105 protein-coding genes, 2 tRNA genes and 1 riboswitch are annotated in these 109,483 nt (G+C 72.8%); of the genes, 32 read left to right on the top strand and 75 right to left on the bottom strand.

The window, feature by feature from the left end; translation table 11 throughout:
• Nucleotides 1–173: 173 nt before the first annotated feature.
• The 3 genes from ACZ47G_RS21340 to ACZ47G_RS21330 all read left to right on the top strand — a co-directional run bounded on the left by ACZ47G_RS21340 (nucleotide 174) and on the right by ACZ47G_RS21330 (nucleotide 2,293).
• Nucleotides 174–446 carry a hypothetical protein gene (locus tag ACZ47G_RS21340; RefSeq protein ID WP_465744815.1) on the top strand — a complete coding sequence of 91 codons (273 nt, stop codon included), beginning with the start codon at nucleotides 174–176 and terminating at the stop codon, nucleotides 444–446.
• Nucleotides 447–593: 147 nt separating this feature from the next.
• A complete protein-coding gene (locus tag ACZ47G_RS21335) occupies nucleotides 594–1,736 on the top strand; it encodes a serine hydrolase domain-containing protein (RefSeq protein WP_465744813.1) in 1,143 nt (380 codons plus the stop codon).
• Nucleotides 1,727–2,293, top strand: coding sequence for a hypothetical protein (locus tag ACZ47G_RS21330; RefSeq protein WP_465744811.1), 567 nt, complete (start codon nucleotides 1,727–1,729; stop codon nucleotides 2,291–2,293). The genes ACZ47G_RS21335 and ACZ47G_RS21330 overlap by 10 nt, the downstream gene beginning before the upstream one ends.
• 145 nt (nucleotides 2,294–2,438) lie before the next feature.
• Here ACZ47G_RS21330 and ACZ47G_RS21325 read toward each other — a convergent pair whose 3' ends face one another.
• Complete coding sequence (locus ACZ47G_RS21325; RefSeq protein WP_465744809.1) at nucleotides 2,439–3,827, bottom strand: alpha/beta fold hydrolase; 1,389 nt, start codon at nucleotides 3,825–3,827, stop codon at nucleotides 2,439–2,441.
• A gap of 180 nt (nucleotides 3,828–4,007) precedes the next feature.
• On the opposite strand from ACZ47G_RS21325, the gene ACZ47G_RS21320 reads away from it, so the two are divergent.
• On the top strand, nucleotides 4,008–4,997 hold the full coding sequence (locus ACZ47G_RS21320) for an ArsR/SmtB family transcription factor (protein WP_465744807.1): 990 nt from the start codon (nucleotides 4,008–4,010) through the stop codon (nucleotides 4,995–4,997).
• A 65-nt stretch (nucleotides 4,998–5,062) separates the two neighbouring features.
• Here the strand turns inward: ACZ47G_RS21320 and ACZ47G_RS21315 are convergent, their stop codons facing one another.
• From ACZ47G_RS21315 to ACZ47G_RS21295, 5 genes are all read right to left on the bottom strand, one after another.
• Entirely contained in the window at nucleotides 5,063–5,872 is an 810-nt protein-coding gene (locus ACZ47G_RS21315; RefSeq protein ID WP_465744805.1) for an alpha/beta fold hydrolase, read from the bottom strand.
• A 445-nt stretch (nucleotides 5,873–6,317) separates the two neighbouring features.
• Nucleotides 6,318–6,542 (bottom strand): hypothetical protein, encoded by a 225-nt coding sequence (locus ACZ47G_RS21310; protein WP_380458539.1) that lies wholly within the window; start codon nucleotides 6,540–6,542, stop codon nucleotides 6,318–6,320.
• A 75-nt stretch (nucleotides 6,543–6,617) separates the two neighbouring features.
• Nucleotides 6,618–6,824, bottom strand: coding sequence for a cold-shock protein (locus tag ACZ47G_RS21305; RefSeq protein WP_380458541.1), 207 nt, complete (start codon nucleotides 6,822–6,824; stop codon nucleotides 6,618–6,620).
• A gap of 319 nt (nucleotides 6,825–7,143) precedes the next feature.
• Nucleotides 7,144–8,643, bottom strand: coding sequence for an outer membrane protein assembly factor BamB family protein (locus ACZ47G_RS21300; RefSeq protein ID WP_465744802.1), 1,500 nt, complete (start codon nucleotides 8,641–8,643; stop codon nucleotides 7,144–7,146).
• 216 nt (nucleotides 8,644–8,859) lie between these two features.
• The gene (locus ACZ47G_RS21295) at nucleotides 8,860–9,234 is read right to left on the bottom strand and encodes a VOC family protein (RefSeq protein ID WP_465744800.1); all 375 of its coding nucleotides are present in this window, start codon (nucleotides 9,232–9,234) and stop codon (nucleotides 8,860–8,862) included.
• Between the two features lie 149 nt (nucleotides 9,235–9,383).
• On the opposite strand from ACZ47G_RS21295, the gene ACZ47G_RS21290 reads away from it, so the two are divergent.
• From ACZ47G_RS21290 to ACZ47G_RS21265, 6 genes are all read left to right on the top strand, one after another.
• Nucleotides 9,384–9,701, top strand: coding sequence for an ArsR/SmtB family transcription factor (locus tag ACZ47G_RS21290; RefSeq protein ID WP_380458547.1), 318 nt, complete (start codon nucleotides 9,384–9,386; stop codon nucleotides 9,699–9,701).
• A 73-nt stretch (nucleotides 9,702–9,774) separates the two neighbouring features.
• Nucleotides 9,775–11,316 (top strand): serine/threonine-protein kinase, encoded by a 1,542-nt coding sequence (locus ACZ47G_RS21285; protein ID WP_465744797.1) that lies wholly within the window; start codon nucleotides 9,775–9,777, stop codon nucleotides 11,314–11,316.
• 201 nt (nucleotides 11,317–11,517) lie between these two features.
• On the top strand, nucleotides 11,518–11,847 hold the full coding sequence (locus ACZ47G_RS21280) for a hypothetical protein (RefSeq protein WP_465744795.1): 330 nt from the start codon (nucleotides 11,518–11,520) through the stop codon (nucleotides 11,845–11,847).
• A 176-nt stretch (nucleotides 11,848–12,023) separates the two neighbouring features.
• Nucleotides 12,024–12,713 carry an alpha/beta hydrolase gene (locus ACZ47G_RS21275; protein WP_465744793.1) on the top strand — a complete coding sequence of 230 codons (690 nt, stop codon included), beginning with the start codon at nucleotides 12,024–12,026 and terminating at the stop codon, nucleotides 12,711–12,713.
• A gap of 238 nt (nucleotides 12,714–12,951) precedes the next feature.
• Nucleotides 12,952–13,566 (top strand): hypothetical protein, encoded by a 615-nt coding sequence (locus ACZ47G_RS21270; RefSeq protein WP_465744791.1) that lies wholly within the window; start codon nucleotides 12,952–12,954, stop codon nucleotides 13,564–13,566.
• Nucleotides 13,567–13,757: 191 nt separating this feature from the next.
• Nucleotides 13,758–14,960, top strand: a complete 1,203-nt coding sequence (locus ACZ47G_RS21265; protein ID WP_465744789.1) for a serine hydrolase domain-containing protein — start codon at nucleotides 13,758–13,760, stop codon at nucleotides 14,958–14,960.
• A gap of 152 nt (nucleotides 14,961–15,112) precedes the next feature.
• Here the strand turns inward: ACZ47G_RS21265 and ACZ47G_RS21260 are convergent, their stop codons facing one another.
• Entirely contained in the window at nucleotides 15,113–15,985 is an 873-nt protein-coding gene (locus ACZ47G_RS21260; protein ID WP_465744787.1) for a helix-turn-helix transcriptional regulator, read from the bottom strand.
• A gap of 77 nt (nucleotides 15,986–16,062) precedes the next feature.
• On the opposite strand from ACZ47G_RS21260, the gene ACZ47G_RS21255 reads away from it, so the two are divergent.
• From ACZ47G_RS21255 to ACZ47G_RS21225, 7 genes are all read left to right on the top strand, one after another.
• Nucleotides 16,063–16,953: an alpha/beta fold hydrolase gene (locus ACZ47G_RS21255; RefSeq protein ID WP_465744785.1), complete on the top strand. Its 891-nt coding sequence runs from the start codon at nucleotides 16,063–16,065 to the stop codon at nucleotides 16,951–16,953.
• A 130-nt stretch (nucleotides 16,954–17,083) separates the two neighbouring features.
• A complete protein-coding gene (locus ACZ47G_RS21250) occupies nucleotides 17,084–17,437 on the top strand; it encodes a DUF6204 family protein (RefSeq protein ID WP_380458600.1) in 354 nt (117 codons plus the stop codon).
• A 72-nt stretch (nucleotides 17,438–17,509) separates the two neighbouring features.
• A complete protein-coding gene (locus tag ACZ47G_RS21245) occupies nucleotides 17,510–18,049 on the top strand; it encodes a MarR family winged helix-turn-helix transcriptional regulator (RefSeq protein WP_465744782.1) in 540 nt (179 codons plus the stop codon).
• Nucleotides 18,050–18,237: 188 nt separating this feature from the next.
• Nucleotides 18,238–18,936, top strand: coding sequence for a class I SAM-dependent methyltransferase (locus tag ACZ47G_RS21240; protein ID WP_465744780.1), 699 nt, complete (start codon nucleotides 18,238–18,240; stop codon nucleotides 18,934–18,936).
• Nucleotides 18,933–19,319, top strand: coding sequence for a sulfurtransferase TusA family protein (locus ACZ47G_RS21235; RefSeq protein WP_465744778.1), 387 nt, complete (start codon nucleotides 18,933–18,935; stop codon nucleotides 19,317–19,319). Before ACZ47G_RS21240 ends, ACZ47G_RS21235 begins: the two co-directional genes overlap by 4 nt.
• 68 nt (nucleotides 19,320–19,387) lie before the next feature.
• On the top strand, nucleotides 19,388–20,317 hold the full coding sequence (locus ACZ47G_RS21230) for a ChbG/HpnK family deacetylase (protein WP_465744776.1): 930 nt from the start codon (nucleotides 19,388–19,390) through the stop codon (nucleotides 20,315–20,317).
• Between the two features lie 73 nt (nucleotides 20,318–20,390).
• The gene (locus ACZ47G_RS21225; protein WP_465744774.1) at nucleotides 20,391–20,849 is read left to right on the top strand and encodes a hypothetical protein; all 459 of its coding nucleotides are present in this window, start codon (nucleotides 20,391–20,393) and stop codon (nucleotides 20,847–20,849) included.
• 15 nt (nucleotides 20,850–20,864) lie between these two features.
• Here the strand turns inward: ACZ47G_RS21225 and ACZ47G_RS21220 are convergent, their stop codons facing one another.
• From ACZ47G_RS21220 to def, 4 genes are all read right to left on the bottom strand, one after another.
• Entirely contained in the window at nucleotides 20,865–21,968 is a 1,104-nt protein-coding gene (locus tag ACZ47G_RS21220) for a MerR family transcriptional regulator (RefSeq protein WP_465744772.1), read from the bottom strand.
• Between the two features lie 107 nt (nucleotides 21,969–22,075).
• Nucleotides 22,076–23,536: an RsmB/NOP family class I SAM-dependent RNA methyltransferase gene (locus ACZ47G_RS21215; RefSeq protein ID WP_380458565.1), complete on the bottom strand. Its 1,461-nt coding sequence runs from the start codon at nucleotides 23,534–23,536 to the stop codon at nucleotides 22,076–22,078.
• A 112-nt stretch (nucleotides 23,537–23,648) separates the two neighbouring features.
• Complete coding sequence (gene fmt / locus ACZ47G_RS21210; RefSeq protein WP_465744769.1) at nucleotides 23,649–24,608, bottom strand: methionyl-tRNA formyltransferase; 960 nt, start codon at nucleotides 24,606–24,608, stop codon at nucleotides 23,649–23,651.
• A 37-nt stretch (nucleotides 24,609–24,645) separates the two neighbouring features.
• The gene (def, locus tag ACZ47G_RS21205) at nucleotides 24,646–25,191 is read right to left on the bottom strand and encodes a peptide deformylase (protein ID WP_380458569.1); all 546 of its coding nucleotides are present in this window, start codon (nucleotides 25,189–25,191) and stop codon (nucleotides 24,646–24,648) included.
• A 256-nt stretch (nucleotides 25,192–25,447) separates the two neighbouring features.
• Between def and ACZ47G_RS21200 the strand changes: the two genes are divergently transcribed.
• On the top strand, nucleotides 25,448–26,119 hold the full coding sequence (locus ACZ47G_RS21200; RefSeq protein ID WP_465744767.1) for a hypothetical protein: 672 nt from the start codon (nucleotides 25,448–25,450) through the stop codon (nucleotides 26,117–26,119).
• Nucleotides 26,120–26,247: 128 nt separating this feature from the next.
• Here ACZ47G_RS21200 and ACZ47G_RS21195 read toward each other — a convergent pair whose 3' ends face one another.
• The 14 genes from ACZ47G_RS21195 to pyrR all read right to left on the bottom strand — a co-directional run bounded on the left by ACZ47G_RS21195 (nucleotide 26,248) and on the right by pyrR (nucleotide 42,959).
• A complete protein-coding gene (locus tag ACZ47G_RS21195) occupies nucleotides 26,248–28,329 on the bottom strand; it encodes a primosomal protein N' (protein WP_465744765.1) in 2,082 nt (693 codons plus the stop codon).
• Between the two features lie 170 nt (nucleotides 28,330–28,499).
• Nucleotides 28,500–29,708: a methionine adenosyltransferase gene (gene metK, locus ACZ47G_RS21190; RefSeq protein WP_465744763.1), complete on the bottom strand. Its 1,209-nt coding sequence runs from the start codon at nucleotides 29,706–29,708 to the stop codon at nucleotides 28,500–28,502.
• A 151-nt stretch (nucleotides 29,709–29,859) separates the two neighbouring features.
• A complete protein-coding gene (coaBC, locus tag ACZ47G_RS21185) occupies nucleotides 29,860–31,089 on the bottom strand; it encodes a bifunctional phosphopantothenoylcysteine decarboxylase/phosphopantothenate--cysteine ligase CoaBC (protein ID WP_465744762.1) in 1,230 nt (409 codons plus the stop codon).
• Between the two features lie 189 nt (nucleotides 31,090–31,278).
• Entirely contained in the window at nucleotides 31,279–31,548 is a 270-nt protein-coding gene (rpoZ, locus tag ACZ47G_RS21180; protein WP_031072480.1) for a DNA-directed RNA polymerase subunit omega, read from the bottom strand.
• A 37-nt stretch (nucleotides 31,549–31,585) separates the two neighbouring features.
• Nucleotides 31,586–32,143 carry a guanylate kinase gene (gene gmk, locus ACZ47G_RS21175; protein ID WP_380458579.1) on the bottom strand — a complete coding sequence of 186 codons (558 nt, stop codon included), beginning with the start codon at nucleotides 32,141–32,143 and terminating at the stop codon, nucleotides 31,586–31,588.
• 49 nt (nucleotides 32,144–32,192) lie between these two features.
• The gene (gene mihF, locus ACZ47G_RS21170; protein ID WP_030290269.1) at nucleotides 32,193–32,519 is read right to left on the bottom strand and encodes an integration host factor, actinobacterial type; all 327 of its coding nucleotides are present in this window, start codon (nucleotides 32,517–32,519) and stop codon (nucleotides 32,193–32,195) included.
• 373 nt (nucleotides 32,520–32,892) lie between these two features.
• Nucleotides 32,893–33,726 carry an orotidine-5'-phosphate decarboxylase gene (pyrF, locus tag ACZ47G_RS21165; protein ID WP_465744760.1) on the bottom strand — a complete coding sequence of 278 codons (834 nt, stop codon included), beginning with the start codon at nucleotides 33,724–33,726 and terminating at the stop codon, nucleotides 32,893–32,895.
• 41 nt (nucleotides 33,727–33,767) lie between these two features.
• Nucleotides 33,768–34,871 (bottom strand): quinone-dependent dihydroorotate dehydrogenase, encoded by a 1,104-nt coding sequence (locus tag ACZ47G_RS21160; protein ID WP_465744758.1) that lies wholly within the window; start codon nucleotides 34,869–34,871, stop codon nucleotides 33,768–33,770.
• Between the two features lie 135 nt (nucleotides 34,872–35,006).
• Entirely contained in the window at nucleotides 35,007–38,315 is a 3,309-nt protein-coding gene (gene carB, locus ACZ47G_RS21155) for a carbamoyl-phosphate synthase large subunit (protein WP_380458585.1), read from the bottom strand.
• Nucleotides 38,308–39,465: a glutamine-hydrolyzing carbamoyl-phosphate synthase small subunit gene (gene carA / locus ACZ47G_RS21150; protein WP_465744756.1), complete on the bottom strand. Its 1,158-nt coding sequence runs from the start codon at nucleotides 39,463–39,465 to the stop codon at nucleotides 38,308–38,310. The genes carB and carA overlap by 8 nt, the downstream gene beginning before the upstream one ends.
• A complete protein-coding gene (locus ACZ47G_RS21145) occupies nucleotides 39,462–40,031 on the bottom strand; it encodes a PH-like domain-containing protein (protein WP_465744754.1) in 570 nt (189 codons plus the stop codon). Before ACZ47G_RS21145 ends, carA begins: the two co-directional genes overlap by 4 nt.
• Nucleotides 40,031–41,335 carry a dihydroorotase gene (locus ACZ47G_RS21140; RefSeq protein WP_465744752.1) on the bottom strand — a complete coding sequence of 435 codons (1,305 nt, stop codon included), beginning with the start codon at nucleotides 41,333–41,335 and terminating at the stop codon, nucleotides 40,031–40,033. Before ACZ47G_RS21140 ends, ACZ47G_RS21145 begins: the two co-directional genes overlap by 1 nt.
• Nucleotides 41,332–42,330: an aspartate carbamoyltransferase catalytic subunit gene (locus ACZ47G_RS21135; protein ID WP_465744750.1), complete on the bottom strand. Its 999-nt coding sequence runs from the start codon at nucleotides 42,328–42,330 to the stop codon at nucleotides 41,332–41,334. The genes ACZ47G_RS21140 and ACZ47G_RS21135 overlap by 4 nt, the downstream gene beginning before the upstream one ends.
• A 5-nt stretch (nucleotides 42,331–42,335) precedes the next feature.
• Nucleotides 42,336–42,959 carry a bifunctional pyr operon transcriptional regulator/uracil phosphoribosyltransferase PyrR gene (gene pyrR, locus ACZ47G_RS21130; protein WP_380458595.1) on the bottom strand — a complete coding sequence of 208 codons (624 nt, stop codon included), beginning with the start codon at nucleotides 42,957–42,959 and terminating at the stop codon, nucleotides 42,336–42,338.
• A 333-nt stretch (nucleotides 42,960–43,292) separates the two neighbouring features.
• Between pyrR and bldD the strand changes: the two genes are divergently transcribed.
• The gene (gene bldD, locus ACZ47G_RS21125; protein WP_030056198.1) at nucleotides 43,293–43,796 is read left to right on the top strand and encodes a transcriptional regulator BldD; all 504 of its coding nucleotides are present in this window, start codon (nucleotides 43,293–43,295) and stop codon (nucleotides 43,794–43,796) included.
• Nucleotides 43,797–43,959: 163 nt separating this feature from the next.
• Here bldD and ACZ47G_RS21120 read toward each other — a convergent pair whose 3' ends face one another.
• From ACZ47G_RS21120 to ACZ47G_RS21100, 5 genes are all read right to left on the bottom strand, one after another.
• Nucleotides 43,960–44,904, bottom strand: a complete 945-nt coding sequence (locus ACZ47G_RS21120) for a hypothetical protein (RefSeq protein ID WP_465744747.1) — start codon at nucleotides 44,902–44,904, stop codon at nucleotides 43,960–43,962.
• 184 nt (nucleotides 44,905–45,088) lie between these two features.
• Nucleotides 45,089–45,910 (bottom strand): thioesterase family protein, encoded by an 822-nt coding sequence (locus ACZ47G_RS21115; RefSeq protein WP_380458598.1) that lies wholly within the window; start codon nucleotides 45,908–45,910, stop codon nucleotides 45,089–45,091.
• Nucleotides 45,911–46,067: 157 nt separating this feature from the next.
• Nucleotides 46,068–46,505, bottom strand: coding sequence for a transcription antitermination factor NusB (gene nusB, locus ACZ47G_RS21110; RefSeq protein ID WP_380524334.1), 438 nt, complete (start codon nucleotides 46,503–46,505; stop codon nucleotides 46,068–46,070).
• 4 nt (nucleotides 46,506–46,509) lie between these two features.
• Nucleotides 46,510–47,073 carry an elongation factor P gene (gene efp, locus ACZ47G_RS21105; RefSeq protein WP_380464075.1) on the bottom strand — a complete coding sequence of 188 codons (564 nt, stop codon included), beginning with the start codon at nucleotides 47,071–47,073 and terminating at the stop codon, nucleotides 46,510–46,512.
• 78 nt (nucleotides 47,074–47,151) lie between these two features.
• Nucleotides 47,152–48,258: a M24 family metallopeptidase gene (locus tag ACZ47G_RS21100; protein WP_465744744.1), complete on the bottom strand. Its 1,107-nt coding sequence runs from the start codon at nucleotides 48,256–48,258 to the stop codon at nucleotides 47,152–47,154.
• Nucleotides 48,259–48,477: 219 nt separating this feature from the next.
• Between ACZ47G_RS21100 and rpmG the strand changes: the two genes are divergently transcribed.
• Together rpmG and ACZ47G_RS21090 are read left to right on the top strand one after the other, a co-directional pair.
• Nucleotides 48,478–48,642, top strand: coding sequence for a 50S ribosomal protein L33 (rpmG, locus tag ACZ47G_RS21095; protein WP_350508653.1), 165 nt, complete (start codon nucleotides 48,478–48,480; stop codon nucleotides 48,640–48,642).
• Between the two features lie 29 nt (nucleotides 48,643–48,671).
• Nucleotides 48,672–48,920: a type B 50S ribosomal protein L31 gene (locus tag ACZ47G_RS21090; RefSeq protein WP_375889960.1), complete on the top strand. Its 249-nt coding sequence runs from the start codon at nucleotides 48,672–48,674 to the stop codon at nucleotides 48,918–48,920.
• Between the two features lie 94 nt (nucleotides 48,921–49,014).
• On the opposite strand, the gene nicT is transcribed toward ACZ47G_RS21090, so the two are convergent.
• Nucleotides 49,015–50,133: a Nickel transporter NicT gene (nicT, locus tag ACZ47G_RS21085; protein ID WP_465744741.1), complete on the bottom strand. Its 1,119-nt coding sequence runs from the start codon at nucleotides 50,131–50,133 to the stop codon at nucleotides 49,015–49,017.
• Between the two features lie 32 nt (nucleotides 50,134–50,165).
• Nucleotides 50,166–50,359: riboswitch (cobalamin riboswitch) on the bottom strand.
• An 81-nt stretch (nucleotides 50,360–50,440) separates the two neighbouring features.
• Between nicT and ACZ47G_RS21080 the strand changes: the two genes are divergently transcribed.
• Both ACZ47G_RS21080 and ACZ47G_RS21075 read left to right on the top strand, forming a co-directional pair.
• Complete coding sequence (locus ACZ47G_RS21080) at nucleotides 50,441–50,824, top strand: ArsR/SmtB family transcription factor (protein WP_465744739.1); 384 nt, start codon at nucleotides 50,441–50,443, stop codon at nucleotides 50,822–50,824.
• A gap of 60 nt (nucleotides 50,825–50,884) precedes the next feature.
• Nucleotides 50,885–52,558, top strand: coding sequence for a hypothetical protein (locus ACZ47G_RS21075; RefSeq protein WP_465744737.1), 1,674 nt, complete (start codon nucleotides 50,885–50,887; stop codon nucleotides 52,556–52,558).
• A gap of 23 nt (nucleotides 52,559–52,581) precedes the next feature.
• Here the strand turns inward: ACZ47G_RS21075 and ACZ47G_RS21070 are convergent, their stop codons facing one another.
• The 9 genes from ACZ47G_RS21070 to mltG (ACZ47G_RS21030) all read right to left on the bottom strand — a co-directional run bounded on the left by ACZ47G_RS21070 (nucleotide 52,582) and on the right by mltG (ACZ47G_RS21030) (nucleotide 62,544).
• The gene (locus ACZ47G_RS21070) at nucleotides 52,582–54,561 is read right to left on the bottom strand and encodes an AAA family ATPase (RefSeq protein ID WP_465744735.1); all 1,980 of its coding nucleotides are present in this window, start codon (nucleotides 54,559–54,561) and stop codon (nucleotides 52,582–52,584) included.
• A gap of 98 nt (nucleotides 54,562–54,659) precedes the next feature.
• On the bottom strand, nucleotides 54,660–55,469 hold the full coding sequence (locus ACZ47G_RS21065; protein WP_380461191.1) for an Fpg/Nei family DNA glycosylase: 810 nt from the start codon (nucleotides 55,467–55,469) through the stop codon (nucleotides 54,660–54,662).
• A 68-nt stretch (nucleotides 55,470–55,537) separates the two neighbouring features.
• Nucleotides 55,538–56,464 carry an AAA family ATPase gene (locus ACZ47G_RS21060; RefSeq protein ID WP_465744733.1) on the bottom strand — a complete coding sequence of 309 codons (927 nt, stop codon included), beginning with the start codon at nucleotides 56,462–56,464 and terminating at the stop codon, nucleotides 55,538–55,540.
• A 113-nt stretch (nucleotides 56,465–56,577) separates the two neighbouring features.
• Complete coding sequence (gene aroQ / locus ACZ47G_RS21055; RefSeq protein ID WP_030553681.1) at nucleotides 56,578–57,006, bottom strand: type II 3-dehydroquinate dehydratase; 429 nt, start codon at nucleotides 57,004–57,006, stop codon at nucleotides 56,578–56,580.
• Between the two features lie 8 nt (nucleotides 57,007–57,014).
• Nucleotides 57,015–58,106 (bottom strand): 3-dehydroquinate synthase, encoded by a 1,092-nt coding sequence (aroB, locus tag ACZ47G_RS21050; protein WP_465744731.1) that lies wholly within the window; start codon nucleotides 58,104–58,106, stop codon nucleotides 57,015–57,017.
• Nucleotides 58,099–58,620 carry a shikimate kinase gene (locus ACZ47G_RS21045; protein ID WP_380461186.1) on the bottom strand — a complete coding sequence of 174 codons (522 nt, stop codon included), beginning with the start codon at nucleotides 58,618–58,620 and terminating at the stop codon, nucleotides 58,099–58,101. Before ACZ47G_RS21045 ends, aroB begins: the two co-directional genes overlap by 8 nt.
• Before the next feature lie 73 nt (nucleotides 58,621–58,693).
• The gene (aroC, locus tag ACZ47G_RS21040) at nucleotides 58,694–59,878 is read right to left on the bottom strand and encodes a chorismate synthase (protein ID WP_465744728.1); all 1,185 of its coding nucleotides are present in this window, start codon (nucleotides 59,876–59,878) and stop codon (nucleotides 58,694–58,696) included.
• A gap of 163 nt (nucleotides 59,879–60,041) precedes the next feature.
• Entirely contained in the window at nucleotides 60,042–60,872 is an 831-nt protein-coding gene (locus ACZ47G_RS21035) for a shikimate dehydrogenase (RefSeq protein ID WP_465744726.1), read from the bottom strand.
• A 34-nt stretch (nucleotides 60,873–60,906) separates the two neighbouring features.
• The gene (mltG, locus tag ACZ47G_RS21030; protein WP_465744724.1) at nucleotides 60,907–62,544 is read right to left on the bottom strand and encodes an endolytic transglycosylase MltG; all 1,638 of its coding nucleotides are present in this window, start codon (nucleotides 62,542–62,544) and stop codon (nucleotides 60,907–60,909) included.
• Here mltG (ACZ47G_RS21030) and ACZ47G_RS21025 point away from each other — a divergent pair.
• On the top strand, nucleotides 62,533–62,751 hold the full coding sequence (locus ACZ47G_RS21025; RefSeq protein WP_465744722.1) for a hypothetical protein: 219 nt from the start codon (nucleotides 62,533–62,535) through the stop codon (nucleotides 62,749–62,751). The two genes, mltG (ACZ47G_RS21030) and ACZ47G_RS21025, sit on opposite strands and share 12 nt — an antisense overlap.
• A gap of 186 nt (nucleotides 62,752–62,937) precedes the next feature.
• On the opposite strand, the gene mltG (ACZ47G_RS21020) is transcribed toward ACZ47G_RS21025, so the two are convergent.
• From mltG (ACZ47G_RS21020) to ACZ47G_RS21000, 5 genes are all read right to left on the bottom strand, one after another.
• Entirely contained in the window at nucleotides 62,938–64,167 is a 1,230-nt protein-coding gene (mltG, locus tag ACZ47G_RS21020) for an endolytic transglycosylase MltG (protein WP_465744720.1), read from the bottom strand.
• Between the two features lie 169 nt (nucleotides 64,168–64,336).
• Nucleotides 64,337–64,828, bottom strand: coding sequence for a Holliday junction resolvase RuvX (gene ruvX / locus ACZ47G_RS21015; protein WP_465744718.1), 492 nt, complete (start codon nucleotides 64,826–64,828; stop codon nucleotides 64,337–64,339).
• Complete coding sequence (gene alaS / locus ACZ47G_RS21010) at nucleotides 64,828–67,497, bottom strand: alanine--tRNA ligase (RefSeq protein ID WP_380461177.1); 2,670 nt, start codon at nucleotides 67,495–67,497, stop codon at nucleotides 64,828–64,830. The genes ruvX and alaS overlap by 1 nt, the downstream gene beginning before the upstream one ends.
• Nucleotides 67,497–67,910: a DUF6167 family protein gene (locus tag ACZ47G_RS21005; RefSeq protein WP_465744716.1), complete on the bottom strand. Its 414-nt coding sequence runs from the start codon at nucleotides 67,908–67,910 to the stop codon at nucleotides 67,497–67,499. Before ACZ47G_RS21005 ends, alaS begins: the two co-directional genes overlap by 1 nt.
• A 4-nt stretch (nucleotides 67,911–67,914) precedes the next feature.
• Entirely contained in the window at nucleotides 67,915–68,394 is a 480-nt protein-coding gene (locus tag ACZ47G_RS21000) for a DUF948 domain-containing protein (protein ID WP_380461175.1), read from the bottom strand.
• A 218-nt stretch (nucleotides 68,395–68,612) separates the two neighbouring features.
• On the opposite strand from ACZ47G_RS21000, the gene ACZ47G_RS20995 reads away from it, so the two are divergent.
• The gene (locus tag ACZ47G_RS20995) at nucleotides 68,613–70,832 is read left to right on the top strand and encodes an ATP-binding protein (protein ID WP_465744713.1); all 2,220 of its coding nucleotides are present in this window, start codon (nucleotides 68,613–68,615) and stop codon (nucleotides 70,830–70,832) included.
• A 48-nt stretch (nucleotides 70,833–70,880) separates the two neighbouring features.
• Entirely contained in the window at nucleotides 70,881–71,198 is a 318-nt protein-coding gene (locus tag ACZ47G_RS20990) for a tetratricopeptide repeat protein (RefSeq protein WP_465744711.1), read from the top strand.
• 89 nt (nucleotides 71,199–71,287) lie between these two features.
• Here ACZ47G_RS20990 and rpsD read toward each other — a convergent pair whose 3' ends face one another.
• The 7 genes from rpsD to ACZ47G_RS20955 form a co-directional block, all read right to left on the bottom strand.
• Complete coding sequence (rpsD, locus tag ACZ47G_RS20985) at nucleotides 71,288–71,902, bottom strand: 30S ribosomal protein S4 (RefSeq protein WP_030240707.1); 615 nt, start codon at nucleotides 71,900–71,902, stop codon at nucleotides 71,288–71,290.
• A gap of 312 nt (nucleotides 71,903–72,214) precedes the next feature.
• Entirely contained in the window at nucleotides 72,215–73,645 is a 1,431-nt protein-coding gene (locus ACZ47G_RS20980; RefSeq protein WP_465744709.1) for a replication-associated recombination protein A, read from the bottom strand.
• A gap of 77 nt (nucleotides 73,646–73,722) precedes the next feature.
• The gene (gene ppk2, locus ACZ47G_RS20975; protein ID WP_465744707.1) at nucleotides 73,723–74,541 is read right to left on the bottom strand and encodes a polyphosphate kinase 2; all 819 of its coding nucleotides are present in this window, start codon (nucleotides 74,539–74,541) and stop codon (nucleotides 73,723–73,725) included.
• A gap of 85 nt (nucleotides 74,542–74,626) precedes the next feature.
• Entirely contained in the window at nucleotides 74,627–75,145 is a 519-nt protein-coding gene (locus ACZ47G_RS20970; RefSeq protein WP_465744705.1) for a GNAT family N-acetyltransferase, read from the bottom strand.
• A 97-nt stretch (nucleotides 75,146–75,242) separates the two neighbouring features.
• Nucleotides 75,243–77,033 carry an aspartate--tRNA ligase gene (gene aspS / locus ACZ47G_RS20965; RefSeq protein WP_465744703.1) on the bottom strand — a complete coding sequence of 597 codons (1,791 nt, stop codon included), beginning with the start codon at nucleotides 77,031–77,033 and terminating at the stop codon, nucleotides 75,243–75,245.
• Nucleotides 77,030–78,292: a histidine--tRNA ligase gene (gene hisS, locus ACZ47G_RS20960; RefSeq protein WP_465744701.1), complete on the bottom strand. Its 1,263-nt coding sequence runs from the start codon at nucleotides 78,290–78,292 to the stop codon at nucleotides 77,030–77,032. The genes aspS and hisS overlap by 4 nt, the downstream gene beginning before the upstream one ends.
• 11 nt (nucleotides 78,293–78,303) lie before the next feature.
• Nucleotides 78,304–79,011 carry an MBL fold metallo-hydrolase gene (locus ACZ47G_RS20955; RefSeq protein ID WP_465744699.1) on the bottom strand — a complete coding sequence of 236 codons (708 nt, stop codon included), beginning with the start codon at nucleotides 79,009–79,011 and terminating at the stop codon, nucleotides 78,304–78,306.
• A gap of 238 nt (nucleotides 79,012–79,249) precedes the next feature.
• On the opposite strand from ACZ47G_RS20955, the gene ACZ47G_RS20950 reads away from it, so the two are divergent.
• Nucleotides 79,250–80,080, top strand: coding sequence for a peptidylprolyl isomerase (locus ACZ47G_RS20950; RefSeq protein WP_465744697.1), 831 nt, complete (start codon nucleotides 79,250–79,252; stop codon nucleotides 80,078–80,080).
• Between the two features lie 265 nt (nucleotides 80,081–80,345).
• On the top strand, nucleotides 80,346–81,575 hold the full coding sequence (locus ACZ47G_RS20945; RefSeq protein WP_465744695.1) for a DUF349 domain-containing protein: 1,230 nt from the start codon (nucleotides 80,346–80,348) through the stop codon (nucleotides 81,573–81,575).
• 83 nt (nucleotides 81,576–81,658) lie between these two features.
• Here ACZ47G_RS20945 and ACZ47G_RS20940 read toward each other — a convergent pair whose 3' ends face one another.
• The 16 genes from ACZ47G_RS20940 to pgsA all read right to left on the bottom strand — a co-directional run bounded on the left by ACZ47G_RS20940 (nucleotide 81,659) and on the right by pgsA (nucleotide 97,713).
• Nucleotides 81,659–84,112, bottom strand: coding sequence for a RelA/SpoT family protein (locus tag ACZ47G_RS20940; RefSeq protein ID WP_465744693.1), 2,454 nt, complete (start codon nucleotides 84,110–84,112; stop codon nucleotides 81,659–81,661).
• 159 nt (nucleotides 84,113–84,271) lie between these two features.
• Entirely contained in the window at nucleotides 84,272–84,823 is a 552-nt protein-coding gene (locus ACZ47G_RS20935) for an adenine phosphoribosyltransferase (protein WP_465744691.1), read from the bottom strand.
• A gap of 27 nt (nucleotides 84,824–84,850) precedes the next feature.
• A complete protein-coding gene (gene secF, locus ACZ47G_RS20930) occupies nucleotides 84,851–85,948 on the bottom strand; it encodes a protein translocase subunit SecF (RefSeq protein WP_465744689.1) in 1,098 nt (365 codons plus the stop codon).
• Between the two features lie 4 nt (nucleotides 85,949–85,952).
• On the bottom strand, nucleotides 85,953–87,797 hold the full coding sequence (gene secD, locus ACZ47G_RS20925) for a protein translocase subunit SecD (RefSeq protein WP_465744688.1): 1,845 nt from the start codon (nucleotides 87,795–87,797) through the stop codon (nucleotides 85,953–85,955).
• Nucleotides 87,798–87,944: 147 nt separating this feature from the next.
• Nucleotides 87,945–88,352 carry a preprotein translocase subunit YajC gene (gene yajC, locus ACZ47G_RS20920; protein WP_380462558.1) on the bottom strand — a complete coding sequence of 136 codons (408 nt, stop codon included), beginning with the start codon at nucleotides 88,350–88,352 and terminating at the stop codon, nucleotides 87,945–87,947.
• Nucleotides 88,353–88,611: 259 nt separating this feature from the next.
• Complete coding sequence (gene ruvB / locus ACZ47G_RS20915; RefSeq protein WP_465744685.1) at nucleotides 88,612–89,682, bottom strand: Holliday junction branch migration DNA helicase RuvB; 1,071 nt, start codon at nucleotides 89,680–89,682, stop codon at nucleotides 88,612–88,614.
• 136 nt (nucleotides 89,683–89,818) lie between these two features.
• Entirely contained in the window at nucleotides 89,819–90,430 is a 612-nt protein-coding gene (gene ruvA, locus ACZ47G_RS20910; RefSeq protein WP_465744683.1) for a Holliday junction branch migration protein RuvA, read from the bottom strand.
• Nucleotides 90,427–90,993 (bottom strand): crossover junction endodeoxyribonuclease RuvC, encoded by a 567-nt coding sequence (gene ruvC / locus ACZ47G_RS20905; protein WP_465744681.1) that lies wholly within the window; start codon nucleotides 90,991–90,993, stop codon nucleotides 90,427–90,429. The genes ruvA and ruvC overlap by 4 nt, the downstream gene beginning before the upstream one ends.
• A 170-nt stretch (nucleotides 90,994–91,163) precedes the next feature.
• On the bottom strand, nucleotides 91,164–91,922 hold the full coding sequence (locus tag ACZ47G_RS20900) for a YebC/PmpR family DNA-binding transcriptional regulator (protein ID WP_380462562.1): 759 nt from the start codon (nucleotides 91,920–91,922) through the stop codon (nucleotides 91,164–91,166).
• Nucleotides 91,923–92,012: 90 nt separating this feature from the next.
• Nucleotides 92,013–92,630: a pyridoxal 5'-phosphate synthase glutaminase subunit PdxT gene (gene pdxT, locus ACZ47G_RS20895; protein WP_380462563.1), complete on the bottom strand. Its 618-nt coding sequence runs from the start codon at nucleotides 92,628–92,630 to the stop codon at nucleotides 92,013–92,015.
• A gap of 95 nt (nucleotides 92,631–92,725) precedes the next feature.
• Nucleotides 92,726–93,637 carry a pyridoxal 5'-phosphate synthase lyase subunit PdxS gene (pdxS, locus tag ACZ47G_RS20890; protein ID WP_380462564.1) on the bottom strand — a complete coding sequence of 304 codons (912 nt, stop codon included), beginning with the start codon at nucleotides 93,635–93,637 and terminating at the stop codon, nucleotides 92,726–92,728.
• A 128-nt stretch (nucleotides 93,638–93,765) separates the two neighbouring features.
• Entirely contained in the window at nucleotides 93,766–94,266 is a 501-nt protein-coding gene (locus ACZ47G_RS20885) for a hypothetical protein (RefSeq protein WP_465744838.1), read from the bottom strand.
• Nucleotides 94,267–94,354: 88 nt separating this feature from the next.
• The gene (locus ACZ47G_RS20880; RefSeq protein WP_465744678.1) at nucleotides 94,355–94,723 is read right to left on the bottom strand and encodes a 5-carboxymethyl-2-hydroxymuconate Delta-isomerase; all 369 of its coding nucleotides are present in this window, start codon (nucleotides 94,721–94,723) and stop codon (nucleotides 94,355–94,357) included.
• A 139-nt stretch (nucleotides 94,724–94,862) separates the two neighbouring features.
• Complete coding sequence (locus ACZ47G_RS20875; protein ID WP_465744676.1) at nucleotides 94,863–96,038, bottom strand: glycosyltransferase family 4 protein; 1,176 nt, start codon at nucleotides 96,036–96,038, stop codon at nucleotides 94,863–94,865.
• Nucleotides 96,039–96,086: 48 nt separating this feature from the next.
• Nucleotides 96,087–97,049: a phosphatidylinositol mannoside acyltransferase gene (locus ACZ47G_RS20870; RefSeq protein WP_465744674.1), complete on the bottom strand. Its 963-nt coding sequence runs from the start codon at nucleotides 97,047–97,049 to the stop codon at nucleotides 96,087–96,089.
• 16 nt (nucleotides 97,050–97,065) lie between these two features.
• Entirely contained in the window at nucleotides 97,066–97,713 is a 648-nt protein-coding gene (gene pgsA, locus ACZ47G_RS20865) for a phosphatidylinositol phosphate synthase (protein ID WP_380462568.1), read from the bottom strand.
• A 405-nt stretch (nucleotides 97,714–98,118) separates the two neighbouring features.
• On the opposite strand from pgsA, the gene ACZ47G_RS20860 reads away from it, so the two are divergent.
• Nucleotides 98,119–100,167, top strand: a complete 2,049-nt coding sequence (locus tag ACZ47G_RS20860; protein WP_465744671.1) for an elongation factor G-like protein EF-G2 — start codon at nucleotides 98,119–98,121, stop codon at nucleotides 100,165–100,167.
• Nucleotides 100,168–100,190: 23 nt separating this feature from the next.
• On the opposite strand, the gene ACZ47G_RS20855 is transcribed toward ACZ47G_RS20860, so the two are convergent.
• Nucleotides 100,191–100,634, bottom strand: coding sequence for a thiol-disulfide oxidoreductase DCC family protein (locus ACZ47G_RS20855; protein ID WP_465744670.1), 444 nt, complete (start codon nucleotides 100,632–100,634; stop codon nucleotides 100,191–100,193).
• A gap of 199 nt (nucleotides 100,635–100,833) precedes the next feature.
• Here ACZ47G_RS20855 and ACZ47G_RS20850 point away from each other — a divergent pair, with 199 nt between their 5' ends.
• Nucleotides 100,834–102,480: a hypothetical protein gene (locus ACZ47G_RS20850; protein ID WP_465744668.1), complete on the top strand. Its 1,647-nt coding sequence runs from the start codon at nucleotides 100,834–100,836 to the stop codon at nucleotides 102,478–102,480.
• 75 nt (nucleotides 102,481–102,555) lie between these two features.
• On the opposite strand, the gene ACZ47G_RS20845 is transcribed toward ACZ47G_RS20850, so the two are convergent.
• The 4 genes from ACZ47G_RS20845 to ACZ47G_RS20830 form a co-directional block, all read right to left on the bottom strand.
• Nucleotides 102,556–103,116 carry an HIT family protein gene (locus ACZ47G_RS20845; protein ID WP_188302446.1) on the bottom strand — a complete coding sequence of 187 codons (561 nt, stop codon included), beginning with the start codon at nucleotides 103,114–103,116 and terminating at the stop codon, nucleotides 102,556–102,558.
• An 81-nt stretch (nucleotides 103,117–103,197) separates the two neighbouring features.
• Entirely contained in the window at nucleotides 103,198–105,177 is a 1,980-nt protein-coding gene (gene thrS / locus ACZ47G_RS20840; RefSeq protein ID WP_465744666.1) for a threonine--tRNA ligase, read from the bottom strand.
• 96 nt (nucleotides 105,178–105,273) lie between these two features.
• Nucleotides 105,274–106,440: a hypothetical protein gene (locus tag ACZ47G_RS20835; protein ID WP_465744664.1), complete on the bottom strand. Its 1,167-nt coding sequence runs from the start codon at nucleotides 106,438–106,440 to the stop codon at nucleotides 105,274–105,276.
• A 32-nt stretch (nucleotides 106,441–106,472) separates the two neighbouring features.
• Nucleotides 106,473–107,027 (bottom strand): DUF4365 domain-containing protein, encoded by a 555-nt coding sequence (locus tag ACZ47G_RS20830; RefSeq protein ID WP_465744662.1) that lies wholly within the window; start codon nucleotides 107,025–107,027, stop codon nucleotides 106,473–106,475.
• Nucleotides 107,028–107,177: 150 nt separating this feature from the next.
• Here ACZ47G_RS20830 and ACZ47G_RS20825 point away from each other — a divergent pair, with 150 nt between their 5' ends.
• Nucleotides 107,178–107,945, top strand: coding sequence for an exonuclease domain-containing protein (locus tag ACZ47G_RS20825; RefSeq protein WP_465744660.1), 768 nt, complete (start codon nucleotides 107,178–107,180; stop codon nucleotides 107,943–107,945).
• Nucleotides 107,946–108,008: 63 nt separating this feature from the next.
• Here ACZ47G_RS20825 and ACZ47G_RS20820 read toward each other — a convergent pair.
• Together ACZ47G_RS20820 and ACZ47G_RS20815 are read right to left on the bottom strand one after the other, a co-directional pair.
• Nucleotides 108,009–108,080 (bottom strand) — tRNA-Val (locus ACZ47G_RS20820).
• Nucleotides 108,081–108,291: 211 nt separating this feature from the next.
• A tRNA-Val gene (locus tag ACZ47G_RS20815) sits at nucleotides 108,292–108,363 on the bottom strand.
• Nucleotides 108,364–108,798: 435 nt separating this feature from the next.
• Here ACZ47G_RS20815 and ACZ47G_RS20810 point away from each other — a divergent pair.
• Entirely contained in the window at nucleotides 108,799–109,212 is a 414-nt protein-coding gene (locus ACZ47G_RS20810) for an SsgA family sporulation/cell division regulator (protein WP_030056266.1), read from the top strand.
• Nucleotides 109,213–109,483: the final 271 nt, after the last annotated feature.

The raw sequence follows: 109,483 nt of genomic DNA, 5'->3' as shown, positions 1-109,483 counted from the left end.
GTTCCCCGGCAGGGCTAATACCGGCCTTGCCTCCGGCTAGGGCGTGCCTGTCCGACTCGGAGCTTCCGCCCGTACGTCCGGGTGGTCGGTCTTAGCCCCGACTTAGCGGCCGTTCCGAGAATCGACCTCCACAGGCTGGGAGACCGGCGCCCAGGGACGGTGGAGGAATCGCAATGCCGCACCGCGCGAGATGGCGCATCGCCCCCGCAGCTCTGCTCCGCTGGTGGCAGGGGGTCGGCGACCTGGCGTACCTGATGGGCTGGGCTTCCCCGCCCCACGACTACCGTCCGGGCGCCGCACCCGTACCCGACGCCGACGGAGCCGCCCCGCACCCCGCCTCGCCCCCGGCCCTGCCGCCCGGCCACCCCGAACGCCTCGCCACCGACCGCATGAGCCCCCTCGAACGCCGCCTCTGGGAAGAACTCGTCCTCCGCTTCCCCCGCTGATTCCGCCGCCGGCTCCCGGCGGCCCCCGGCGGCCCCTCACACCCGCCCCACCCGTCCCAGGCCGGGTAAAATCCCTCGTCACTTCCGTCTCGACGCCGTACCGTGGTCCGGTCGATGATCTTGGCGCGGGAAGGGCGGGCACACGGCATGCAGCAGTACCAGGGGTGGGTCGACGAAGGCTACGGCACCGTCGCGGACACCTTCGCCGGCAACTTCGCCGAGTTCCCCGAACTCGGCGCCGCCGTCACGGTGTTCGTCGGCGGCCGCAAGGTGGTCGAGCTGTGGGGCGGCACCGCCGACGAACGGACCGGCCGGGCCTGGGCGCAGGACACCGTCGTCCCCGTCTTCTCCTGCGCCAAGGGCGCGGTCAGCATCAGCGCCCTGCTCCTCGCCCAGCAGGGCCGGCTGGACCTGGACGCCCCGATCGCCCGCTACTGGCCCGAGTTCGCGCGCCACGGCAAGCAGGGGATCACCACCCGGATGGTCCTCGGCCACCGGGCGGGGATCCCCGTCCTGGACGCCTCGCCCTCCTTCGAGGAGATCGCCGCATGGACCCCGGTGATCCGCGCGATCGAGCAGCAGCAGCCGCTCTGGGAGCCGGGAACCACCTACGAGTACCACGGCCATGTGCTCGGCTTCGCGGTCGGCGAGGTGATCCGCCGGGTCACCGGACTGACCCCGGGCGCGTTCCTGCGCAAGGAGATCACCGAGCCGCTCGGCGGCCTGCCGCTGTGGATCGGTCTGCCGGATAGCGAACTCCCGCGCCTGGCCCGGCTGGTGGAGGCCGACGGGCGCCGCCCGATGCCCGGCCCGGAGCACCTGCTCACCCGGATCGTCACCATGAACGGCGCCCTGGTCTTCCCCGGCCTGGACGTGCCGCACGGCTGGAACGACCCGGCCCTGCACGCGATCGAGCTGCCCGGCGCGGGCGCCGTCGCCTCCGCCACCGGACTGGCCGGCCTGTACGCGGCCGCGGCCACCGGGCTGGACGGCGGGCCCCGGCTGCTCTCGCCGGACACCGTGACCGACGCGCTGCGCGAACTCTCCTCCGGCCAGGGCTTCCTGGGCTTCGACATGGGCGCCCGCTGGGGCTCCGGCCTGCTGCTCGACTCCCCCGCGTTCCGCCCGCTGCTCGGCGCGCGCAGCTTCGGCAACGACGGCGCGGGCGGCCAGTTCGCCTTCGGGGACGACGAGTTCGGCGTCGGCTTCGCCTACGTGGCGAACCGGATGATCGGCCACGGCGACGCCCGGGCCAACCGGTTGATCGAGGCGGTGCGCGGGTGCCTGTAGCGCTGACCTTCCCGGGCCTGCTCGCGGCTCTCGCCGTCAGCGGCGGGTACGGCGACCTGCGGTACGACGCCTCACTGCCCGAACTCGCCGCCCGCTACGGCGATCCGTGGGACGCCGGACGCATCCACAAGCAGTCGCGCTGGCCGCACGCCTTCGGCTGGGGCGACGCCTGGACGGTGTTCTGCCGCTGCCGCCGGCTCCGCTCGTTCTCCCTGCCCACCTGGCACGGCGAGCTGGAACTACCGCAGCCCTACGGCGAGTTGGACACCATCGACACCAGAGTCAGCGAGTCCCGGCTGACCGCCGAGCTGACCGCCGCCGGCTGCTCCTGGGAGACGGTGACGTACGAGAACATTCCCGGCCAGCGGACCCTGGAGGTCGCGCCGGCCGAGGAGGTCCGGGTCGGCTTCGTCCTGGTCGACCGGCTCGCCGACGACGAACCACCGCTGGACGACTGGCTGTTGCACAAGGTCGGGCTCTGGGGCTACGACCACCCCGACTGCCCCGAGCCCGACCCCGCCCTGCCCGACGACGGCTGGGGAGCGTCCGAGCGCTGAACCGGCGACGAACGCAGAACGGGCGACGAACCCTGAACCGGAGACGAACCCTGAACCGGAGACGAACCCTGAACCGGAGACGAATCCTGAACCGGTGACGGACCGTTCCCTCCCCTGTGCGGAACGGACCGCCACCGGCCCCGGGTCACTTCGCCAGGAAGTCGTAGACCGCCTGCCGCCCGGCCGGATCGGCCGCCCGGGTCTGCACCGAGTGCGCCGCGCCCGGGACGATCACGATCTGCGGGTCATGGGTCGACTTCGCCTGCTGGTAGAGCCATTCGTACGGGGTGGAGAGGTCCCGGTCGCCGCCGAGCAGCAGCACCGGCACATTGGGCAGCTTGCGGTGCTCCGGCGGCGTCGGCGGCACCTGCTCGCGCGGCCAGTCCAGGCAGACCAGCAGGGAGCCCAGCCCGGTCGCGGTCGCCGGGTCGTACGGCCAGGTCTGCTCGGCGGTGAGGTCCTGCCGGGCCTCCTCCAGGGCGGCCGCCCGGCCGTCGACCGGGGTGTCCGAGGTGCCCCACGGGTAGTGCCCGTCGGCGCACAGGGTGGCGGCGTGCAAGCCCTGGCTGAGCAGTTGGGCCGGCGCGGCGTCGTCCTTGTGCACCTGGTCGATGAAGGCCTGGAGCTTCTGCGGGTTCCCGCCGGCCGCTGCGTGCAGGGCTTCCGGCACCCCGCCGTAGTTGGGGTCGGCGAACTCGTAGCTGGTGAGCGCGTCCAGGATCTGCGCGCCGTCGCCGTACTTCCGCACGGTGGCGGCGAGGTCGGCGGCCGGGTCGGTGGTGCAGCCGGTGGCCTGGCAGGCCGTGCGCAGCACCCGGGCGGTGGCGGGCAGCGCGACCAGGTCCATCGGGTCGTAGCCGCCCTGCGGCACGACCGAGTCGAGTACCAGCCGGTCCACGTGCGCCGGGTGGGCGAGGGCGTAGCGCTCGGCGACGAAGGTGCCGTAGGAGACGCCGTCGAGGGTCAGCCGGCGGTCGCCGAGGGCCTGGCGCAGCAGGTCGATGTCGCCGACGGTGTCCGCGCTGCTGTAGTAGCGGGCGTTCGGGCCGAGGGCGGTGGCGCAGTCGGCGATGGACTGCTTGCGGGGCAGGGCGAGGTCGGAGGAGCCCATGTCCTCCTGGAGGCCGGGGCACTGGAGCGCCCGCTGGCCGGTGCCGCGCTGGTCGTACATGACCAGCCGGTAGTCCTTGAGGACGGGCTCCAGCTTGCTCGCGATCCGGCGGATCAGCGGCACGCCGGGCTGGCCGGGGCCGCCGGCCAGGAACAGCAGGTCGCCCTTGGGGGCGTCGGCGTTGCCGCTCATCGCCACGTCGAGTTGGAGGGTGCCGGGGGTGGCGCCGCTGTGGTCGAGCGGCACGGTGAGGGTGCCGCAGGTGAACTCGGGTGCGCCTTGGCAGGGCGCCTGCCCGGTGATCCCGCCGCCGTGCCGCTGGGGGTCGGCCGGCGCCGCGACGGCCGGGCCGGCCAGTGTGGTGCCGGCGACCACCGCGACGGCGCCCAGCAGGGCGGCGACGCGGCCTCGCTTGCTCGTCATGTTCGTCGGGGTTCCTTCCGCTCGCGCCGCGTCCGTGCTGACGCGGTCACGGGAGAAGCCTGCGCCGGGCTGTCTTCGATGGCGAGCATTCGTGTCAGGATTCGACCAGCGTCGAAGGGTTGACGACCGGAAGGCCGACAAACCCGACCGTTCCGGCAGGCCGGCAGAGGGGTGGACGGCATGATCCGACTCACGATCGACTCGACCGGGCTCTCCCGCACCCGGTTCGTCGTCTCGCCGTTGCACGAGGCGGTCAACACCCTCATGGCCTCCGGCCTCAACTCCCGTACCGGCCCGTACGCCTGGGTCGGCCGGACCCGCCGGGTGCTGCGCCGGGAGAAGCTGGAGCTGCTGTCCGGGCTGGCGCTGGAGCAGTCGGGCGGCTACATCCCCGACTTCCTCTCCCCCCACCCGACCGGCCCCGAGCCGGCGGTGGCGGAGCAGCTGGAGGCCGTCCGCCGCACCCCGCCCGAGCGGGTGCGGGCCGAACTGGACACCGCGCTCCACGGCCTGGCAGCAGCGAACCTGACGGGCCGCCAGTTGTCCGACGTGGTGCTGCGCACGCTGGAGCGCGGCCCGCGCTACTTCGCCGACCGGGTGGCGGACGAGCTGGGCCGCTACTGGGAGGCGGCGCTCGCCCCGCACTGGCCGGACGCCCGGGCGGTGCTGGACGCCGAGATCGACCGGCGCGGCCGCTTCCTCGCCCGGCACGGCTCCGGCCCGCTGTTCAACTCCCTGGCGCCGCAGCTCTCCTGGGCGAACGGGCTGATCCGACTGGAGAGCCGGTTCGAGGTGTGCCTGCCGGCCCGCATGGTGCTGCTGATGCCGACGCTGGTGAGCCAGGAGATCCACGTGATCCTCGATCCGGTCGACGGCGTGGACCGGGCACCGACCCTGATGTACCCCATCACACCGCCTGTGCCCGCGCCCCGGGCTCCCGCGCCCGCCCTGGCCCAGCTGGTCGGGCCGACCCGGGCGGACCTGCTGGCCGCGCTGGTCGACCCGGCGACCACCGCCGCCCTGGCCGCCCGGCACTTCCTCAGCGCCGGAACGGTCTCGTACCACTTGGGAGTGCTGCACCGCTCGGGCCTGGTCAGCCGGGTGCGCAGCGGGCGGGAGGTGCTGTACCGGCGGACGCCGCGCGGGGAGGAGCTGGTGACGGCGCGCTGAGGAGCGCACGACGACAGGCGCATGAGCGGGCGCGTGCTCCCGATTTCGCGCCCCTCAGGCCCGGTTCACACCAACGCGCGCGGGAGCACCACCCGCACCCATTCCTCCGGCTGTGACAGGTGCGGAGCGTGACCGGCGCCCCTGTACACGTGCCGTTCCGCCGTCGGCATGGCGAGGTCGATGATGTCCAGCACGTGCCCGAACATCGGCGGACTGTCATCACTCTGGGTAAGCAGGACCGGTTCGGTGAAGCGGGACAGCGCGGTCAGGTCCAGATCCAGGGCGTCCGGGTCCCGCAGCTCGTCCAGGTAGGTCGGGGCGTTGCGGATGAAGGTGTGCCGCACCGGCGCGGGCAACTGCGCCCACGCCCCCGGACCGAAGGCGACCGTCTCCACGAACAGCTCCGCCGCCGCGGCCGACTCGGCCTGCTCCAGCAGCTCCCGGACGGCGGCGATCCGGCCCGCGAGCGCGGTGCCGACCGGCCGCAGCTCCGGCTCGGTGAGCAGCAGACTCGTACCGGGCGGCTCGTGGGCGGCGATGCCTCGGAGCAGGTCGGGGCGGGCGGCGGCGAGCCGCAACGCGATCAGCGAGCCGTACGAGTTCCCGCAGACGAAGGCCGGCGCGAGGCCGAGCCCCTGGATCAGCCCGGCCAGGTCGGCCGCGTCCTCGTACACCGAACCCTGCGTGAGCGGGTCCTCGCTGCGGCTGTGGCCCCGGCGGTCGTAGGCGACGACGGTGGTGGACTCGGCCAGGCCCGGCATCACCCGGGCCCAGGAGTCCGCGTCGCTCCACGAGCCGTGCACCAGGACGACTCCGGGGCCTTCGCCTTGGGCCTCGTAATGCAGCCCGACCCCGTTCACCCTGATCTCGGCCATCACGGGCCTCCCGATGTCGGCGGTGCTCCCTCACCAGCCTGACACAGGCCCTTCGACCACAGCGAGTGGACCGCCTTCGTCCAGGCCATCGAAGCCCGCGACCCCCGATTCACCGCCTGACTACGCACCCGGCCCGGCCCGTTCACCAACGGGCCGGGCCACTCGCAGTCGACCGCCGGACAGACCTGCTCATTCCTCGCCAGAGGATTCGGACATCTCCTCCGCCGCGTCCCGCAGCTGCGGCGTCAGCACACGATGCCCGCGGAGCGCCCCTGCGCCACCGGGCTTCGACATCGGGAACCTCTCGCAGAACTCGTCCACCGAGTCCGGGCGGGCTGTTCGCCGCCTCCACCCCGGGCCGCTACCTCGGCGGGCCACTACCTCGGCGGAGCGCCCGCCGAGCCGGATGTGCGGCACGCCCGACGGCCGCACATCCGGTGTGACATCAACCTGGGGGCGACCAGTCCTGGTCCGCGCAGGTCAGCCACCGGTCGGTGGCCGTGCGTGCCTGGTCCGCCTGTTCCGGGGTCACGACGCCCTCGGCGTCCGGCGCCCGGTCGAGAAGCTCCCGGACCATCCTCATCTGGTCCGCGCTGACGGCCCAGCGCAGCCAGGTGGAGGAGCCGTCCTCGTGCCAGTCCATGATGTTCAGGGTGTGCCGAACGCTCATCGTGTCCTCCCGCGTGTCGGCCCGGGCGGGCCCGGGCTCGCCTGGCTCCGGCCCAGGGCGGGCCCGGGCCGACCGTCACCCTGCGATGCGGACGCGTTCGGCCTGCGGTCCCTTCTGGCCCTGGACGACGTCGAACTCGACCTTCTGGCCTTCCACCAGTTCGCGGAAGCCCGAGCTGTCGATGTTCGAGTAGTGCACGAACACGTCCGGACCACCGCCGTCCTGCTCGATGAACCCGAAGCCCTTCTCGGCGTTGAACCACTTGACTGTCCCAGTAGCCATAACCCCTCCTGGGGAACGAGGCTGCGCTTCGCCAGGTCCGACGAAGCCGGTGCCGGAAGACTCGCCGACAAGAACCGACGTGGACACTCATGCGGCAAAGAGCGGCTACCGGTTCAACCGTAGAGCCGGTACGCAAGCCTGTCCTGCGGAGGACAAGGAGGCCGGCGGAGCCCCCGAACACGCGGATTCCTCCCCGCACACCCCGGCCGTCCCCGGGCCCGCGCGACACGGAGCCCAGGCCCTGCCGGGGTTCCGTACGGCCAACTGCGCTCCCGGCCCGGCCCGTTCACCCCGTTCACCAACGGTCCGGGCCACTCCGTCAGCTGATGCCGCGGACCGGCGGCTCGTCCCTGGTGCCGTCCTCGGCGACCACCGTGAACTCCTCCCGGCCCGCCGCCGAGAGGTCCACCGGGTAGAGCGAGGCGGTGTCGTTGACGTCCAGCTCGCGGCTGCGCCGGCCGGTCGCCGCGTCGATCCGGGTCAGCTTGTCGCGGGTCATCGCCCACACCGACGTCCCGTCGACCAGCACGCCCGTCACCTGGTCGTCCAGGCCCGTCGTCCACCGCTTGGTGCCGTCCGCGAGGGAGTACGCGACCAGCCGGCCGGTGGCGGTGCGGCTCGGGTGCGGACCGCCGCTGATGCTGACGTCGCCCTGCCGCTCCCCGGGCACGATGAACAGGTCCCCGACCACCACCCCGCCGAGCAGCGGCCGGGCGGTGAACTCGTCGAAGGCGTGGACGCCGCCCAGCATCACGTCCAGGTCGTACTCGTCACCGGAGACCGGTATGGCGGCGCGCTGGCGGCCCGCCCGGTCGAAGCTGAGCACCGCGTGGGTGCCACGCTCGGCCTGGGCGTCGACCCAGACCGCGAGCGGGTCGACGGAGACCACCATGAAGTTCTTGAGCCCGCCCTCGGCCGGCACGGAAGCCCGCGTCCGCCCCTGCCCGTCCCCGGGCGCCAGGGTGCGCACGACACCCGTCCCGTCGCCGCACTCCGCGGCCGTCACCACGTCCTGGCCCCCGCCCGCGACCTCGATCGGTGTGCACCCGGCGTCGGGCGCGCTGCGCCACAGCTCCCGGCCGTCGGTCAGCCGGACGGCGCGCCAGCCGTCGGTGCCCTGCAGCACCGCCTGGGCGCCCGCGACCGCGACGAGGTCGGAGTCCGCGCTGTCGCCGTCCCGGGCGGGCGCGGCCACGGTGGCGGTCCAGCCCTGCTTGCCGTCCGCGAGGTCCAGCGACGTCACCGCCGCGCAGGGCTTGCCGTGCGGGGAGTGCCCGAGCAGGCCGATGCCGCCCGCGCCGATCCCCCGGCTCATCGTGCACACCGTGTCCTCGCCGGGCGGCGCCCAGCGCCAGGCGACCGCCCCGCCCCCGCGGCGGTAGGCCACCACCTCGTCCGGGCGGACCCGCACCACCAGGTCACCGCTGGTCCAGCTGCCGACCGCGCGGACCGTGGACGGCTGGTCCGGCGCCGCCTTCCAGGAGTCGTTGAGGCCGTCCCCGGCGAAGCAGAGGAAGATCGCCAGCCCGAGCAGGGTGCCGACGGCCGCCGCGGGGAGCCCGCGCCGGGGGTGGATCAGCGCCCAGACGAAGCCCGCGCCGCAGGGCAGCATCCCGAGGATGCTGAGGGCGCCCATCACCCCGAGGCTGTCGCCGCCGAACCCATTGGCCGGGCCGAACAGCACCGCCAGGCCGAGGCTCGCGAACATGGCCCCCAGGACTCCGCCGGAGACCACCATCCAGGTCTCCCCGTCCCTGGCGATCCTGGCGCGCCACCTCATCCTCAGCCGGACGCCGCTGTCCTCGGGCCGCTCGGCCATGCCGGTTTCTCCCCTGCGAAGCGCCGCCCACCACAATCGGGCGGCGATCATCGGATCGTCGCAGAGCAGAGCAAGATCCTGAACAAAGAGCAGGAAAAACCCCTTCCGCCCCTGCACATGGGAGGTCACACCGGCGCGATCGGGACGATTCCCGCCCCCGGCCCCGGTGCCCGGGCACAGCCTCGGAGGGGTCGGCCGGACTGGCGCCCCGGGGCGTCAGTCCGTCGCGGAAACCGGCCGGTCCGGTACGAACTCGACGTACTCGAAGACCGCCCCGCCGGGGTGCCGGGCGGTGGCGTTGCGCCCGGTCGGCACCTCGTTGGGGCCGTCCAGCAGCTCCCCGCCCCGGCTCCGCAGCAGTTCCCCGAGGCCGTCCAGGTCGTCGACCAGCAGGGTGCTCTGCACCCGACGGAACGGCGCCCGCGCCTCCTCCGTCCCCGCGACGACCAGCAGGCCGCCGATCCGCGCGACCTCCACCCCGGCGTGCGGGAAGCGCAACCCCTCGCGCTCGCCGGTGAGTTCGCGCAGGGTGGGCAGCGCCTCGTCCAGATCGTCCACGTACACCCGGGCCAGCGTCGCCAGCACCTTCATCCTCCGACCTCCCTCTCCGCACGGCCCCCGCCCTCGGCGGCCGGGGTCGCCCCCTGAACAATTCGACTTTCCCGAACTGTCGAATCGTCATACTAGGCAGCGCACCGGGCCCGCCACCAGAGCCGGCCGCAGCCCACCCGAGGAATCCGATGCGGACTCTGCCCCAGCCCCACCCCGACGACTTCGACCTCGCCACCGTCCTGCACGCCCTCGGCGACCCGGTCCGCCTGGAGCTCGTCCGCCGCCTCGCCGAGGACGGCGAGACCACCTGCAGCCCCGAGGGGATGACCGTCCCGCGCTCGACCCTCTCCAACCACTGGCGGCTGCTCCGCGAAGCCGGCGTGGTCGCCGTCCGCACCAGCGGCAAGACCCGCCTGGTCACCCTCCGCCGGACCGAGCTCGACACCCGCCTCCCGGGCCTGCTCGGCGCCGTCCTGGCGGAGCTGGCCGCGGACCGCAGCGGGTGACCAACCGCCCGCTCCCCGGGGTAGGTTGAAACGGGCCCGAGCGCGGGCACCGGATCGCGGGAAGGGGCGGGGGATGCAGCCGGGCGAGGTACTCGACGGTCGGTACGAACTGGTCGAGCAGATCGGCGAGGGCGCCTTCGGCGCGGTCTGGAAGGCCCGTGACGCACGCATCCAACGCCTCGTCGCCGTCAAGGTGCTGCTCCCCGGCGGCAGCGGATCCCCCAAGGACGCGGCCCGGTTCGCCCGCGAGGTGGCCACGGCCGGCGCGCTCAGCCACCCCTCGATCGTCACCGTGCACGACTTCGGGCAGCACCGGACCGCCGACCGCCCGCTGTTCTTCCTGGTCATGGAGCTGCTCGACGGCGCCCCGCTCAGCCGCCACCTGGCCGACGGCGTACCGGAGTTGGAGCGCTCGCTGGCCTGGGCGGAGCAGATCGCCCGGGCCCTGGCCACCGCGCACCGGGCCGGGGTCGTCCACCGGGACGTCAAGCCGGCCAACGTGATGATCCAGTCCAGCGGCGCGGTCAAGGTGGTCGACTTCGGCATCGCCCGCACCGGCCACGCCGACGACGGCGTCACCAGCACCAACGTGATCGTCGGCACCCCCGCCTACATGGCCCCCGAACGCTTCGAGAACCGCAATCTGGACGCCCGCTCCGACCTCTACGCCTTCGGCTGCCTGCTGTACGAACTCCTCACCGGCCGGCCGCCGTTCCGCGGCACCCTGTACGAGCTGATCCGCCAGCACGCCGAGGCCCGGCCGGCCGCCCCCGGGGAGCTCCGGCCACCCGTGCCGCCGGAGCTCGACGCCCTCGTCCTGGACCTGCTCGCCAAGGACCCGGCCCGCCGCCCGGCCGACGCCGACGAGGTCGCCGAACGGCTGCTCCGGATCGCCGGGGCCGTCGGTGCCGTCGGAATCGCCGGAGCCGTCGGGGGAGCCGGGGCCGTCGGGGTCGGGGGAACCGCGCCGGCCGGGGCCTCCGGGGCGCACATCCAGCGGCCCACCGTCCTCGACGCCCTCGCCGCCCACGCCGCCGCCGAGCAGGACCCGTACGTCCTGGCCCGCCGCGAGGAGGCGGACACGCTGCTCGCCCGGGCCCGCGAGGAGGTCACCCTGCTCCGGAAGCAGTTCGAGGCCGAGGCGGCCCTCCTCCGTCGCCAGGCCGAGCAGGACGTGAACAACATCCGGACCCTCACCGAGTCCGCGGCGCAGCAGATCATCGCGGACGCCCGCGCCCGCGGCGAGCAGCTCGAACGCGAGTCCGCCGCCCGGGCCGCCGCCAGCCTCAGGCAGCTCAGCGAGACCGAGCAGCGCAACGACCTGCTGAGCCGCCAGGCCGACAAGCTGCGCGGCGACGCCGAGCAGTTGCGGCGCAGCGTGGACAACGCCCGCCGACAGGCCTCGGACTTCCTGGCCGACGCGGTCGCCAAGGCCGGTCTCGGCCCGACGCCGGAACCCCGGTCGCAGTCGGTCGAGCCGCCCCGGTCGCAGTCGATCGAGCCGCCCGCGCAGCGGCGGAAGCTCCCGAGCGTGCAGGAGCTGCTCTCGGGCCGCGCCCGGGCGGGCCAGCGGAACGCACAGGGCCCGGAGGACGGGCAGGGGCGCCGCCGGTAGGCCAACTCGCGCTGGTGCGTGAGCAGTTGGGGTGGTAGCAAGCTTGGCCCGTCGCGGCACCACCCTCCCGCGCTCGCCCGACCGGGTGAGCATCCACCCCCAACCGTTCGCACACACCCGACGGCTCGTTCTGCTGTACATGACCCCCGTGCTCTCCACAGCTTCCGCACGCCCCGAACACAGCACGACCCCGAGGCCGTCGTGGCGGTGATCGGCCGGGCCACGGCGGCGGCGCTCTCCCTCGCGATCCTGCTGGTACCGGCGGCCGTCACCCCCGGCGAACAGCGGACACCCGCGGTCGGGGCCGGGTGGTGGGAGGTCTCCGCGAACGCCGCCAACGTCCGGATCGACCACTTCGGCGGCGACACCGTGACCGGGCTGGCCCGTTCCGGCGACCGGGTCGAGGTCGTGGACACCTGGACCTCCCCGCTCGGCGCCCGCTGGGCGAAGGTGCTGGTCACCCGCACCCGCGTCACCGGCTGGGTGCTGTGGGCCCTCCTGACGCACCGTGACCCGCCGCCGGAACCGTAGAATCCGTGTGTCCGGCCCGGCGCCGCCGTGGCCCGACCGCCCCCGTCAGTTTCCGACCGCCCCCGTCAGTTTCCAACCGTCCTCGTCAGTTTCCAACCGCCCCTGACCGTCGCCGACAGTCGTCGACAGGTTCCGACCGTCCCCGACAGTCCCCAGAGCTCCCCAGGAGGACCGGCGTGTTCCGAGCCCAGCGCCCGCGCACCGCACAGCTCACCCCGCGGGAGGGCGACGGCCCGGTCTCCGGCGTCGCCCTGCTGCTGCCCGGCGGGTTCCTCCGCAGCCGGCGCGGACCGCTACGGATCGCCGAACTGGGACTCCAGGGGCTCGCCACCGAACTCACCGGACGCGGCCGCCCCCACGGCCTCGCGGTGCACCTGCTGCGCTACCGCTACAGCGGCTGGAACGGCGCCGACGCCGACACCGCGGTCGACACCCGGTGGGCGCTCGACGAGCTCGCCCGCCGCTACCCGGGCGCACCGGTGGTGCTGATCGGCAACTCGCTCGGCGGGCGGGCGGCGTTCTGGTGCGCGGGGCACCCGAGCGTGGCCGGGGTGGCCGGGATCGCCCCCTGGCTGCCCACCGGCGACCGGGTCGACCAGCTCGCCGGACGACGGGTGCTGATCGTGCACGGCACCGCCGACCGCAGCGCGGCCAACGCCGCCCAGTCCCTGGAGTACGCGCTGCGCGCCCGGCAGGTGGTGCCCGAGCTCGCGCGCTACGAGGTGCCCGGGGGCAGCCACTACCTGGTCCGGCAGAGCGCCGACATCAACGCGCTGACCACGGACTTCGCGCTGGCGACGGTGGGCGCCGAGAGCGCCTCGCTGGCGACCGGGACGGTCTGCAGCCGGCTGCCGGCCCGGGCGTAGCCGGAGCTCCGACCGGGGCTCCGGCAGAAGTCGGTCGGGGGCCGGGAGGGGCCCGAACTCCCGTGCCTGAACGCCCATGCCTGAACTCCCGTGCCGGCCCTGCCGATCGGCAGGGCCGGCCGCCGAACTCGGTGATCGCTTTATGCCGATCGGCACATGTGGGGAGGGGGTGTCGGCGACCAGTCTTGGAGTCACCGAGACGGCGGCCGCCGGGGCCGCCGCGGAAGGAGTCTCCACCGTGTCCCGTACCGCCCGTACCGCCCGCGCCCGCACTGCCCGCGCCGCTGTGGCCGCCCTCGCGGGGCTCGCCCTCATGGCGCTCGGCGCCCCGGGCCCGGCGGGTGCGGCCACCACCGCCACCGCCCGGGTCAGCGGCTCCGGCCGGATCCACTACGCCCCCCGACCCGACGACGAGATCCGGTTCACCATCGACGCCGAGGGCGCACCCAACAGTCACCCGCTCCCCGGCCTCCCCGGCGGCCTGCCCACCGACGCCCGGGGCACGGTCCACTTCTCCCACCGGGTGGCCGGCACGGGCGAGTACCGCCAGGCCGACGCCACCGTCGACTGCCTCGCCACCGGCGGCCCCGTCGCCACCCTGACCGCCGTGATCACCAAGTCCGACGCCCTGCCGGTGGGCGAGCGAATAGGCCTGAGCATCTACGACGCCCACGGTCACGGCCGGGACCGCCTCGGCTTCTCCTGGGGCGTCGGCAACACGGACGTCGACAAGGACGGCAAGCTCTACCAGCCCGTCGTCGGCACCTGCATGGCGCTGGCCCCCTTCACCCCCGTCACCAGCGGCGGCTTCACCGTCCACTCCGTCGAGCTGCCCACCCCGTCCACCTCCTGAGCCGGCCCGAACACCTGCTGTGCTGCTGCCCGGTGTCATCCTCGGCTCCACAGCCGAACCCGGCCGACACCTCACCGCCTCCACCTCACTCCCCCCGCCACCAGGCCCTCGCAACTGACTTGACGTCACCAGCCGTCCTTCCAAGGCTGTTCACCGAAAGGACCACCCGACCCACCGCCCTCGGAGACCACATGCCCGTCGCCAAACGCAGCGCCCTCGCCCTCGCCGCCCTGATCCTCGCCGCCACACCCACGGTCGCCCTGGCCGACGGCGGGGCACCCACCGGCGGCCCCGACCGGACCGCCCTGGACACCGCCATAGCCACCCGACCAGGGGATCCCGCCGCAGGCGTGGTCGCCCGGGTGACGGTCGACGGCCGCACCTGGCGCGGGACGGACGAGGACCCGGTGAGCGGGCAGCCGGTCGCACCGAACGCCGCCTTCCGGATCGGCAGCATCAACAAGACCTTCGTGGCCGCCGTGGTGCTCCAGCTCGCCGCCGAGCAACGGGTCGACCTGGACGGCACCGTCCAGCAGTACCTGCCCGGGACGCTGCCCGACGGGTCCGGCGGCAGTCCGGCCTACCAGCCGATCACCGTCCGCCAACTCCTGGACCACACCAGCGGACTGCCCCCGGTCGTGGAGGGCCCGGAACACATCAAGGACAACGACGACCAGATCGCCCGACGCTTCGGGCTGGAGACCTTCGACGAGGTCGTCCAGCGCACCCTGCGGCCCACGGACGGGCCCTGGCCCGGGCCGGCCTTCGCGCCGGGCACCGAACAGCAGTACAACAACGTCAACTACCGCCTCGCCGGCCTGCTCGTCGAACGCGTGACGGGCCACTCGCTCCAGCAGGAGGTCACCACCCGCATCCTCGACCCGCTCCACCTGCGGCACACCGAACTGACCGAGGGCGCGCCCCAGATGCCCGACCCCCACCTGACCGGCTACTTCCCCGACAACGCCCGGATTCCGACCGACGTCTCCGAACAGGGCGGCAACCCCGAGTCGATGGTCTCCACCCCCGCCGACCTGGACCGCTTCCTGCAAGCCCTGCTCGACGGCGAACTCCTGCCCCCACAGCAGCTGCACGACCTGCTCACCCTGCCGCGCGACACCTCCGGACGACTGCTGCCCTACCACGACTCCGGCGACTGCCAGTTGGGGCCGGACAAGGGCAGGGCCTGCTACAGCGCCGGGCTACTGGCCCTCCCGCTGCAGGACGGCACCGTGCTGTGGGGCAAGACGGGACACGACCTCGGCTACTCGGGCGGCTTCTTCGCGACCCCGGACCTGCGCAAGCGGCTGGTCTACTCTGTCGGTGCCAGCGGTATCACCCCGGCCCCGGCACTGCGCCTGGCGGCCACCGTCTTCGGCCCGTTCGCCCGCTGACACCGCGCTCCGTTGACGCCGGACTCCACTGACGCCGGGCTTCCGCTGCGACCGGACTCCCGCCGAGCGCCGAGCACAAGCCCTCGCGCCCAGCGCTCAACGCCCAGCATCCAGCGCTCAACGCCCAGCATCCAGCGCTCAACGCGCAGCGCTCAACGCCCGGCCGCGGCCTCGCGCCACCGGCCGGGCGACTCCCCGGCCAGCCGGCGGAAGAAGGCGGCGAAGTTGGCGGCATCGTCGAAGCCGACCCGCTCCGCGCAGCGGGTCAGCGGCAGGTCCGTGTGCGCCAGCAGCCGCTTGGCCTCCAGCAGGATGCGCTCGTCCAGCAGGCGCTTCGCCCCGAGCCCGCTGGCCGCACGGCTCGCCCTGGTCAAGGTCCGTACCGTGTAGCCGAGTTCGCGGGCATAGTCGGCGACGTGGTGCCGCCCGGCGAAGCCCTCCTCGACCGCCGCACGGTACCGCTGGAAGACCTCCCGGTCGCCGCCCGCCGCCGATGGCGGTACCGGCTCGGGCGGGCCCACCCGGAGCAGCAGCGCCGCCAGCAGGTGCCCGAGCAACGCCCTGGACGAGGCCTCTCCCCGGGCCACCGCCACGGCATGCTCGCGCTCCAGGTGCTCGACCCCGGCCAGCACCAACTCCCAGACATCTCGCTCCACTTGCCAACAGGAGCGCCCGAAGGTCGCCGCCTCCAGCCCCACCCCGGCCAGCACCTCCTGCTCGAACAGGACCAACGGTCCGTCCACCCCGTCGACGTCCGCCCACCGGTGCACCACACCCGGGCGGATCCACACCGCACTCCGTTCCCCCAGCGGGTGGTCGACGAAGTCCGCCACCTGCCGGCCACGGCCCGAACGCACCAGCGCCAGGACGTGGAAGTCCGGCCGCTGCGGCCGTTCCCGGCGCCGCCCCGGGTCCATCCGTCGCAACCGCTCGAAGCTCAGCAGCTCCACCCCGAAGCCCGCCGACTCGACCGCCGGGCTGTAACGCACCTGCCGGATTCCGGGCAGCTGTCCGTTTTCCACCATCGCCGCACACCTTTCGACCGGGCCTTGACCCTGCTCACGACCGTAGCCTCAAGGAAGGCCCATCCCAGGAGATGACCATGCCGCCGGAATCCACCAGCCTCACCAGCCTCACCACCCACACACCCGCCCACACACCCACTCCCACTCCCACCCCCGCTCCCGCACTCACCCCCGTCCCCGTCGACGGCGGCACCCTCCACGTCCAGCGCCAGGGACGTGGCGGACCAGTCCTGGTCCTCGCCCACTACTGGGGCGGCTCGGCCCGCACCTGGGACGCGTTCGTCCACCGGCTGCCGCCCGCGCGCGCCACCGTCCGCTACGACCAACGCGGTTGGGGCCGGTCCCGGGCGCTGCCCGGCCCGTACCACCTGGAACAGCTCGCCGAGGACCTCCTCACCGTCACCCGCCGGCTACGCCTGGAGCAGTTCGTCCTGGTCGGCCACTCCATGGGCGGGAAGGTGTGCCAACTCGCCGCGGCTCGACGGCCGACGGGCCTGGCCGGGCTCGTCCTGGTCGCCCCGGCCCCACCACGACCGGCCCCCACCGCGACCCTCGACCAGCGCCAGGCCCTCGCCCGCGCCTACGACTCGCCCCGGTCGGTGGGACACGCCCTCGACCACGTCCTGACCGCCGCCCCGCTGCCACCCGTGGTCCGCGCCGCCGCCGTCCGGGACAGCCTGGCCGCCGACACCCCGGCCCGTGAGGAATGGCCACTGCACGGCCTCGCCGCCGACATCACTGCCGCCTGCGCCCGGATCGAGGTGCCCACCCTGGTCCTGACGGGCCGCCACGACCAGGTCGAACCGGCGGAGCTGCTCCGCACCCACCTGCTCCCCCACCTCCCCCAGGCCCGCCTCAGCACCGTCCCGGACGCCGGCCACCTCCTCCCACTGGAGGCCCCGGCCGCGCTCGCCGCAGCCGTCGAGTCCTTCACGGCCGCCCTCCCCACCCCGGCGAGCCGCCCCTGACCCGACCCCCCGGCCCCGCCCCGCCCCGCCGACCTCACCGACCCACCGACCCCACCGACCCACCGACCCCACCGACCCACCCGCGGAATCGCATTGGCGGTCCGCCACCCCTCCTGCCTATCGTCGGGGCATGACCACCCGAACCTTCCGCATCATGGTGCGCGGCGTCTTCGACGCCCTCAGCGACGAGCAGCGCGCCGAACTCCTCGCCGCAGCACCCGAGCACGACGTCCTGCACGCCGCCTTCACCCGTGAGGGCCACCTCAGCTACGACCTCGCCGCCCGGGCCGCCTTCACCTTCCGCTTCCTGGACGAGGGCGAGGCCGAGGAGGACATCCTGGAGGCCACCGAGCGAGCCGAGCAGGCAGCGCGGTCCTGGCTGACCGGGCGCGGCTACGGCTACAAGAACCTCCGCTCCCAGGCCGAGGACCTCTCCCAGGCGCCCCTCGGCAAGCGGCAGCGCCGCGCTGCCAACGCCGGCTGACCGACCCCCCTCCCCCGCCACCTCCTTGACGGCTCCGCCCATGGCTATACTTGAGCAGTCAAGGAGGTGGCAATGACAAGCCCGACGAACCCCGATCCCGACGCCGCCCACGGCGCCGACACCACCCTCAGCCCGGACGCAGCCCCCACCCCCCGCCCCGACCCGCTCGACACCGCCCTGCGCCTGGTCCGCGCCCAGGCCGCCGTGGTCAAGCGCTTCGACGCGAGCCTCAGCGGCCTGCACGGCGTGAGCCTGTCCGACTTCACCCTGCTGCTGCACCTCGCCCAGGCCCCCGGCGGACGGATGCGCCGGGTCGACCTCGCCGAGGCCCTCGGCCTGACCGCCTCCGGCGTCACCCGCGGTCTCGCCCCGCTGGAGCGGATCGGCCTGGTCGCCCGCGAGGCCGCCGCCCGCGACGCCCGGGTCGCCTACGCCGCCCTCACCCCGACCGGCCGCGAACGGCTCGCCGAGATGCTGCACACCGCCCGACAGGTCGCCGCCGAGCACTTCGCCCCCGCCCAGTGGAGCAGCGGTGACCTCACCCAGCTGTCCACCCTGCTCACCCGCCTCGGCGGCACCGCCCCCGAGCACCGGCACATCCCGAGGCCCTGACCAGGACCGCGACCCGAGGCGGTGACCAAGCCCGAGGCAGAGGCCGAGGCCGAGGCCGGACCCCCACCCAGCCAGCCACCCGGCCACCCCACGCCCTAGGCTGAACCAGAACCACCCACCCCGTCCGAACGGCCCGCACCACCCGTACCACCCGCACCACAGCGCAACCCCCCGCGAAGGGCCCCACCATGACCCGCACTCCCGACCCGACGCCCGACCCGTCGCCCCACCGGGAGCCCGCCCTCGCCGAGGCCCAACGCGCGCACTGGCAGCGGACGTACCACGCCCACCCCGGGATGTACGGCGAGCAGCCGTCCGCCCCCGCCGCGTACGCCGCCCGGGCCTTCGCCGCCGCCGGCGCCCACCAGGTGCTCGAACTCGGCGCCGGCCACGGCCGCGACGCCCTCCACTTCGCCCGTACCGGATTCACCGTGCTGGCCACCGACTTCAGCCCGACCGGCCTGGAGCAGCTGCGCACCGCCGCCGCCGAGCAGGGCCTGGCCGAGCGGGTGCGCACCGCCGTGCACGACGTCCGCGACCCGCTGCCCCTCCCGGACGCCTCCGTCGACGCGGTGTTCGCCCACATGCTGCTCTGCATGGCGCTCGGCACCGAGGAGATCGCGACGCTGGTCGCCGAGGTCCGCCGGGTCCTGCGCCCGGGCGGCACCTTCGTCTACACCGTCCGCCACACCGGCGACGCCCACTTCGGCGCCGGCACCGGCCACGGGGACGACATCTGGGAGCACGGCGGCTTCGCCGTCCACTTCTTCCCCCGCGAGCTGGTGGACCGGCTCGCCGAGGGCTGGCACCTGACCGAGGTCCACCCCTTCGAGGAGGGCGAACTGCCCCGCCGCCTCTGGCGCATCACCCAGGAGACCCCCCGATGACCACCCCCGACGACGCCGCCACCACCAACGCCACCGCCGCCGCCACCGAAGTCAGCGCCTCAGCCGACCTCACCGTCGACGGCACCGGCCTGCTCTGCGTCCAGCTCCTGCTCCGCCTGCGCGCGCAGATCGCCCACCTCCCGGCCGGTGCCGTGGTCCACATCCAGACCACCGACCCCGCCGCCCCGCTCGACCTGCCCGCCTGGTGCCACCTGACCGGTCACGAGTACCTCGGCCCGGTCCCGTCCCCCGCCCCGGACCGCGAGGTCTACGCCCTGCGCCTCACCTCGGCCCCCGTCCAGACCCGCCCCGACCGCCCCTGGCACCCCACCACCACCGCCACCACCCCCACCACCGCCACCACCACCACCACCACCGACTAGGCGCACGAGGCCCCGTCCGAGCGGAAATCCCCGCGCGTCCACCCCTCCCCCCGGGTGAGACTGCCCCCGTGCCCACCACAGCCCGCACAGCCCCCGCCCCGGACGCCCCGCGCGCCAACCAGCTCCTCGGCCACCCGCCCGACGCCCGCCTCCTGCTCCTCAACTGCGACGACCTCGGCCTGGACGAGTCCGTCAACCTCGCCGTCGTCGAGGCCGTCCAGCAGGGCATCGCGGCGTCCTGCAGCCTGATGACGCCCTGCCACGCCGCCCCGCACGCGCTCCGGCTCCTGCGCCGCCACCCGGAGATCTCCTTCGGCATCCATCTCACCCTGGTCTGCGAGGCGCCGCACCTGCGCTGGGGCCCGCTGGCCGCCCGCGACCAGGTGTCCTCCCTGCTCGCCCCGGACGGCGAGCTGTACACCCCCACCCCGGCCGGCCGCGCCGCACTCGCCGCCAGGGCCCGACTCGACCACGTGGAGCGCGAGTTCCGCGCCCAGATCGACGCGGTCGAGGCCAGCGGCAGCGGCCTCAGTCCGACCCACCTGGACTTCCACTGCCTCGCCGACGGCGGCCGTGACGACATCCTCGACCTCACCCTCGCCCTCGGCGCCGAGTACGGCCTGGCGGTACGGGTCTGGCTGCCGCCCGCGCTGGCCCGGCTGCGCGAGCGCGGCCTGCCGGTGGTCGACCACGGCTTCCTCGACAGCTTCGCCGTCCCGTTGGACGACAAGCCCGCCCACTACGCCCGACTGCTCGCCGCCCTCCCGCCGGGCCTGACCGAGTGGGCCGTCCATCCGAGCCTCGCCACCGGCCCCCACCCCCACGTCCCCCCGCACCGCGACCAGGCCGACGACGGCTGGCGCGTGCGCCGCTCCGACTACGAGTTCCTGGTCTCCCCCGAGGCCCGACGACTGCTCACCGACCACGGCATCACCGTGCTCGACTACCGTCCGCTGCAGGAAGCCTGGCAAGCCGCCCGAGGACGGGTCACGCTGTAGGGCCCTCGCCCGCCCGGTGTGCCACGATGAGGCGAAAACGTAACGGTCCGGCACCACAGGGAGGTTGACCACCATGGATCCGATCCTCAGTTGCCGATGGCTGGACCAGCGCGGCGAATGGGAGCTGGCGATCCGCCACAACGGCACCGACTGGGAGCTGTTGGCGGCCGCACCGTACTGGTCGGAGTCGCTCCCGTTCGCCGACCCGGACGAGGTCCGCCGGTTCGCCCAGGCCCTGCTCGACCTGCCCGCCGAACCCGAGCCGTACGAGTTCGAGTGGCAGCTCTCCCGCACGGACGTCACCGACACGGGCACCGGGAGGCAGCACGACCTCTACGCGACCCTCACGGTAGGGCTGGACCCCCTGGACGACCACCGCCCGTACCTCGCCTACCAGTCGTACCACCACCTGAGCCACAGCACCGCCCTGGGCATGGAGGTGATCTGCGAGGACCCGCCGGTCGACCACCTCCGCGCCCAGGCCCACGCCTTCCTCACCAACTGCCCCGGCCCGCCGCGCCGGTGGCCGTGACGGCCACCCGCCCACTCAGCCGGCGGCCCGCACCGCCCGTGCCGCCCAGTCCAGCGCCGCCACCGAACTCTGCGGCGACGCCCACCCGTTGACCACCGCCAGCAGCTCCAGGTACCGCTCCCGCCGCGGGTCCGCCATCGCCGTGAGCCGCTCCACCAGCCGGGCCCGCAGCGGGTCCGTCACCCCCGCCGCACCCACCAGCCCCGCGTACCGCTCCAGCAGCACGGCGACCACCCGCGCCGCCTCCCCCGAACCCGACACCGACTCCGGCCCCGACACCGACACCGACTCCGGCGCCGACACCGACCCCGACGCCGACACCGACACCGACCCCGACTCCGGCGCCACCCCCGCCGCCACCAGCGGACCGGCCAACTCCCGTACCAGCACCGCCAGTCCGGGCCGGGGCACCGACCCCTCGCCGCCCTCCGCAGCCTCGCCCTCCGCCAGCCCGCGCATCAGCGCCCGGAACCCGGCGTCCCCGGCCAGCTGCGCCAACTCCACCCAGGCCTCGATCTGTTCGGCCGACGGATCCTCCGGCAGCTCCGGCGTCAACGACCGCGCGACCCCGTCGAACCGACCGCCCCGAACCTCCGCCACACCCGAACTCCCCGAGTCCCCCGAACTCCCCGAGCCCACCGAACGCCCAGAACGCCCAGAACGCCCAGAACCCACCGACCCGAACACCTCGGCCAGGAACTCCCCGACCAAGCGCCCCCGTTCACCCTCCGTCAACTGCGCCAACTGGTGCACGAGCGTCAACTCCTCTGCGGTAGCCCCGCGCACGGCCACCGCCCGCAGCACCGCCTGCCGCAGCCGCAGCACCCGGATCCGCGCCTCCAGTGCCGCAGCGTGCGCCGCAGCGACCTCGGCCAGCGCACGCTCCCGCCCCAGCACCTGCCGGACCTCCGGCAGCCCGAGCCCGAGTTCCCGCAGGGTACGCACCAGATCCAGGCGGGCGACGGCGTCCGCGCCGTACCGCCGATGGCCGGCCGGGTTGCGGTCGGCCGGCGACACGATCCCCTGGTCCGAGTAGAACCGGACGGTCTTCACCGTCAGCCCGGTCCGTCGGGCCAGCTCACCGATGGTGAGGAACGAGGGGAGCGCATCGCCGTTCATGCCCACCACCCTGCCGCCTCCCCCTACGGGAGGTGCAAGCCGCCGGCCGGGCCGGGCCCTCCCGCCCGGATCCGACCGAACGCGGTCCGAGCGGGAGGGCCCACGCCTCAGGCGGTCCGCCGCAGCAGCGCCAGGTACATCGCGTCCGTCCCGTGCAGGTGCGGCCACAGCTGCACGTCCGGCCCGTCGCCGAGCGCCGGGACGCCGGGCAGCAGCGGCCGCGCGTCGATCCACTCGACCCGGCCACCCTCCCCGCGCAGCACGTCGTCGACGACCGCCCGGGTCTCCGCGAGGTGCGGCGAGCAGGTCGCGTAGCCGACCACCCCGCCGATCCGGGTGGCCTCGATCGCCGAGCGCAGCAGGTCCCGCTGGAGCGGGCCGAAGGCGGCGACGTCGGCCGGCCGGCGGCGCCAGCGCGCCTCCGGGCGGCGGCGCAGCGCGCCCAGACCGGAGCACGGCACGTCGACCAGGACGCGGTCGAAGCCGCCGGAGCGCCAGGCGGGGCGGGTCCCGTCGGCCGCGATCACCGTGTACGGCCCGGGGTTGCCCTCCAGGGCCCGCGCCACCAGCCGGGCCCGGTGCGGCTGCTTCTCGCTGGCGACCAACCCGGCGCCCCGCTCCGCGGCGAGCGCGCCGAGCAGTGCGGCCTTGCCGCCGGGGCCGGCACAGCCGTCCAGCCAGAGCCGGTCGGGGCCCTCCAGCGGCGCGGCGGCCAGCGCCAGCGCGACCAGCTGGCTGCCCTCGTCCTGCACACCGGCCCGGTTCTCCCGGACGGCGTCCAGCGCGCCCGGGTCTCCGCCCTCGGCGAGCCGCAGCGCGAACGGGGACCAGCGCCCGGGCTGGGCCTCCGGCAGCACGTCGGCCAGTTCACCGACGGTGGCCCGGCCGGGCCGGGCGACCAGGGTGACCTCGGGCCGCTCGTTGTCGGCCCGCAGCAGTTCCTCGATCGCGGTGCGCCCGGAGGCGTCCGGCTGCCAGCGGCCGAGCGAGTCCCAGAGCGCGGAGACCACCCAGCGCGGGTGCGAGTGCACGACCGCCAGGTGGTCCTCGGCGTCCTTGTCGTACGAGGGCGCGACCCGCTCGATCCAGGCGTCCAGGTCGTGCGCGCTGATCCGGCGCAGCACGGCGTTGACGAACTTGGCCTTGCCGTCGCCGAGTACCACCCGGGCCAGCTCGACGGTCGCCGAGACGGCCGCGTGGCTGGGGATGCGGGTGGTGAGCAGCTGGTGGGCGCCGAGCGAGAGCACGTCGAGGACCGGCGGGTCGACCTTGCTCAGCGGCCGGTCGATGCAGGCCGCGATGACCGCGTCGTAGGTGCCCTGCAGCCGCAGGGTGCCGTAGACGAGTTCGGTGGCGAGGGCGGCGTCGCGCCGGTCCATGCCCTTCTGCTCCGCCTCGCGGAGCAGGGAGGGCAGGATCAGGTTGGCGTACGCGTCCCGCTCGTCGACGGCGCGCAGCGCCCGGAACGCTACGATCCGGGCCGGGTCCTTCTTGGGACGGCGGTGCGGGCGGGGCGCCCGCTTGGCGCCGGACGTGCCGGACGTGCCGGGGGTACTGGGGGTGCTCACAGAAACCTCAAAGTGCTGCGATGGTTATCGGAAGATCTAGAACGAACTGAACGAACCGACCAAACCGAACGGCTCGCACGGCTCGAACGAACAGTAACGCCAAACCCGACGGTCAGCCCTCGGAGCCGTCCCCCCGGGCCCCGAACCGCTCCCCCGCCTCCAGCCGCGCCCCGCGAGCCCAGTCGGCCGCCCGCATCTCCTTCTTCCCCTGCGGCCGCACCTCCCCCAGCTCGATGTCGTGCGACCCGGTCCCGACCCGCACGCTGTTCTTGCCCGCCATCGCGACCTCGCCCGGCGCCAGCTCGGCCGACTCCGGCAGCAGCTTGACCGGCCCGGTGACCTTCAGCCGCTCGCCCCGGAACTCCGTCCACGCGCCCGGTGCCGGCGCGCAGCCACGCACCACCCGGTCGATCCGAAGTGCCGGGTGGCTCCAGTCGATCCGGGCGTCCTCGACAGTGATCTTCGGCGCGAGCGTGACGCCCTCGGCCGGCTGCGGCACGGCGTGCAGCGAGCCGTCCGCGATGCCGTCCATGGTGGCGGCGAGCAGCCGGGCGCCGGAGAACGACAGCCGGGTGAGCAGTTCACCGCTGGTGTCGGCCGGGCGGATCTCCTCGGTGATCACGCCGTAGACCGGGCCGGAGTCCAGGCCCTGCTCGATCAGGAAGGTGGAGGCGCCGGTCACCTCGTCACCGGCCAGCACCGAGTGCTGGACCGGGGCCGCACCGCGCCAGGCGGGCAGCAGCGAGAAGTGCAGGTTGACCCAGCCGTGCTTGGGGATCTCCAGGGTGCCGGGCCGCAGCAGCGCGCCGTAGGCGACCACCGGGCAGCAGTCGGGGGCGAGTTCGGTGAGCCGGGCGACGAAGTCCGGGTCGCTGGGCTTCGCCGGCTTGAGGACCTCGATCCCGGCCTCCTCGGCGCGCTGGGCGACGGGGCTGGCGACCAGCTTGCGCCCGCGCCCGGCGGGGGCGTCGGGGCGGGTGACCACCGCGACGACCTCGTGCCGGTCGGAGGCGATCAGCGCGTCCAGGGCGGGAACGGCGACCTCGGGGGTGCCGGCGAAGACGAGACGCATCAAGTGCCTTTCTGCATACGGAAATCGAGGAACGGACTCAGCGCGCCGAGCCGAAGGTGCTGTGCGGCGAGACCTTGACGACGGGCGCCGGTCCGGTGCCCCAGTCGGTCTCCCGGATGGCCTTCAGCGCGGCCTTGCGCTGCTCCCGGTCGAGCCGGTCGATGAAGATGATGCCGTCCAGGTGGTCGGTCTCGTGCTGGATGCACCGGGCGAGCAGCTGGGTGCCCTCCAGCGTGACCGGGTCGCCGTACATGTTGAAGCCCTTGGCCACCACGCCGTACGCGCGCCTGGTGTCGTAGCGCAGTCCGGGCAGCGACAGGCAGCCCTCCGGGCCCTCCTGCTCGTCCTCGCTGAGCGACAGGTCCGGGTTGATCAGGTGCCCGGTGACGCCGTCCACGTGGTACGTGAACACCCGTAGCGAGACGCCGAGTTGGGGCGCGGCCAGGCCGGCGCCGGGGGCGTCGAGCATGGTGTCGGTGAGATCGGAGACCAGGTTGCGCAGTTCCTTGTCGAAGGTGGTCACCGGCTGGGCGGTGGCCCGCAGGACGGGGTCTCCGAAGAGACGGATCGGCTGGATCGCCACGGGGTACGGGCTCCTGTCCGGGGTGGGCGCGGGCTACGGGCAACGGCTGGTTCCCCGCAAGTCTATGCAACCCGCCCGGGCGCCCCGACGGGCCGTCCGCGGACGCCCGCATCTGCTACTGGCATATCCCGAACCTGCCGAGCCGCGTTACCCCGGCCCCCGCTTCGGCGTTGGTCAAGAGAGATTGACCGGGGCCGGGCGCACGGGACACCGCGCCCCGGCCGAGCTGAACCGTACGGAAGGTGGCACGTAGGCCATGGCTGAGCAGATCAACCACGACGCCCGGGCACGGGCGAGCCTGCACCTGCTGGTGCGGGACATCGAGCGGGTGAGGCGCCAGGTCGACGCGCTGCGGACGCTCACCGCCCAGCTGGGCAACGTCTACCGACCGCGCCGTCCGAGCACCTCGGCCGGCTTCGTGGTGTACGGACGGGCGCCGGCACCGACGGTGCGCCTGGCGCAGGAGCTGCGGGAGAGCGTGGAGACCCTGGTGGCGGCGGCGGTCGAGTTCGACCGGGCGCTGGGCTTCTCCTGGGACTCGGTGGGCTCCGCCCTCGGGGTCACCAAGCAGGCGGTGCACCGCCGCTACGGCATGCGCCGCCCGACCAGCGAACTCCTCGCCGCCAGCGGCGCCGTCCCGGGCCCCACCCGCCCGGACCGCTCCGAGGAGCTCCCCGCCCCCACCGAACGCGGCGGCCTGGCCGCCACCGTCCCCGCGGCCCGCCAGGGCGGCCTCGACCGCTCCAGCCTGGAGCGCAACGCCCTCGAACGCACCGCCCACGACCGCAACACCCTTGAGCGCTCCCCGATCGACCGCACCCCCATCGACCGCACCCCGATCGACCGCACCCCGATCGACCGCACCCCCATCGACCGCGACCGCACCCCCGCCGAACGCCCCCAGACCGGCATCCCCCTCCGCGGCTGACCACCCCCGCCACACCCGGGCCGCCCGGGGCGGGGTGGCCCACTCACCCCGCCCCACCCCCGGCCCCCAGCGCCCCACCCCGAGCCCCCAGCCCCCAGCGCCCCACCCCGAGCCCCCAGCCCCCGCCGCTACCCGATGTCCGTCGGATCCACCCGCACCCGCACCGGCTCCGCCGTCCGCAGCGCGATCCGCGCGATCTGCGCCGCCTTGAGCGCCGCCGCCAGCGCCGTCCCCTGCCCGGGCGCCACCCGCAGCAGCGCCCGCTCCTGCTCCTCCCCGCGCAGCGCGGGCACCGGCACCGGTCCGAGCACGTCGGCGCCCTCCGGCAGCCGGATCAGGTTCAGCAGGTCGGCGACGGCGGCCGGGCTCCCGCTCACCGCGGCCATCCGCGACACCGGCGGGAAGTGCAGCTGCGCCCTTTCGTCCCGCTCCAGCCCGGCGTGCCCCAGCGGGTCCCAGCGCACCAGCGCCTGCACCGGCCGGGCCGACGGCTCGGCGACCACGACGACCGTCCCGCCCTCCGTCGAGGGCCGGGCGAGCGCGGCCGCCGCCAGCCAGAGCCGCAGGGTCTCCTCCCCGGCCCGCAGGTCGGGCCGGCTGAGCAGTGCCCAGCCGTCGAGCAGCAGCACCGCGCCGTACCCGGTGCCCTCGACCAACGGCTCCGCCCCCGGGGTGGAGATCACCAGCGAGGGCTCGTCGGGCACGGTGTCCAGCACCGCGTCCCGCCCCGAGGTCCGGACCGGGATCCGCGGGAACGCCTTGCCCAGTTCCTCCGCGGTGCGCCGGGCGCCGACCACCTGGGCCCGCAGCCGGAACGAGCCGCACTCGGGGCAGTGCCAGTCGTTCTCGGCCTCCCCGCACCAGCTGCAGCTCAGCCCGGCGTCCGCGGCGGGCGCCTCCAGCGGCCCCTCGCAGCGCCGGCAGCGGGCGGGGGTGCGGCAGCGTCCGCAGGCCAGCCGGGGCACGTAGCCGCGCCGGGGCACCTGGATGAGCACCGGGTGCCCGGCCGCCAGCGACTCCCGGGCGGCCTCCCAGGCGATCGAGGGCAGCCGGGCGGCCTGGGCGGCGGCGTCCCGGTGCTGGTCCTGGTCGGTGACGGTCCGTACCCGGGGCGCGACCTGCCGCACCACCTCCCGGTCGGCGACCAGCGGCCGCGCCCAACCGGTGCTGACCAGCTGGGCGCCCTCGACGGTCACCGCGTGCCCGCCGAGCAGGACGGCCGCACCCTCCTCGGCGGCGCGCAGCAGCGCGACCTCGCGCACATGCGGGTGGGGGGCGCGCGGGTCGCTGTGGCTGCCGTCGCCGTCGGACCACACCACCACCAGCCCGAGGTCGCGCACCGGCGCGAACATGGTGGCCCTGGTGCCGATCGCGGCGTGCACCGAGCCGCGGCTGACCGCGAGCCAGCGCCGGTAGCGCTCGCGCGGGCCGAGTTCGGCCTCCAGCGCCATGTGCATCCCCGGTCCGAGCAGCTCGGTCAGCGCCTGGTCGACCCGGGCCACCGACCGCCGGTCCGGCAGCACCACGAGCGCGCCGCGCCCGCCGGCCAGCGTGGCCGCGACCGCCCGGGCGATCTCGTACGGCCAGCCGGGCCCGGGCAGGGCGGCCCACACGGCGCGCGGCGATCCGCCGCCGGCCAGCGCGGCCAGGAAGTCGGGCCCGGCCGGGTAGCGCTGCCAGCCGCCGGGGGCGGGGACCGGCGGGCGCGGCAGCGGCGGTGGGGAGGGTTCGGCCTCGGCCTTGGCGTGCCGGGGCGGTACGGCGAGCTGCAGCACGTCGGCCAGCGTGCCGGCGTACCGGTCGGCGACGGTGCGGCAGAGCCGGAGCAGCTGCGGGGTGAGCACCGGTTCGGGCGAGAGCACCTGGGCGAGCGGGGCGAGCGGGCCGGCGAAGTCGCTCTTCTCCAGTCGGGCGACGATGAACCCGTCGTGGAGTTCCCCGCCCTCGCGCTGCCCCCTGACCACCCGCGCCCCGAAGCGCACCCGCACCCGGACGCCCGGCTGGGCCTCCTCGGCCATGGCGGCCGGCACCTCGTAGTCGAAGAGCTTGTCGATGGTGAGCACGCCCTTGTCCACCACGACCCGGGCCACCGGCAGGTGCTCGGCCCGCTTGGCCCCGTGCCACGTCCGGGGCTTGGCCCGCTTGACCGTCTCCCGGATGAACGCCAGCTGCTCCGGCTCGGCGGCCCCGTTCTCCCCTGTGCTGCTCATCGCTCCCAAGTACTACCAGCTCACACCGACACCGCGCACAAAGCCACCGCACACAAAGCCACCCCGCACAAAGCCACCGCGCACAGACCCCCCCCCGCACGAAGCCACCGCGCACAAAACGGCGCGGCGCCCACCCCGAGCCGGGGAGGGCGCCGCTTCGAGCAACCAGGTCAGTCCTGGACGGCAGCCTTCAGCTGCTCCACCCGGTCGGTGCGCTCCCAGGTGAAGTCCGGCAGCTCCCGGCCGAAGTGGCCGTACGCGGCGGTCTGGGAGTAGATCGGCCGCAGCAGGTCCAGGTCGCGGATGATCGCGGCCGGGCGGAGGTCGAAGACCTCGGAGACGGCCTTCTGGATCGAGAGGACCGGCACGGTCTCGGTGCCGAAGGTCTCCACGAACAGGCCGACCGGCTCGGCCTTGCCGATCGCGTACGCGACCTGCACCTCGGCGCGGCTGGCGAGGCCGGCGGCGACGATGTTCTTCGCCACCCAGCGCATCGCGTACGCGGCCGAGCGGTCCACCTTGGACGGGTCCTTGCCGGAGAAGGCGCCGCCACCGTGGCGGGCCATGCCGCCGTAGGTGTCGATGATGATCTTGCGGCCGGTGAGGCCGGCGTCGCCCATCGGGCCGCCGATCTCGAAGCGGCCGGTCGGGTTGACCAGCAGGCGGTAACCGTCGGTGGTCAGCTTGATGCCCTGGTCGGCCAGGGCCTTCAGCTCCGGCTCCACGACGAACTCGCGGATGTCCGGGGTGAGCAGCGACTCCAGGTCGATGTCACTGGCGTGCTGGGTGGAGACGACCACGGTGTCGAGGCGGACGGCCTTGTCGCCGTCGTACTCGATGGTGACCTGGGTCTTGCCGTCGGGGCGCAGGTACGGGATGGTCCCGTTCTTGCGCACCTCGGTGAGGCGGCGGGAGAGGCGGTGCGCCAGGGTGATCGGCAGCGGCATCAGCTCGGGCGTCTCGTCGGACGCGTAGCCGAACATCAGGCCCTGGTCGCCGGCCCCCTGCTTGTCCAGGTCATCCTCGTCGCCCTCGACCCGGGCCTCGTACGCGGTGTCGACACCCTGCGCGATGTCGGGCGACTGGGCCCCGATGGACACCGACACGCCGCAGGAGGCGCCGTCGAAGCCCTTCTTGGAGCTGTCGTAGCCGATCTCCAGGATCTTGTCCCGGACGAGCTGGGCGATCGGCGCGTACGCCTTGGTGGTCACCTCGCCGGCCACGTGCACCTGGCCGGTGGTGATGAGCGTCTCCACGGCGACCCGGGAGGTCGGGTCCTCCCGCAGGAGAGCGTCAAGGATGGTGTCGCTGATCTGGTCAGCGATCTTGTCGGGGTGTCCCTCGGTCACGGATTCCGAGGTGAACAGGCGGCGAGACACAGCGCTCCCTGGGGTTGCAGCGGCTGCTGACTGAAGGCCCCCGGCGAAACCGGGGACATCCGGAAAGACTTGATTCCTGGATTCTAACGGTCTGCTTCCGTCGAACGTCACCCGCTTCCGGAAATCAAGACCGTTCTCCAGCGGGACTCGATCAGTTCCGACCCGATTCCAGCCGCTTTGCGACCAGGTCCCAGACGACGTCCGCGAGCGCCTCCTTGGGCCCGACCGGTACGGGGGTCTCGCTGCCGTCCGCCCCCAGTACCACGGCCTCGTTGACGTCCTGCCCGAAGGCCTTTCCGTCGCCCACCTCGTTGACGACCAACAGGTCGCAGCCCTTGCGGGTGAGCTTGGCCCGGCCGTTGGCGAGCACGTCGTCGGTCTCCGCCGCGAAACCCACCACCAGTTGGCCCGAACGGGGCCGGTGCGCCGACAGCTCGGCCAGCACGTCGGGGTTGCGGACCAGCGCGACCGGCGCCGGCTCGACCCCCTCGACCTTCTTGATCTTGCCGGTCGCGTACTCGGCGGGCCGGAAGTCCGCCACCGCGGCGGCCATCACCACGGCGTCCGCGTCCGCGGCCGCCTTCAGCGCCGCCTCGCGCAGCTCCAGCGCGGTCGAGACGTGCACCACGTCCACCCCGGCCGGGTCGGGCAGCTCGGCGTTGGCCGAGACGAGGGTCACCCGCGCCCCGCGCGCCGCGGCGGTCACGGCGAGCGCGTAGCCCTGCTTGCCGGAGGAGCGGTTGCCGAGGAAGCGCACCGGGTCCAGCGGCTCCCGGGTGCCGCCGGCCGAGACCACCACGTGCCGGCCGGCCAGGTCGGTGGGCACCGCCCCGCCGCGGCGCAGCACGGCCCGGCAGGCCTCGAAGATCGCGCCGGGCTCGGGCAGCCGCCCCTTGCCGGTGTCCTTGCCGGTGAGCCGCCCGACGGCCGGCTCCAGCACGATCACACCGCGCCGGCGCAGGGTGGCGACGTTCTCCCGGGTGGCCGGGTGCTCCCACATCTCGGTGTGCATGGCGGGCGCCAGGACGACCGGGCAACGGGCGGTGAGCAGGGTGTTGGTCAGCAGGTCGTCGGCGAGCCCGTGGGCGGCCTTGGCGATCAGGTCGGCGGTGGCGGGGGCGACCACCACCAGGTCGGCCTGCTGCCCGATCCGCACGTGCGGCACCTCGTGCACGCGCTCCCAGGTCTCGGTGGCGGCCGGGCGGCCGGACAGCGCGGCCCAGGTGGCCTCGCCGACGAAGTGCAGCGCCGCCGCGGTCGGCACCACGGTGACCTGGTGGCCGGACTCGGTGAACCGGCGCAGCAGCTCGCACGCCTTGTAGGCGGCGATCCCGCCGCTGACACCCAGAGCCACCCGGGGAGCGTCCACACTCGCGTTCATCTACCGGCCTTTCTCCGCATCGGGAACCCGCCCACCCTACGGCCCCTCAGCCACCCCCCACACCGTGGCCCGGCCCACAACCGGCGACCCCACCGGAAAACGCAGGAGGGCCCGGCGCCCCACCGGAAAACGCCGGAGGGCCCGGCGGAGTGATTCCGCCCGGCCCTCCGGGAAACATACGGGGCTGCCTCAGGCAGCGCCCTCGATCGCCTCGGCGGTCAGCATGCCCGCGTTGATCTCGCGCAGCGCGATCGACAGCGGCTTCTCGTGCACGTGGGTGTCGACCAGCGGGCCGACGTACTCCAGCAGGCCCTCGCCGAGCTGGGAGTAGTAAGCGTTGATCTGGCGCGCGCGCTTGGCGGCGTAGATCACGAGGCTGTACTTCGAGTCGGTGGCCTCAAGCAGCTCGTCGATCGGCGGGTTGATGATGCCCTCGGGCGCGGTCATGGAAGAGGACACGCGAAAACCTTCCGAAAGGGTGGAAAAGACTGACAGGTCAGGCTACACCGAGCAAGGCTAGCAGTTCGGCCGCTACCTGCTCGACGGAGGTGTTGACAAGGGTGGTGTCGAACTCGGCCTCGGCCGCGAGCTCGACCTTGGCCGCCTCCAGCCGCCGCGCGATCACGTCCTGCGCCTCGGTGCCCCGGCCGGTCAGCCGGCGGACCAGCTCGTCCCAGCTCGGCGGTGCCAGGAAGACCAGCTGGGCCTCCGGCATCGACTCGCGCACCTGGCGGGCGCCCTGCAGGTCGATCTCCAGCAGGACGGGCTCGCCGCGCTCCAGCTTCTCCAGCACGGCCGCACGGGGGGTGCCGTAGCGGTTGCCCGCGAACTCGGCCCATTCCAGCAACTCGCCGTTGGCGATCAGCTTGTCGAACTCGTCGTTGTCGACGAAGTGGTACTGGACACCGTTCTTCTCGCCGGGCCTCGGGTGCCGGGTGGTGGCCGACACCGAGAGCCAGACCTCGGGGTGCATCTTCCTCATATGAGCGACGACCGTGCTCTTGCCGACCCCCGAGGGGCCGGAGAGCACGGTCAGCCGCGGACGCTCACTCATGCACCGATTATCCCGGATCGCGGACGATCCCGGGACCACGGGGGCACGGTCAGGCGGCGCCACCGCCGAACTCCCGCTCCAGGGAGGCGATCTGGTTCGTTCCGAGACCGCGGACACGGCGGCTCTCGCTGATGCCGAGGCGCTCCATGATCTGCTTGGCGCGAACCTTGCCGACGCCCGGAAGGGACTCCAGCAGGGCCGACACCTTCATCTTGCCGATGACATCGTTGTCATTCTTGCCGGCCTTGATCACCTCGTGCAGGGAGGCGCCGGAGTGCTTGAGCCGGTTCTTGACCTCGGCGCGCTCCCGGCGAGCCTCGGCGGCCTTGGCGAGCGCGGCGGTGCGCTGTTCAGGGGTAAGGGGCGGAAGAGCCACGCCGTTCACCTCAGGGTGTGGAAGGAAGGGATTGAGCTATGACTGGTTCGGTACTCAGGACACCGTCCGCAAGGGGAGCCCAATGGGGAACCACAGGGCCCTGACCTGCGGGAGCTGCGGGATTCGCAACTCGCCGATGACCTATCGCCGGACACTACCCGGATTGCGGCGCCGCGTCAGGAAAAGAACACGAAAAGTCCTGGTCAGCCAAGGCCGACCAGGACTTTCCAGGGCAAAATGACCGCGATTGCGAAACTTTGACGGGCTCGATGTGACGGCGCTCACGTCAACTCCGGCGCCGCCCCGCCGTCCTGCGGACACTGCGCACGGTCACCGCCCGGCTACCGGTCGGCTACCGGCCGGGCCGCCCGCGCTACTTGACGGCGTCCGCGAACTCGCCGACGAAGCGCTCCGCCGCCTCCCGCAGGGCCGGCACCGACGGCCCGTGCTTGAGCACGTCCCGGCTGACGCTCGGCACCACGTTGATCACCGAGGCGCCGAACACCCGCGGCAGGTCCGCCATGGTCGCGCCCTGGGCGCCGATCCCGGGGGCCAGCAGCGGGCCGTTGATGGCCAGGTCCACGCCCGCGTCGGCCAGCGTCGCGCCGACCACCGCGCCGTAGGAGCCCAGCGGCGCGGCGTCCGCGTTCTCGGCCGCCAGCTGGCGCAGCACGGACGCGGCGACCGGCTCGCCGTCCGCACCGACCGCGCGCTGCACCTCGGCGCCCTCCGGGTTGGAGGTGAGCGCCAGCGCGAACACCCCGCAGCCCTGCTCGCGGGCCAGGTCCAGGGCCGGGCGCAACGAGCCGAAGCCCAGGTACGGGCTGACCGTGAGGGCGTCCGAGAACAGCGGGCTGCCGGGCGACAGGAAGGCCTCCGCGTAGGCGGCCATGGTGGAGCCGATGTCGCCGCGCTTGGCGTCCATCAGGACCAGCGCACCGGCCGCGCGGGCCTCCTCGACGGTCTTCTCCAGCACCGCGACGCCCTTGCTGCCGAAGCGCTCGAAGAAGGCGGCCTGCGGCTTGAGCACGGCCACCCGGTCGGCCAGCGCCTCCACCACGGTGCGGCTGAAGGTCTCCAGCCCGGCGAGGTCGTCGCCGAGCCCCCAGGCGGAGAGCAGGGAGGCGTGCGGGTCGATGCCGACGCAGAGCTGGCCGCGGGTGTCGAGGGCCTGGCGCAGCCGGGCGCCGAACGGGGCGAGGGTCATGTCGTCCTTTCCAGATCCTGTACGGGGTCCTGTACGGGGGGTCACGAGCTGCGGACGGCGCTGCCGACGGCCGCCGCCAGGTTGCGGAAGCCCGCGGCGCGGACCCGGGCGGAGAGGCCCCGGTGGATCCGGCGGCACCAGAACGGCCCCTCGTAGATGAAGGCGCTGTAGCCCTGCACGAGGTCGGCGCCGTGGATGATCCGCTGCCAGGCGTCCTCGGCGGTCTCCACGCCGCCGACCGAGACCAGCGTCAGCCGGCCCCCCGTGCGGGCGCGCAGCCGCTGCAGCACCTCCAGGGCGCGGGCCTTCAGCGGGGCGCCGGACAGGCCGCCCATGCCGATCTCCTCGACCCGCCGCGGGTCGGCCCGCAGGCCCTCGCGGCCGATCGTGGTGTTGGTGGCGATGATGCCGTCCAGGCCGAGCTCCAGGGCGAGGTCGGCGACCCCGTCGACGTCCTCGTCGGCCAGGTCGGGGGCGATCTTGACCAGCAGCGGCACGTGGTGCGCGGTGGTGCGGTCGGCGGCCTCGCGGACGGCGGCCAGCAGCGGGCGCAGGTGGTCGACGGCCTGGAGGTTGCGCAGCCCGGGGGTGTTCGGGGAGCTGACGTTGACCACCAGGTAGTCGGCGTACTTCGCCAGCCGCTCGGTCGACTTGACGTAGTCGGCGACGGCGTCGGCCTCCTCGACCACCTTGGTCTTGCCGATGTTGACGCCGATCACCGGGGTGGAGCTGGTGTGCGGGCGGGCGGCCAGCCGGGCGGCGACCCGGGCCGAGCCCTGGTTGTTGAAGCCCATCCGGTTGATCAGCGCGCGGTCCTCGACCAGGCGGAACAGCCGGGGCGCCGGGTTGCCGGGCTGGGGCTCGCCGGTGATGGTGCCGATCTCGACGTAGTCGAAGCCGAGCATCGCCAGGCCGTCGATGCCGACGCCGTTCTTGTCGAAGCCGGCCGCGAGCCCGAACGGGCCGGGCAGGTCCAGGCCGAGGGCCCTGGTGTGCAGCGCCCGGTCGCGCGGGGCGAGCACCAGCCGCACCAGGGTGCGCAGGCCGGGCACCGAGGAGGCGAGCCGGATCCAGAAGAAGGCGAGGTGGTGGGCCTTCTCCGGGTCCATCTTCTTGAAGACGAGGTCGAACAGGAACTTGTACACAGTGGGGTCAACTCCCGCAGCGGAAACCGTGATAAAGGGCTCGGGCGCAGCCCGCCGAGCAAAGGGTGGTGGTGGGCGACGGGTGGGCACAGCAGTGGGGGGCACCGATCTCCGGTACCCCCCACTGCGGTGGTGCTACTTGCGACCGGCGTTGATCAGCTCGGCGTGCTCCTGGAGCGACATCACTCCGACCTCGTCGCGCAGCAGCGCGTCCATGCCCTGGACGGCCGCGCCCATCGCCTGGACGGTGGTCAGGCAGGGCACCCCGCGGGAGACCGCGGCGGTGCGGATCTCGTAGCCGTCGAGGCGGCCGCCGGTGCCGTACGGCGTGTTGATGATCAGGTCGACCTCGCCGTCGTGGATCAGCTGGACGATCGTCTTCTCACCGTTCGGGCCCTCGCCCTCGCTGTGCTTGCGCACCAGGGTGGACGGGATGCCGCCGCGGTGCAGCACCTCGGCGGTGCCGGCGGTGGCGAGCACCTCGAAGCCGAGGCCGACCAGCGCCCGGGCCGGGAAGACCAGGTTGCGCTTGTCCCGGTTGGCGACCGAGACGAAGACCTTGCCCTTGGTCGGCAGCGCGCCGTACGCGCCGGACTGCGCCTTGGCGTAGGCGGTGCCGAAGACCTTGTCGATGCCCATGACCTCACCGGTCGAGCGCATCTCCGGGCCGAGCACGGTGTCCACGCCGCGGCCGTGGATGTCGCGGAAGCGGCTCCACGGCATCACGGCCTCCTTGACCGCGATCGGGGCGTCGGCCGGCAGGGTGCCGCCGTCGCCCTCGGCCGGGAGCAGGCCCTCGGCGCGCAGCTCGGCGATGGTGGCGCCGAGCGAGATCCGGGCGGCGGCCTTGGCCAGCGGCACGGCGGTCGCCTTGGAGGTGAACGGGACGGTGCGGGAGGCGCGCGGGTTGGCCTCCAGCACGTAGAGGATGTCCCCGGCCAGCGCGAACTGGATGTTGATCAGGCCGCGGACGCCGACACCGCGCGCGATGGCCTCGGTGGAGGTGCGCAGGCGCTTGATGTCGTAGCCGCCCAGGGTGATCGGGGGCAGCGCGCAGGCGGAGTCGCCGGAGTGGATGCCGGCCTCCTCGATGTGCTCCATGACGCCGCCGAGGTAGAGCTCGGTGCCGTCGTAGAGCGCGTCGACGTCGATCTCCACCGCGTCGTCCAGGAAGCGGTCGATCAGCACCGGGTGCTCGGAGATCAGACCGGCGTGCCGCTCCAGGTAGGAGGCGAGCGAGGCCTCGTCGTAGACGATCTCCATGCCGCGGCCGCCGAGCACGTAGGACGGGCGGGCCAGGACGGGGTAGCCGATCTCGTCGGCGATCGCCTTGGCCTCCGCGAAGGAGAAGGCGGTGCCGTGCTTGGGGGCGGGCAGCCCGGCGTCGCGCAGCACGCGGCCGAAGGCGCCGCGCTCCTCGGCGAGGTCGATCGCCTCGGGCTGGGTGCCGACGATCGGCACGCCGTTGTCCTTGAGCGCCTGGGCCAGGCCCAGCGGGGTCTGGCCGCCGAGCTGGACGATCACGCCGGCCAGCGGTCCGGCCTGCCGCTCGGCGTGGACGATCTCCAGCACGTCCTCCAGGGTGAGCGGCTCGAAGTAGAGCCGGTCGGAGGTGTCGTAGTCGGTGGAGACGGTCTCCGGGTTGCAGTTGACCATGACGGTCTCGTACCCGGCGTCGGCGAGCGCGAAGGAGGCGTGCACGCAGGAGTAGTCGAACTCGATGCCCTGGCCGATGCGGTTGGGGCCCGAGCCGAGGATGATCACGGCGGGCTTGGTGCGCGGGGCGACCTCGCTCTCCTCGTCGTAGGACGAGTAGAAGTACGGGGTCTTGGCGGCGAACTCGGCGGCGCAGGTGTCGACGGTCTTGAACACCGGGCGGATGCCGAGCGCGTGGCGCACCTCGCGGACGACGTCCGGGCGCAGGCCGCGGATCTCGCCGATCTGCTGGTCGGAGAAGCCGTGCCGCTTGGCGTGGCGCAGCAGCTCGGGGGTGAGCTCGGCGGCCTCGGCCAGCTCGCCGGCGATCTCGTCCAGCAGGAAGAGCTGGTCGACGAACCACGGGTCGATCTTCGTGTACTCGAAGACCTCCTCCGGGGTGGCGCCGGCCCGGATGGCGTCCATCACGGTGTTGATCCGGCCGTCGGTCGGCACGGTGGACTTGACCAGCAGCTCGGCCTTGTCGCCGAGGGGGCCGGTCCAGCTGAACTGGGAGCCCTTCTTCTCCAGCGAGCGCAGCGCCTTCTGCAGCGCCTCGGGGAAGTTGCGGCCCATGGCCATGGCCTCGCCGACGGACTTCATGGTGGTGGTCAGCGTCGCGTCGGCGCTCGGGAACTTCTCGAACGCGAACCGCGGGACCTTGACCACGACGTAGTCGAGGGTCGGCTCGAAGGAGGCCGGGGTCTGCTCGGTGATGTCGTTGGGGATCTCGTCCAGGGTGTAGCCGACGGCCAGCTTGGCGGCGATCTTGGCGATCGGGAAGCCGGTGGCCTTGGAGGCGAGCGCCGAGGAGCGGGAGACGCGCGGGTTCATCTCGATGACGATGACCCGGCCGTCGACGGGGTTGACGGCGAACTGGATGTTGCAGCCGCCGGTGTCGACGCCGACCTCGCGGATGACGGCGATGCCGATGTCGCGCAGGATCTGGTACTCGCGGTCGGTGAGGGTCATCGCCGGGGCGACGGTGATCGAGTCACCGGTGTGCACGCCCATCGGGTCGAAGTTCTCGATGGAGCAGACGACCACGACGTTGTCGTTCTTGTCGCGCATCAGCTCCAGCTCGTACTCCTTCCAGCCGAGGATGGACTCCTCCAGGAGCACCTCGGTGGTCGGCGAGAGGGCCAGGCCCTGGCCGGCGATGCGGCGCAGGTCCTCCTCGTTGTGGGCGAAGCCGGAGCCGGCGCCGCCCATGGTGAAGGAGGGGCGGACCACGACCGGGTAGCCGCCGAGGGTGTCGACGCCGGCCAGCACCTCGTCCATGGTGTGGCAGATGACCGAGCGGGCGGACTCGCCGTACCCGATCTTGGCCTTGACGGCCTCGACGACGCCCTTGAAGAGCTCGCGGTCCTCGCCCTTGTTGATCGCCTCGACGTCGGCGCCGATCAGCTCGACGCCGTACTTGTCCAGCGTGCCCGCGCCGTGCAGCGAGATCGCGGTGTTGAGCGCGGTCTGGCCGCCCAGGGTCGGCAGCAGCGCGTCGGGGCGCTCCTTGGCGATGATCTTCTCGACGAACTCCGGGGTGATCGGCTCGACGTAGGTGGCGTCGGCGATCTCCGGGTCGGTCATGATCGTGGCCGGGTTGGAGTTGACCAGCACGACCCGCAGGCCTTCGGCCTTGAGGACGCGGCAGGCCTGGGTGCCCGAGTAGTCGAACTCGGCGGCCTGGCCGATGACGATCGGGCCGGAGCCGATCACCAGGACGGACTTGATGTCAGTGCGCTTAGGCACGCTGGCCCTCCATGAGCTTCACGAAGCGGTCGAACAGGTAGGCGGCGTCGTGCGGGCCGGCGGCCGCTTCGGGGTGGTACTGCACGCTGAAGGCGGGCACGTCGAGCGCCTGCAGGCCCTCGACCACGTCGTCGTTGAGGCAGACGTGGGAGACCTCGACCCGCCCGTAGGGGGTGTCGCTCACCTGGTCCAGCGGCGCGTTCACGGCGAAGCCGTGGTTGTGGGCGGTCACCTCGACCTTGCCGGTGGTGCGGTCCTGCACCGGCTGGTTGATGCCGCGGTGGCCGTACTTGAGCTTGTAGGTGCCGAAGCCGAGGGCGCGGCCCAGGATCTGGTTGCCGAAGCAGATCCCGAAGAACGGGGTCTTCCGCTCCAGCACGCCCTGCGCGACGGCGACCTGGTGGTCGGCGGTGGCCGGGTCGCCCGGGCCGTTGGAGAAGAAGACGCCGTCCGGGTTGACGGCGTAGACGTCCTCCAGGGTGGAGTTGGCCGGCAGCACGTGCACCTCGATGCCGCGCTCGGCCATCCGCTGCGGGGTCATCGCCTTGATGCCGAGGTCCAGCGCGGCGACGGTGAAGCGCTTCGCACCGATCGCGGGCACGACGTACGGCTCGGTGGTGGCCACCTCGGCGCACAGGTCGGCGCCCTTCATCTCGGGCGACTGCTGCACCCGGGTGAGCAACTCGGCCGGGTCGGCCAGCGTCTCGCCGGAGAAGATGCCGCAGCGCATCGCGCCGCGCTCGCGCAGGTGGCGGGTCAGCGCGCGGGTGTCGATGCCGCTGATGCCGACCACGCCCTGGCGGGCGAGCTCCTCGTCCAGCGAGCGGCGGGAGCGCCAGTTGGACGCCACCCGGGCGGGGTCGCGCACCACGTAGCCGGCGACCCAGATCTGCTTGGACTCGTCGTCCTCGTCGTTCCAGCCGGTGTTGCCGATCTGCGGGGCGGTCATCACGACCACCTGGCGGTGGTACGACGGGTCGGTCAGGGTCTCCTGGTAGCCGGACATGCCGGTGTTGAAGACCGCCTCGCCGAAGGTCTCGCCGGTGGCGCCGTAGGCCTGGCCGCGGAAGGTCCGGCCGTCCTCCAGGACGAGCACGGCGGGGACGCGTTCCCGCCGTTGGCGCTGCGTGGTGGGGGCAGGTGCGGTCATTGCGCGGCCTCTTCCGTCTTCTTCGTCTTCGTAGTACGTGTTGCGAGCTGGGTGATCGCCTCGACCCAGGCGGGGTGCTCGTCGGGGTGGTCGGCCCGGAAGCCGGAATCCAGCTCGGTGTCCTCGTGGGTCCAGGTGACCACCAGCAGTCCGGAGGGGACGACCTTGCCCGCGATCCCGGAGTCCGTCCGGGCGCCGGTGAGGTGCTCGGCCGGGATCCAGAAGTCGACGTCGCCGGGGCGCTGCACCAGCAGGCCGTCCTCGCCGAGGGTGAGGTCGACCCGGCTGCGGGTGCCCAGGCCGTGCGCGACGACCCGGTCGAGCCAGTTCCCGGCGGTGGTGGTGCCGTGGTACCGGCCGCTGGTCTCCAGGATGGTCCGCCCGGGGCGGGCCGGCACGGCGGGCAGCGGCGGGATCCCGGACTGCAGGGTGCGCCGCCAGTTCCAGCCCTGGCGCATCAGCCAGTAGACCAGGCCGATGATGATCAGCAGCCCGATCGACCAGCCGATGTAGCCGGGCCAGTCGGTGACCTTCGCCTGCTCCCTGGCGAGCGTGGCGTGGTCCATCACTTCAGCCCGCCCTGCTCGGCCAGCTCACCGGCCAGCACGGTGGCGCGACCGCGCAGGAAGGTGGCGTGCACCCGTCCGGGCAGGTCCATGCCCTTGTAAGGGGTGTTGCGGCTGCGGGTCGCGAAGCTCTCGGGGTTCACGGCACCACGGTACGCGGGATCGAAGAGCACCAGGTTGGCGGGCTCACCCACCGAGATCGGCCGGCCCTGCCCGGTGAGACGGCCGATCCGGGCCGGGCGGTGCGACATCCGGTCCGCGACGCCCTCCCAGTTCAGCAGGCCGGTGTCGACCATGGTCTGCTGCACGACCGACAGCGCGGTCTCCAGCCCGACCATGCCCATCGCGGCCACGGCCCACTCGCAGTCCTTGTCCTCGGCCGAGTGCGGCGCGTGGTCGGTGGCGACGGCGTCGATGGTGCCGTCGGCGAGCGCCTTGCGCAGCGCCTGGACGTCCTCGGCGGTGCGCAGCGGCGGGTTCACCTTGTACACCGGGTCGTAGGAGCGGACCAGTTCGTCGGTGAGCAGCAGGTGGTGCGGGGTGACCTCGGCGGTGACGTCCCAGCCCTTGGACTTGGCCCAGCGGACGATCTCGACCGAGCCGGCCGTGGAGAGGTGGCAGACGTGCAGCCGGGAGCCGACGTGCGCGGCGAGCAGCACGTCGCGGGCGATGATCGACTCCTCGGCGACGGCCGGCCAGCCGCCCAGTCCGAGCTCCCCGGAGACCTGGCCCTCGTTCATCTGGGCGCCCTCGGTCAGCCGCGGCTCCTGGGCGTGCTGGGCGACGACACCGTCGAAGGCCTTGACGTACTCCAGGGCGCGGCGCATCAGCACCGCGTCGTCCACGCACTTGCCGTCGTCGGAGAAGACCCGGACACCGGCGGCGGACTCGTGCATCGCGCCCAGCTCGGCGAGCTTCTTGCCCTCCAGGCCGACGGTGACGGCGCCGACCGGCTGCACGTCGCAGTAGCCGGCCTCCTGGCCGAGCCGCCAGACCTGCTCGACCACGCCGGCGGTGTCGGCCACCGGGGTGGTGTTGGCCATCGCGTGGACGGCGGTGAAGCCGCCCATCGCGGCGGCCTGGGTGCCGGTGAGCACGGTCTCGGCGTCCTCGCGGCCGGGCTCGCGCAGGTGGGTGTGCAGGTCGACCAGGCCGGGCAGGGCGATCATGCCGGTGGCGTCGATCTCGATGTCCGCCTCGACGGCCAGACCGGTGCCGATCGCCTGGACGACGCCGTCGGCGAGGTGGAGGTCCTGCGGGGCGCCGCCCAGGATCTTGGCGTTGCGGATCAGGTAGCTGGTCACTGAGCGGTCTCCACGGAGTCGGTGCGGGGGGCGGCGGCGGTGTCGGTGGTGCCGTCGGCGAACACGGCGCCGCCGAGCAGCAGGTAGAGGACGGCCATCCGGACGGAGACGCCGTTGGCGACCTGCTCGACCACGGTGCAGCGCGGCGAGTCGGCGACCTCGGCGGTGATCTCCATGCCGCGGACCATCGGGCCGGGGTGCATCACGATGGCGTGACCGGGCAGCTGGGCCATCCGGAGGCCGTTCATGCCGTAGCGGCGGCTGTACTCGCGCTCGGTCGGGAAGAACGCGGCGTTCATCCGCTCGCGCTGCACCCGCAGCATCATCAGGGCGTCGGTCTTGGGCAGCACCCGGTCGAGGTCGTAGCTGACCTCGCAGGGCCAGTTCTCGATGCCGATCGGCAGCAGGGTCGGCGGGGCGACGAAGGTCACCTGGGCACCGAGGGTGGTCAGCAGGTGCACGTTGGAGCGGGCGACCCGGCTGTGCAGGATGTCACCGACGATCGTGACCCGGCGGCCCGCGAGGTCGTTGCCCAGGCCGGCGTTGAGGTGGCGGCGCATGGTGAAGGCGTCGAGCAGCGCCTGGGTGGGGTGCTCGTGGGTGCCGTCACCGGCGTTGATCACACTGCCGTGGAGCCAGTCGGACTGGGCCAGCCGGGCCGGCGCGCCGGAGGCGTGGTGCCGGATGACGACCGCGTCGGCGCCCATCGCCTGCAGGGTCAGCGCGGTGTCCTTGAGGCTCTCGCCCTTGGAGACGGACGAGCCCTTGGCGGAGAAGTTGATGACGTCCGCGGACAGTCGCTTCTCGGCGGCCTCGAAGGAGGTCTTGGTGCGGGTGGAGTCCTCGAAGAAGAGGTTGACGACGGTGCGGCCGCGCAGCGTGGGCAGCTTCTTGACGGCCCGGCCGGAGAGCTGGGCCAGCTCCTCGGCGGTGTCCAGGATCAGCAGCGCGTCGTCGCGGCTGAGATCGGCGGCGGAGACGAGGTGGCGCTTCACGCGGGTTACTCCGGGAGGTGCGGTTCGGTGGGCTGGGAGGCCAGGGCCTGCGAGCTGCGGGCGGTGTGGTCGCGGTCGCCGACCAGGACGGCGTCCACGCCGTCGGTGTCGGCCAGGCGGACCTGCACGGCCTCGCGCAGCGAGGTGGGGAGGTTCTTGCCCACGTAGTCGGCCCGGATCGGCAGCTCACGGTGGCCGCGGTCGACCAGGACGGCGAGCTGCACGGCGCGCGGGCGGCCGATGTCGCTCAGCGCGTCGAGCGCGGCGCGGATGGTGCGGCCGGAGAACAGCACGTCGTCGACGAGGATGACGAGCTTGCCGTCGATGCCACCGGGCGGGATCTCGGTGTGCTCCAGGGCGCGGGCGGGCTTGAGCCGCAGGTCGTCCCGGTACATGGTGATGTCCAGGGTGCCCAGCGGGATCTCGCGCCCGGTGATCTGGGCCAGCCGGCCGTGCAGGCGGCGGGCGAGGTGGACGCCCCTGGTGTGGATGCCGAGCAGCACGACGTCCTCCGCGCCCTTGGCGCGCTCGACGATCTCGTGCGCTATCCGGGTGACGACCCGGGCGATGTCCGTGGCGTCCAGCACTTGGTGCGGCGGCCGCGGCGTCTGTTCCTGGTGTGTGGTCATGCCGAAGCGGACCTCCTTCCCCGCCTCACTGGACGGGCCTTAAAGGATGTCTGGGATTCCGCCCCCGCCGACCGGGCGTGGGCTTCGGGTCATCCTACCAGCGCGCCGGGAGGCAAATGGACCTCCATCATTCCGCTTCACCGGGTTCACGTACCAGATGCGCCGACGATGCGGGCCATTCGCACGAGTGCCCCATTCGGCTTGACGCAACTACCTTACTCTACGTAACCTCACAGTGAGTTACGAGACGGGCGTCGAACCCACCGGTAACGACGTCGGCGAATCGCCCGTGACCCACTACTGAACGCGAAGCAATCTCGTCCGGGGAGATCAATGTCCAGCGACTACGCGAAGCAGCTCGGAGGCAAGCTCCGAGCGATCCGCACTCAGCAGGGGCTCTCCCTGCACGGTGTCGAGGAGAAGTCCCAGGGGCGCTGGAAGGCAGTCGTCGTCGGCTCGTACGAGCGCGGCGACCGTGCGGTCACCGTGCAGCGGCTGGCCGAGCTCGCCGAGTTCTACGGCGTGCCGGTGCAGGAACTGCTGCCCGGCGGCACCCCCGGCGGCGCGGCCGAGCCGCCGCCGCGCCTGGTCCTCGACCTGGAGAGACTGACCCAGGTCCCGTCCGAAAAGGCCGGACCGCTGCAGCGTTACGCGGCGACCATCCAGAGCCAGCGCGGCGACTACAACGGCAAGGTCCTCTCGATCCGCCAGGACGATCTGCGCACTCTGGCCGTCATCTACGACCAGTCGCCGTCGATCCTCACCGAGCAGCTGATCTCCTGGGGAGTGCTCAACCCCGACGCGCGCCGCGCGGTGCGCGAGGAGGACGCGAGCTGACGCTCGCCGACCCGCCCTCGGTAGGCACCTCGCTACCGTGCACCGATGTCCTCGGTGGCGGCTAGCAGAAACGTCACGGCGCGGCTCCCGGTCACCGGGAGCCGCGCCGCGGTGTTGCCGTGACCGCCGCCGGACCTCAGCAGGACCTCGGGATCTCGGGACCTCAGCAGACCGTCCCCAGGCTGTAGCCCGGCTGCGCCGCGACGCCGTCCAGCCGGACCGGCCGGGCGGCCGGCGCCCAGTCCGGCCCGCTGCTCGACCAGGCCCAGGCGGCCGACAGGAAGCATTCGTCGGCGGCTCCACCGCGGGCCCCGCCGGAGGCCGCCGAGCCCTGGGAGCCGTGGAGCACGGCGACCGCGGGCAGCTCCAGCGCCAGCCCGGCGCACAGCACCGCGCAGACCAGCTCCAGGTCCTCGTCGTTGATCCGCACCACGCCGTCCTCCCACTGCAGCACCCGGGCCGCCGCGGTCAGCCTGCCGCCCGGCGCGTCCACCCGCAGCCGCAGCTCGTACACCCCGGCGCCCGCGCCCACCAGCATCCGGCGGAACACCTCGCTCCCGCGCTGGTAGGCGGCGCGCACCCAGCGCGCGTGCTCCTCGTCCGTCTCCCCCGCGCCCCCGTACAGCCCGCCGTCGAGCAGCAGGTCGGTGTGGCAGAGCGTCAGCCCGTTCTCCCGGGCCCGGACCAGCCGCGGCACGAAGTCCCCGGCCAGTTCCTCGCCCTGATAGGCCAGCAGCTGGGTCTGCAGCGGCGGGTTGACCAGGTAGCGGTCCCGGGCGGCCGGCTCGGCCGGGTCCAGTCCGTGCAGCAGGCAGAACTCCGCGAAGTCCTGCGGGTGGAACATCCGGGCCCGGACGGTCTCGAACCGCTCCAGCGCGTCGGCCAGCAGCTCGGCGGTGTCGGCCAGGTAGCGCTCGTAGTCGGGGGCGTCGCAGACCCCCCAGGCGCGGGCCCGGGCGAAGTCCGCGGCGCTGGTGAGCACCCCGATGACGAACGCCTGCTCGGTCCCCTCGGCCTGCCGCGGCCGGTGCGGCGCCCGCAGCGCGGGGCGCGGGCCGCCGGTGGTGCAGTCGGAGTTGCGGCGGGCGCGTCCCTTGCGGCTGGTCATCGGGGGCTCCTGGCGTCGGCGGGCGGGCGTCGGTCGGTGACGGTCAGCGGCGGGGCTCGCCGCTGACCGTGTTACTCCCCAGTTCCGCGCGCCACACACGTACGGCGTGTCACAGGAATGTAACCACCGGTAATAGCCGCGTTCTCCCGACCGCCAGGCCCCCGGGACGGTCCCCGGACAGGACCTAGCGCGGCACCCGGGCCAGCTGGCGGGACTGGGCGACCAGGCGGCCCGCCTCGTCCCAGATCTCGGCGTCCTCCTCGAAGTAGCCGCCGGCCATGTTGCGGGTGGAGTGGACCACCCGCAGCCAGCCCGGGGCGGGCTTGGCGCGCAGGTGGACGGTCAGCTCGACGGTCGGGGCCCAGCCGGGCAGGCCGAGGTCGAAGGTGACCGGCGGCAGCGCGTCGGCGACCAGCAGGAGCAGCAGCGGGTCGGGCTCGCGGCCGTCGGCGAGCCGGAACCAGCCCTGGATCCGGCCGTTGCCGGAGGGCTGCCCGAGCGCCCAGCCCACGGTGGCCGGGTCGAGCCGCAGGTCGAAGCGCTCCAGCAGGGCGGCCTGCTCGACCAGTTGGCGGGGCGCGTGCTCGATGCCGATGCACTGGTCCGGCGGCGGCAGCTGGGGCGGGGTGGCGCTGGTGCGCACCTCGCCGTCGGCGGTGGCGAGGTCGCCGTGGCTGGCCACCACGCGCAGGCGTTCGACGCCGTCCTGGCTGAGCGAGGCGGTGCCGGTGGACAGGCCGCGGCCGGTGCGCAGCACCTCGGTGCGGACGGTGGCCGGGCCGGGGGTGGAGGCGGACAGGTAGTAACCACTGATCGACACCGGGTCCGGGTGCTGCCCGTGCTCCAGCGACAGCGCGTGTCCGGCCACGGCGAGCAGCAGTCCGCCGTTGACCCCACCGCCGATCTGCCAGCCGTCGCCGAGTTCGGCCTCGTAGCGGCCGGCCTCCTCGGGGTGTCTGGTCAGGGCGATGCCCCGGTCGAACTCGCTGCGGGTGGCGGTGGTCATGGGGGCCTGCCCTTCGGTTCACGGACGCGGTCGCCGGCGGTCCCACCGGCGAAGTTACTGGTGAGTAGGCCCTCACACTACGCCCACCGGGTGAAACGCGGAACGGCCGCCGGACCCGAAGTTCGGGTCCGGCGGCCGTTGCGCAAGGCGCCACCGACTACCGGCGGATGCTCGGCTTCAGTTCCATGAAGCGGGCGAGCAGACCGTTGACGAAGGCCGGGGAGTCGTCCGTGGAGAACTCCTTGGCGATCTCGACGGCCTCGTCCAGGACGACCGCGTCCGGGACGCCGTCCTCCCAGATCAGCTCGTACGCACCGAGCCGCAGGACGTTGCGGTCCACGATCGGCATCCGGTCGAGGGTCCAGCCCACGGCGTACTGCTCGATCAGGTCGTCGATGCGACGGGCGTACTGGACGTACCCCTCGATCAGCTCCATCGTGTACTCGCCCACCTGCGGGGTGCCCTCGTCGGGCTTGGGCTCGCGGGCGCGGGCTACCCAGTCGGCAAGGACCTGCTGCGGGTCGACCCCGCGGTGGTCGGCCTCGAAGAGGATCTGGAAGGCCCGGGTACGGGCCTTGCTACGTGCGGCCGACACGGACTTACTTCACCCGGCCGAGGTAGCTGCCGTCGCGGGTGTCGACCTTGACCTTCTCGCCGGTGACGACGAAGAGCGGGACCTGGATCTCGGCACCGGTCTCCAGGGTGGCCGGCTTGGTGCCACCGGTGGAGCGGTCGCCCTGGACGCCCGGCTCGGTGTGCTGGATGGTCAGCTCGACGGAGGTCGGGAGCTCGATGTAGAGCACCGCACCCTCGTTGGTGGCGACCAGGGCCTCGAAGCCCTCCAGCAGGTAGTCGGCGGCGTCACCGACGACGGCCGGCTCGATGGTCAGCTGGTCGTAGGTGTCCATGTCCATGAACACGAAGTTCTCGCCGTCCTTGTACGAGAACTGCATGCCGCGCTTGTCGACGTTGGCGGTCTCGACCTTGGTGCCGGCGTTGAAGGTCTTGTCGACGACCTTGCCCGTCAGGACCTCCTTGAGCTTCGTACGCACGAAGGCCGGGCCCTTGCCGGGCTTGACGTGCTGGAACTCGACGACGGACCAGAGCTTGCCGCCCTCCAGCTTGAGGACCATGCCGTTCTTGAGATCGTTCGTGGAAGCCACGGGCGCACTTACTCCTGGATATAGCTGTCAAGGAACCAAGGGTTCGCGTCCTGCCGCCGACGGCCTTCGGGGCCGCCGTCACAGGGCGAGGAGCTCCTTGGTGGTGATGGTGAGCAGCTCGGGCCCGCCCTCCTCGAGGGGGCGCACGACGAGCGTGTCCTCGATCCGGACCCCGCCCTTGCCCGGGAGGTGGACTCCTGGGCCGACGGTGACCGGCACGCGGCTGTCCAGTTTACCCATGTCCGACGGACCGAGGCGCGGCGCCTCCCGGATCTCCAGCCCGATGCCGTGGCCCACCGGGTGCGGCGAGGTCTCGGTGTGCCCGGCCGCCTCCAGGACCTGCCGGGCGGCCCGGTCGGGCACGCACTGCTCGACCCCCGGGCCGAGCGCCTCCCGGCCGGCCCGCTGGGCCCGGAAGACCAGCCGGTGCAGCTCGACCTGCCAGGGCGCGGGGGCGGCCCCGATCACGAAGGTCCGGGCGGTCGAGACCCCGTAGCCGCGGTACTGGGCCCCCATCACCACGGTGAGGAAGTCGCCCTCCTCCACCCGGCGGTCGGTCGGCTGGTGGGCGGGCTGGCCGGAGTGGCTGCCGGTGCCGACCGACACCGGGAAGGCGGCCCGGTCGGCACCGTGGTCGATCATCCGGCGCTCCAGCTCCATCGCCAGGTGGCGCTCGGTCCGGCCGACCAGGATCGACTCCAGCAGCTCACCGAGCGCCTGGTCGGCGATCTCGGCGGCGATCCGCAGATCGGCGATCTCGTGCTCGTCCTTCACCACCCGCAGCCGCTCGACCAGCTGGCCGAGGTCGGCCAGCCGGGCGCCCTCCAGCAGGCCCGCCACCGCCCGGTGCCGGGTGACGGTCAGGTCGTGCTCCTCCACCGCCAGCCCCCGCACCCCCAGCCGGCCGGCCGTGGCCGCGGCGGCCAGCGCGGTGTCCGCCCCGGCCGGCACCGGCACCTGGGTGACGTCGGGGGCGATCAGGTGCTCCCCCGAGTCGTCCGGCGGCAGGTCGTCCGGCAGCGTCAGCAGCGCCCGGTCCCGGGTCAGCAGCAGGGTCGCCCCGCAGGGCGCGCAGCCCGTCAGATACCGGACGTTCGCCGCCCGGGTGATCAGCGCCGCCTCGGCCCCGGCCGCACCGCAGTGCTCCCTCACCCGCTCCCGCCGCCCCGCGTACGCATCCGCCATGCGTCGAGCCTACGAACCCCCGGCCCGAACCGCCCGCCGAGCACCCCCGACGGATGCCCCGACACGCCACTGCGCCCCGTGCGCCCCCGTGCCCCCCGGCGTCCGGGAATGGGCAGGACGGAGGTCGCGTTAGAGCAGATGAAAATGACTTCCATTTCGATGTAAGGTTCGGACCCAGCCCCCCGGACCCCGCACCACCAGCCCCCAGGAGGACGCCCGATGGCCCGCAGCGAACTGCGCCCGGTGATCAAGCTCCGCTCCACCGCCGGCACCGGCTACACGTACGTGACCCGCAAGAACCGCCGCAACGACCCGGACCGGATGGTCCTGCGCAAGTACGACCCGGTCGCCGGCCGGCACGTCGACTTCCGCGAAGAGCGCTGACCGCACCAACCCCCCGGAGGAGCCCAGCCATGAAGCCCGGAATCCACCCCGCCTACCGCCCGGTCGTCTTCCGCGACAAGGTCGGCGGCCTCGCCTTCCTCACCCGCTCGACCGTCACCGGCGACCGCACGGTCGAGTGGGAGGACGGCAACACCTACCCGGTGATCGACGTCGAGATCTCCTCGGCGAGCCACCCCTTCTACACCGGCCAGTCCCGGGTGCTCGACACCGCGGGCCGGGTCGAGCAGTTCCGCCGCCGCTACGGCGACCGGCACTGACCACAACGCCGGAACAGCGCCTCCCCCGGGTCGGGGAGGCGCCGTTCCGGCGTGCGCGAGCAGGGGCTCAGCGCGGCGGCCTGACCACCGGGCGCTAGGACTGCTTCTCGGGCGTCCAGCGCTTCTCGACGCCGGCCAGCTTCCAGTAGCCGATGGCGATCGCCCACACCACCACGAACAGCCCCGCGATCGCGTAGCCGACGTTGTCCAGCGAGATGTCCGCGATGAACCCGGTCACCGGGTCCGTCAGGTCGAGCTTCTCGTGCAGCACGCCGACCAGCTCGATGGTGCCGATGATGAAGGCCACCGCGATCGACAGCCCGGTGATGGTCAGGTTGTAGTACACCTTGCGCACCGGGTTGGAGAAGGCCCACTGGTACGCGAAGTTCATGAACGTCCCGTCCAGGGTGTCGAACAGGCTCATCCCGGCCGCGAACAGCAGCGGCAGGCAGACGATCGCGTACCAGGGCAGCCCGGCCGCCGCGCCCGAACCGGCCATCACCATCAGGGTGACCTCGGTCGCGGTGTCGAAGCCCAGGCCCAGCACCATGCCGACCGGGAACATCTGCCCGGGCCGGGTGATCGAACGGGTCGCCCGGTTCAGGATCCGGGCCATGAAACCGCGCGAGTTGAGGTGCTCCTCCAGCTCCGCCTCGTCGTACTTCCCGGCCCGCATCGAGCGGAACACCTTGAGGATGCCCAGCAGCGCCGCCAGGTTGAGCGCCCCGATCAGGTAGAGGAAGGCGCCGGAGGCCGTGGTGCCGACCAGCCCGAGCCACTTGTGGGTGGCCGAGTCGTCGTCCATCAGGGTGTTCGCCAGCTGGGCGCCGCCCGCCACCAGGGCGGCCATCACCACCACCATCGAGGAGTGCCCGAGGGCGAACCAGAAGCCCACCGAGACCGGCCGCTTGCCGTCCGCCATCAGCTTGCGGGTGGTGTTGTCGATCACCGCGATGTGGTCGGCGTCGAAGGCGTGCCGCATGCCGAGGGTGTACGCGGTGATGCCCAGGCCGACCCCGAACACCTGGGTGCCGACCGCGTAGTCGTGGGGCGCGACCAGGAAGACCAACGTCCCGAAGGCGACCACGTGCATGGCGAGGATCACCCCCATCAGCCCGGCGGCCCGGAGGGTGTCCTCGCGCTTCCAGCGGAAGGTGGGCAGGACGGAGGGGGGCGCCGCCTCGGCGGGAGTGGCGGTTTCGGGCAGGGTCATCTCGGGATCACGCTCCAGCACCTCGTGGAATGACTTCGTGAGATGCCGTGGCCGGTCTCCTGGCTTACGGGGCTTCCGGACCCGCCTTCCCAGGCGCACGAGGCGCCCAGTGGCATGTGGGTCCGGACAACTGTCCCCCGATCACAGTGGCGAGGGCCGCTCCGGACTGGGACCTGTTGAGGGTCCGTCACCGGTCTTCCCGAGCACCACGGCGGGGAACACCGTAGGGGTAGCACCACACCCCCGCAAGGCTGCGCACCTGTGCAGGTGTCCAGGATCACAGGTGGTGAGCTGCCAGAATGTCCGCATGCATCTCGTACCGGCCGACCGCGCGGGCCACCGCACCATCGACGGACACCGGGTCTGCGAGGCCATCGCCGCCATCGGGGACACCGCCCACGTCCGGTCCTGGGCCGAGCGGTTCTCCCTGCTCTCCGACCCCGGACGGCTCGCCCTGCTGCTCGCCCTCCACCGGGCCGGCCCGCTCGCCGTCAGCGACCTGGCGGTCGCCACCGGCATGCGCGACCCGGCCGTCTCCCAGGCCCTGCGACTGCTCCGCACCGCGGGCGTGGTCACCGGCGACAAGGACGGACGCGTGGTGCGCTACCGGCTCGTGGACGACGCCATGCGCCCCCTCCTCGACGAGTGCGCCGCCGCCGAGCACGACGAGCCGACCGCGGCGGTGGGCTGACGACCCGACCGGCCCCCGACAAACCACGCCGAGACGCGGCCGGATGAGTACGATCACGATGTGCCGTCCCACCCCCACGTCTGGCCCGCCGACCGCTGGAACACCCGCCCGGTCAAGGCCCGCGTGCTGGCGGTCGCCCGCACCCTCACCTCAGCGACCCGGGTCCTGGACGTCCTCGCCCTGCTGGACCCGGACGGCATCGAGCGGTACTTCACCGTCAACCCCGGCTCCGCGTTCGCCGACCGCGCCCTGGACGAGTACCTCCACGGCCTGCCCGGCTACACCGTGCTCGACTGGGAGGACGCCGTCCGGCGCCACTTCGACCTCGCCGTCGCCTGCGCCGTCCACGCCTCCATGCACCGCCTGGACGCCCGCCTGGTCGTCCTCCCGCACGGCGCCGGCTACAACCGCCTGGTCACCGAGTCCACCGGCGACACCGTCACCGCCGCCGGCCTCTCCCGCAACGAACTCACCCACCACGGCCGGGTGTTCGTCGACGTCCTCGGCCTCTCCCACCCCGAACAGCTGGACCGGCTGCGGACCTCCTGCCCCGAGGCCCTGGACGTCGCCCGGGTCGTCGGCGACCCGTGCTTCGACCGGATCCTGCGCAGCGAACGCTCCCGCGACGGCTACCGCGCCGCGCTCGGCGCCGTCGACGGCCGCCGGCTCGTCGTCGTCAACTCCACCTGGAGCGAACACTCGTTATTCGGCCGCCACCCCGACCTCCCCCAGCGCCTGGTCCGCCGGCTGCCCGCCGACGAGTACACGGTGGCCGTCGTGCTCCACCCCAACATCTGGAGCCGGCACGACCCCGAGGCCCTGCTCGACGACGCCCGCCGGATGGGCCTTCGCCTCATCCCGCCCCACCAGGGCTGGCAGGCCGCACTCGTCGCCGCCGACTGCCTGATCGGCGACCACGGCTCGGTCTCCGTCTACGGCGCCGCCCTGGCACGCCGCACCCTGCTCGTCGCCACGGGAGCCGCCGAACTCGACCCGCACTCCCCCAGCTACGCCTTCGGCCAGGCCGCGCCCGCACTCGACCCCGACGGCGACCTCGCAGCCCAGCTCGAACACGCCCTGACCACCGACCCGGCCGGGCTCACCGACCTCACCGACCGCTCCCTCGCCCACCGCGGCGCCTCCGCCCGGATCCTGCGACCCCTGCTCTACTCCTTCCTCGACGGCCTCGACGAACCCGCCGGCGAACCGGCCCTGCCGCCCTACCCCCGGCCCGTCCCCCAGCCCGGAAGCACCGACCGGCCCACCGCGTACGACGTCGAGGGCAAGAGCGAGGGGACGGAGGTCAGCCTGCGGCGCTACCCCTTCCGCCCCGACGACCACACCCCGCGCGGCTTCCACGCCCTCACCGACGACCACCCCGGCGACGCCCTGCGCTACACCGCCGAAGTCCTCGCCCGCACCGAGCCGTACGCGGAGCTCCCGGCCATCCACTGGCTCGCCGACACCGCCGCCGAACTCCCCGGCCTCGCCGTCGCGGTGGCCGCCCTCGGCCCGGCCCGCCACGTCCTCCGGCTGCGCACCGGCCTGCTGCTGGAGGCCCGCGCCGAACCGGCCTTCGCCGACCCCGACCCCGTCCTCGACCCACTGCTGCTCGGCTCCGCCGTGGCCTGCTGGCTCGCCGACGGCGGCGACCCGGGCGACCTGCCCGAGCACGGCCTCACCATCCGCACCGGCGAGCACCGCACCCGGGTGGCCTTCACCACCGGGCGCTAGGAGCCCTGGGACCGCTGGGACCGCTAGGAGGCCAGTTCCCGCAGCCGCGCCCGGCTGCGCTCGGCCAGCTCCGGGTCGTCCAGCTCCTCGGCGAGCGCGACCAGCAGGGCGTGGGCCTGGGCCTCCTTGGGGTACGCCTTCCGCTCCCGGGCCCGGCGCACACAGTCGCCGGCCTGCTCGACCGCCAAGTCCAGCTGCCCGAGCGCCCGGTGGGCCCCGGCCCGGATCAGCGGCAGCTTCATCAGCATGTCGTCGTCCCCGGTGTCCACCGCCAGCTCGGTGGCCTGGGCCAGCACCGCCAGCGCCTCCTCCGGCCGCCCGTCGGCGATCAGCGCCTGCGCCAGGTTGTAGCTCTGCACGATCTCGCCGTGGGCGTCGCCCCGGTTCTCGGCCAGGGCCAGCGTGAACCGTTCCACCGCCTCGCCCGGACGGCCGTCGGCCAGGCACAGCAGGCCGTCCGTCTCGTGCAGCACGCCCACCACCCGGCGCTCGGCCACCAGCGGCAGCTGCTCCGCGGCGAGCGCCAACTGCTCGGCGGCCGGCCCGTACTCCCCGCGCTCGTAGTGGGCGCGGGCGAGCTGGTTGCGCATCCGGACCACCGCGTCCGGCTGGTTGTCCCACTGCGCCGACTCGACGCCCAGCCGATGGGTGGCGATCCAGTCCTGGTAGAGCTTGCGGCCGTGGTAGAGCGGCCACAGCGACTCGCAGAGCCGCCACACCTCGCCGTGCCACCGCTGTTCGGCCGCCGCCTCCACCACCGCGCGCAGATTGGCCCGTTCGGCGTGCAGCCACTCCAGGGCCGCCGCCCCGGAGCCGAAGCCGGGCAGGCCCGCTCCGCCGGGCTCCTGCAGCCGCAGCCGCCGCCCCATCGCCCGGTCGGCCAGCGAGGAGCGGCCCCGGTAGTACGCCACCACCCGGGCCAGCAGGTCCACCCGGCCGGGGAGTTCGCGCGTCCGGCCGTAGGCGTGCAGCCGCACCACGTCATGGGCGCGGAAGCGGTCCTCGGCGTCGGCGTCGAGCACCTCGTCCACCAGGTGTACGGCGCGCAGCTCGGCCAGCGCCTTCGCGGGGCTCTCGACGCCCGCCGCGCCGGCCAGTTCGGCCGAGACGAAGGGGCCGGGGTGCACCCCGATCAGCCGGTACAGCGCCCGCCCCTGCGGCGACAGCCGCTCGTACACCGCGTCGTAGGTCGGGCCGAGGCCGTTCTCCTCGTCCTCCAGCACGGCCAACCTGCCCTCCCGGTCGCGCAGTTCGGCCACCACCCGGCCGACCGCCAGGTGTTCCCGGTCCAGCAGCTGGCTCCCGACCGCGTTCAGGGTGAGCGGCAGCCCGCCGCACTCCTCGACCAGCTCCGCCAACTCCGCGTCGGTGCCCCGCCCGACCCCCAGCCACCTGCGCACCAGCTCGGCGCCGGCGGCCGCGCTCAGCGGCCCGAGCTGACGCACCTCGGCACCGTCCGTCCGCAGCGCGGGCAGCCGGCGCCGGCTCGCGACCACCACCAGCCCGCTGGACGGGAGCAGCGCCCGGACCTCGGCGGCGTGCTCGACGTTGTCCAGGAAGAACAGACAGCGGCGTTCGGCGGTGACCGTACGGAACTCGGTGAACCGCTCGGCCTCCGCCGCCGGGGGTTCGCTGCCGAGCGCCCGCAGGAAGCCGGCCAGCAGCTCCGGCAGGTCCACCCCGCTCTGGTGCCGGTAGGCCAGCAGATCCGCGTAGAGGTCCCCGTCCGGGAAGCGCGCCCGGTGCTCCTCGGTGAACTTGGCGATCAGCTCGGTCTTCCCGACCCCGCCGAGTCCGGTGAACACCACGATCCCGAGCCCGCCGGCCTCGACCCGGCCCAACGCCTCGACCAGCGCTGCGAGTTCCGCCTCGCGATTGACGAAGGGGCCGTGCGGCGAGCGGACCTGACGGGGCCTGGGCACCGGCTCCGACTGGTGGAGGTGCAACGACCCGATGTCGCCGCCCACCTGGACCACGTGCCCGCCCACCGTGGCGCCTGACACGGTGTTCGTCACCTCGCGCCGATCCATCCGCCTGCTCCCTCCGGCCGGTCGGGCCCAGCCTACGGGCTGGGCACCCGCCCGGCGGGCGGATCGGCCGCTCAGGCCGCCTGGCAGGTCGGGCACCAGAACAGGTTGCGGGCCGCGTGCTCCTCCGTCCGCACCTCCGTGCCGCAGACCAGGCAGGGCATCGCGGCGCGGCGGTAGACGTACACCTCGCCGCCGTGGTCGTCCACCCGGGGCGGGCGGCCCATCGCCTCGGGGGTGTGCTCGGGGCGGACGGTGTCGATCCGGCCGGCCGCGACGCCCTCGCGCATCAGGGCGACCAGATCGGCCCAGATCGCGTCCCACTCGCGGCGGGTGAGGTCGCGGCCGGCCCGGTGCGGGTCGATGTGGTGGCGGAACAGCACCTCGGCGCGGTACACGTTGCCGACCCCGGCCAGCACCTTCTGGTCCATCAGCAGCGCGGCGACGGTCGTGCGGCTGCCAGATATCCGGCGCCAGGCGGCCTCCGGGTCGGCGTCGGCGCGCAGCGGGTCGGGGCCGAGCCGGGCGGCGACGGCGGCCTTCTCGGCCTCGGTGATCAGCTTGCAGGTGTTGGGACCGCGCAGGTCGGCGTAGCCGTCGTCGTTGGCCAGCCGCAGCCGGACCAGGCCGACGGGCTCGGGCTCGGGACCGGTGCCGAAGGTGAAGCCGCCGTAGAGGCCGAGGTGGACGTGCACCCAGGCGCCCTCCTCGAAGCCGAGGAAGAGGTGCTTGCCGGTGGCCTCCGCGCCGGTGAGCAGCTGCCCGTCGATCGCCTTGGCCTCGTCGGCGAAGCGGCCCTGCGGACTGGAGACCCGCACCGGGCGACCGCCGAAGGCCGTACGGTTCTGGCCGGCGAGGCGGTGGATGATGTGGCCTTCCGGCACGGGCTTCAGCTCCCCGGGTGGTTCTGGCGGGACCGCTCCATCATCGCAGCCGCCACCGACACCCCGGTTCAGCGGACCGGCATGCCCATCAGCCGGGCCAGGATGACGCGGTCCAGCTCGGCGGCCGTGCCGGCGACGTCCAGGTACGAGTTGTCGATGATCGGCAGCCCGGAGTTGTACCAGCCGGCCATCCGCCCGTGGATGCGCGCCACCTCCTCGTCGCCGAGCCGCCGGGTGCCGCCGCGGCGGGCGTTGCGGCGCAGCACCGAGTCCAGGCTGGGCAGCAGGACGACCGGGATCATGCCGGGGCCGATGTGGCGCTTCCAGCCGCCGAGGCCGATCGCCGGGCGGTCCGGGAAGACGGCGTCGTCGATGATGCAGGAGATGCCGTTGGCCAGGTAGTTGCGGCAGGCGAAGCCGCAGGTGCGGCGGGCCAGCCGGTACTGGGCCTCGGAGGCGTTGTTCCATCCGGCCTGCGGGTTGGCGAAGCCGGACTGCACCCACTCGCGGACGTCGTCCAGGCTGATGTGGGCGGTCGGGGTGGTCCGGCGCTCGGCCCAGTACCGGGCGACGGTGGTCTTGCCCGCCCCGGCCGGGCCGATCAGCAGGACGGCGATGGGACCGGCCGGCGTGTGCCGCTGCGGCGGGTGGGCGGGGAGCTGGACGGGCGTTCCGGCGGGCAGCACGAAGTGCCCGGTGCCGCCGGCCGGAACGGGCGCGCTGGGCGCGGGCGGCGGTGCCTGAACAGGAGCCGGGGCCGCAGCGGGCAAGGGAGCGGGCGCTGGACCGGGAGCCGCGGCCGGGGTCCGGGCCGCGGCGGGCGCGGGCACCGCAGCGGGCACGGGCACCGCGGCGGGCGCGACGGGAGGCGCCGGAACCGGCGCGGCCGCGGGAACCGGCGCCCCCGGAGGAGCCACCCCCGCACCGCCCCCCGGTGGCACCGGCGGAGCGACGGGACGCGGCGGGACCTGCCCACCTCCGGCGTACTGCGTCATGGCACCTCCCGACACCTCTCAGCGGGGACACTACACGGCGGCCCGGCGGCGGGCACAGTCCGCCGCCGGGCCGCTGAGCAGCCGTCAGAGCCGCTGATCGGCGATCCGAGCCGTCACCGCGAGGTGAGCTGCTCCGCCAGCGCCCGCAGCGCCAGCTCGTACGAACCGATCCCGAAGCCCGCGATGGTGCCGGAGGCCACCGCCGCGATCACCGAGGTGTGCCGGAAGGTCTCCCGCGCGTACGGGTTGGAGATGTGCACCTCGATCAGCGGCGCGGTGCGCTGCGCCGCGGCGTCCCGCATCGCGTACGAGTAGTGGGTGAACGCGCCCGGGTTGATCACCACGGGCACCTTCCCGTCGGCCGCCTCGTGCAGCCACTCCACCATCTGCTGCTCGGAGTTGGTCTCGTGGACCTCGACCTCGAAGCCGAACTCCTTGCCCAGCGCGGTGCAGCGCTCGACCAGTCCGGTGTACGAGGTGGCGCCGTAGACGTCCGGCTCGCGGCTGCCCAGCCGGCCCAGGTTGGGGCCGTTGAGCACCATCACCCGGGTCACGCCGAGACCTCCGCGTAGGCGGCGACCAGCAGGGACGGGTCGGGGCCCTCCAGCACGGAGGTCTTGCCGAGGCCGTCCAGGACGATGAAGCGGAGGAGGTCGCCGCGCGACTTCTTGTCGATCTTCATCGCGTCCAGCAGCTTGGGCCAGGCGTCCGCCCGGTAGCTCAGCGGCAGCCCGACCGAGGCCAGCACGGTGCGGTGCCGGTCGGCCGTCTCGTCGTCCAACCGGCCTGCCAGGCGGCCGAGTTCGGCGGCGAAGACCATGCCGATGGAGATCGCCGCGCCGTGCCGCCACTTGTAGCGCTCGTTGCGCTCGATGGCGTGGCCCAGGGTGTGGCCGTAATTGAGGATCTCGCGCCGACCGGACTCCTTGAGGTCCCCGGAGACGACGTCGGCCTTGACCTGGATGGCCCGGCGGATCAGCTCGACGGTGTGCGGGCCGGCCGGCGTCCGGGCGCCCTCGGGGTCGGCCTCGATCAGGTCGAGGATGGCCGGGTCGGCGATGAAGCCGCACTTGATGACCTCGGCGAGCCCGGAGACGTAGTCGTGCCTGGGCACGGTCTCCAGGGTGCCGAGGTCGGCCAGCACGCCCACCGGCGGGTGGAAGGCGCCGACCATGTTCTTGCCCTCGGCGATGTTGATGCCGGTCTTGCCGCCGACGGCCGCGTCGACCATGCCGAGCAGCGTGGTGGGCATGGAGATCCAGCGCACCCCGCGCAGCCAGGTGGCCGCGACGAAACCGGCCAGGTCGGTGGTGGCACCGCCGCCGAGGCCGACGACGACGTCGCTGCGGGTGAAGCCGGTCTGCCCGAGCACCGACCAGCAGTAGGCGGCGACCTCGGCGCTCTTGGCCTCCTCGGCGTTCGGCACCTGGAGCCCGATCGCCTCGTACCCCTCGCCGGCCAGGTCCTCGCGGATGGCGTCGGCGGTGGCGGCCAGCGCCTCCGGGTGGATGATCGCGACCCGCCTGGCCCGCGTCCCAATCAGCGGCGCCAGTTCACCGAGCAGCTGGTGCCCGATCAGCACGTCGTACGGGTCGTGGCCGGCGCTGCCGCCGACGTGAATCCTGACGGTGGTGTCAGTCATGGGGGGTCTTCAGCTCCAGTGCTTCCAGTACGGCGTCCGCGACCTGCTCGGGGGTGCGGTCGGCGGTGTCGACGACGGCGGTGGCCACCTCCAGGTAGAGGGGGCGGCGGGCCTCCATCAGCTCGCGCCAGCGGGCCCGCGGGTTGACGGCCAGCAGCGGGCGCGGGGCGTCCAGGCCGACCCGCTTGACGGCGTCGCCCAGCGGGACCTCCAGGAAGACCACCGGCAGCTCGCGCAGCAGCTCGCGGGTGGCCTCGGCCATCACCGCGCCGCCGCCGAGCGCCAGCACTCCGCGGTGGCCCTCGGCGGCCGCGCGCACGGCGCGGACCTCCAGCTCGCGGAAGTGCGGCTCGCCCTCGTCGATGAAGATCTCCGGGATGGGCTTGCCGGCCAGCGTCTCGATGTCGGCGTCGGTGTCCCGGAAGCCGACGCCCAGGCGCTCGGCCAGGGCCCGCCCGACGGTGGACTTGCCACTGCCGGGCGGGCCGACCAGCACGACGACGGGAGAGGTCATGCCCCCACCTCGCTTCGCTCGGCGGGCGATGACCGCAATCGGCATCCTCTGATGATGAGCTCGCTTCGCTCACTCATTTGATGATCAGGTTCTCGAGGTAGCTCTGCACATTGCGACGGGTCTCCGACACGTTGTCGCCACCGAACTTCTCGTTCACCGCGTCGGCCAGCACCAGCGCGACCATCGCCTCGGCGACGATGCCGGCGGCCGGCACCGCGCAGACGTCCGAACGCTGGTGGTGCGCCTTGGCCGGCTCGCCGGTGCGCACGTCCAGGGTCTGCAGCGCCCGCGGCACGGTGGCGATCGGCTTCATCGCGGCGCGCACCCGCAGCACCTCGCCGGTGGAGAGCCCGCCCTCGGTGCCGCCGGAGCGGCCGGAGGTGCGCTTGACGCCCTCGGCGGTCGGGACGATCTCGTCGTGCGCCTTCGAGCCGGGCACCCGGGCCAGCTCGAAGCCGTCGCCGACCTCGACGCCCTTGATCGCCTGGATGCCCATCAGCGCGGCGGCCAGCCGGGCGTCGAGGCGGCGGTCCCAGTGCACGTGCGAGCCGAGGCCCACCGGCACGCCGTACGCGAGCACCTCGACCACGCCGCCGAGGGTGTCGCCGTCCTTGTGGGCCTGGTCGATCTCGGCGACCATCGCCTTCGAGGCGTCCGCGTCCAGGCAGCGCACCGGGTCGGCGTCCAGCCGGGCCTCGTCCGAGGGCAGCGGCACCACGCCGGCCGGCGCCTTGGCGGCGGCCAGCTCGACCACGTGGCTGACGATCTCGATCCCGGCCACCTCGCGCAGGTACGCCCGGGCGACCGCGCCCAGCGCGACCCGGGCGGCCGTCTCCCGGGCGCTGGCGCGCTCCAGGATCGGCCGGGCCTCGTCGATCGAGTACTTCTGCATGCCGGCCAGGTCGGCGTGGCCGGGCCGCGGGCGGGTCAGCGCCTCGTTGCGGGCGAGGCCCGCCAGCACCTCGGGGTCGACCGGGTCGGCCGACATGACCTGCTCCCACTTCGGCCACTCGGTGTTGCCGACCATGATCGCGACCGGGCTGCCCATGGTCAGGCCGTGCCGGACGCCACCGAGGAAGGTCACCTGGTCCTGTTCGAACTTCATCCGCGCCCCGCGGCCGTAACCGAGCCGGCGGCGCGCCAGCGCGTCGGCCACCACGTCGGTGGTGACCGGTACACCGGCGGGCAGGCCTTCCAGCGTCGCGACGAGTGCGGGGCCGTGCGACTCCCCCGCCGTCAGCCAGCGCAACGTACCCAACGGAGCTCCTTCATCAGCGGGCCGGCCCACGGCACCGCCGCGGCCCGCCCGAGCGTGCCTTCCGTCCGAATCCTTTCATGACCCGGCGGCGCCCGGCGGCACAGTCCGGGTGACGGACGGCAACCGGTCACACGGCGAAACGACCGGACCGGAGCCGACGGGCTCAGCGGCCGGCCAGCGCCCGCTCCCCGGCCGCGCGCATCGCCGCGAGCGGCCCGGGGGCGCGCCCGGTGAAGGCCTCGCTCTGCAGCACCGCCTGGTGGACCAGCAGGTCCAGACCACCGAGGACGGTCGCCCCGCGCTCGGCGCAGGCGGCCGCCAGCGCCGTCGGCCACGGGTGGTACAGCACGTCGAACAGCGCGCCCGGGGCCGCGGGCAGTGCGCCGGCGAAGGCGTCGGTCGCCCCGACCGGTGTGGTGGAGACGGTCAGCGGCCGCTCCAGCGCCTCGGCGCCGCGCTCCCAGTCGGCGGTGCGCACGGGCACACCGAGCCGCTCGCCCAGCTCGGCCATCTCCCGGGCCCGCTCGGCGCTGCGCACGTAGACCGTCACCTCGCCGGTGCAGACCTGGGCGAGCGCCGCCAGCGCGGAGGAGGCGGTGGCCCCGGCGCCCAGCACGGCCGCGGCCGACACCTCGGTGATGCCGCGCTCGCGCAGGGCGTTGACCAGCCCGGGGACGTCGGTGTTGTCCCCGGTGCGCCGCCCGTCGGCGGTGAACACCACGGTGTTCACCGCGTCCACCGCGCGGGCCGCCGCGCTGACCTCGTCCAGCAGCGGGATGACCGCCCGCTTCAGCGGCATGGTCAGCGACAGCCCGGCCCACTCGGCCTCGTCCAGTCCGACCAGGAAGCCGGGCAGGCCGGCCTCGTCGACCTCGAAGCGGTCGTAGCGCCAGCCGTCCAGCCCGAGCGCCGCGAAGGCGGCCCGGTGCAGGTCCGGCGAGAGCGAGTGGGCGATCGGCGAGCCGAGAACGGCCGCCCGGTGCTTGCTGGTCAACGCTGACTCTCCGTGAACGACGGTGCGGTGGCCGCTACTTGGTGGTGCAGTGCAGGCCGACCTTGTCGAAGCCCTGGCCCGCCGCCTTGCAGTACGCCTCGACGTTGGCCGCGTGCTCCTTGTCCGTCTCGGCGAACAGGGTCTGGGTCGGGGACATCGCGATGAAGTACAGCCACTTGCCGTCCGCGGGGTTGAGCGTCGCATTGAGCGCCTCGTCGCCGGGGTTGGAGATCGGCGTCGGCGGCAGGCCCGGGTTGATGTACGTGTTGAACTTGTTGGACCCGTCGTTGATGTCCTTCGACGTGAGCTCCTTGCGGCCCAGCGAGTACTGCAGCGTGGTGTCCATGCCGAGCGTGTGGCGCACGGTGTCGCTGGCCAGACGGTTCTGGATGGTCCTGGCCATCTTGGCGAAGTCGCCCGGGTTGTTGCCCTCGCGCTGCAGGATGCTCGCCTCGATGACGACCTCGTAGCCGTTCTTGAGGCCCGCCTTGGAGGCCTGGCCGTCCAGGTTCGCGTACTTGTCGGTGGCGGTCTTCACCATCTGCTTGAGCAGGTCCTCGGGCTTCATGCCGTCGGCGATGTTGTAGCGGGTCGGCCAGAGGAAGCCCTCGATGTTGCCGTTCGCGTAGCCCGGCAGACCGAGGTCGTTGACCTGGGCCTTGGCGACGCCCGCCGTGGTGCCCTTCTGCAGCTTCAACTTGGTGTCGATGATGGCGTAGATCTCGGAGGAGTTCTTGCCCTCGGGGAACACGATCGCCGCGCCGCCCGCCTGGTCGAGCAGCTCCTTGAGCGCGGCCGCGGCCGGCATCTCCCGCTTCAGGGTGTAGAAGCCGTACTGGATCGTGCTGCACTTGGGTTCGGCGTCACAGGCCTTGGTGAAGGCGTCGACGCTCTTGACCACACCGGCGGTCTTCAGCGTGGCGCCGATCTGCCCGCCGACCGCGCCCTGCTTGACCTCGACCTGGACGGAGCCGCTGCCCTCACCGGTGAAGTCCGGCGGCGGACCGAAGTGGTCCTGGTAGAAGCCGTAGCCCCACCAGCCCGCGCCGCCGAGCAGGCCGAGCAGCACCAGCGCGACGACCAGGCAGGCACCGCCGTTGCGACGGCCCGCCTTCTTGCCGCTCTCCTTGCGCTTCTTCTTCGCCTCGCGGGAGTCGTCCTGCTCCCCGAGGAAGCCGTTCTGCTCCTCCTCGGCGTGCTCGTCGAGGTAGACGTCGCCGTGCTGCTCGTCCTCGCGCCGGCCGTCCCACTCCTCGGCCTCGGGCTCGTGCGCCCCGCCGACCGGATCGGCGCCGGCCTCCAGCGCGGCGGCCTCGGCCTCCCAGTCGATCCCGTCCGGGCCGGGCCCGGCGGCGGGCGCGGGTGCCGGGGCCTGCGGCGCCGCCTGCTGCCGGACGGGCTGCTGCTGGGCCTGCTGGGGAGCGGCCTGCTGCTGGGGCATGCCCTGCTGCGGCATCGGCATCTGCTGCGGATAGCCCTGCTGGGCCATGCCCTGCTGCATCGGCATCTGCTGAAGGTGGGCCTGCTGGGCCATGCCCTGCTGCTGGTACCCCTGGCCCTGGTCGAAGCCCTGATCGAATCCCTGGTCGAAGCCGTGGTCGAAGCCCTGCTGCGGCAGCTGCTGCTGCGGGTAGCCCTGCTGCTGGTACCCCTCCGGGTATTGCTGCTGCATGCCCGGCTGCATCTGCATCTGCTGCTGCGCGTACCCCTGCTGTACGTCCCCGTACGGCTGTTGGCCCTGCTGGGCCTGCTGCGGGTACTGCTGCTGCCACTGGCCGTCCTGCTGGCCGGGGACCGGCTGCTGGCCGCCGTACCCGGGATCACCGGGGTGCCACGGCTCGCCCTGGGGGCCGTAGCCCCGACCCAGATCGGTCATTGATCCCCTTAACCGACGGTGACGACCGGAGGATCGGACCGGCCGTCCGGGACGACCGCCGTCCCGGCTGATTCTCGAACCGGCGTGCTAGCGCAGCGCCTGGGAGGAGACGTTACCGTACCGCAGCCGTACCCCCGGCCGGGCGAACGCACTGTCAGTGAGCGACCTCACGCTCGGCACACGGGGCCGTCACGGGGTGGCCGCCCCCGGTGCGGGGGGCGTCGCGGTGGCCGTGTCGGAGGCCGGGGCACTCGGTTTGGCGGCCCGGGCGGCGTTGAACTCCGCGACGTTCTTCTGCTGCACCTCGAAGCTGTCGGTGAAGCGGGTGTCGCCCGGCTTCACGGTCACGAAGTACACCCAGTCCCCGGGCGTCGGGTCCAGGGCCGCCATGATCGCCTGCCGTCCGGGGTTGGAGATCGGGGACGGCGGGAGCCCCGCGTGCAGGTAGGTGTTGTACGGGGAGTCCAGCTTGGTGTCGGTGACGGTGGTGTTCAGGGTCGAGCGGCCGAGCGCGTAGTTGATGGTGGAGTCGAGCTGCAGCGGCATGCCCTTGGCCAGCCGGTTGTAGATGACCCGGGCCACCTTGCCCATGTCCTCGGTGTTGTCGGCCTCGCCCTGGACCATGCTGGCGACGGTGACCAGGCCGTACAGGCTCTGCCCGAGGTTCTGCGCGACGACGTTGGCGTCGTCCCGGCTGAACTCCTTGCCCGCCCGCTCGACCATCTGCTTCAGCAGGTCCAGCGCGGTGGTCCCGTCGGTGACGGCGTAGGTCGCGGGGAACAGGTAGCCCTCCGGGCTGCCCTTGGCGAAGTCCGGCAGGCCGAGTTCGGCGGCCTGGTCCTGGGCGGCCTTCTGGGTGGTACCGGCCGGCAGGTTCAGCTTCTTGTCGATCGCCGCGTAGATCTGGTAGCCGCGCCAACCCTCGGGAATGGTCAGGCCGTTGGCGTTGGCCGGGTCGATCAGGACGGCCAGCGCGGCGGCGGCCGACATCCGCTGCTTCAGGGTGTACGTCCCGGGCTGGATCCGCCCGGCGGCGGCCGCGCTGCCCCTCGCCGCCCGGGTGAAGGCGAGCGAGCTGGCCACCACCCCGTTGCGGACCAGTGCGGAGGCGATCTGGGACAGGCCGGCGCCCTCCGGCACCGAGACCTGGACGCTGCCGTTGCCCTGCCCCGCGTAGTCGGCGGCGGCCGGGGGTTTGCGCTGCTGCTGGAACCAGGTGTAGCCGGTGAGCCCGATCCCGCCGAAGACCGCGATCAGGGCGAGGGCGGTGAGCGCGCAGGCCAGTCCATTACGCCGTCGGTGCGGATCCGGCGCATCGGAGTGCGGCCGGGGCGCACCCGGAGGACGGCCCTCCGGCTCCAGCACCGGCGCACCCAGGTGCCCCGGGGTGAGGCCCGGGTGGAAGTCCTGGTCGGTCATGGCTCGCGGCCCCCTCGGCGGTCCCGAATCGCTGAGAATCGTCCCGAGCCGACGCGGATCGGTCCGAGGCAACCCGGAACGGTCCGAAACGGACACGGGAACGAACGAAAGAGGGGTCCGTGCGGACGCGTCCGCACGGACCCCTCTTCGGGACGTTAGATCAGACCGGTCAGCCGGCCGCCTCGACGCTCTCACCGGGCGGGCGTCCGCTCACCCGTTCGGACTCAAGGGCGGTCTGGAGGATCACCACCGCGGCGGCCTGGTCGACCACCGAGCGGCCCTTCTTCGCCTTGACCCCCGAGGCACGCAGCCCGTGGGTCGCGGTGACGGTCGACATCCGCTCGTCCACCAGCCGCACCGGCACCGGGTAGAGCCGGTTGGCCAGCCGGGAGGCGTACGCCCGGACCTTCTCCGCCGCCGGGCCCTCCTTGCCGCTGAGCGAGCGCGGCAGCCCGACGATCACCTCGATCGCGTCGTACTCCTCGACGATCGCGGCGATCCTGGCCTGCGACTTCACCCCGGCCGGAACGGTCTCCACCGGCGTGGCGAGCACCCCGTCGGGGTCGCAGGACGCGACCCCGATCCGGGCGTCGCCGACGTCGACGGCGATCCGCCGCCCCCTCCTGAAAGGGGGCCTCCAGGGCTCCTCCCCGAGCTCCATCAGCTGGCGCGCTCCGCGACCAGGCCGCGCACCGCGGCGATTGCCTCGCCGACCGCGGCCGGGTTGGAGCCGCCGCCCTGGGCGACGTCGTCCTTGCCGCCACCGCCGCCGCCGAGGGTCTTGGCCGCGGTGCGGACCAGCTCGCCGGCCTTGATGCCGCGGCCGCGGGCGTCCTCGTTGGTGGCGATCACGGTCAGCGGGCGGTCGTTGGCCACGGTGAACGCGGCGACCACGGCCGGGCGGGCGCCCAGTCGGCCGCGCACGTCCAGGACCAGCTTGCGCAGCTCGTCCGCGCCCACACCGTCGGCGACCTGAGCGGCGACCACGGCGATGCCGTGCACGTCCTCGGCCGAGTCGGCCAGGCCCGCCGCGGCGGCCAGCACCTTCTCGGCGCGGAAGCGCTCGATCTCCTTCTCGGCGTCCTTGAGCTTGCCGAGCATGCCCGAGATCTTCTCCGGCAGCTCCTCCGGGCGGCCCTTGACCAGCTCGGTGAGCTGGGCCACCACGGTGTGCTCGCGGGCCAGGAACTTGTACGCGTCGACGCCGACCAGCGCCTCGACGCGGCGCACGCCGGAGCCGATCGAGGACTCGCCGAGCAGCTTCACCAGGCCCAGCTGGGCGGTGTTGCCGACGTGGGTGCCGCCGCACAGCTCCTTGGAGAAGTCGCCGATGGAGACGACCCGCACCTCGTCACCGTACTTCTCGCCGAACATCGCGATGGCGCCGGCCTTGCGGGCCTGGTCCATCGTCATGACCTCGGCGGTGACCTCCAGCTCGCGGCCCAGCACGTCGTTGATCTTCTGCTCGACGTCCACCAGCACGCTGCCCGGAACGGCGGCGGGCGAGCCGAAGTCGAAGCGGAAGCGGCCGGGGGCGTTCTCCGAGCCGGCCTGGGCGGCCGTCGGGCCGAGCGCGTCGCGCAGCGCCTGGTGGGTCAGGTGGGTGGCCGAGTGGGCGCGGGCGATCGCCCGGCGGCGGTCGGTGTCGATCGTGGCGTACGCCGAGGCGCCCAGCACGACCTCGCCGAACAGCACGCCGCCGGAGTGCACGATGACGCCGGGGACGGGCTGCTGCACGTCGCGGATCTCGACGACCGCGCCGGAATCCAGCCGGATCCGGCCGTGGTCGGCGAGCTGGCCGCCGCCCTCGGCGTAGAACGGGGTGCGGTCGAGGATCAGCTCGACCTCGTCGCCCTCCGAGGCGGCCGGCGACGGAACGCCGTCCACCAGCAGGCCGACCACGGTGGCCTCGCCCTCGATCAGGGTGTAGCCGGTGAAGACGCTCGCGCCGGACCTGTCGGCGACCTCGCGGTACGCGGCGACGTCGGCGTGGCCCATCTTCTTGGCCTTGGCGTCGGCCTTGGCACGGTCCCGCTGCTCCTGCATCAGACGGCGGAAGCCGGCCTCGTCCACCTGGAGGCCCTGCTCCTCGGCCATCTCCAGGGTGAGGTCGATCGGGAAGCCGTAGGTGTCGTGCAGCTTGAAGGCCTGGTCGCCGGAGAGCACCGCGCCGCCGGCCTGCTTGGTCTCGGTGACCGCGGTGTCCAGCAGGCTGGTGCCGGCCTTCAGGGTCTGCAGGAAGGCCGCCTCCTCGCCGACGACGACCGTCTCGATGCGCTTGCGGTCGCTCTCCAGCTCCGGGTACTGCGGGGCCATCGCCTTGATCGCGATGTCGGTCAGGTCCTTGGCGACCACACCGGTGGCGCCCAGCAGGCGCATGTTGCGGATGGCGCGGCGCAGGATGCGGCGCAGCACGTAGCCGCGGCCCTCGTTGCCGGGGGTGACGCCGTCGCCGATCAGCATCAGCGCGGTGCGGATGTGGTCGGTGACCACGCGCAGCGAGACGTCCGACTTGTGGTCGGCGCCGTAGGTGTGGCCGGTGAGCTCGGCGGCGCGGTCGAGGATCATCCGGCTGGTGTCGATCTCGAAGAGGTTGTCGACGCCCTGCAGGATGGCGGCGAGGCGCTCCAGGCCGAGACCGGTGTCGATGTTCTTGCTCGGCAGGTCGCCGAGGATCTCGAAGCCGTCCTTGCCGTCGCCGTGGCCGCGCTCGTACTGCATGAAGACCAGGTTCCAGATCTCCAGGTAGCGCTCGCCGTTGACCGCCGGGCCGCCCTCCTCGCCGTACGCGGGGCCGCGGTCGTAGTTGATCTCCGAGCACGGGCCGCACGGGCCGGGCACGCCCATCGACCAGAAGTTGTCCTTCATGCCCAGGCGCTGGATGCGCTCGGAGGGCACGCCGATGACGTCACGCCAGATCTGCTCGGCCTCGTCGTCGTCCTTGTAGACGGTGATCCAGAGCTTCTCCTTCTCCAGGCCGTAGCCGCCGTCCGCGACGGGAGTGGTGAGCAGCTCCCAGGCGAACTTGATGGCTCCTTCCTTGAAGTAGTCACCGAAGGAGAAGTTGCCGCACATCTGGAAGAAGGAGCCGTGCCGGGTGGTCTTCCCGACCTCCTCGATGTCCAGGGTGCGCACGCACTTCTGCACGCTGGTGGCGCGCGAGAACTGCGGCTTGACCTCGCCCAGGAAGTAGGGCTTGAACGGCACCATGCCGGCGTTGACGAGCAGCAGGGTGGGGTCGTCGGCGACCAGGGACGCCGACGGAACGACGGTGTGGCCGCGCTCCTCGAAGAAGCGCAGCCAGCGGCGGCGGATCTCAGCCGACTCCATTAGTGGTCCTTCCGGTTCGTTCCGCCCCGCGGCAGGGCTCGGCGGGGCGTTTCTTCAATGGCAATGGTCTGTGGGGTGGTGCGGGAGGGAGGCAGGGCGGCGGCCGGGCGACCGGGCGCCGCCGAGATAGCTCGGTACTGCGGCTCGCCGCGCAGGACCCGGCGGGTGCTCCGGGGCTCCGCCACGGCGGTGCCGTGCAGGCCGAGGTCGTCCTTCAGCTGCTCCTCGCGCTCGGCCATGCCGGTCCGCACGTCCTGGGCGAACTGCTTGGCGAGGTCGCCCAGGTGCAGCGCGCCGCGCGCGGCGGTGCCGGAGAGGCTGTCCGGGGTGAGCCGCTGCACGGCGACGTTGGCCTTGTTCATGGCCCACACCGCGGCGCCGGCGCCGACGGCCATCCAGAAGATCCGTGCCATGCCGTCAGCCCCTCACCGCTCGCCGGACCCTGGAGAGCAGACCGCCCCTGGGCGCGGTCGCGGCGCGCACCTCGGCCCGGATCAGCCGCGCCAGCTCGTCGCGCTCGGCGGGCTGCACCGGCACGTTCGGCAGGGTGCCCTGCTGCTTGGCGACGGCCTTGCGGACGCCGTAGCTGAAGGCGGCGACCTTCATCAGCGGTCCGCCCAGGGTGGCGGCCGCGGTGGAGGAGAGCGCCTTGGCGTTGGCGGCGGCGTCCTGGACGTTGGCGGTGATCTCGTCCACCCGGTCCAGCTGCTCGTTGGCGCTGCGCACCGCGGCACCCGCGTCGGCCAGCAGCGGCACGGCCTGCTCGGTGACGGCGGAGACCAGGACGGTGGCCTCCTTCAGCACCCGGGAGAGGCGGACCAGCACGACCGCGAGCAGGGTGACCAGGACCGCCCAGAACACGGCGACGAGCAACCCGGCCAGCTCTCCCACGGACACCTTTGCGCGCTCCCTCGCCTTGTTGCTCTTCAGGGGGAACCCTATCGCGCCGACGCCCGCTTTCCGGACCGGGTCACGGCCGTGGCCTCGCCCGGGTGTGCGAACCGCGCGCGTAACCTACCGGCCGGTCACCTCGTTCTGCCAGGCGGGCCGTCGCCCGTACGGCCCGACGCACGTCCGGACCGCCGCGGTCCGGGCCGGAACCACGGGGAGCAGCGTTGGCCGGCGACTGGACAGCACAGCCCGCGGCGTGGCCGCGCGAGCCGGAGCCGGGCCGGCTGCCGGCCGAGGTGACGGGCTTCGTCGGGCGGCAGCGGGAGCTGGCCGAACTGGCCGGTCTGCTCGCCGGCGCCCGGCTGGTGACGGTGACCGGGCCCGGCGGGGTGGGCAAGAGCCGGCTCGCGCTGCGGGCCGCGGCCCGGGCCGCCGGGGCGTTCCCGGACGGCACCTGGCTGGTGGACGTGGCCCCGGTGCAGGATCCGCTGCTGCTGGGCCACGCCGTACTGGAGGCGCTGCGGCTGACCGACGGCACCGCCCGGCCGCCGCTGGACGTCCTGGGCGAGCACCTGGCCGGGCGCCGTCTGCTGCTGGTGCTGGACGGCTGCGAGCACCTGGTGGAGGCCTGCGCCGAGCTGGCCGACGCGCTGCTGCGCGCGCTGCCCGGCCTGCGGGTGCTGACCACCAGCCGGGCCGCGCTGCGGGCCGCGGGCGAGCACCTGCTGACCCTGGCCCCGCTGCCGGTCGACCCGCTGCCGGACGGCCGGGCGGGCCCGGCCGTGCTGCCGGACGCGGTGCGGCTGTTCGCCGACCGGGCCCGGGCGGTGCTGCCGTCCTTCGAGGTGACCGGGGCGAACGCGGAGGCGGTCGGGCTGCTCTGCCGCCGGCTGGACGGCATCCCGCTGGCGGTGGAGCTGGCCGCCGGGCGGCTGCGGGCGCTGTCGGTGGAGCAGATCACCGCCCGGCTGGACGACCGCTTCCGGCTGCTCACCGGCGGCTCCCGGACGGCCCTGCCGAGACACCAGACGCTGCGCACCACGATCGGCTGGAGCCATGAGCTCTGCACAGTGCAGGAACGTTTACTCTGGGCCCGCCTGTCGGTCTTCGCCGGCGGTTTCGACCTGGAGGCCGCCGAGTACGTCTGCGCCGGCGAGGGCATCGAGCCCGAGGACGTGCTCGACCTGCTGGACGAACTCGTCGCCAAGTCCGTGGTGCTGCGCGAGGACAGCGCCTTCGGCGTCCGCTTCCGCCTGCTGGACACCCTGCGCGAGTACGGCGGCCACTGGCTGCGCGCCGCCGGCGAGGAGCAGCGGCTGCTGCGCCGCCACCGGGACTGGTACCTGGGCGTCGCCACCTGGGGCGAGGTGGAGTGGTTCGGCCCCCGGCAGGCCGAGACCGCCGAGCGCACCCGGCTCGCCCACACCAACCTGCGCGCCGCGCTGGAGTTCTGCCTCGCCGAGCCCGGCGAGGAGCAGATCGCCCTGCTGCTGGCCGGCACCCTCTGGTTCTACTGGGTCGGCTGCGGCCACCTCGGCGAGGGCCGGCACTGGCTGGACCGCGCGCTCGCCCTGGACCGCGAACCCACCGAGGCCCGGGCCAAGGCCCTCTGGGTGACCGGCTACATGGCCACCCTGCAGGGCGACCTCGGCGCCGCCCGGCCCGCGCTGGAGGAGTGCCGCCGCCAGGCCCTGGACACCGGCGACGACCGGGCCCTCGCCTACGCCGTCCACCGCCAGGGCTGCGCCGCCCTGATCGGCGACGACCCGGAGCGGGCCGCCGAGCTGTTCGAGGAGGCGCTCTGGCATTACCGGACCATCGGCGAGCTCAACAGCAACGTGGTGATGGCCATGATCGAGCTGGGCCTCGCCTACCTGTTCCAGGGCGACCTGGACAGCGGCGAGCTGTGGTTCGGCCAGGCCCGCGAGGTCTGCGAGGAGCACGGCGAGCAGTGGGCGTACGCCTACGTGCTGTACGCGATGGCGTACTCGCACTACCTGGACGGCGCCGTCCAGCCGGCCCGCTCCCTGGCCCGCGAGTGCGTCCGGCTGAACCACCACTTCCACGACCTGCTCGGCATCGTGCTGGGGATCGACCTGCTGGCGCTGCTGGAGACCGAGCCGGCCGGGCCGGGCGAGCCGGCCGACCTGTGCGAGGCCCGGGTGCTGCAGGGCGCCGCACACCGGATCTGGCGCGCGGTCGGCAACCCGTTCCTCGGCTCGCGCTCCTTCTTCGGCACCCACCAGCAGTGCGCCGAGCGGGCCCGCGCCGGGCTGACCGAGCAGGAGTACGAGGACTGCTACCGGGCGGGCGGCCGGCTGGACCTGGACGCCGCGGTCTGCCGGGCGCTCGGTGACGGGGGCTCGGCGGACGGCCCGGAACCCGGCCCGGGCCCCTGCTCGGTGCCGCCCGCGCCGGCCCCGGCACCGGCGCGGAATAGCTGAAGCTTGCCGGTTGCTTGAGCAGGCAAGGATCCACCCGGAAGGAGCACCATGGCCGTCCACGACGAGTACCGCCTCGCGAACTTCTACTTCGACTCCAAGGCGTACACCGATGCCGCCCGCATGCTGGAGGGCGTGCTGGCCGAGGAGCCGGCCAACCTCTCCGTCCGGCTGCTGCTCGCCCGCAGCTACTTCCACTCCGCCCAGCTCGGCCGCGCCGAGGCCGAACTGCGCCGCGTCCTCGACCTCGACCCGGCCGAGGACTACGCCCGGCTGATGCTCGGCCGCACCCTGGAGCGCCAGGGCCGCGCCGAGGAGGCCCGCCCGCACCTGCGGCTGGCCGCCGCGATGACCGGCGAGGAGCGGTAACCGAACACCGGAAAAGGGGCGAGCCCCCGCCGCCTCGAAAGGCGACGGGGGCTCGCTGCCGGTTCCGCGAAGTGCGAACCGAGCGCGGGTCAGCGCGAGTAGTACTCGACGACCAGCTGCTCGTCACAGATCACCGGAACCTCCTTGCGCTGCGGCGCACGGTCCAGGCGGAAGGCCAGGGCCTTCAGGTTGACCTCGAGGTACTTCGGGGTCTGGCCCTCACCCGCGTAGCCACCCTCACGGGCGACCTGGAAGGGGACCTTCTCCTTGGAGCGCTCGCGGACGGTGACCACGAAGCCCGGCTTCATCTGGAACGACGGCTTGTTGACCTTGCCGCCGTTGACCTCGATGTGGCCGTGGACGACCATCTGGCGGGCCTGGTAGATGGTGCGGGCGATGCCCGAACGCAGGACCAGGGAGTCCAGACGGGTCTCCAGGTCGGCGACGAGCGCCTCACCGGTCTTGCCCTCGGCCTTCTTCGCGCGGTCGAACGCGCGCGCCATCTGCTTCTCGCTCAGGTCGTACTGGGCGCGCAGACGCTGCTTCTCGAGCAGACGGACCTTGTAGTCCGAGTTCTGCTTGCGACCACGGCCGTGCTGGCCGGGCGGGTACGGGCGGGCCTCGAAGTACTTGACGGACTTCGGGGTCAGCGGCACGCCGAGCGCACGCGCGATCTTGACCTTGGGACGCTTCTGGTTCGCCATGAACCAAACCTTCCTTGCTTACGAATACGGCTTTCACCAGGTGTTGACGGAGGTCGCATGTCGCGACCCGGAGAAAACCCCGACGCCTGTGCGAAGGGATCAGCCGCTCTCCGGAGCCGGGCACATGAAGTGCTGGTCACACGAAGGGCCCGGAAACCCGGGCCCTCCGCGACACCGAAACGGTGCGCGACGCTCCTGTTGCGGACCTCCCGGAGGAGGCCTACCGCCATCGCCCCGCTGGTGCGGCCGGTCGGTGGGGTCTCCCCCGCCGCCGTCCCGGGACATGGCACTCCGACGAAGTATACCCGTGGATCACTCGCCCTTTTCCCCGGGCTTCTCCCCGGGCTTCTCCTCGGCCTTCTGCTCGGCCGGCTCGGCCTTCCTCTCCACCCGGCGCTCCCCGCGCAGCCGCCCGCGGGTCCACTCCACGGTGTCCGCGTAGCGCACCTCACCGCCGCGCCGGTTCGGCCGGTAGTACTCCCGGCCGTGCACCGAGTCCGGCGCGTACTGCTGGGAGGCGATGCCCTCCGGCAGGTCGTGCGGGTACTGGTAGCCCTTGCCGTGGCCGAGCTTGCCCGCGCCGCCGTAGTGGGCGTCCCGCAGGTGCGGCGGGACGGCCCCGGCCAGGCCCTGCCGGACATCGGCCAGCGCCGCGTCGATCGCCAGGTAGGCCGAGTTGGACTTGGGCGCCAGGGCCAGCGCGATCGCCGCCTGGGAGAGGATGATCCGGGCCTCCGGGAAGCCGATCAGCGCCACCGCCTGGGCCGCCGCCACCGCCGTCTGCAGCGCCGTCGGATCGGCCAGGCCGACGTCCTCGCTGGCCGAGATCATCAGCCGGCGGGCGATGAACCGCGGGTCCTCCCCCGCCTCGATCATCCGGGCCAGGTAGTGCAGGGTGGCGTCCACGTCGCTGCCGCGGATCGACTTGATCAGCGCGCTGGCCACGTCGTAGTGCTGGTCGCCGTCCTTGTCGTAGCGCACCGCCGCCTGGTTGACGGCCGTCTCGGTGGTGGCCAGCGAGATGCTCGCCTCGCCCTTCTCCAGCGCCGCCCCGGCCGCCGCCTCCAGCGTGGTCAGCGCCCGCCGGGCGTCCCCGCCGGCCAGCCGCACCAGGTGGTCCTCGGCCTCCGCGGTCAGCTCCAGCGCGCCCTCCAGACCGCGCTCGTCGGCCACCGCGCGGCGCAGCAGCGCCCGGATGTCCTCGTCGGTCAGCGACTCCAGGGTGAGCAGCAGCGAGCGGGACAGCAGCGGGGAGATCACCGAGAAGTACGGGTTCTCGGTGGTCGCCGCGATCAGGGTGACCCAGCGGTTCTCCACCGCGGGCAGCAGCGAGTCCTGCTGGGCCTTGGAGAAGCGGTGGATCTCGTCCAGGAACAGCACCGTCTCCCGGCCGGACATCCCGACCGCCCGCCGGGCCCCGTCGATCACCGCCCGGACCTCCTTGACCCCGGCGGTGATCGCGGACAGCTCGACGAACCGGCCCTCCACGGCCTGGCTGATCACGTGCGCGAGGGTGGTCTTGCCGGTACCGGGCGGCCCCCAGAGGATCACCGAACTGGTGGCCGCCGGCCCGCGCGAGTTGGCGACCAGCCGCCGCAGCGGCGAGCCCGGCTTCAGCAGCTGCCGCTGCCCGGCCACCTCGTCCAGGGTGCGCGGGCGCATCCGTACGGCCAGCGGGGCCCGCCCGGGCTCCCTGGCCTGGCGTTCCTCGGCGGCGGCGGTGAAGAGGTCCGGTTCGTCCACACCGGAAGCCTAGTTCAGCCGACCGACAGCCCCGCCGCCTTCGGCCGACCGACAGCCCCGCCGCCGCGGCGTCCCCGCTACGCCAGTCCGGCGGCGTGGTCCGGAACGTACTTCTGCAGGTCGCGCGGGGGCCGCTGGTAGCCGCGGGGTGCCGGGCGGGGCGGCAGCTCGATGCTGGGCGGGGTGACCTCGTGGTACGGCACCGAGGAGACCAGGTGGGCGATCATGTTGATCCTGGCCCGGCGCTTGTCGTCGCTCTCCACCACGTGCCAGGGCGACTGCGGGATGTCGGTGTAGACGAACATCTCGTCCTTGGCCCGCGAGTAGTCCTCCCAGTGGGTGATCGACTCCACGTCCATCGGGGAGAGCTTCCAGCGCTTCATCGGGTCCTCCAGCCGGTCCCGGAAGCGCTGTTGCTGCTCGGTGTCGCTCACCGAGAACCAGTACTTGCGCAGCAGGATGCCCGCCTCGATCAGCATCTGCTCGAAGGTCGGGCACTGGTGCAGGAACTGCCAGTACTCCTCGTCGCTGCAGAAGCCCATCACCCGCTCGACCCCGGCCCGGTTGTACCAGCTGCGGTCGAACAGCACGATCTCCCCGGCCGCCGGCAGGTGTTCGACGTACCGCTGGAAGTACCACTGGGTCTTCTGCCGCTCGGTCGGGGTGGGCAGCGCCACGACCCGGGCGATGCGCGGGTTCAGGTACTCCGTCACCCGCTTGATCGCCCCGCCCTTGCCGGCCGCGTCCCGCCCCTCGAAGACCACCACCAGGCGGGCGCCCTCGACCCGCACCCACTCCTGGAGCTTCACCAGCTCCTGCTGCAGCCGCAGCAGCTCCCGCTCGTACGGCTTCTTGCCCAGTCGTTCCGACTTCGCGGTCCGCTGCTCCCCTGCCACCCTCGGGTCCTCCGTCCGACTGCTGCCGATGACCCTTCACCGTAGGCGCAGAACGGTGGTACCGCAGGTCGGGGAGGGCTCGGGGCTACACCGCGACGAACGGCTCCGGGTAGCGGCAGAGCCCGCGCGGGCCGCCGTCGTAGGCCGGCAGCGGCAGCGCCTGGAAGTACGCCTCCGGCACCTCGAACGGGCCGGAGACCTCGTGCCGCCCGGCCGGGGCGAAGCCGAACCGCCCGTAGTAGCCCGGGTCGCCGAGCACGACCACCAGCTTCTCCCCCGCCTCCTCCGCGGCCGACAGCGCGGCCCGGACGACGAGTTCGCCGACGCCCCGGCGCTGCCACTCGGGCGCCACCGCGACCGGGGCGAGCGCCAGCGCGTCACCGGTCCCGCCACCGTCGCCGACCCGTAGCCGGGTCAGCAGGGCGTGCCCGATCACCAGCCCGGTGTCGTCCACCGCGACCAGCGACAGTCCGGGCAGCCAGGCGGGGTCGCGGCGCAGCGCGTCCACCAGGTCGGCCTCGTCCGGCCCGGGGAACGCGGCCATGTGCACGCGTCTGGTCGCCGGGGCGTCCTCCGGACACTCGACTCTCGTAGTGACCTTCACGTGTCAACTCTCCCTGTGTCGCACGCCGTTGTGGACCGGCCCCGGACGGTGGGTGGACCGTCCGGGGCCGTTGAAGGTTAGCGCGTATGACGTGGCGTCAGCTCTTGGGCTGGGCCTCGGACTTGGCGTCCTCGCGGACCTTCGGCTGGGCGTCCACGCCGGCCTCGCGGCGCTGCGCCGGGGTGATCGGGGTCGGGGCGCCGGTCAGCGGGTCGCCACCGGTGGACGTCTTCGGGAAGGCGATGACGTCGCGGATGGTGTCGTACCCGCCCAGCAGGGTGACGATCCGGTCGAGGCCGAAGGCGACCCCTCCGTGCGGCGGCGGGCCGTAGTTGAAGGCGTCCAGCAGGAAGCCGAACTGCGAGGCCGCCTCCTCCTCGGACAGGCCGATCGCGTCGAACGCCCGCTTCTGCACGTCCCGCTGGTGGATACGGATCGAACCGCCGCCCAGCTCCGAGCCGTTGAGCACCAGGTCGTAGGCGTTGGACAGGGCCGAGCCCGGGTCGGTGTCGAAGGTGTCCAGCGACTCCGCGGTCGGGGCGGTGAACGGGTGGTGCACCGCGTGCCAGCCCTGGAACTGGCCCTTGTCGTCCTCGATCGGCTCGAACATCGGGAAGTCGACGACCCAGAGGAAGGCCCACTGGGACTCGTCGATCAGCCCGCAGCGGCGGCCGATCTCCAGACGGGCGGCGCCCAGCAGCTCCTGCGAGGCGCGCTCCTTGCCGGCCGCGAAGAAGACCGCGTCACCGTTCTTGGCGCCGGCCGCGGCGGCGAGGCCGGCCAGGTGCTCCTCGGAGAGGTTCTTGGCGACCGGGCCGCGCAGCTCGCCGCTCTCGGCGTCGATCAGCACGTAGGCCAGGCCCCTGGCGCCGCGCGCCTTGGCCCAGTCCTGCCAGGCGTCCAGCTGCTTGCGCGGCTGGGAGGCCCCGCCCGGCATGACCACGGCGCCGACGTACGGGGCCTGGAACACGCGGAACTCGGTGCCCTTGAAGTACTCGGTGAGGTCGGTGAGTTCCTGGCCGAAGCGGACGTCCGGCTTGTCGGAGCCGTAGCGGCCCATGGCGTCCGCGTAGGTCATCCGCGGCAGCGGGTTGGGGACCTCGTAGCCGTGCACCTCGCGCCAGATCGAGCCGACGATCTTCTCGCCGAGGGCCAGGATGTCCTCCTGGTCGACGAAGGAGGCCTCGATGTCCAGCTGGGTGAACTCCGGCTGCCGGTCGGCGCGGAAGTCCTCGTCGCGGAAGCAGCGGGCGATCTGGTAGTAGCGCTCCATGCCGGCCACCATCAGCAGCTGCTTGAACAGCTGGGGCGACTGCGGCAGGGCGTACCAGTGGCCGGGCTGCAGGCGGACCGGGACGAGGAAGTCGCGGGCGCCCTCGGGGGTGGAGCGGGTGAGGTACGGCGTCTCGATGTCGAGGAAGTCGTTCTCCTCCATCACCCGGCGGATGATGTTGTTGACCTTGGAGCGCAGCCGCAGGCCCTTGGCCGGGCCCTCACGGCGCAGGTCCAGGTAGCGGTAGCGCAGCCGGACCTCCTCGTTGACCGTGCCGGGCTCGTACTCGGCGACCGGGAACGGCAGCGGGGCGGCCTCGGAGAGCACCTCGATCTCGCTGACGACGACCTCGACGGCGCCGGTCGGGATGTCCGGGTTCTCGTTGCCCTCGGGGCGGACCCGGACGTCGCCGACGACCTTGACGCAGTACTCGGCCCGCAGGCCGTGCACCGAGTCGAGGTCGCGGACCACGATCTGCACGGTGCCGGAGGCGTCGCGCAGGTCGATGAAGGCGACGCCGCCGTGGTCGCGGCGGCGGGCGACCCAGCCGGCCAGGGTGACGGTGGTGCCTGCGTGCTCCGGGCGGAGCGTGCCCGCGTCGTGCGTGCGGATCACAGCTGCTTCTCCTTCAGGGTGGTGACGAGTGCGTCGAGGGCGACGGGGGTCTGCTCGCCGGTGCTCATGTCCTTGAGCTGGACGACGCCCTCGGCGAGGTCCCGGTCCCCGGCGATCAGGGCGAAGCGGGCGCCGGACCGGTCGGCGGACTTCATGGCGTTCTTGATGCTCTTGACGCCGAAGGCGAGGTCGGTGGCGACGCCGGCCCGGCGCAGCTCGACCACCTTGGCGAACAGCAGGTTCTTGGCCTCCTCGCCGAGCGCGACGGCGTAGACGGAGGTGGCGGCCGGCAGTTCGAGGTCGACGCCCTCGGCCTCCAGTGCCAGGTAGGTGCGGTCCACGCCGAGGGCCCAGCCGACGGACGGCAGCGCCGGGCCGCCGATCATCTCGGACAGGCCGTCGTAGCGGCCGCCGCCGCCGATCGCGGACTGGGCGCCGAGGCCGTTGTGCACGAACTCGAAGGTGGTGCGGGTGTAGTAGTCCAGGCCGCGGACCAGCTTCGGGTCGTCGACGAAGGCGACGCCGTTGGCGGTGAGCAGCTCGCGCACCTTCTCGTCGTACGCCTTGCACTCCTCGCAGAGGAAGTCGCGCAGCATCGGGGCGCCGACCAGCTGCTGCTGCACCGACTCGCGCTTGTCGTCCAGGACGCGCAGCGGGTTGATCTCGGCGCGGCGGCGGGTGTCCTCGTCCAGGTCCAGGCCGGCGAGGAACTCGATCAGGGCGGCGCGGTAGACCGGGCGGCACTGCTTGTCGCCGAGGCTGTTGAGCAGCAGCGAGTAGTCGCTCAGGCCCAGCGAGCGGAAGGCGTCGTCGGCCAGGATGATCAGCTCGGCGTCCAGCGCCGGGTCCTCGGCGCCGATCGCCTCCGCGCCGACCTGGGAGAACTGGCGGTAGCGGCCCTTCTGGGCGCGCTCGTAGCGGTAGTACGAGCCGGAGTACCAGAGCTTGACCGGCAGGTTGCCCTGCTTGTGCAGGTTGGCCTGGAGCGCGGCGCGCAGCACCGAGGCGGTGCCCTCCGGGCGCAGCGCGAGCTCGTCGCCGCCCTTGGTGGTGAGGGTGTACATCTCCTTGGAGACGATGTCGGTGGACTCGCCGACACCGCGGGAGAACAGCTTCACGTCCTCGAAGACCGGGGTCTCGACGTAGCCGTAACCGGCCCGGCGGGCGGGCGCGGCGATGCGCTCGCGGATCGCCAGGAAGGTCGCGGAGCTGGGGGGCAGCAGGTCGTAGGTGCCCTTGGGGGCGGTGAAGGTGCTCAACTTCTCTTCCGTCACATTCCTCGTCGCGGGAAAGCCGGGGCGCCGGCCGCCCCCGCTGCCTGTCGGAGGTAGGGGTTGGTGGCGCGCTCGCGGCCGATGGTGGTCTGTCCGCCGTGGCCGGAGAGGACCACGGTGGAGTCGTCGAGGGGCAGGCACACCCGGGCCAGCGAGCGCATGATCGCTTCGCCGTCCCCGCCCGGGAGGTCGGTACGCCCGATGGAGCCGGCGAACAGCAGGTCGCCCGAGAACAGCACCGGGGGGAGGTCCTCGGCACCGGGCGTCCGGAAGGTCACCGACCCCCCGGTATGGCCCGGGGCGTGGTCCACGGTGAGCTGCAGGCCGGCCAGCTCCAGCACGCTGCCGTCGGTGAGCTCGCGCACGTCGTCGGGCTCGCCGACGGTCAGCTCGCCCATCAGCTGGGTGCCCAGGGAGCGGCCGAGCGACTTCTCCGGGTCGGACATCATGTACCGGTCCTCGGGGTGGATCCAGGCCGGGATGCCGCGGGCGCCGCACACCGGGACCACCGAGGCGACGTGGTCGATGTGGCCGTGGGTGAGCAGGACGGCGACGGGCTTGAGCCGGTGCTCACGGATGAGCTCCTCGACACCGCGCGCGGCCTGGTGGCCGGGGTCGACGATCACGCACTCCTCGCCCGCCCCCGGGGCGACCAGGTAGCAGTTGGTACCCCAGGCTCCAGCGGGGAATCCGGCGATGAACACGCGCGTCCTTCGGGTCTGTGCGGCGGGGGCTGCGGTGGCTACCAGTAGTGATGACGTAAGGGAAGCCTACCGGCGGTCCGGGTCCGGTTGCGAACCAGATCCGCGGTGACGGGCCCGGGCGCCTGACAGGTTCACCGCGTCCTTACGGGCCCGGTCCCTACACTTGGCCGCCGATGGGTGCGATGATCCGCTCCGGAACCCATCCACTTTTCCCGCACATGCTCAGGAGACACGGCCGGTGGTCAGCAGCGAACAGCGGCGGCGGCAGCTCGCCCGCGAGAAGTACGAGCGCCAGATGCAGCGCCGCGCCGAGGCGGCATCCGCCCGCAGGCGGCGCAACACGATCCTGGGCGCCTCGCTCGCCGTCGTGGTGCTGGCCGGCGGTGGAACGCTGTTCGCCACCGGCGCGTTCAGCTCCGACGACAAGGACAAGAGCGCGTCGGCCGCCTCCAGCGCGCAGGCCGCGCCGACCCAGGCCGACCCGGCCGCCACGCCGACCCGCAAGCCGGTCGAGGGCTGCACCACCCCGGCGGCGGGCTCGCCCAACAACAAGCAGTTCAAGGCCGAGCCGGCCATGTCGATCGACCAGGGTGCCTCGTACACCATGTCGCTGGACAGCAACTGCGGCAAGGTCACCATCGCGCTGGACGCGGCCAAGGCCCCGCACACCGTCAACTCGTTCAACTTCCTGGCGGGCGAGCAGTTCTTCGACCACACCAAGTGCCACCGGCTGACCACCGACGGCATCTTCGTGCTCCAGTGCGGCGACCCGACCGCCAGCGGCTCGGGCAGCCCCGGCTACAAGTTCGCGGACGAGAACCTGACCGGCGCGACCTACCCGGCGGGCACCGTGGCGATGGCCAACTCCGGCCCGGGCACCAACGGGAGCCAGTTCTTCCTGGTCTACAAGGACACCCAGCTGCCGCCGAGCTACACCCCGTTCGGCAAGATCACCGGCGGCCTGGACGTGGTCCAGAAGATCGCCGCCGCGGGCACCCTGGAGGGCTCCCCGGACGGCCACCCGATGGCCGACGTCACGCTCAACTCGGTTACCGTGTCCAAGGGTTGATCGACCCCGGGGCCACCGGCGGCGGGCGCGCGCAGCGCCCCCCGCCCGGCCCCGGACCGAAATCGCCCGGCCCGGATGCGGACAGCACCGGGCCTGGTCGCCTATGTTGGCGTTGTATAGGGTGCCCGGACCCGCCTAGCCGTCACCCTCGGCAGCAAGGCACGGCGGACGGGGACGGCGGACTCATCGGTCCGCCGCACATCAACTGTGGACGACGGTCGCGCGCCGCCCCGGCGCGGGCGCGACGTCATGTGGAGGACGCGCTATGAGCAGCGACCCGTGGGGCCGTGTGGACGAGCAGGGCACCGTGTACGTCAGGACGGCCGACGGCGAACGCGTCGTGGGTTCCTGGCAGGCCGGCTCGCCCGAGGAGGCCCTCGCCTACTTCGAGCGCAAGTACCAGGGCATCGAGGTGGAGATCGGCCTGCTGGAGAAGCGGGTGCGCACCACCGACCTGGCCGCCAAGGACGCCCAGACCGCGCTGGAGCACCTCCGCGCTCAGGTGACCGAGGGCCACGCGGTCGGTGACCTGGACGCGCTGGCCAAGCGGCTGGACACGCTCACCGGTGAGATCGAGAGCCGTCGGGAGGAGCGCAAGGCCGCCCGCGCCAAGGCCCAGGACGAGACCCGCTCCGCCAAGGAGGCCCTGGTCTCCGAGGCCGAGCAGCTCGCCGAGTCCACCCAGTGGCGGGAGGCCGGCGACCGGCTGCGCGCCCTGGTGGACACCTGGAAGGGCCTGCCGCGGCTGGACCGCAAGAGCGACGACGAGCTGTGGCACCGCTTCTCGCACGCCCGCTCGGTCTTCTCCAAGCACCGCAAGGCGCACTTCGCGACCCTGGACGCCGAGCGCGAGCAGGCCCGGCAGGTCAAGGAGGCGCTGGTGGCCGAGGCCGAGGCGCTCTCCTCGTCCACCGACTGGGGCACCACCGCGGCCGCCTACCGCGACCTGATGGCGCGCTGGAAGGCCGCCGGCCGGGCGCAGCGCGACGTCGAGGACGAGCTGTGGGCGCGGTTCCGCGGCGCCCAGGACGTCTTCTTCCAGGCCCGTTCCGCCGTGTTCAGCGAGCGGGACGCCGAGCAGGTGGAGAACCAGAAGCTCAAGGAGGCGCTGGCCACCGAGGCCGAGGCGATCCTGCCGATCACCGACCTCAAGGCCGCCAAGGCCGCGCTGCGCGAGGTCAACGAGCGCTGGGAGGCCATCGGCCACGTGCCGCGCGACGTCCGTCCGAAGCTGGACGGCCGGCTGAACGCGGTCGAGCGGGCCATCCGCGAGGCCGAGGACAGCGAGTGGAAGCGCTCCAACCCGGAGGCCAAGGCCCGCGCGGCCGGCATGGTGGGCCTGTTCCAGGCGAAGGCCGACAAGATCCAGGCCGACCTGGACAAGGCCCGCGCCGCCGGCAACGCCTCCAGGACCGCCAAGCTGGAGGCCGAGCTGTCCGGCGTGCAGACCCTGCTGGAGCAGGCGCACAAGAGCCAGGAGGAGTTCAGCGGCTGATCCACCGGCCCGCTGAACGGCGAAGGCCCCCGGGGTGCTCCCCGGGGGCCTTCCTCATGCGCCGAGGCGGTCGGCGCCGTGCCTCACTTGCGGGCCGAGGTGACCCGGTAGACGTCGTACACGCCCTCGACGCCGCGCACCGCCTTGAGCACGTGGCCCAGGTGCTTGGGGTCGCCCATCTCGAAGGTGAAGCGGCTCATCGCCACCCGGTCCCGGGAGGTCTGGACCGCCGCCGACAGGATGTTGACGTGCTGGTCGGACAGCACCCGGGTGACGTCCGAGAGCAGCCGGGAGCGGTCCAGCGCCTCGACCTGGATGGCCACCAGGAAGACCGAGGACTGGGTGGCCGCCCACTCGACGTCGATCATCCGCTCGGGCTGCTGGCTCAGCGACTCGACGTTGACGCAGTCGGCGCGGTGCACCGAGACGCCGTTGCCCCGGGTGACGAAGCCGACGATCGGGTCGCCCGGCACCGGGGTGCAGCAGCGGGACAGCTTGACCCAGACGTCCTCGACGCCCTTGACGATCACGCCCGGGTCGCCCTTGGCCCGTCGGCGCACCGCCCGGCGGTTGTCGTGGGTCGGGGTGGCCGTCTCGGCGAGGTCCTCGGTGGCGCCCTCCTCGCCGCCGAGCGCCTGGACCAGCTTCTGGACGATGTTCTGCGCGGCGACGTGCCCCTCGCCGATGGCGGCGTAGAGCGAGGAGATGTCGGGGTAGCGCATCTCGTGGGCCAGGGTGACCAGCGAGTCGCCGGTCAGGATCCGCTGGATCGGCAGGCCCTGCTTGCGCATCGCCCGGACGATCGCCTCCTTGCCGTGCTCGATCGCCTCCTCGCGGCGCTCCTTGGAGAACCAGGCGCGGATCTTGTTGCGGGCGCGCGGGGACTTGACGAAGCCCAGCCAGTCCCGGGAGGGGCCGGCGTTCTCCGCCTTGGAGGTGAACACCTCGACGGTGTCGCCGTTCTCCAGGGTCGACTCCAGCGGCACCAGCCGTCCGTTGACCCGGGCCCCTATGGTCCGGTAGCCGACCTCGGTGTGCACCGCGAAGGCGAAGTCCACCGGGGTGGCGCCGGCCGGCAGGGCTATCACGTCGCCCTTGGGGGTGAAGACGAAGACCTCGTTGCTGGCCAGGTCGAAGCGCAGCGACTCCAGGAACTCGCCCGGGTCGGCGGTCTCCTTCTGCCAGTCCAGCAGCTGCCGCAGCCAGGCCATCTCGTTGACGGCGCCGGCCTTGTCGTCCTTGCGGACCTGGGTCGGGGTGTCGGTGCGGACCTTGGAGGCCCCGGCGACGGCGCGCTGCTTGTACTTCCAGTGCGCGGCGATGCCGTACTCGGCCCGCCGGTGCATGTCGAAGGTGCGGATCTGGAGTTCGACGGGCTTGCCGCCGGGACCGATCACCGTGGTGTGCAGCGACTGGTACATGTTGAACTTGGGCATCGCGATGTAGTCCTTGAACCGCCCCGGCACCGGGTTCCACCGCGCGTGGATGGTGCCCAGCGCCGCGTAGCAGTCGCGGACGGTGTCGACCAGGACCCTGATGCCCACCAGGTCGTAGATCTCCGCGAAGTCCCGGCCGCGGACGATCATCTTCTGGTAGACCGAGTAGTAGTGCTTCGGCCGGCCGGTGACGGAGGCGGTGATCCGGGCGCCGCGCAGGTCCGCCTGGACCTGGTCGATCACGGTCGCCAGGTACTCGTCCCGCTTGGGGGCGCGCTCGGCGACCAGCCGGACGATCTCGTCGTACATCTTGGGGTAGAGGATCGCGAAGGCGAGGTCCTCCAGCTCCCACTTGATGGTGTTCATGCCCAGCCGGTGCGCCAGCGGGGCGTAGATCTCCAGCGTCTCGCGGGCCTTCTTCTCCTGCTTCTCCCGCTTGAGGTAGCGCATCGTGCGCATGTTGTGCAGGCGGTCGGCCAGCTTGATCACCAGGACCCGGGGATCCTTGGCCATCGCCACGACCATCTTGCGGACCGTCTCGGCCTGCGCGGCCTCGCCGAACTTGACCCGGTCCAGCTTGGTGACGCCGTCGACCAGCAGGGCCACCGAGTCGCCGAAGTCCTTGCGCAGGGTCTCCAGGCCGTAGTCGGTGTCCTCGACGGTGTCGTGCAGCAGCCCGGCCATCAGCGTCGGGGCGTCCATGCCCAGCTCGGCCAGGATGGTCGCGACGGCCAGCGGGTGGGTGATGTACGGGTCGCCGCTCTTGCGCTTCTGCCCGCGGTGCCACTTCTCGGCGACGGCGTAGGCGCGCTCGATGTCGCGCAGCAGCGCCGGGTCGGCCTTGGGGTCGTTCGCCCGGATCGAGCGGAACAGCGGCTCCAGGACGGGGTTGAGCACACTGGAGCGCTGGCCGCCGAGGCGGGCCAGTCGGGCGCGCATCCCACCGCCGGTGCCGGAGCCGCGGCCGAGCGGGGCGAGCTGGCGCGAGGAGGTCGGTGTCGGGCGTGCCGGGGTGGCCCCCGAGGGCGTGGGGCGGTCTTCGGGGGCGGCCGCTGCGGCCGTGGGCACAACCTCGTCGGGCAAGGACACTCCTCGGGGCACCGGGGCCGACCCCTGCCGAGGCCCGTACGGTCCGGGCGCAACCGGAAGGGGATGAATCTTCATGGTACCGAGCCGGGCGGCCCGCCGTTCATCCGGCCGGGCCCGGAAGCGGAAGGGCGGCGGTCGGATGATCCGACCGCCGCCCTTCCGTCATGCGCTTCAGACCGTGACCAGCGTCTCCAGCGGAGCGTCGCCCAGGTGCCCGGCCAGCCGCTCGCGGCCGTCCAGGAAGCCCAGCTCCATCAGCACCACGACGCCCGCCAGCTCGGCGCCGGCCTCCTTCACCAGGTCCAGCGAGGCCCCGATGGTGCCACCGGTGGCCAGCACGTCGTCCACCACCAGGACCCGCTCCCCGGGCGCGAAGGCGTCGCACTGCACCTCCAGCGTCGCCGAGCCGTACTCCAGCTCGTACGAGCGCCGGAACACCTCGCCGGGCAGCTTGCCCTGCTTGCGGATCGGCACGAAGCCGAGTCCGGCCGCGACGGCCGCCGGAGCCGCCAGCACGAAGCCGCGCGCCTCCAGGCCCACCACCTTGGTCGCCCCGAGCGCGTGCGCCCGGTCGGCCAGCGCCCTGGTGAGGGCGCCGAAGGCCTCGGCGTCGGCGAGCAGCGGCGCGATGTCCTTGAACAGCACACCCGGCTTCGGGTAGTCCGGGACGTCCCGGATCCGGCTGTTCAGCAGCTCGGCCAGTGCGGTGTCGGCGGTGGTCACGGTTCTGTCCTCAGGGTCGGGTTCGGGTCAGCGCTTGGTGGACGGACGGCCCTTGGCACGCGGGGTGCCGGCCGCGCGGCCGCGCTGACCGACCATACCCGCAGGCTGGTCGTCCTCCACGGCCTCGTCCGTCGCCGCCTCGCCCGAGGCCTCCGCCTTGGCGGCCGCGGCCCGGTGCTGCAGGACGCGCTTGCGCAGCGCCTTCATCTCCGGCTGCTCCTCCTTGAGCTGCGCCAGCAGCGGGGTGGCGACGCAGATCGAGGAGTAGGCACCGGCCGCGAGGCCGATGAACAGCGCGAGCGAGATGTCGTTCAGGGTGCCGGCGCCCAGCAGGCCGCCACCGATGAACAGCAGCGCGGCGACCGGCAGCAGCGCCACCACGGTGGTGTTGAGCGAGCGCACCAGGGTCTGGTTGAGGCCCGCGTTGGCCGCCTCGCTGTAGGTGAGCTTGTTCTGCTTGGTGAGCCCCTTGGCGTTCTCCTTCACGGTGTCGAAGACGACGACCGTGTCGTAGAGCGAGTACCCGAGGATCGTCAGGAAGCCGATCACCGTACCGGGGGTGACCTCGAAGCCCACCAGGGCGTAGACGCCGATGGTGATCAGGAGGTCGTGGATCAGCGCGACCAGGGCGGCCAGTGCCATCCGCCACTCGAAGGCGATCGCCAGGTAGACCGTCACCAGGACCATGAAGACGACCAGGCCGGTGAGCGCCTTGTTGGAGATCTGCTTGCCCCAGCTGGGGCCGATCACCTGGGCCTCGACGGTGTCCAGCGGCACGCCGAGCTTCTGCGAGAGCTGCGCGCGGATCTCGTCCGAGCTCTTCTGCTCGTCGGTGCTGACCTGGATGCGGATCTTGTTGTTGTCCGTCGACTGCACCAGCGGGTGCGAGGAGACGATCCCGTCGGCGGTGTCCTGCGCCTGCGAGACCGTCAGGCCCGGCTTGGTCACGGTGTAGACCGAGCCGCCCTTGAACTCGATGCCCAGGTGCAGGCCCATGGCCAGACCGATCGCCGCGACCAGCACGATCACGCCGGAGATGGAGTACCAGAGCTTGCGGCGCCCGACGAAGTCGAAGCTGACCTCGCCCTGGTAGAGCCGGTGGCCCAGATTGGAGAAGCGCGACACGGTGTCAGGCCTCCTTCACGGCGGCAGAGGAGGGGTTGCGACGACGGCTGCTGCGCAGCGGCGGGCGGGCGCCCAGCCGCTTCGGGTCCACACCGGACCACGGGTGGCCGTCGGAGAAGAACTTCCGGCGGGCCAGCAGCGTGATCATCGGCTTGGTGAAGAGGAAGATCACCACGACGTCCAGCGCGGTGGTCAGACCCAGGGTGAACGCGAAGCCCTGGACCTTGCCGACCGAGACCACGTAGAGCACCGCGGCACAAAGGAAGGACACGAAGTCCGAGACCAGGATGGTGCGCCGGGCCCGCGGCCAGGCCCGCTGGACCGCCGGGCGCAGCGGGGCGCCCTCGCGGACCTCGTCGCGGATGCGCTCGAAGTACACGATGAAGGAGTCGGCGGTGATACCGATCGCGACGATCGCACCGCAGACCGCCGGCAGGTTCAGCGCGAAGCCGATCGCGTTGCCGAGCAGGCTCATCAGCGAGTAGGTCAGGATCGCCGAGACGATCAGACCGGCGATCGAGACCAGGCCGAGGCCGCGGTAGTAGATCAGCGAGTAGGCGACCACCAGCAGCATGCCGATCGCGCCGGCGACCAGGCCGGCCTTCAGCTGGTCGCTGCCCAGCGCCGGGGAGACGGTGGTGATGTCGCCCTTCTGGAACTCCAGCGGCAGCGCGCCGTAGCTCAGCACGTTGGAGAGGTCCTGCGCCTCGGGCTGGGTGAACTGGCCGGTGATGACCGCGCTACCGCCCGCGATCGCACCGTTGACCTGCGGGTGCGAGACGACCTCGTTGTCCAGCACGATGGCGAACTGGTTGGTCGGCGGGGTCTGGGCGGCCAGCTGGGTGGTGACCTTGGTGAAGGCGTCGGTGCCGGTGCCGTTGAACTGCAGCTGGACCTGCCAGCCGGCACCGGTCTGGGTGTCGAGGCTGGGCTGGGCCTTGGAGACGTCCGAGCCCTTCACCGCGACGGGGCCGAGGGCCAGCTTCTCGTAGTAGCCGCCCTTCGCGGGCTTCTGCGAGCAGGCGACCATCGCCTTGTCCTCGGCACCGGTCTGGGCCGCGCGGGCCTCCGGCTTGGTGCAGTCGAGGTCGGCGAACGCGGCCTGCAGCTCCGGCGGGACGGTGCCCTGGGTCATCGCCGCGGTCAGGTCGGCGGCGCTCGGCTGGGTGGGCTGGGCACTCGGCGCGCCGGAGGCGGACGGGGCGGCCGAGCCGGTGGCGGACGGGCTGCCGGTGACGCCGGTGGCGGCGGGGCTCGGGCTGGAGCCCTCGGCGGCCAGCGCCTCACCGACGGAGCGGCCCTGCTTGGTGGCGCTCGCACTGGCGGAGGCGGTGGGCGCGTGGCTCGCGGAGGAGCTCGCACCGGCGGAGGCGGTGGCACTGCCCGACGGGGCGGCGTTCGGGGTGCCCGAGGCGCCCGCGGACGGGGAGCCGGTGGGCGCGGGCGGGGTCACACCGCTGGGCGCCACGGCCAGGACCGGACGGAAGAACAGCTTGGCGGTGGTACCGACCTGGTCCGCCGCGTTCTGCTTGTCGCCGCCCTTGGGGATGTTCACGATGATCGTGTCCGAGCCCTGGGTCTGGACCTCCGCCTCGGAGACACCCATTCCGTTGACGCGGCGCTCGATGATCCCGACGGCGATGTCCATGCTGGACTTGTTGATCGCCTTGGGGTCCTTCGACTTCGCGGTCAGCGTGATGCTGGTGCCGCCGGCGAGGTCGATACCGAGCCGGGGCTTGGTACTGCCCGTCCCGAACATGAGGGCGACCAGTCCGACGGTGACGACCAGGATGAGGGCCAGCGCCCGCCCTGGGTAGCCGTCGCGCGGGCGCGACTTGGGTGTTGCCACCTTGCTCGTTTCTCCCTGTCCATGCCACTTTCCCGACCGGACCCCCGTCCGGCTCGTGGCGGGACGGGGGCATGGCGGGTGTGCGGCCCTGAGGTCCTGTGGGCTCGCGGCAATGTGCCGCGCGGCCGGGCGGGTTACCCAGCCGTACTACTTGCTCGCGGGAGCCCCGCCCTCGACATCGCCCTTCTCGGCGCTGTCCTTGGTCAGCGTCAGCGGCTTGTCCTCGACCGGCGCGGCGTCGGCGTCCTCGGCCTCCGGCTCGGACAGCTCGTCGTCGGCGGGGCGACCGTTGATGATCGCGTCGTACTCCTGGGGGTCCAGGACGGCCGCGATGGCGCTCTTCGTGAAGTGGGTGATCACGCCGGGCGCGATCTCCAGCTCAACGGTCTCGTCGTTGACCGCCTTCACCTGGGCGTACAGGCCGCCGATGGTGCGCACCCCCGCCCCGGGCTCCAGCGCGGACTGCATCTGCTGCGTCTGCGCCTGGCGCTTCTTCTGCGACCGGAACATGAGCACGATCGCGATGATCGGGAGGAGAAGGATGATGAGGTTCACTGCAGCCAGGGTCCTTTACGGGCCGCCGGCCGGCGGCCTGTGTGGTATGGGTCGGCCCGTCAGGTGAGAGGGGCGGTCCGGCGGAGTCTAGGCGACCCCGAACTGATCGGACAACGCCAAGCATCGCATCCTGCCGCCGAAAGTGGCGACCCTCCGCCTGCACGGATTCCCCGGACTTCTCCCCCGCCTCCTCCAAGGGGCACAGCGCCGGGAGGGGTCGGGAACGGCCGCCGCCTCTCACCCGTTCGGCCGAGAGCGGTCAACCCGCGTCCGGCCGGAACAGCTCCGGCTGGGGCGGCACACTGCCACGGGTGGTCTGGACCGGTGGGGTCATCCCGAGGTGCTGCCAGGCGGCGGCGGTGGCGATCCGCCCGCGCGGGGTGCGGGCCAGCAGGCCCTCCCGGACCAGGAACGGCTCGGCCACCTCCTCGACCGTCTCGGACTCCTCCCCCACCGCGACCGCCAGTGTCGACAAACCGACCGGGCCGCCGCCGAACAGCCGCAGCAGCGCGTCCAGCACCGCACGGTCCAGCCGGTCCAGACCGCGGGCGTCCACCTCGTAGACGTCCAGCGCCTGGGCGGCGATCCCGACGGTGACCACCCCGTCGTGCCTGACCTGCGCGTAGTCGCGGACCCGGCGCAGCAGCCGGTTGGCGATGCGCGGGGTGCCCCGCGAGCGCCCCGCGATCTCGGCCGCGCCGGCCGGGTCTATCTCCACGTCCAGCAGCGCGGCCGAGCGGTGCACCACCTTCTGCAGCTCGGCCGGGGCGTAGAACTCCATGTGCCCGGTGAAGCCGAAGCGGTCGCGCAACGGCGGCGGCAGCAGCCCGGCCCGGGTGGTGGCGCCGACCAGGGTGAAGGGCGGCAGCTCCAGCGGGATGGCGGTGGCCCCCGGGCCCTTGCCGACGATCACGTCGACCCGGAAGTCCTCCATCGCCATGTAGAGCATCTCCTCGGCCGGCCGGGACATCCGGTGGATCTCGTCGAGGAAGAGCACCTCGCCCTCGGTGAGCGAGGAGAGGATCGCCGCGAGGTCCCCCGCGTGCTGGATGGCCGGGCCGGAGGTGATCCGGATCGGGGCGCCCAGCTCGGCGGCGATGATCATGGACAGGGTGGTCTTGCCCAGCCCGGGCGGGCCGCTCAGCAGCACGTGGTCCGGCGCGCTGCCGCGCTTGCGGGCCGCCTGGAGCACCAGGGACAACTGCTCGCGCACCCGCTCCTGGCCGATGAACTCGTCCAGGAGCTTGGGGCGCAGCGCGGCCTCGACCGCCTGGTCCTCGCCGTCGGCGGCGGCCGTGACCAGCCGGTCGGCGGGTTCCGAGTCGTACATCCTCGCGGGCTCCAGAGTCTCCGGTGTCGATGGTGTCGATGCTGTCGAGGGTGTCTGCGCTGTCGGCACTGTCGGCGGCGTCGACGGCGTCGACGATATCGATGATGTCGACAAACAGACAGGTCGTCAGGTGGGTTCAGCGGGCCCGGTTGAGGCCGCGCAGGGCGAGCCGCAGCAGCGCGCCGACGTCCGTGGTCTGCTGCGCCTCCGCCTCCGGGGTGACGGCCGCGACCGCCTCGTCCGCCTCGCGCGGGGCGTAGCCGAGGCCGGTCAGCGCCGAGTGCAGCTGCTCGCTCCACGGCGCCGGGCCGCTCGCGATCGGCTTCTGCGCGGGCACCGCGCCGTGCGGGGCGCCCAGCTTGTCCTTGTACTCCAGCAGCAGCTTGGCCGCCTTCGCCTTGCCGATGCCCGGCACCGCGACCAGCGCCTTCTCGTCCCCGCCCGCCACCGCGGCGCGCAGCGCGTCGGGGCTGTGCACGCCGAGGATCGCCTGGGCCAGCTTGGGGCCGACGCCCGGCGCGGCCTGGAGGATCTCGAACACCGACCGCTCGTCGTCGTCCGCGAAGCCGAACAGGGTCAGCGAGTCCTCCCGGACCACCAGCGAGGTCGCCAGCCGGGCCGGCTCGCCCAACCGCAGGCCGGCCAGGGTGTTCGGGGTGCACTGGACGGCCATGCCGACCCCGCCGACCTCGACCACCGCGACACCGGAGGCGATGGCCGCCACCGGCCCTTGCACGAAGGCGATCACCGACTACTGCCTTTCACGGAGAAGGAGCCCCTCGGGGCCGTGGAGCGGGCGGCCTGGGCGGCCTGCGCCGCGGCCTGCAACCGGTTGGTCGTCCCGCCGCGCCAGATGTGGCAGATCGCCAGTGCCAGCGCGTCGGCGGCGTCGGCCGGCTTGGGCGGGGCGTCCAGCCGCAGCAGGCGCTGCACCATGGCCGTGACCTGCGCCTTGTCCGCCCGGCCGGAGCCGGTGACGGCGGCCTTGACCTCACTGGGCGTGTGCAGGGTGACCGGGATGCCGCGCCGGGTGGCGCAGAGCATCGCGACCGCGCTCGCCTGGGCGGTGCCCATCACGGTACGGACGTTGTGCTGGGCGAAGACCCGCTCGACCGCGACCAGGTCGGGCCGGTGCTCGTCCAGCCAGGCCTCCAGGCCCTGCTCGACCAGCAGCAGCCGCTGCCCGATCTCGGCGTCGGCCGGTGTGCGCACCACGCCCACCCCCGCCATCCGCAGCGGCCGGCCCGGCGCACCCTCGACCACGCCGACCCCGCACCTGGTCAGCCCCGGGTCCACACCCAGCACCCGCACGTCACGCCCCGCCTCTCTGCGACCCGCCACCGTCACTCGCCCCGGTGCCCCGCCACTTACGGCGAGGACCTGCGAAGGCTACCGCCCGGGTCCGACAATCCCGCCGACGACACCGGCCCGGCGGTCCTGGGACCACCGGGCCGGGCAGTGAGAACGATCACCGGGGACCGTTACTCGGCGTCGAGCTGCGCACCGACCTCGTCGGAGATGTCGAAGTTGGCGAAGACGTTCTGCACGTCGTCGCTGTCCTCCAGCGCGTCGATCAGCTTGAGGATCTTGCGGGCGCCGTCGACGTCCAGCTCGACCTGCATGCTCGGGAGGAAGTTGGCCTCGGCCGAGTCGTAGTCGACGCCGGCGTCCACCAGCGCGGTGCGCACGGCGACCATCTTGGAGGCCTCGGAGACGATCTCGAAGGAGTCGCCGAGGTCGTTGATCTCCTCGGGCTCCTGGTCGAGGACGACCTCGAACAGCTTGTCCTCGTCCACGCCGTCAGCCTTGGGGACGACCACGACGCCCTTGCGGTTGAACAGGTACGACACCGAGCCCGGGTCGGCCATCGAGCCGCCGTTGCGGGTCATCGCGACGCGCACGTCGGAGGCCGCGCGGTTGCGGTTGTCGGTGAGGCACTCGATCAGGACGGCGACACCGTTCGGGCCGTAGCCCTCGTACATGATGGTCTGGTAGTCGGCGCCGCCGGCCTCCAGACCGCCACCGCGCTTGACGGCGCGGTTGATGTTGTCGATCGGGACCGAGCTCTTCTTCGCCTTCTGGATGGCGTCGTAGAGGGTCGGGTTGCCCGCCGGGTCGGGCCCGCCGGTCCGCGCCGCCACCTCGATGTTCTTGATCATCTTGGCGAAGAGCTTGCCGCGCTTGGCGTCGATCACGGCCTTCTTGTGCTTGGTGGTAGCCCACTTAGAGTGGCCGGACATCGCCAGCTCCTTTACGTCGCCATTTGGAAATGAACAGATGAGATCTTACCGGTGTCGTCACCGGTGGGGCGCACACGGCTACGCCGGGGCCTACCGGGTGGCGAGGTGCTCCTCGACCATCTTCACGAAGTAGGCGTGCACCCGGTGGTCGCCGGTGAGCTCCGGGTGGAACGAGGTGGCCAGCAGGTTGCCCTGGCGCACGGCCACGATCCGGCTCTCCGGGCCGTCCGCGCCGGGCAGCTCGGCCAGCACCTCGACGCCCGTGCCGACCGCCTCGACCCAGGGGGCGCGGATGAACACGCCGTGCACCGGGGCGTCGTCCAGGCCCTTGAAGGCGATGCCGGACTCGAAGGACTCGTTCTGGCGGCCGAAGGCGTTGCGGCGCACCGTCATGTCGATGCCGCCGACGGCCTCCTGGTCCTCCCGGCCGTCGAGGATCTTGTCGGCCAGCATGATCATGCCCGCGCAGGTGCCGTACACCGGCATGCCGGCGGCGACCCGCTCGCGCACCGGCTCCATCACGCCGAACAGCAGCGCCAGCTTGGACATGGTGGTGGACTCCCCGCCGGGGATCACCAGCGCGTCGACCTCGGCCAGCTCCTCGGCACGACGCACCGGACGGGCGAGCGCGTCGGCCTCGGCCAGCGCCACCAGGTGCTCGCGGACGTCGCCCTGCAGGGCGAGGACACCGATGACTGGAGTGCTCACGGTCTTCAACCTCAATCGATCGTTACCTACGGAAGGACGCGGCACGGCCCGCCGCACACCGAAGCGCTGCGGCGGGCCGGCTCGGAGAGGGGTGGCTACCAGCCGCGGTTGGCGTAGCGCTCGGTCTCCGGCAGGGTGTCGCAGTTGATGCCGACCATGGCCTCGCCCAGGTTGCGGGAGGCGTCCGCGATGATCTTCGGGTCGTCGAAGAAGGTGGTGGCCTTCACGATGGCGGCGGCGCGCTTGGCCGGGTCGCCCGACTTGAAGATGCCGGAGCCGACGAAGACGCCCTCGGCGCCCAGCTGGCGCATCAGCGCGGCGTCGGCCGGGGTGGCCACGCCACCGGCGGAGAACAGCACGACCGGCAGCTTGCCGAGCTCGGCGACCTCCTTGACCAGCTCGTACGGGGCGCGCAGCTCCTTGGCGGCGGCGTACAGCTCGTTGTTGTCGAAGCCGCGCAGCTTGGCGATCTCGTTCTTGATCTGGCGCAGGTGGCGGACGGCCTCGACGACGTTGCCGGTGCCGGCCTCACCCTTCGAGCGGATCATGGCCGCGCCCTCGGCGATGCGGCGCAGGGCCTCGCCCAGGTTGGTGGCGCCGCAGACGAAGGGGGTGGTGAAGGCGAACTTGTCCGAGTGGTTGACCTCGTCGGCCGGGGTCAGCACCTCGGACTCGTCGATGTAGTCGACACCCAGCGACTGCAGCACCTGGGCCTCGACGAAGTGGCCGATCCGGGACTTGGCCATCACCGGGATGGAGACCGCCTCGATGATCTCCTCGATCATGTTCGGGTCGGACATGCGGGCCACGCCGCCATCCTTGCGGATGTCGGCCGGAACCCGCTCCAGGGCCATGACGGCCACCGCGCCGGCGTCCTCGGCGATCTTGGCCTGCTCGGCGTTGACCACGTCCATGATCACACCGCCCTTGAGCTGCTCGGCCATGCCGCGCTTGACCCGGGCGGTACCGATCTGCGGCTGGTCTGCGGTGGTGGGGGTGGTGGACACGTGAGACCTCACTCGAAGATGAACCAGTGCTATCGCCCTATGGTAGGCGGAACGGGTGGGCCAACCATGCGCCACCAAGTCCAGCCCGGACGACGGGATGCGACATTCGGGCCGTATCCGGGGACAGCCTAAGCAGGCGCTCCCTCCGGCGTAAGAGCGGGCGGCGGAGCATCGTCCATCTCGAAGGCCATCGGGAACGGCGCCTTGCCCGCCAACCGGAAGTACCGCACCAGCCGGTGCTCCCGCACCGCCCGGGCCGCCCGCACCGCGTCGTTGTGGAACCGACGGGCCATCGGCACCCGGCGCACGGCGGCCGTCAGATCACGAACCGCCTCCTCGCCCCCCGGCTCGGCCACCAGCGCGGCCACCTGCTCCGACTCCTCGAACACCGCCCGCAGCGCCAGGCTCAGCTGGCTCTCCGCCACCTCGCGCTGCTCGTCCTCGGCCTGCCGGGCCGCGTGCGCCGCGTCCAGAAGCAGTAGTGAAGTGGCCGGATCCAGTAGCGAGGACGTCGCCAGCTCCATCGCCACCGAGGCCCGGCGGACCAGTTGCGCGTCCAGCGCCGCCCGCGCGGCGTCGATCCGGGCGTGCAGCCGGTCCAAGCGGCCGGCCGTCCAACTCAGGTACATGCCGAACAGCACCACGGCCACGCCGGCCCAGATCCAGGTAGTCACGGGCCGCTACGTTACCGGGTGTCACCGGCCGCCCTGCCCGGTGTCAGCCCCGCACGGTCCCGTTGCGGTAGCTGCCCCGGTCGATGTCCGCGATGTTCACCGCGGTGAACAGCCTGGTCCCCGGCAGCGGCCGGACGTGCTGCGCCAGCAGCGCCACCACGCCCTCGCTCAGCGCCGCCTTCGCCTCCGGCGTACGGCCCGGGAACACCTGGAACTCGACGTACACCTGGGCGTCGCCCACCACCCCGGTGGTGCCGACCACCAGTTCCTCGCTCTGCCGGAACACCGTCTTGCAGGACTCCGGCTTCGCGTCGATCGTCTCCTCCGCCAGCCGGTTGATCGCCAGGCCCAGCGCCCGGCGGTCGAAGGTCCCGGCCAGGCTGGACGAGTAGTCGACGGAGATCTGCGGCATCGTTCCCCCATGGGTCTCGGTGGTGCGGTCGGCCCGACCCTAACCCCACCGACACCCGGCCCCGCGGAAGCCCCCGGCGCTCAGGCCCTGTCCGGCGGATCCTGCCGGACAGGGCCTAGCCGGTCGCTCCTCGCTGTCGTCAGCGGCGCGTCCACCGGCTCGGAGCGCTGCGCTCGTCCTCCTCGACCACCGCCGCCGCCCCGGCCGTCACCGTCTCGTACACCGCCAGGATGTCCGCCCCGACCGTCGACCAGTCGAACCGCCGCACGTGCCGGGAGGCCGCCTTGCGCAGCTCCTCCAGCCGCCCCGGATCCCCCAGCAGCCGCAGCGCGGTACGGGCCAGCGCGTCCGCGTCCTCCACCGGGAACAGCTCGCCGGCGTCCCCGCCGTCCAGCACCTGCTTGAACGCGTCCAGGTCGCTGGCCAGCACCGGGGCGCCCGCCGACATCGCCTCGACCAGGATGATCCCGAAGCTCTCGCCGCCGGTGTTCGGCGCCACGTACAGGTCCACGCTGCGCAGCAGCCGGGCCTTCTCCCGGTCCGAGACCATGCCGAGGAACTCCACCCGCTCGCGGACCTCGGGCGCCAAGCCCGCCACGGCCTCCTCCTCGTCGCCCTTGCCCGCGACCAGCAGCCGCACCCCTGGCCGCTCGGCCAGGATCCTCGGCATCGCCGCCAGCAGCGTCGGCAGGCCCTTGCGCGGCTCGTTGATCCGGCCGATGAAGCCGATCGTGCCCGGCTCCCCCGCCGCCGCGCCGCCGGTCCAGCGCTCGTCCGGCTCGGCGTCCGCGAAGAACCCGACGTCCACGCCGTTCGGGATCACCACCGCGTCCCCGCCCAGGTGCTCCACCAGGGTCCGCCGGGCGTACTCCGACACCGCGATCCGGGCCCGCATCTTCTCCAGCCCCGGCTGGAGGATCGGCGAGGCCGCGATCATCGCCCGCGAGCGCGGGTTCGAGGTGTGGAAGGTGCCCACCATCGGCCCGGTGGCCGACCACGCGGCCAGTATCGACAGGCTCGGCGAGGTCGGCTCGTGCACGTGCAGGATGTCGAAGCGCCCCTCGCGCAGCCACCGCCGCACCCGGGCCGCCGACAGGATGCCGAAGCTCAGCCGCGCCACCGACCCGTTGTACGGCACCGCCACCGCCCGCCCGGCCGAGACCACGTACGGCGGCAGCGCCTCGTCGTCCTCGGCCGGCGCCAGCACCGACACCTCGTGCCCCAGGCCGATCAGGTGCTCGGCGAGGTCCCGGATGTGGAACTGCACCCCGCCGGGGACGTCCCAGTCGTACGGGCAGACGATGCCGATCTTCACGGGTTCCTCAAGCTCCTTCGGAAGGTCGTGCGGTGCTACGGGCTGGGCTCAGGCCCCGGAGGCCTCGGCGGGCTCGGCCGCCGGCTCCGGCGCCGCCCCGGGGCGCCCGCCCCCCACCGTCTCACGCGACGGCAGGTCGGCCGGCCAGAACTTCTGCAGCATGTGCCAGTCCTGCGGGTGCTCGCTGATCCCGCGCTCCCACACGTCCGCGATGGCCTGGGTCATCGCCAGCGTCCGCGTCTTGCGGTCGCCCTCCTCAGGCACCGGCACCTCCGGGTGGATGGTCCCGCGCAGCACCGGGCCGTCGTACCAGAGCGTCGCCGGCAGTAGCGCCGCCCCGGTGCGCTGGCACAGCGCCGCCGGCCCGGCCGGCATCCGGGTCGCCTCGCCGAAGAAGGACACCTCGATGCCCGCCTCCGAGAGGTCCCGGTCCCCCACCAGGCAGACCAGCTTGCCCGCGCGCAGCCGCCGCGCCAGCGTGCCGATCACGTTCACCCCGCCACCGGTCAGCGCCAGGACCTCCATGCCCTGGCCCTCCCGGAACTCGACGAACCGGTCGAACAGCCGCTCCGGCTTCAGCCGCTCGGCGACCGTGGTGAACGGGTGGCCCAGGTGCGCTATCCAGGTGCCCGCCAGGTCCCAGTTCCCCATGTGCGGCAGCGCCACCACCACGCCCCGCCCGGACTCCAGCGACTCCTTCAGATGCTCGACGCCGTCGATCCGGACGTCCCGCAGGACCCTCTCCCGGCTCCACACCGGCAGCCGGAAGGACTCCATCCAGTACCGCAGGTACGAGCGCATCCCGGCCCGCGACAGCCGCCGCAGCGCCGCCTCGTGCAGCCCCGGGCGGACCCGGCGCAGGTTCGCCTCCAACTGCCGCACCCGCGGACCGCGACGCCGCCAGGCGTAGTCCGCCAGCCGGTCGAACAGCCACCGCGCCACCGGCTCCGGCAGGTGCTTCAGCACCGCCCACCCCAGCGCATAGGCCCAGTACACCAGTCGGTCCTTCACCGCAGGACGCCCCCCATCAGCTCCCGGCCGCCGCTCGGTCGGCCTCGAACGCCTCGCGGCGCACGGTCAGCATCCGCTGGAACACCGTCACCAGGCTGCCCGCCGCCACCAGCCACAGCGCCACCGGCAGCAGCCACTCCACGTACGGCACCCCGAACGTGTGCAGGCCGGCCACCCCGGCCGCGACCAGGCTGATCACCAGCCGCTCGGCCCGCTCCACCAGCCCGGACACGTCGCACGGCAGGCCCTGGCTCTCCGCCCGCGCCTTGGTGTACGACACCACCAGACCGCTGGCCAGGCAGAAGATCGCGACCGCGCACAGCAGGTTGTTGTCGCCCTTGCCCGCGTACCACATCGCCAGGCCGCCGAAGATCGCCGCGTCCGCGACCCGGTCCAGCGTGGAGTCCAGGAAGGCCCCCCACTTGCTGGTCCGGCCCAGCTGCCGGGCCATGTTCCCGTCCACCAGGTCCGAGAAGATGAACAGCGTGATCGTGATGGTGCCCCAGAAGAACTCCCCACGCGGGAAGAACACCAGCGCACCGGCCACCGAACCGGCGGTACCGATCAGCGTCACGGCGTCCGGGCTCACGCCCAGCCGGATCAGGAACGCGGCGAACGGGGTCAGAACACGTGTGAAGAAGGCACGCGCGTATTTGTTGAGCATGGCCTTCCCAGCCGCTCCGATTCTCCCGGGTACCCGCCTGGCGCAGCACGCGCGGCAGACGGCCGGACGAATGAGCACGCCCGGCGCACCCATCGTAGCCACGCCCGGGACACCCTCCGTCGCACGCACCGCCGCAGGGGCACCCCGGCAACGGCCCCCACACGTACGGTCACCGACACGCGCCCCGCCCGCCCCGACCACAGGCGTGCTGCGCGGATCGTCCTGGGGCCCGCGGCGCCGGGGCACGCACCTCGCCGCGTTGTCGTCGGTCGCCCGATGCTCCGCATCGCCTCCCTCCTCCGCCTTGCGATGCACGCACCCCAACGCCGCAGCCTCGCCCAGCCTGATCCGCGCAGCACGCCTAGACTGCCAAGGACAGCCTCGGCGCCACGGGAGGAGACCCCGATGCCCGACCGCAGCACCGGCCGAGCCGGCCAGGCACCCGCCGTCACCGGCCCGCAGGACCTGCGCAACGTCGTCCTCGTCGGCTCCAGCGGTGTGGGCAAGACCACCCTCGCCGAATCCCTGGCCCTCGCCGCCGGCGCCACCGGCCGCGCCGGACGCGTCACGGACGGCACCACCGTCTCCGACCACGAGTCCATCGAGCACCAGCAGCAGCGCTCCGTCCAGCTCTCGCTGCTTCCGCTCGAGTGGAAGGGCGTCAAGATCAACCTGATCGACCCGCCCGGCCACCCCGACTTCGCCGCCGACCTGCGCGCCGCCCTGCACGCCGCCGACGCCGCCGTCTTCGTCGTCTCCGCCACCGACCCGGTCACCGCCCCCACCCGCGCGCTCTGGCGCGAGTGCGCCGCCGAGGGCATCCCGCGCGCCATCGCGGTCGCCAAGCTCGACCTCGCCCGCACCGGCTTCGACGACATCCTCACCAGCTGCCACGACGCCTTCGAGCTCGGCCCGGACACCCTGCGCCCGCTCTTCCTGCCCGTCCTCCACGACGGGCACCCCGACGGCAGCGTCGACCTCCTCACCGGCGACACCTACGGCGAGGCCGCCCCGCTGCCCGACACCGGCCCCGCCCACGACAGCCTCGTCGAGGCCATCTCCGGCCAGGACGACACCCTCATGGAGCGCTACCTCTCCGGCGACCCCCTCGACACCGACGCCCTCGAAGCCGGCCTGCGCCGCGAAGTCCTCGCCTGCGCCCTCCACCCCGCCGTCCCCACCAGCGACAACGGCCTCGGCGCCGCCGAACTCCTCGACCTGATCGCCCACACCTTCCCGAACCCCACCGAGCGCACCCGCCCCGCCCCCGACTGCGACCCCGACGCCCCGCTCGCCGCCCAGGTCGTCCGCGTCACCGGCGACGCCTACGTCGGCCGGATCAGCCTGCTGCGCCTGTACGCCGGCACCCTGCGCCCCGACAGCCGGATCCACCTGGTGGGCCCCGCCCACTCCGCCGACCAGAACGGCGACGAACGCGTCACCGGCCTCACCAGCCCCTTCGGCAAGCTCCAGCGACCCGTCCCGCACGCCGTCGCCGGCGACCTCGTCTGCGCCGCCAAACTCACCACCGCCCGGGCCGGCGACACCGTCCACGACCCCGGCCACCCCGTCGAACTCGACGGCTGGACCCTGCCCGAGCCCCTGCTGCCGATCGCCGTCGAAGCCCACAGCAAGGCCGACGACGACAAGCTCTCCCAGGCCCTCACCCGGCTCACCGCCGAGGACCCGGCGCTACGGCCCGAACAGAACCCGGACACCCACCAGCTCGTCCTCTGGTGCACCGGCGAGGCCCACGCCGAGGTCGTCCTCGAACGGCTGCGCACCCGCCACGGCGTCCACGTCGACACCGTCGAACCCAAGGTCGCCCTGCGCGAGACCTTCGGCAGCGCCGCCGCCGGCCACGGGCGCCTCGTCAAGCAGTCCGGCGGCCACGGCCAGTACGCCATCTGCGATCTCGAGGTCGAACCCCTCCCGGCCGGCTCCGGTTTCGAGTTCCAGGAGCACGTCGTCGGCGGCGCCGTCCCCAAGCACTTCATCCCCTCCGTGGAGAAGGGCGTGCGCGCCCAGCTCGCCAAGGGCGTCGCCACCGGCTTCCCGCTCGTCGACGTCCGGGTCACCCTCACCGACGGCAAGGCGCACTCCGTCGACTCCTCCGACGCCGCCTTCCAGAACGCCGCCGCGCTCGCCCTGCGCGACGCCGCCGAGCACGCCGTCATCCGGCTCCTCGAACCGGTCGCCGCCGTCAGCGTCCTGCTGCCCGACGACTACCTCGGCGCCGTCCTCGGCGACCTCTCCGCCCGCCGCGGCCGCGTCCTCGGCACCGAGATCGGCGGCCAGGGCCTGACCCTGCTGCGCGCCGAGGTCCCCGAACTCGAACTCGTCCGCTACCCGGTCGACCTGCGCTCGCTCACCCACGGCACCGCCGAGTTCTCCCGCGCCTACCTGCGCCACGAACCGATGCCCACCGCCCTGGCCGAGCGCTACACCGACTGACCGCCCGCTACAGCGGTCGGCCGCTACACCGACGGGGCGGGCTTCCGGTTCGGCAGCGCACACGCCGCCGTGCCCCCCGGCATCCGGTGCCGGTTGCGCGACACCCAGCGGTACACCACCGCCGCCACCGGCCGCACCGGCGCCAAGGTCAACACCGCGCCCAGGTACGCCCACGCGCCCCCGGTGCGCAGCAACAGCCGCGCCACCGCCTGCGCGCCCCCGTACACCCGGCCCGCCGGGGTCACCCACAGCACCTCGCGCTCGGCCCGCTCCGCCGACACCTCACCCAGGCCGCCCGCCACCGCGTCCAGCGCCGGCAGGTCCGCGAACTGGAACGGCACCGCCTCCCAGCCACCCGAGGCCAGGGTCTGCCGCAGGAACCTCTCGCCCCAGCGCACACAGGACGAACAGAACGCGCAGTCCCCGTCGAAGACCAGCACCGGATCCTTCACGACAACCCCCTTCATCGACGTCACCCTCCATCCTGCCCCACCTGACACCGTCGTCCCGCGCGGGCATCGACCCCGCCGAAGCTGGGCATCATGCCTCTCAAGCCCTGGTGCGGCCGGAACGCACCGGTTCGTGACGGTACTTCAGACGATCATCCGCGCAGGGGTGCCACGGCACGGTAACCTGCCGCTGACAAGGGGAGGAGCAGACGCCACCGTGGCCACACTCGACATGACCCCGGGTGCGCAGATACCCCGGACCGACGCCGGCCCGCAGACCGCCGTCACCCAGGCACTCTCCTCGGCCGCCTACCGCGACGGCGAGATCGACAAGTTCGTCACGGACGTCACCGACGTCACGGCGAAGAAGGGCCGCTTCGCGCTCTTCCGCCCCAACCTCGGCGAGGCCTTCAGCAAGGCGCTGATCTCCCGTGCCCTCGGCGGCGACCGCAAACCCCTCGTCCCGTCCTTCGGCGTCGACACCCGCCAGGTCGTCGAACACTGCCTGGCCGCCGAGGAATTGCGGCACGCCCGCGACCGGCAGCTCAGCACCGTCACCGTCGTCACCGGCCTGCTCTTCCTCCCCGGCACCCTGGTCTGGCTCGGCACCTTCCAACTGCGCGCCTGGCTCAAGCGCGACAACGCCCGCGGCGCCGACACCTTCGGCGCCCTCGCCCTCATCGCGGCCGCCGTCCTGGCCGGCTTCCTGCTGCTGCGCCCCCCGGCGGCGGGTGTCCTGGGCATCTACCTGCGGATCACCATGCTCGCCCCGGTCCTCGGCTGGTACCTCGCCCGCCGGATCGTCGAGCGCTCCGCCAAGGACCTCCGCACCCGCTGGCAGGACCTGGTCGAGGGCAGCACCGTCGCCGCCAGCGTCGCCAAGGCCGTCCCCCGCGACGACCTGGACAAGAAGGCCAACGAACTGCGCGACCGGCTCGGCCGGCTGGACGCCGAGCAGGAGACCAACGTCCACCACTACGCCGGCCCGAAGGGCATCCTCGGCGCCGGCCGCCGCTGGGGCGAGTGGCGCCTGGCCGACACCCTCCACCCCGCCGAGGGCCACGCCGACTTCCGCGCCTTCCACCCCTGGGACCTGGTCCGCCGGATCTCCGCCCACCTCAAGGGCCTCGGCGTCAGCCACGTCGCCAACAGCGGCATCCCCAATGTCGCCATCAAGCAGTGGGCGGTCTTCGACATCAGCGAGGGCGCCGACGAGATCAGCCGCCCCGGCGGCGCCGACATGGACGGCGAACGGATGCGCGACTTCGCCGTGCAGAGCCTCGCCGACAAGCAGACCTTCCCCGGCGGCCCCCGGCACTACCTGGCCACCCAGTTCATCACCCACGACGGCAAGCTGGTCATCACCTTCACCGTCACGGTGACCCTGCTCGCCAACGTGCTGAGCATCGCGGTGGCCGGCTACGCGCTCGGCCCGGTCAAGGGCGTCTTCTTCGACAAGCCCAAGGACAAGGAGAAGAAGATCCCCAAGTCGGTGAAGTTCTGGGAGGAGCGCACCGTCACGCTCCCCCTGATCGACAACGACGAGGTGGTCCGCCAGGCCGTCCGCGCCCCCTTCCACAAGATGCCCGGCCTGCTCGGCTGGCTCGGCGGCGGCCTCGGCCTGCCCGAGCCCTTCGGACTGCGGCACTCCTGGGTCGGCACCGCCTGGAACAACCGCTCCATGGTCGACAACGCGATGAACGCCTCCGTGCCGGTGCTCAGCGCGGTCCACGCCGCCACCCTGGAGTTCCTCCAGGAGCACGACCTCGACGCCGACCGCTTCTTCAAGACCCGCACCTCGATCATCAAGTCCGAGGCGCAGGGCAGCCGCCCGTACAAGGTCGACGAGTTCAACGCCGGCTGACCGGAACGTACGCGAAAGGGGCCTGGCCACCGAACTCGTCGGTGGGCAGGCCCCTTTCGCGTACGCCCGGGCCGCTCAGCCCTGCGGCCAGACCTCGGCCAGCATCTTGCGGGTGTCCGCCAGCAGCTGCGGCAGCACCTTGGTGTGGCCGACCACCGGCATGAAGTTGGTGTCGCCGCCCCAGCGCGGTACCACGTGCTGGTGCAGGTGCGCCGCGATCCCGGCCCCGGCCGCCGTGCCCTGGTTCATCCCGATGTTGAACCCGTGCGCCCCCGAGGCCGCGCGCAGCGCGGTCATCGCCCGCTTGGTGAAGTCGGCCAGCTCGACCGTCTCCGCCTCGTCGAGGTCGGTGTAGTCGGCCACGTGCCGGTACGGGACCACCATCAGGTGCCCGCCGTTGTACGGGTACAGGTTCAGCACCGCGAACACGGCGCTCCCCCGGGCGATGATCAGCCCCTCCTCGTCGCTCAGCGACGGGATCGAGCAGAACGGACAACCGTCGTCCGGAGCCGGGCCGGTGGGCTTGTTCTCACCCTGGATGTACGCCATCCGATGGGGGGTCCACAGGCGGCGGAAGCCGTCCGGCTCACCGACACCCCGCTGCAGTTCCGGCTCAGTCGTCATGCTGATCAGCATATTCGCCCGACGGTGCTTGCAAAGCCGCGCGGGGCAGACTCATCAAGAGCCTGCCCCGCGCGTGCTGGTCCGCCTACGGCGTCACACCTGGATGCGGTTCTTCACCGCGTCGACGATCTCCTGGACGGCGTCCGCGACCGGAACGCCGTTCTTCTGCTCGCCGTTGCGGTAGCGGAACGACACCGCACCCGCCTCGACGTCGTCGTTGCCGGCGATCAGCATGAACGGGACCTTGGTCTTCTGCGCGTTCCTGATCTTCTTCTGCATCCGGTCGTCCGAGGTGTCCACGTCGACCCGGATCCCGTGCTTCTTGAGCTCGGCCGCGACCTCCAGCAGGTACGGCACGTGCTCGTCGGTGATCGGGATGCCGGTCACGGTGACCGGGGCCAGCCACGGCGGCATGGCGCCGGCGTAGTGCTCCAGCAGCACCGCGAAGAACCGCTCGATCGAGCCGAACAGCGCGCGGTGGATCATGACCGGCCGCTGACGCGAGCCGTCCGCCGCGGTGTACTCCAGGTCGAAGCGCTCGGGCAGGTTGAAGTCGAGCTGGATGGTCGACATCTGCCAGGTACGGCCGATGGCGTCCTTCGCCTGCACCGAGATCTTCGGACCGTAGAAGGCCGCGCCACCCGGGTCCGGCACCAGCGGCAGGCCCTGCTTCTCGGCCACGCTCGCCAGGACGCGGGTGGCCTCCTCCCAGGTCTCGTCGCTGCCGACGTACTTGACCGGGTCCTTGGTCGACAGCTCCAGGTAGAAGTCGGTCAGACCGTAGTCACGAAGCAGGTTGAGCACGAAGGTCAGCGTGGAGTCGAGCTCCTCCGCCATCTGCTCGCGGGTGCAGTAGATGTGGGCGTCGTCCTGCGTGAAGCCGCGGGCACGGGTCAGGCCGTGCACCACGCCGGACTTCTCGTAGCGGTACACCGTCCCGAACTCGAAGAGGCGCAGCGGCAGTTCACGGTACGAGCGGCCGCGCGCGTCGAAGATCAGGTTGTGCATCGGGCAGTTCATCGGCTTGAGGTAGTAGTCCACGCCCTCGTCGAGCTGCATGGGCGGGTACATACCGTCCGCGTACCAGTCGAGGTGGCCGCTCTTCTCGAAGAGCTTCCCCTTGGTGGCGTGCGGGGTGTAGACGAACTCGTAGCCCTCTTCCTCGTGCCGCTTGCGCGAGTAGTCCTCCATCGCGCGGCGGATGATGCCGCCCTTGGGGTGGAAGACGGCGAGGCCGGAGCCGATCTCCTCGGGGATGGAGAAGAGGTCGAGCTCGTTGCCGAGCTTGCGGTGGTCGCGCTTCTCGGCCTCGACGAGGAAGTCGAGGTGGGCCTTGAGCTCGTCCTTGGTCGGCCAGGCGGTGCCGTAGATGCGCTGCAGCATCGGGTTCTTCTCGCTGCCGCGCCAGTAGGCGGCCGCGTTGCGCATCAGCTTGAACGCCGGGATGTGCCGGGTGCTGGGCAGGTGCGGGCCGCGGCAGAGGTCGCCCCAGCACTGCTCGCCGCTCTTGGCGTCCAGGTTGTCGTAGATGGTGAGTTCGCCGGCGCCGACCTCGACGTCGGCGCCCTCGCCGGCGGTGGCGGCGGAGCCCTTGAGGCCGATCAGCTCGAGCTTGTACGGCTCGGCGGCCAGTTCCTCGCGGGCGGACTCGTCGGTGACCACGCGGCGGGAGAACTTCTGCCCGCGCTTGATGATCTCCTGCATCTTCTTCTCGATGGCCTTGAGGTCATCGGGGTGGAAGGGCTTCTCGACGTCGAAGTCGTAGTAGAAGCCGTCCTTGACCGGCGGCCCGATGCCGAGCTTGGCCTCGGGGTAGAGCTGCTGCACGGCCTGGGCCATGACGTGCGCGGTGGAGTGGCGCAGGATGTCCAGGCCGTCCTTGCTGTCGATCGCGACCGGCTCGACCTCGTCGCCGTCCTGAACGGCGTAGGCGAGGTCCTTGAGCTGGCCGCCGACCCGGGCGGCGATGATCGAGCGGTCGTCGGCGAAGAGCTCGGCGGCCGTAGTGCCCGTCGTCACCACGCGCTCTTCCCGATCGGGTTCGCGGCTGATGATTACCCGGACGTCCGTCACCGGTCTCTCCTGACGTGCTGGATTCAGAGGACGCAACACTGCGCTGCGCGTGACGATGGTACCGAGAGCGCCACCCGCGCCGCTCACCTGCGTCCGCTACGCCCGCTCGCCCCCGTCCTGCAGCCCCTTGAGCAGCCGCTCGCGGTCGCCGTCCGCCCAGCCGCACAGCTCCAGGCCGTGGGCCCGGGTCAGTCGGCGGAAGCCGTCGCGCCGCTCCAGCCGGCCGGAGACCCGGACCGGGACGCCGGAGAGGTGGGCCTCGACGGCGAGCCGGTAGTCGGGGTCGGCCAGGCGCACCTTGAGTTCGCGGACGTCGGCGCCGCCGAGCACCCGCAGCCGCACCGCGCCCGGTCCGGCCGGGTCGGCTCGCTTGAGCCGGACCACCACTCCGACCACGGTGACGTCGACGGCGGGTTCGAGCCGTTCCAGCAGGTCGGCGGCCTCGGCCAGGGCGGGGAGGTCACCGGGCGAGAAGTCGAGCTCGATCCGGCGGTCGCCGAAGCCGCCCGGGGTCCCGGCGGCCGGCGACCAGGCGACGGTGAGCCGGGCGGCGGTCGCGCCGCGCACCAGGTCCTCGACGGACTGGACGAGTTCCCGGCTGACCCCGGAGCGGACGGCGTTCTCCAGGGCCTCGGGCCCGCCGCTGACCCGGCGGTAGTCGACCGCGTCGCGCAGCGCCTCCAGCGCGCGGACCAGGGTGGTGACGGCGCTCCGGCCCTCGGGGGCGGGGGTGTAGGCGGTGAGGGCGGCGCCCTGTTCGACGGCCCCCTGCTCGACGACCATGACGCGGTCCAGGTAGTCCCCGGCCAGGCCGTCCAGCCGGGCGCCGAAGTAGGCGGCGGTGGTCCGGCCGGCCTTGGCCCCCGCGGCGAGCATCGCGCGTGCCGCCCGCTGGAGCCGCTCGGCGTCGTCCCAGGGGGCGGCCTCGGCGGGGCCGGGCAGTTCGCGGCGCCAGCACAGCTCGTCGCCGGGGACGGCGAGGGCGAGCAGGATCGACCGGGCGGAGGGGGTGCGGGAGCGGGAGAGCGCGGTGACGGCGTCGGTGAGGAGTTCGACGGCGTCGTCGAAGCCGTCCGCGGTGGGGATGAGGAGACTGGTGCCGGGTTCGCCGTCCGGCGGGGTCCAGCGGCCGTACCGGGCGGTGGGGCCGCCGCGCCGGACCCAGCCGTGCCGGGCGAGCAGGGTGGCGAGCACCGCGGGGTCGACGGTGGCCGGGTCGGGCAGGGCCCGGGCCGGGTCCTGCGGTCCGTGCGGCAGGGTCATGGGCGTGCTTCCTCGCTGCCGGGGCCGGGCGGTCACGGGCTCTCGCCCGCGCCGACCCGGGCCATGATGTCGCAGAGCGCGCGGTCGTCGAAGACCTTGTCGATGGGCACCCGGACGTTGGTGCGCCGCTGCCCGGTGACGGGGTGGCCGGCCAGGTTGACCCAGTAGCAGCAGTGCCGCAGTTCGAGGGCGTCCGGGCGGGCCAGGAGCCACTGGTCGACCCGGCGCGGCAGCAGCATCACGACCAGGATGCGCGGGACGGCGACCCGGGCGCGGGCGAGCTTGCGCAGGTGGTCGTTGTCCAGGGTGAAGCTGAAGAACGGCCCGGCCGGATCGGGTGCGATCTGCTGGGTCGCCTTGAGCTGGATCTTGATGGTGACCTCGTCGTCCACCTCGTGCGCCCGGGAGCCGTGGCTGACCTGCCAGTCGATGCCGTTGTCCGGGAACGGCTGGGAGAGCGAGCAGCCGGCCGCGGCCGCGACCGCGTGCAGATAGCCGACCTGCAGCGTCTCCATGCAGGCGGTGACCGCGAGGTTCCCCCTGAGTGCGGCCGCCGCCCCATCGGGCTGCGGCTGTGTCAGTGCCATCGCCCCGTGGCCTCCCCCGGCTCCGGGCCCGTCCGGATTCGGACGGAGCGCCCTTGGGCAGGATCCCCGGTCGGGACTGGGCCAAACGGGTTGAGCGGGCGTCAGAACCGGGTATCACCAGGGCGCGGAACGCACGCCTGAGGGGCAGTCATGCAGCAGCACTGGTACACCGGCCCACTCGCCTCCTTCGACACCGAGACCACCGGCGTGGACGTGGAGTCCGACCGGATCGTCTCCGCCGCCCTGGTCGTCCAACTCGCCCCGGGCACACCGGCTCAGACCACCACCTGGCTCGCCGATCCGGGCGTGCCGATCCCGGACGGCGCCCGCGCCGTGCACGGCATCACCGACGAGCAGGTCCGGACGCACGGCCGCCCGGCCCGCACGGTGGTGGCGGAGGTCACCCGCGCCCTGGCGGCCCAGGCGCGGGCCGGCCGGCCCGTGGTGGTGATGAACGCGCCCTACGATCTGACGCTGCTGGACCGGGAGTTGCGCCGCCATCACGGACTGGCGCTGAGCTCCGGGCTGGACGGCGCCGGGCTGGTGGTACTGGATCCTCGGGTGCTGGACAAGCACGTGGACCGCTACCGCAAGGGCCGCCGGACGCTGACCGACCTGTGCGCCCACTACGGCGTGGACCTCGCCGGGGCGCACGACGCGGCGGCGGACGCGACGGCGGCGCTGTCCCTGATCCGGCGAATAGGTGCCCGCTACCCGGCGGCGCTCGGCGGGCTGACGGCGGCGGAGCTGCACCTGCGGCAGGCGGTCTGGCACGCGGCGCAGGCGCGGGGCCTGCAGGCCTGGTTCGACCGCTCGGGGACGCCGGAGCGGGTGGACCTCTCCTGGCCGCTGCGCCCGGCCCGGTGCGTCTGCGGCCGACGACTGGAGCCCGAGCACGGTTGCGAGGCCGCCGCGTAGCCGACCCCGAACGCGCCGCAGGCCCTGACCGGTTTCCTGGTCAGGGCCTGCGTGCTGTCCGGGTGGGCGATACTGGGATCGAACCAGTGACCCCTTCGGTGTGAACGAAGTGCTCTCCCGCTGAGCTAATCGCCCGGGCAACGAGAAGAACTGTAGCACCATTCGGGGGCAGTCGTACAACTCGGTCTTCCGGAGTACGGCCGACACATCCACAGATCTCCCGCTCCGGACGGAAGATGACTGGGCCTCAGACGGATTTGCCGCCGTTACCCCGGATGGATTCCGGAAATACATGTGAGGCCCAGCCGATAATCGACTGGGCCTCACATATCACAATGCATTCCGGTGGGCGATACTGGGATCGAACCAGTGACCCCTTCGGTGTGAACGAAGTGCTCTCCCGCTGAGCTAATCGCCCGGGTGCAGGGAAAACATTACCGCATCCCGGAGGGTGCTCCGAACACCCTGCCCACCCACCCGCCCCTCCCCCGGCCCCAGGGCCCCAGGGGCTCGTCCGTACGGTCCAGCCCCGGCCCCACCGCTCCACCGGCCCCGTCCGCGCGCACGACTCGTCGGGCCCGGCCGCACCACCCGCTCCCCTGTTCCCGGCCCACCCGACCCCTTCCCGCGAGCCGGCCGCATGACCCCGTACACGTCACCCGGAAACCGCCCGAGAAGAACCGCCGGTAATGCCCCGGGCGGGTACTCCGTGCCGATTCCGCAATGCGCCGTAAGGGGTACGACTCGCGCCCGAATCGGGACAGAGGGGTTTACATCGGTCTTGGGGGTGGGATGGTCCGTTCGCCGACGTGCGAATCCCCGAGCGCACACTGAGCGAAAGGCCATGGCGCTTATGAACACCACGGTCAGCTGCGAGCTGCACCTGCGCCTCATCGTGTCCAGCGAGTCCTCACTGCCCGTCCCCGCGGGCCTGCGCTACGACACCGCCGACCCCTACGCCGTGCACGCCACGTTCCACACGGGCGCCGACGAGACCGTGGAGTGGGTGTTCGCCCGAGATCTCCTCGCGGAGGGGCTGCACCGACCCACCGGTACCGGCGACGTCCGGGTGTGGCCGTCCCGCAGCCACGGGCAAGGGGTGGTCTGCATCGCACTGAGCTCTCCGGAAGGAGAAGCCCTGCTGGAGGCCCCGGCCCGGGCGCTTGAGTCGTTCCTCAAGCGGACGGACGCCGCGGTGCCCCCCGGCACCGAACACCGTCACTTCGACCTCGACCGGGAGCTGTCCCACATCCTCGCCGAAAGCTGACCCCGACCGGAGGCGGTCCAGCCCCGCTGTCGGCGGGGCCGAACTCCCTGCCGTCACCGCAGCCGTCCTACTCGGGGGCACGGCAGCGGACTCAGCCGCGCACGACGCGGTCTCGGGGCCGGTGAACGGCCCGCTCCCACCGGAGCGAGGGCCACAGCACCGCAGGCGCCCGGCAACAAAGGCGAGCCCCCCCCCAGGGTGGCCGGGCCCAGGAAGGGGGGCCCTTCCGGCTTCCGGGGGGGAGAGGAGACAAAAAAGGGGGGGGCTTGAG

The organism is Kitasatospora sp. NPDC030952 (assembly GCF_055571335.1).
The sequence above is the reverse complement of the archived record's forward strand: the minus strand, read 5'-3'. Positions and strand labels throughout refer to the sequence as shown.

Bases quoted from the DNA above. Each gene is read 5' to 3' on its own strand.
- ACZ47G_RS21260 (WP_465744787.1), bottom strand. From the start codon at position 15,985: ATGGTGGAAAACGGACAGCTGCCCGGAATCCGGCAGGTGCGTTACAGC.
- ACZ47G_RS21320 (WP_465744807.1), top strand. From the start codon at position 4,008: ATGATCCGACTCACGATCGACTCGACCGGGCTCTCCCGCACCCGGTTC.
- ACZ47G_RS20900 (WP_380462562.1), bottom strand. From the start codon at position 91,922: ATGTCCGGCCACTCTAAGTGGGCTACCACCAAGCACAAGAAGGCCGTG.
- ACZ47G_RS20810 (WP_030056266.1), top strand. From the start codon at position 108,799: ATGAACACCACGGTCAGCTGCGAGCTGCACCTGCGCCTCATCGTGTCC.
- ACZ47G_RS21195 (WP_465744765.1), bottom strand. From the start codon at position 28,329: ATGAGCAGCACAGGGGAGAACGGGGCCGCCGAGCCGGAGCAGCTGGCG.
- bldD (WP_030056198.1), top strand. From the start codon at position 43,293: ATGTCCAGCGACTACGCGAAGCAGCTCGGAGGCAAGCTCCGAGCGATC.
- ACZ47G_RS21090 (WP_375889960.1), top strand. From the start codon at position 48,672: ATGAAGCCCGGAATCCACCCCGCCTACCGCCCGGTCGTCTTCCGCGAC.
- ACZ47G_RS21250 (WP_380458600.1), top strand. From the start codon at position 17,084: ATGACCACCCGAACCTTCCGCATCATGGTGCGCGGCGTCTTCGACGCC.
- ACZ47G_RS21220 (WP_465744772.1), bottom strand. From the start codon at position 21,968: ATGAACGGCGATGCGCTCCCCTCGTTCCTCACCATCGGTGAGCTGGCC.
- ACZ47G_RS21120 (WP_465744747.1), bottom strand. From the start codon at position 44,904: ATGACCAGCCGCAAGGGACGCGCCCGCCGCAACTCCGACTGCACCACC.
- coaBC (WP_465744762.1), bottom strand. From the start codon at position 31,089: ATGAACGCGAGTGTGGACGCTCCCCGGGTGGCTCTGGGTGTCAGCGGC.
- nicT (WP_465744741.1), bottom strand. From the start codon at position 50,133: ATGACCCTGCCCGAAACCGCCACTCCCGCCGAGGCGGCGCCCCCCTCC.
- ACZ47G_RS20885 (WP_465744838.1), bottom strand. From the start codon at position 94,266: ATGTACCTGAGTTGGACGGCCGGCCGCTTGGACCGGCTGCACGCCCGG.
- ACZ47G_RS21100 (WP_465744744.1), bottom strand. From the start codon at position 48,258: ATGGCGGATGCGTACGCGGGGCGGCGGGAGCGGGTGAGGGAGCACTGC.
- ACZ47G_RS20855 (WP_465744670.1), bottom strand. From the start codon at position 100,634: ATGAAGGGGGTTGTCGTGAAGGATCCGGTGCTGGTCTTCGACGGGGAC.
- mltG (WP_465744724.1), bottom strand. From the start codon at position 62,544: ATGCAGCAGCAATACCCGGAGGGGTACCAGCAGCAGGGCTACCCGCAG.
- ACZ47G_RS21335 (WP_465744813.1), top strand. From the start codon at position 594: ATGCAGCAGTACCAGGGGTGGGTCGACGAAGGCTACGGCACCGTCGCG.
- ACZ47G_RS21285 (WP_465744797.1), top strand. From the start codon at position 9,775: ATGCAGCCGGGCGAGGTACTCGACGGTCGGTACGAACTGGTCGAGCAG.
- ruvX (WP_465744718.1), bottom strand. From the start codon at position 64,828: ATGGAGCTCGGGGAGGAGCCCTGGAGGCCCCCTTTCAGGAGGGGGCGG.
- ACZ47G_RS21290 (WP_380458547.1), top strand. From the start codon at position 9,384: ATGCGGACTCTGCCCCAGCCCCACCCCGACGACTTCGACCTCGCCACC.
- rpmG (WP_350508653.1), top strand. From the start codon at position 48,478: ATGGCCCGCAGCGAACTGCGCCCGGTGATCAAGCTCCGCTCCACCGCC.
- ACZ47G_RS21325 (WP_465744809.1), bottom strand. From the start codon at position 3,827: ATGACGAGCAAGCGAGGCCGCGTCGCCGCCCTGCTGGGCGCCGTCGCG.
- ACZ47G_RS21060 (WP_465744733.1), bottom strand. From the start codon at position 56,464: ATGACGCAGTACGCCGGAGGTGGGCAGGTCCCGCCGCGTCCCGTCGCT.
- ACZ47G_RS21145 (WP_465744754.1), bottom strand. From the start codon at position 40,031: ATGGACCACGCCACGCTCGCCAGGGAGCAGGCGAAGGTCACCGACTGG.
- pgsA (WP_380462568.1), bottom strand. From the start codon at position 97,713: ATGCTCAACAAATACGCGCGTGCCTTCTTCACACGTGTTCTGACCCCG.
- ACZ47G_RS21005 (WP_465744716.1), bottom strand. From the start codon at position 67,910: ATGGCACGGATCTTCTGGATGGCCGTCGGCGCCGGCGCCGCGGTGTGG.
- ACZ47G_RS21225 (WP_465744774.1), top strand. From the start codon at position 20,391: ATGGATCCGATCCTCAGTTGCCGATGGCTGGACCAGCGCGGCGAATGG.
- carA (WP_465744756.1), bottom strand. From the start codon at position 39,465: ATGACCGCACCTGCCCCCACCACGCAGCGCCAACGGCGGGAACGCGTC.
- gmk (WP_380458579.1), bottom strand. From the start codon at position 32,143: ATGAGTGAGCGTCCGCGGCTGACCGTGCTCTCCGGCCCCTCGGGGGTC.
- ACZ47G_RS20835 (WP_465744664.1), bottom strand. From the start codon at position 106,440: ATGACCCTGCCGCACGGACCGCAGGACCCGGCCCGGGCCCTGCCCGAC.
- ACZ47G_RS21265 (WP_465744789.1), top strand. From the start codon at position 13,758: ATGCCCGTCGCCAAACGCAGCGCCCTCGCCCTCGCCGCCCTGATCCTC.
- ACZ47G_RS21235 (WP_465744778.1), top strand. From the start codon at position 18,933: ATGACCACCCCCGACGACGCCGCCACCACCAACGCCACCGCCGCCGCC.
- ACZ47G_RS20945 (WP_465744695.1), top strand. From the start codon at position 80,346: ATGAGCAGCGACCCGTGGGGCCGTGTGGACGAGCAGGGCACCGTGTAC.
- ACZ47G_RS20845 (WP_188302446.1), bottom strand. From the start codon at position 103,116: ATGCTGATCAGCATGACGACTGAGCCGGAACTGCAGCGGGGTGTCGGT.
- ACZ47G_RS21295 (WP_465744800.1), bottom strand. From the start codon at position 9,234: ATGAAGGTGCTGGCGACGCTGGCCCGGGTGTACGTGGACGATCTGGAC.
- ACZ47G_RS21245 (WP_465744782.1), top strand. From the start codon at position 17,510: ATGACAAGCCCGACGAACCCCGATCCCGACGCCGCCCACGGCGCCGAC.
- ACZ47G_RS21300 (WP_465744802.1), bottom strand. From the start codon at position 8,643: ATGGCCGAGCGGCCCGAGGACAGCGGCGTCCGGCTGAGGATGAGGTGG.
- ACZ47G_RS20825 (WP_465744660.1), top strand. From the start codon at position 107,178: ATGCAGCAGCACTGGTACACCGGCCCACTCGCCTCCTTCGACACCGAG.
- ACZ47G_RS20880 (WP_465744678.1), bottom strand. From the start codon at position 94,723: ATGCCGCAGATCTCCGTCGACTACTCGTCCAGCCTGGCCGGGACCTTC.
- ACZ47G_RS21115 (WP_380458598.1), bottom strand. From the start codon at position 45,910: ATGACCACCGCCACCCGCAGCGAGTTCGACCGGGGCATCGCCCTGACC.
- fmt (WP_465744769.1), bottom strand. From the start codon at position 24,608: ATGCGTCTCGTCTTCGCCGGCACCCCCGAGGTCGCCGTTCCCGCCCTG.
- ACZ47G_RS21045 (WP_380461186.1), bottom strand. From the start codon at position 58,620: ATGACCTCTCCCGTCGTCGTGCTGGTCGGCCCGCCCGGCAGTGGCAAG.
- ACZ47G_RS21315 (WP_465744805.1), bottom strand. From the start codon at position 5,872: ATGGCCGAGATCAGGGTGAACGGGGTCGGGCTGCATTACGAGGCCCAA.
- ACZ47G_RS20990 (WP_465744711.1), top strand. From the start codon at position 70,881: ATGGCCGTCCACGACGAGTACCGCCTCGCGAACTTCTACTTCGACTCC.
- mltG (WP_465744720.1), bottom strand. From the start codon at position 64,167: ATGACCGACCAGGACTTCCACCCGGGCCTCACCCCGGGGCACCTGGGT.
- aroQ (WP_030553681.1), bottom strand. From the start codon at position 57,006: ATGGTGCTCAACGGCCCCAACCTGGGCCGGCTGGGCAGCCGCGAGCCG.
- ACZ47G_RS21305 (WP_380458541.1), bottom strand. From the start codon at position 6,824: ATGGCTACTGGGACAGTCAAGTGGTTCAACGCCGAGAAGGGCTTCGGG.
- aroB (WP_465744731.1), bottom strand. From the start codon at position 58,106: ATGACTGACACCACCGTCAGGATTCACGTCGGCGGCAGCGCCGGCCAC.
- ACZ47G_RS21240 (WP_465744780.1), top strand. From the start codon at position 18,238: ATGACCCGCACTCCCGACCCGACGCCCGACCCGTCGCCCCACCGGGAG.
- ACZ47G_RS21340 (WP_465744815.1), top strand. From the start codon at position 174: ATGCCGCACCGCGCGAGATGGCGCATCGCCCCCGCAGCTCTGCTCCGC.
- ACZ47G_RS21080 (WP_465744739.1), top strand. From the start codon at position 50,441: ATGCATCTCGTACCGGCCGACCGCGCGGGCCACCGCACCATCGACGGA.
- pyrR (WP_380458595.1), bottom strand. From the start codon at position 42,959: ATGACCACACACCAGGAACAGACGCCGCGGCCGCCGCACCAAGTGCTG.
- ACZ47G_RS21200 (WP_465744767.1), top strand. From the start codon at position 25,448: ATGGCTGAGCAGATCAACCACGACGCCCGGGCACGGGCGAGCCTGCAC.
- ACZ47G_RS20830 (WP_465744662.1), bottom strand. From the start codon at position 107,027: ATGGCACTGACACAGCCGCAGCCCGATGGGGCGGCGGCCGCACTCAGG.
- ruvB (WP_465744685.1), bottom strand. From the start codon at position 89,682: ATGTACGACTCGGAACCCGCCGACCGGCTGGTCACGGCCGCCGCCGAC.
- alaS (WP_380461177.1), bottom strand. From the start codon at position 67,497: ATGGAGTCGGCTGAGATCCGCCGCCGCTGGCTGCGCTTCTTCGAGGAG.
- ACZ47G_RS21255 (WP_465744785.1), top strand. From the start codon at position 16,063: ATGCCGCCGGAATCCACCAGCCTCACCAGCCTCACCACCCACACACCC.
- rpsD (WP_030240707.1), bottom strand. From the start codon at position 71,902: ATGGCGAACCAGAAGCGTCCCAAGGTCAAGATCGCGCGTGCGCTCGGC.
- ACZ47G_RS21310 (WP_380458539.1), bottom strand. From the start codon at position 6,542: ATGAGCGTTCGGCACACCCTGAACATCATGGACTGGCACGAGGACGGC.
- ACZ47G_RS20860 (WP_465744671.1), top strand. From the start codon at position 98,119: ATGCCCGACCGCAGCACCGGCCGAGCCGGCCAGGCACCCGCCGTCACC.
- pyrF (WP_465744760.1), bottom strand. From the start codon at position 33,726: ATGACCCTCGCCCCGTTCGGCGCCCGGCTGCGCCAGGCCCTCGACACC.